Source organism: Paenibacillus konkukensis (assembly GCF_023523925.1).
Lineage (GTDB): Bacteria > Bacillota > Bacilli > Paenibacillales > NBRC-103111 > Paenibacillus_S > Paenibacillus_S doosanensis.
In genome coordinates, this window is the sequence record NZ_CP027059.1 from 4,064,730 (window position 1) to 4,180,072 (window position 115,343).

General features: G+C 50.4%; 100 protein-coding genes, 10 tRNA genes, 2 rRNA genes, 1 other RNA gene and 1 riboswitch (2 of these 114 cut by a window edge). Of the genes, 13 read left to right on the forward strand and 100 right to left on the reverse strand.

The features are described 5' to 3' along the window. Positions 1-237, reverse strand: partial view of an S-layer homology domain-containing protein gene (locus tag SK3146_RS17400; protein ID WP_249860035.1) — the 5' end (the start) only. Its footprint begins 2,247 nt before the window's first position; the window shows 237 of its 2,484 coding nt (coding positions 1-237); it begins with the start codon at positions 235-237; its stop codon lies beyond the left edge, outside the window. A 434-nt stretch (positions 238-671) separates the two neighbouring features. Here SK3146_RS17400 and SK3146_RS17405 point away from each other — a divergent pair, with 434 nt between their 5' ends. Next, positions 672-2,054: an MATE family efflux transporter gene (locus SK3146_RS17405; protein ID WP_249860036.1), complete on the forward strand. Its 1,383-nt coding sequence runs from the start codon at positions 672-674 to the stop codon at positions 2,052-2,054. 98 nt (positions 2,055-2,152) lie between these two features. Beyond that, on the forward strand, positions 2,153-3,079 hold the full coding sequence (locus SK3146_RS17410) for an alpha/beta hydrolase family protein (RefSeq protein WP_249860037.1): 927 nt from the start codon (positions 2,153-2,155) through the stop codon (positions 3,077-3,079). Between the two features lie 203 nt (positions 3,080-3,282). On the opposite strand, the gene SK3146_RS17415 is transcribed toward SK3146_RS17410, so the two are convergent. Both SK3146_RS17415 and SK3146_RS17420 read right to left on the reverse strand, forming a co-directional pair. Next, positions 3,283-3,534: an ATP-binding protein gene (locus tag SK3146_RS17415; protein ID WP_249860038.1), complete on the reverse strand. Its 252-nt coding sequence runs from the start codon at positions 3,532-3,534 to the stop codon at positions 3,283-3,285. Between the two features lie 424 nt (positions 3,535-3,958). Next, entirely contained in the window at positions 3,959-4,591 is a 633-nt protein-coding gene (locus SK3146_RS17420; protein WP_249860039.1) for a TetR/AcrR family transcriptional regulator, read from the reverse strand. An 802-nt stretch (positions 4,592-5,393) separates the two neighbouring features. Here SK3146_RS17420 and SK3146_RS17430 point away from each other — a divergent pair. Beyond that, a complete protein-coding gene (locus SK3146_RS17430) occupies positions 5,394-6,005 on the forward strand; it encodes a DUF1796 family putative cysteine peptidase (protein WP_249860040.1) in 612 nt (203 codons plus the stop codon). A gap of 488 nt (positions 6,006-6,493) precedes the next feature. On the opposite strand, the gene SK3146_RS17435 is transcribed toward SK3146_RS17430, so the two are convergent. The 17 genes from SK3146_RS17435 to SK3146_RS17515 all read right to left on the reverse strand — a co-directional run bounded on the left by SK3146_RS17435 (position 6,494) and on the right by SK3146_RS17515 (position 23,369). Further along, complete coding sequence (locus SK3146_RS17435) at positions 6,494-6,886, reverse strand: type II toxin-antitoxin system death-on-curing family toxin (RefSeq protein ID WP_249866341.1); 393 nt, start codon at positions 6,884-6,886, stop codon at positions 6,494-6,496. Between the two features lie 5 nt (positions 6,887-6,891). Next, on the reverse strand, positions 6,892-7,188 hold the full coding sequence (locus SK3146_RS17440; RefSeq protein WP_249860041.1) for an AbrB/MazE/SpoVT family DNA-binding domain-containing protein: 297 nt from the start codon (positions 7,186-7,188) through the stop codon (positions 6,892-6,894). A gap of 510 nt (positions 7,189-7,698) precedes the next feature. Then, entirely contained in the window at positions 7,699-7,992 is a 294-nt protein-coding gene (locus tag SK3146_RS17445) for a helix-turn-helix transcriptional regulator (RefSeq protein WP_249860042.1), read from the reverse strand. A gap of 8 nt (positions 7,993-8,000) precedes the next feature. Next, positions 8,001-8,366: a type II toxin-antitoxin system RelE/ParE family toxin gene (locus SK3146_RS17450; protein ID WP_249860043.1), complete on the reverse strand. Its 366-nt coding sequence runs from the start codon at positions 8,364-8,366 to the stop codon at positions 8,001-8,003. A 432-nt stretch (positions 8,367-8,798) separates the two neighbouring features. Then, positions 8,799-9,467 carry a hypothetical protein gene (locus SK3146_RS17455; protein ID WP_249860044.1) on the reverse strand — a complete coding sequence of 223 codons (669 nt, stop codon included), beginning with the start codon at positions 9,465-9,467 and terminating at the stop codon, positions 8,799-8,801. 2 nt (positions 9,468-9,469) lie between these two features. Then, the gene (locus SK3146_RS17460; RefSeq protein WP_249860045.1) at positions 9,470-10,534 is read right to left on the reverse strand and encodes a ParA family protein; all 1,065 of its coding nucleotides are present in this window, start codon (positions 10,532-10,534) and stop codon (positions 9,470-9,472) included. A gap of 146 nt (positions 10,535-10,680) precedes the next feature. Further along, positions 10,681-11,045: a transfer-messenger RNA gene (ssrA, locus tag SK3146_RS17465) on the reverse strand. A 146-nt stretch (positions 11,046-11,191) separates the two neighbouring features. Then, the gene (smpB, locus tag SK3146_RS17470) at positions 11,192-11,674 is read right to left on the reverse strand and encodes an SsrA-binding protein SmpB (RefSeq protein WP_249860046.1); all 483 of its coding nucleotides are present in this window, start codon (positions 11,672-11,674) and stop codon (positions 11,192-11,194) included. Positions 11,675-11,765: 91 nt separating this feature from the next. Then, positions 11,766-14,279, reverse strand: coding sequence for a ribonuclease R (gene rnr, locus SK3146_RS17475; RefSeq protein ID WP_249860047.1), 2,514 nt, complete (start codon positions 14,277-14,279; stop codon positions 11,766-11,768). A gap of 315 nt (positions 14,280-14,594) precedes the next feature. Then, positions 14,595-14,834, reverse strand: coding sequence for a preprotein translocase subunit SecG (gene secG, locus SK3146_RS17480; RefSeq protein ID WP_249860048.1), 240 nt, complete (start codon positions 14,832-14,834; stop codon positions 14,595-14,597). A gap of 209 nt (positions 14,835-15,043) precedes the next feature. Then, the gene (locus tag SK3146_RS17485) at positions 15,044-15,757 is read right to left on the reverse strand and encodes a M50 family metallopeptidase (protein ID WP_249860049.1); all 714 of its coding nucleotides are present in this window, start codon (positions 15,755-15,757) and stop codon (positions 15,044-15,046) included. Between the two features lie 298 nt (positions 15,758-16,055). Beyond that, entirely contained in the window at positions 16,056-17,348 is a 1,293-nt protein-coding gene (eno, locus tag SK3146_RS17490) for a phosphopyruvate hydratase (RefSeq protein ID WP_249860050.1), read from the reverse strand. Between the two features lie 35 nt (positions 17,349-17,383). Next, complete coding sequence (gene gpmI / locus SK3146_RS17495) at positions 17,384-18,919, reverse strand: 2,3-bisphosphoglycerate-independent phosphoglycerate mutase (RefSeq protein ID WP_249860051.1); 1,536 nt, start codon at positions 18,917-18,919, stop codon at positions 17,384-17,386. A 1-nt stretch (position 18,920) separates the two neighbouring features. Then, complete coding sequence (gene tpiA / locus SK3146_RS17500; RefSeq protein WP_249860052.1) at positions 18,921-19,673, reverse strand: triose-phosphate isomerase; 753 nt, start codon at positions 19,671-19,673, stop codon at positions 18,921-18,923. Positions 19,674-19,787: 114 nt separating this feature from the next. Further along, positions 19,788-20,969: a phosphoglycerate kinase gene (locus tag SK3146_RS17505; protein WP_249860053.1), complete on the reverse strand. Its 1,182-nt coding sequence runs from the start codon at positions 20,967-20,969 to the stop codon at positions 19,788-19,790. Between the two features lie 304 nt (positions 20,970-21,273). Beyond that, positions 21,274-22,281 (reverse strand): type I glyceraldehyde-3-phosphate dehydrogenase, encoded by a 1,008-nt coding sequence (gene gap, locus SK3146_RS17510; RefSeq protein WP_249860054.1) that lies wholly within the window; start codon positions 22,279-22,281, stop codon positions 21,274-21,276. 59 nt (positions 22,282-22,340) lie between these two features. Then, entirely contained in the window at positions 22,341-23,369 is a 1,029-nt protein-coding gene (locus tag SK3146_RS17515; protein WP_249860055.1) for a sugar-binding transcriptional regulator, read from the reverse strand. A 458-nt stretch (positions 23,370-23,827) separates the two neighbouring features. On the opposite strand from SK3146_RS17515, the gene SK3146_RS17520 reads away from it, so the two are divergent. The 3 genes from SK3146_RS17520 (at position 23,828) to clpP (ending at position 25,686) form a co-directional block, all read left to right on the forward strand. Further along, entirely contained in the window at positions 23,828-24,745 is a 918-nt protein-coding gene (locus tag SK3146_RS17520; RefSeq protein WP_249860056.1) for a LysR family transcriptional regulator, read from the forward strand. 122 nt (positions 24,746-24,867) lie between these two features. After that, positions 24,868-24,942, forward strand: a tRNA-Arg gene (locus tag SK3146_RS17525). Positions 24,943-25,104: 162 nt separating this feature from the next. Further along, positions 25,105-25,686 carry an ATP-dependent Clp endopeptidase proteolytic subunit ClpP gene (gene clpP, locus SK3146_RS17530; protein ID WP_249860057.1) on the forward strand — a complete coding sequence of 194 codons (582 nt, stop codon included), beginning with the start codon at positions 25,105-25,107 and terminating at the stop codon, positions 25,684-25,686. A 42-nt stretch (positions 25,687-25,728) separates the two neighbouring features. On the opposite strand, the gene SK3146_RS17535 is transcribed toward clpP, so the two are convergent. The 26 genes from SK3146_RS17535 to SK3146_RS17660 form a co-directional block, all read right to left on the reverse strand. Next, positions 25,729-25,872 carry a hypothetical protein gene (locus SK3146_RS17535; RefSeq protein ID WP_249860058.1) on the reverse strand — a complete coding sequence of 48 codons (144 nt, stop codon included), beginning with the start codon at positions 25,870-25,872 and terminating at the stop codon, positions 25,729-25,731. A gap of 16 nt (positions 25,873-25,888) precedes the next feature. Then, entirely contained in the window at positions 25,889-27,349 is a 1,461-nt protein-coding gene (locus SK3146_RS17540) for a tetratricopeptide repeat protein (RefSeq protein WP_249860059.1), read from the reverse strand. Then, complete coding sequence (locus SK3146_RS17545) at positions 27,346-27,711, reverse strand: hypothetical protein (protein ID WP_249860060.1); 366 nt, start codon at positions 27,709-27,711, stop codon at positions 27,346-27,348. Before SK3146_RS17545 ends, SK3146_RS17540 begins: the two co-directional genes overlap by 4 nt. Beyond that, positions 27,689-28,246, reverse strand: a complete 558-nt coding sequence (locus tag SK3146_RS17550; protein ID WP_249860061.1) for an RNA polymerase sigma factor — start codon at positions 28,244-28,246, stop codon at positions 27,689-27,691. The genes SK3146_RS17545 and SK3146_RS17550 overlap by 23 nt, the downstream gene beginning before the upstream one ends. Before the next feature lie 155 nt (positions 28,247-28,401). Further along, positions 28,402-30,174 carry a stalk domain-containing protein gene (locus SK3146_RS17555; RefSeq protein ID WP_249860062.1) on the reverse strand — a complete coding sequence of 591 codons (1,773 nt, stop codon included), beginning with the start codon at positions 30,172-30,174 and terminating at the stop codon, positions 28,402-28,404. A 232-nt stretch (positions 30,175-30,406) separates the two neighbouring features. Further along, positions 30,407-30,676 (reverse strand): HPr family phosphocarrier protein, encoded by a 270-nt coding sequence (locus SK3146_RS17560; protein WP_028548982.1) that lies wholly within the window; start codon positions 30,674-30,676, stop codon positions 30,407-30,409. A gap of 154 nt (positions 30,677-30,830) precedes the next feature. Further along, positions 30,831-31,763, reverse strand: a complete 933-nt coding sequence (whiA, locus tag SK3146_RS17565; protein WP_249860063.1) for a DNA-binding protein WhiA — start codon at positions 31,761-31,763, stop codon at positions 30,831-30,833. 6 nt (positions 31,764-31,769) lie between these two features. Beyond that, the gene (locus SK3146_RS17570) at positions 31,770-32,756 is read right to left on the reverse strand and encodes a gluconeogenesis factor YvcK family protein (RefSeq protein WP_249860064.1); all 987 of its coding nucleotides are present in this window, start codon (positions 32,754-32,756) and stop codon (positions 31,770-31,772) included. Beyond that, complete coding sequence (gene rapZ, locus SK3146_RS17575) at positions 32,753-33,652, reverse strand: RNase adapter RapZ (protein WP_249860065.1); 900 nt, start codon at positions 33,650-33,652, stop codon at positions 32,753-32,755. The genes SK3146_RS17570 and rapZ overlap by 4 nt, the downstream gene beginning before the upstream one ends. Before the next feature lie 40 nt (positions 33,653-33,692). Further along, entirely contained in the window at positions 33,693-34,643 is a 951-nt protein-coding gene (locus SK3146_RS17580; protein ID WP_249860066.1) for an ROK family glucokinase, read from the reverse strand. Positions 34,644-34,799: 156 nt separating this feature from the next. Beyond that, positions 34,800-35,747, reverse strand: a complete 948-nt coding sequence (trxB, locus tag SK3146_RS17585; RefSeq protein WP_249860067.1) for a thioredoxin-disulfide reductase — start codon at positions 35,745-35,747, stop codon at positions 34,800-34,802. A gap of 75 nt (positions 35,748-35,822) precedes the next feature. Then, complete coding sequence (locus SK3146_RS17590; RefSeq protein ID WP_249860068.1) at positions 35,823-37,574, reverse strand: tetratricopeptide repeat protein; 1,752 nt, start codon at positions 37,572-37,574, stop codon at positions 35,823-35,825. Positions 37,575-37,783: 209 nt separating this feature from the next. Beyond that, on the reverse strand, positions 37,784-38,734 hold the full coding sequence (locus SK3146_RS17595; protein ID WP_249860069.1) for a ribose-phosphate diphosphokinase: 951 nt from the start codon (positions 38,732-38,734) through the stop codon (positions 37,784-37,786). 410 nt (positions 38,735-39,144) lie between these two features. Continuing rightward, positions 39,145-39,852, reverse strand: a complete 708-nt coding sequence (gene hisIE, locus SK3146_RS17600) for a bifunctional phosphoribosyl-AMP cyclohydrolase/phosphoribosyl-ATP diphosphatase HisIE (protein ID WP_249860070.1) — start codon at positions 39,850-39,852, stop codon at positions 39,145-39,147. Beyond that, entirely contained in the window at positions 39,849-40,607 is a 759-nt protein-coding gene (gene hisF / locus SK3146_RS17605; RefSeq protein WP_249860071.1) for an imidazole glycerol phosphate synthase subunit HisF, read from the reverse strand. The genes hisIE and hisF overlap by 4 nt, the downstream gene beginning before the upstream one ends. Before the next feature lie 282 nt (positions 40,608-40,889). After that, complete coding sequence (gene hisH, locus SK3146_RS17610) at positions 40,890-41,492, reverse strand: imidazole glycerol phosphate synthase subunit HisH (protein ID WP_249860072.1); 603 nt, start codon at positions 41,490-41,492, stop codon at positions 40,890-40,892. 1 nt (position 41,493) lies between these two features. Next, complete coding sequence (hisB, locus tag SK3146_RS17615) at positions 41,494-42,099, reverse strand: imidazoleglycerol-phosphate dehydratase HisB (protein ID WP_249860073.1); 606 nt, start codon at positions 42,097-42,099, stop codon at positions 41,494-41,496. Next, positions 42,092-43,381: a histidinol dehydrogenase gene (gene hisD / locus SK3146_RS17620; RefSeq protein WP_249860074.1), complete on the reverse strand. Its 1,290-nt coding sequence runs from the start codon at positions 43,379-43,381 to the stop codon at positions 42,092-42,094. The genes hisB and hisD overlap by 8 nt, the downstream gene beginning before the upstream one ends. A gap of 37 nt (positions 43,382-43,418) precedes the next feature. Beyond that, positions 43,419-44,057, reverse strand: a complete 639-nt coding sequence (hisG, locus tag SK3146_RS17625; RefSeq protein ID WP_249860075.1) for an ATP phosphoribosyltransferase — start codon at positions 44,055-44,057, stop codon at positions 43,419-43,421. A gap of 12 nt (positions 44,058-44,069) precedes the next feature. Further along, positions 44,070-45,269: an ATP phosphoribosyltransferase regulatory subunit gene (locus tag SK3146_RS17630; RefSeq protein WP_249860076.1), complete on the reverse strand. Its 1,200-nt coding sequence runs from the start codon at positions 45,267-45,269 to the stop codon at positions 44,070-44,072. Between the two features lie 317 nt (positions 45,270-45,586). Further along, positions 45,587-46,351 (reverse strand): phosphoribosylformimino-5-aminoimidazole carboxamide ribotide isomerase, encoded by a 765-nt coding sequence (hisA, locus tag SK3146_RS17635; protein WP_249860077.1) that lies wholly within the window; start codon positions 46,349-46,351, stop codon positions 45,587-45,589. Positions 46,352-46,384: 33 nt separating this feature from the next. After that, positions 46,385-46,912, reverse strand: coding sequence for an acyltransferase (locus SK3146_RS17640; protein ID WP_249860078.1), 528 nt, complete (start codon positions 46,910-46,912; stop codon positions 46,385-46,387). Beyond that, on the reverse strand, positions 46,896-47,561 hold the full coding sequence (ppaX, locus tag SK3146_RS17645) for a pyrophosphatase PpaX (RefSeq protein WP_249860079.1): 666 nt from the start codon (positions 47,559-47,561) through the stop codon (positions 46,896-46,898). Before ppaX ends, SK3146_RS17640 begins: the two co-directional genes overlap by 17 nt. Before the next feature lie 30 nt (positions 47,562-47,591). Next, on the reverse strand, positions 47,592-48,665 hold the full coding sequence (gene lgt, locus SK3146_RS17650) for a prolipoprotein diacylglyceryl transferase (protein WP_249860080.1): 1,074 nt from the start codon (positions 48,663-48,665) through the stop codon (positions 47,592-47,594). A gap of 36 nt (positions 48,666-48,701) precedes the next feature. Beyond that, positions 48,702-49,643, reverse strand: coding sequence for an HPr(Ser) kinase/phosphatase (hprK, locus tag SK3146_RS17655; RefSeq protein ID WP_249860081.1), 942 nt, complete (start codon positions 49,641-49,643; stop codon positions 48,702-48,704). Positions 49,644-49,751: 108 nt separating this feature from the next. Next, positions 49,752-50,642 carry a LysR family transcriptional regulator gene (locus SK3146_RS17660; protein WP_249866342.1) on the reverse strand — a complete coding sequence of 297 codons (891 nt, stop codon included), beginning with the start codon at positions 50,640-50,642 and terminating at the stop codon, positions 49,752-49,754. Positions 50,643-50,870: 228 nt separating this feature from the next. Here SK3146_RS17660 and SK3146_RS17665 point away from each other — a divergent pair, with 228 nt between their 5' ends. After that, on the forward strand, positions 50,871-51,914 hold the full coding sequence (locus tag SK3146_RS17665) for a YeiH family protein (RefSeq protein ID WP_249860082.1): 1,044 nt from the start codon (positions 50,871-50,873) through the stop codon (positions 51,912-51,914). 158 nt (positions 51,915-52,072) lie between these two features. Here the strand turns inward: SK3146_RS17665 and SK3146_RS17670 are convergent, their stop codons facing one another. Continuing rightward, positions 52,073-53,197: an ABC transporter ATP-binding protein gene (locus SK3146_RS17670; protein WP_249860083.1), complete on the reverse strand. Its 1,125-nt coding sequence runs from the start codon at positions 53,195-53,197 to the stop codon at positions 52,073-52,075. Between the two features lie 92 nt (positions 53,198-53,289). Continuing rightward, positions 53,290-54,405 carry a PucR family transcriptional regulator gene (locus tag SK3146_RS17675; protein ID WP_249860084.1) on the reverse strand — a complete coding sequence of 372 codons (1,116 nt, stop codon included), beginning with the start codon at positions 54,403-54,405 and terminating at the stop codon, positions 53,290-53,292. A 247-nt stretch (positions 54,406-54,652) separates the two neighbouring features. On the opposite strand from SK3146_RS17675, the gene larA reads away from it, so the two are divergent. The 5 genes from larA to SK3146_RS17700 all read left to right on the forward strand — a co-directional run bounded on the left by larA (position 54,653) and on the right by SK3146_RS17700 (position 58,889). Then, positions 54,653-55,867, forward strand: coding sequence for a nickel-dependent lactate racemase family protein (gene larA / locus SK3146_RS17680; protein WP_249860085.1), 1,215 nt, complete (start codon positions 54,653-54,655; stop codon positions 55,865-55,867). Positions 55,868-55,898: 31 nt separating this feature from the next. Then, the gene (locus SK3146_RS17685) at positions 55,899-56,201 is read left to right on the forward strand and encodes a hypothetical protein (protein ID WP_349655150.1); all 303 of its coding nucleotides are present in this window, start codon (positions 55,899-55,901) and stop codon (positions 56,199-56,201) included. Between the two features lie 96 nt (positions 56,202-56,297). Then, complete coding sequence (locus tag SK3146_RS17690; RefSeq protein WP_249860086.1) at positions 56,298-56,897, forward strand: gluconate 2-dehydrogenase subunit 3 family protein; 600 nt, start codon at positions 56,298-56,300, stop codon at positions 56,895-56,897. Further along, complete coding sequence (locus SK3146_RS17695) at positions 56,887-58,458, forward strand: GMC family oxidoreductase (RefSeq protein ID WP_249860087.1); 1,572 nt, start codon at positions 56,887-56,889, stop codon at positions 58,456-58,458. The genes SK3146_RS17690 and SK3146_RS17695 overlap by 11 nt, the downstream gene beginning before the upstream one ends. A gap of 122 nt (positions 58,459-58,580) precedes the next feature. Continuing rightward, positions 58,581-58,889: an MTH1187 family thiamine-binding protein gene (locus SK3146_RS17700; protein ID WP_249860088.1), complete on the forward strand. Its 309-nt coding sequence runs from the start codon at positions 58,581-58,583 to the stop codon at positions 58,887-58,889. A gap of 107 nt (positions 58,890-58,996) precedes the next feature. On the opposite strand, the gene SK3146_RS17705 is transcribed toward SK3146_RS17700, so the two are convergent. The 52 genes from SK3146_RS17705 to SK3146_RS17960 all read right to left on the reverse strand — a co-directional run bounded on the left by SK3146_RS17705 (position 58,997) and on the right by SK3146_RS17960 (position 114,619). Further along, positions 58,997-59,069: transfer RNA gene (locus tag SK3146_RS17705), tRNA-Lys, on the reverse strand. Between the two features lie 8 nt (positions 59,070-59,077). Further along, positions 59,078-59,163: transfer RNA gene (locus SK3146_RS17710), tRNA-Tyr, on the reverse strand. 40 nt (positions 59,164-59,203) lie between these two features. After that, positions 59,204-59,279 (reverse strand) — tRNA-Phe (locus tag SK3146_RS17715). A gap of 83 nt (positions 59,280-59,362) precedes the next feature. Beyond that, positions 59,363-59,439: transfer RNA gene (locus SK3146_RS17720), tRNA-Asp, on the reverse strand. 14 nt (positions 59,440-59,453) lie between these two features. Next, positions 59,454-59,529: transfer RNA gene (locus SK3146_RS17725), tRNA-Thr, on the reverse strand. A gap of 15 nt (positions 59,530-59,544) precedes the next feature. Next, positions 59,545-59,620: transfer RNA gene (locus SK3146_RS17730), tRNA-Val, on the reverse strand. An 18-nt stretch (positions 59,621-59,638) separates the two neighbouring features. Continuing rightward, positions 59,639-59,715: transfer RNA gene (locus tag SK3146_RS17735), tRNA-Met, on the reverse strand. Between the two features lie 19 nt (positions 59,716-59,734). Then, positions 59,735-59,822, reverse strand: a tRNA-Ser gene (locus tag SK3146_RS17740). 146 nt (positions 59,823-59,968) lie between these two features. Further along, a 23S ribosomal RNA gene (locus tag SK3146_RS17745) occupies positions 59,969-62,893 on the reverse strand. Between the two features lie 76 nt (positions 62,894-62,969). Next, positions 62,970-63,045: transfer RNA gene (locus SK3146_RS17750), tRNA-Ala, on the reverse strand. 89 nt (positions 63,046-63,134) lie between these two features. After that, positions 63,135-64,678 (reverse strand): 16S ribosomal RNA (locus SK3146_RS17755). Together the 16S and 23S rRNA genes with 9 tRNA genes alongside form the textbook arrangement of a ribosomal RNA operon. Before the next feature lie 294 nt (positions 64,679-64,972). Continuing rightward, complete coding sequence (locus tag SK3146_RS17760; protein ID WP_249860089.1) at positions 64,973-65,980, reverse strand: DUF1835 domain-containing protein; 1,008 nt, start codon at positions 65,978-65,980, stop codon at positions 64,973-64,975. A 231-nt stretch (positions 65,981-66,211) separates the two neighbouring features. Then, a complete protein-coding gene (gene ligA, locus SK3146_RS17765) occupies positions 66,212-68,227 on the reverse strand; it encodes an NAD-dependent DNA ligase LigA (RefSeq protein ID WP_249860090.1) in 2,016 nt (671 codons plus the stop codon). Between the two features lie 56 nt (positions 68,228-68,283). Beyond that, on the reverse strand, positions 68,284-70,638 hold the full coding sequence (gene pcrA / locus SK3146_RS17770) for a DNA helicase PcrA (RefSeq protein WP_249866343.1): 2,355 nt from the start codon (positions 70,636-70,638) through the stop codon (positions 68,284-68,286). Positions 70,639-70,656: 18 nt separating this feature from the next. After that, complete coding sequence (locus SK3146_RS17775) at positions 70,657-71,370, reverse strand: heptaprenylglyceryl phosphate synthase (protein ID WP_249860091.1); 714 nt, start codon at positions 71,368-71,370, stop codon at positions 70,657-70,659. Positions 71,371-71,548: 178 nt separating this feature from the next. After that, positions 71,549-73,477 carry an FtsX-like permease family protein gene (locus SK3146_RS17780; protein ID WP_249860092.1) on the reverse strand — a complete coding sequence of 643 codons (1,929 nt, stop codon included), beginning with the start codon at positions 73,475-73,477 and terminating at the stop codon, positions 71,549-71,551. After that, positions 73,452-74,231 (reverse strand): ABC transporter ATP-binding protein, encoded by a 780-nt coding sequence (locus SK3146_RS17785; protein ID WP_249860093.1) that lies wholly within the window; start codon positions 74,229-74,231, stop codon positions 73,452-73,454. Before SK3146_RS17785 ends, SK3146_RS17780 begins: the two co-directional genes overlap by 26 nt. A 130-nt stretch (positions 74,232-74,361) precedes the next feature. After that, positions 74,362-75,459, reverse strand: coding sequence for a sensor histidine kinase (locus SK3146_RS17790; RefSeq protein ID WP_249860094.1), 1,098 nt, complete (start codon positions 75,457-75,459; stop codon positions 74,362-74,364). Beyond that, positions 75,456-76,163 carry a response regulator transcription factor gene (locus SK3146_RS17795; RefSeq protein WP_249866344.1) on the reverse strand — a complete coding sequence of 236 codons (708 nt, stop codon included), beginning with the start codon at positions 76,161-76,163 and terminating at the stop codon, positions 75,456-75,458. Before SK3146_RS17795 ends, SK3146_RS17790 begins: the two co-directional genes overlap by 4 nt. A gap of 194 nt (positions 76,164-76,357) precedes the next feature. Beyond that, complete coding sequence (locus SK3146_RS17800; protein WP_249860095.1) at positions 76,358-77,371, reverse strand: spore coat protein; 1,014 nt, start codon at positions 77,369-77,371, stop codon at positions 76,358-76,360. A 23-nt stretch (positions 77,372-77,394) separates the two neighbouring features. Continuing rightward, a complete protein-coding gene (locus SK3146_RS17805; protein WP_249860096.1) occupies positions 77,395-77,637 on the reverse strand; it encodes a hypothetical protein in 243 nt (80 codons plus the stop codon). A 160-nt stretch (positions 77,638-77,797) separates the two neighbouring features. Continuing rightward, complete coding sequence (locus SK3146_RS17810) at positions 77,798-78,781, reverse strand: DUF4340 domain-containing protein (protein WP_249860097.1); 984 nt, start codon at positions 78,779-78,781, stop codon at positions 77,798-77,800. Further along, positions 78,778-80,163 (reverse strand): GldG family protein, encoded by a 1,386-nt coding sequence (locus SK3146_RS17815; RefSeq protein WP_249860098.1) that lies wholly within the window; start codon positions 80,161-80,163, stop codon positions 78,778-78,780. Before SK3146_RS17815 ends, SK3146_RS17810 begins: the two co-directional genes overlap by 4 nt. A gap of 90 nt (positions 80,164-80,253) precedes the next feature. After that, positions 80,254-80,964: an ABC transporter permease subunit gene (locus tag SK3146_RS17820; RefSeq protein ID WP_249860099.1), complete on the reverse strand. Its 711-nt coding sequence runs from the start codon at positions 80,962-80,964 to the stop codon at positions 80,254-80,256. Beyond that, positions 80,957-82,093 carry an ABC transporter ATP-binding protein gene (locus SK3146_RS17825; RefSeq protein WP_249860100.1) on the reverse strand — a complete coding sequence of 379 codons (1,137 nt, stop codon included), beginning with the start codon at positions 82,091-82,093 and terminating at the stop codon, positions 80,957-80,959. The genes SK3146_RS17820 and SK3146_RS17825 overlap by 8 nt, the downstream gene beginning before the upstream one ends. 219 nt (positions 82,094-82,312) lie before the next feature. Further along, on the reverse strand, positions 82,313-83,317 hold the full coding sequence (locus tag SK3146_RS17830; RefSeq protein ID WP_249860101.1) for a copper amine oxidase N-terminal domain-containing protein: 1,005 nt from the start codon (positions 83,315-83,317) through the stop codon (positions 82,313-82,315). A 442-nt stretch (positions 83,318-83,759) separates the two neighbouring features. Further along, positions 83,760-83,847: riboswitch (cyclic di-GMP riboswitch) on the forward strand. 464 nt (positions 83,848-84,311) lie between these two features. Continuing rightward, on the reverse strand, positions 84,312-85,043 hold the full coding sequence (locus tag SK3146_RS17835; RefSeq protein WP_249860102.1) for a hypothetical protein: 732 nt from the start codon (positions 85,041-85,043) through the stop codon (positions 84,312-84,314). A gap of 15 nt (positions 85,044-85,058) precedes the next feature. Next, complete coding sequence (locus SK3146_RS17840) at positions 85,059-86,288, reverse strand: ABC transporter permease (RefSeq protein WP_249860103.1); 1,230 nt, start codon at positions 86,286-86,288, stop codon at positions 85,059-85,061. Then, positions 86,285-86,974 (reverse strand): ABC transporter ATP-binding protein, encoded by a 690-nt coding sequence (locus SK3146_RS17845; protein WP_249860104.1) that lies wholly within the window; start codon positions 86,972-86,974, stop codon positions 86,285-86,287. Before SK3146_RS17845 ends, SK3146_RS17840 begins: the two co-directional genes overlap by 4 nt. 55 nt (positions 86,975-87,029) lie before the next feature. Further along, a complete protein-coding gene (gene rfbB, locus SK3146_RS17850; RefSeq protein WP_249860105.1) occupies positions 87,030-88,049 on the reverse strand; it encodes a dTDP-glucose 4,6-dehydratase in 1,020 nt (339 codons plus the stop codon). Continuing rightward, on the reverse strand, positions 88,050-88,904 hold the full coding sequence (gene rfbD, locus SK3146_RS17855) for a dTDP-4-dehydrorhamnose reductase (RefSeq protein ID WP_249866345.1): 855 nt from the start codon (positions 88,902-88,904) through the stop codon (positions 88,050-88,052). Positions 88,905-88,908: 4 nt separating this feature from the next. Then, positions 88,909-89,469, reverse strand: a complete 561-nt coding sequence (gene rfbC / locus SK3146_RS17860; RefSeq protein WP_249860106.1) for a dTDP-4-dehydrorhamnose 3,5-epimerase — start codon at positions 89,467-89,469, stop codon at positions 88,909-88,911. 14 nt (positions 89,470-89,483) lie between these two features. Further along, positions 89,484-90,365: a glucose-1-phosphate thymidylyltransferase RfbA gene (gene rfbA, locus SK3146_RS17865; RefSeq protein ID WP_249860107.1), complete on the reverse strand. Its 882-nt coding sequence runs from the start codon at positions 90,363-90,365 to the stop codon at positions 89,484-89,486. A 243-nt stretch (positions 90,366-90,608) separates the two neighbouring features. Then, complete coding sequence (locus SK3146_RS17870; RefSeq protein WP_249860108.1) at positions 90,609-91,928, reverse strand: nucleotide sugar dehydrogenase; 1,320 nt, start codon at positions 91,926-91,928, stop codon at positions 90,609-90,611. A gap of 134 nt (positions 91,929-92,062) precedes the next feature. Further along, positions 92,063-93,580, reverse strand: a complete 1,518-nt coding sequence (locus SK3146_RS17875; protein WP_249860109.1) for a lipopolysaccharide biosynthesis protein — start codon at positions 93,578-93,580, stop codon at positions 92,063-92,065. Positions 93,581-93,645: 65 nt separating this feature from the next. Further along, the gene (locus SK3146_RS17880; RefSeq protein WP_249860110.1) at positions 93,646-94,515 is read right to left on the reverse strand and encodes a glycosyltransferase family 2 protein; all 870 of its coding nucleotides are present in this window, start codon (positions 94,513-94,515) and stop codon (positions 93,646-93,648) included. Between the two features lie 15 nt (positions 94,516-94,530). After that, positions 94,531-95,565 carry a glycosyltransferase gene (locus tag SK3146_RS17885; protein ID WP_249860111.1) on the reverse strand — a complete coding sequence of 345 codons (1,035 nt, stop codon included), beginning with the start codon at positions 95,563-95,565 and terminating at the stop codon, positions 94,531-94,533. Next, positions 95,566-96,828 (reverse strand): oligosaccharide repeat unit polymerase, encoded by a 1,263-nt coding sequence (locus SK3146_RS17890; protein ID WP_249860112.1) that lies wholly within the window; start codon positions 96,826-96,828, stop codon positions 95,566-95,568. Positions 96,829-96,895: 67 nt separating this feature from the next. Further along, on the reverse strand, positions 96,896-97,999 hold the full coding sequence (locus SK3146_RS17895) for a glycosyltransferase (protein WP_249860113.1): 1,104 nt from the start codon (positions 97,997-97,999) through the stop codon (positions 96,896-96,898). Between the two features lie 195 nt (positions 98,000-98,194). Continuing rightward, on the reverse strand, positions 98,195-99,223 hold the full coding sequence (locus SK3146_RS17900; protein WP_249860114.1) for a glycosyltransferase family 2 protein: 1,029 nt from the start codon (positions 99,221-99,223) through the stop codon (positions 98,195-98,197). 26 nt (positions 99,224-99,249) lie between these two features. Then, on the reverse strand, positions 99,250-99,987 hold the full coding sequence (locus tag SK3146_RS17905; RefSeq protein ID WP_249860115.1) for a sugar transferase: 738 nt from the start codon (positions 99,985-99,987) through the stop codon (positions 99,250-99,252). Next, positions 99,965-101,209, reverse strand: coding sequence for a DegT/DnrJ/EryC1/StrS family aminotransferase (locus SK3146_RS17910; RefSeq protein ID WP_249860116.1), 1,245 nt, complete (start codon positions 101,207-101,209; stop codon positions 99,965-99,967). Before SK3146_RS17910 ends, SK3146_RS17905 begins: the two co-directional genes overlap by 23 nt. Before the next feature lie 21 nt (positions 101,210-101,230). Then, positions 101,231-102,115 (reverse strand): UTP--glucose-1-phosphate uridylyltransferase GalU, encoded by an 885-nt coding sequence (gene galU / locus SK3146_RS17915; RefSeq protein ID WP_249860117.1) that lies wholly within the window; start codon positions 102,113-102,115, stop codon positions 101,231-101,233. 28 nt (positions 102,116-102,143) lie between these two features. Beyond that, positions 102,144-102,812: a hypothetical protein gene (locus tag SK3146_RS17920; protein WP_249860118.1), complete on the reverse strand. Its 669-nt coding sequence runs from the start codon at positions 102,810-102,812 to the stop codon at positions 102,144-102,146. Between the two features lie 35 nt (positions 102,813-102,847). After that, positions 102,848-104,668, reverse strand: a complete 1,821-nt coding sequence (locus tag SK3146_RS17925; RefSeq protein WP_249866346.1) for a polysaccharide biosynthesis protein — start codon at positions 104,666-104,668, stop codon at positions 102,848-102,850. A gap of 27 nt (positions 104,669-104,695) precedes the next feature. Continuing rightward, the gene (locus tag SK3146_RS17930) at positions 104,696-105,385 is read right to left on the reverse strand and encodes a CpsD/CapB family tyrosine-protein kinase (protein WP_249860119.1); all 690 of its coding nucleotides are present in this window, start codon (positions 105,383-105,385) and stop codon (positions 104,696-104,698) included. Beyond that, the gene (locus SK3146_RS17935) at positions 105,366-106,124 is read right to left on the reverse strand and encodes a YveK family protein (protein WP_249860120.1); all 759 of its coding nucleotides are present in this window, start codon (positions 106,122-106,124) and stop codon (positions 105,366-105,368) included. The genes SK3146_RS17930 and SK3146_RS17935 overlap by 20 nt, the downstream gene beginning before the upstream one ends. Before the next feature lie 131 nt (positions 106,125-106,255). Further along, positions 106,256-108,736, reverse strand: a complete 2,481-nt coding sequence (locus SK3146_RS17940) for an S-layer homology domain-containing protein (protein WP_249860121.1) — start codon at positions 108,734-108,736, stop codon at positions 106,256-106,258. Positions 108,737-108,947: 211 nt separating this feature from the next. Continuing rightward, positions 108,948-109,709 carry a tyrosine-protein phosphatase gene (locus SK3146_RS17945; protein WP_249860122.1) on the reverse strand — a complete coding sequence of 254 codons (762 nt, stop codon included), beginning with the start codon at positions 109,707-109,709 and terminating at the stop codon, positions 108,948-108,950. A 491-nt stretch (positions 109,710-110,200) separates the two neighbouring features. Beyond that, positions 110,201-111,517 carry an FtsW/RodA/SpoVE family cell cycle protein gene (locus tag SK3146_RS17950; protein WP_249860123.1) on the reverse strand — a complete coding sequence of 439 codons (1,317 nt, stop codon included), beginning with the start codon at positions 111,515-111,517 and terminating at the stop codon, positions 110,201-110,203. Continuing rightward, on the reverse strand, positions 111,514-111,846 hold the full coding sequence (locus SK3146_RS17955; protein ID WP_249860124.1) for a PadR family transcriptional regulator: 333 nt from the start codon (positions 111,844-111,846) through the stop codon (positions 111,514-111,516). The genes SK3146_RS17950 and SK3146_RS17955 overlap by 4 nt, the downstream gene beginning before the upstream one ends. A 268-nt stretch (positions 111,847-112,114) precedes the next feature. Next, positions 112,115-114,619 (reverse strand): U32 family peptidase, encoded by a 2,505-nt coding sequence (locus SK3146_RS17960; RefSeq protein WP_249860125.1) that lies wholly within the window; start codon positions 114,617-114,619, stop codon positions 112,115-112,117. A gap of 441 nt (positions 114,620-115,060) precedes the next feature. On the opposite strand from SK3146_RS17960, the gene SK3146_RS17965 reads away from it, so the two are divergent. Next, positions 115,061-115,343 carry the 5' portion of a type II toxin-antitoxin system RelE/ParE family toxin gene (locus SK3146_RS17965; RefSeq protein ID WP_249860126.1) on the forward strand. Its footprint extends 224 nt past the window's final position, so 283 of the gene's 507 nt are visible here — the first part of the coding sequence; the start codon lies at positions 115,061-115,063; its stop codon lies beyond the right edge, outside the window.

Here is a 115,343-nt window from a genome sequence, read left to right on the forward strand (position 1 = left end):
TTCCTCCGGAGCAAATTTGCCATCGCCGACACCCGACACAATCCCTTGCTTGGAAAAGTAATTAATGGCATCTTTCGCCCAAGCATAATCATCAGTTACATCCACAAATACAACGGTGTTGTTATCGCCAATTATTTGACTAATGTTATCAGCATAAGTTACGGGTGTGGCGCAAAACAAAAGCAGCACGCCCAGCAATAGACAGCTAATACTATTAAATTTACGTTTACTTCTCATCCCATCATCCCCATTTATTTCTATGATAAGTCTATTTGTCTTCCATTCTCATAACAGAGATTGCTTCTATTGAATCCTTGTCAATCCTCTCCCGCCCCCCAAAGTAACGATCTGGAATAATATGGATAACTAAAAACATGCAAGTTTTATCCGTATGATTTATAGTACTATAGCCTTATAGGATTGGCAATAATTACTACAACCTGTGTCAATTGGAATCTGCTTTTCACTAGCCTTTGGATAAAAGCGCTGTGGATGATTAGATTAACATTTCGGCGGCATACGATATCGCTCGTTTTTTAGCTAAATAGTTCATGTCTTAGGCAAAATATGCATTTCCACTACAATGGATGAATCTTTATAATGTAGGAATCGAATACAACTCTCAATGGAACGGAATATTTGCTACTCTAAGATGAAGACGGGTGCTGCTCATGAGTTTATTTGTGCGAGAGGCGTCATTTTACAAAAGATTTTTTACACTGACACTTATCATCGGGTTACAAAACATTATTACTTTCGGGGTCAACTTGTCCGACAATTTAATGATCGGAGGTTACAGCGAATCGGCATTATCCGGTATCGCGATAGCCAATCAAATTCAGTTTGTATTGCAAATGCTCGTCATGGGGGTAAGCGAAGGTCTGGTCATCATGGCGTCAAGATACTGGGGGGCCAATGACGTAGGATCGATTAAAAGGATTGCCAGCATAGGAATGCGCCTTTCGATTCTTGTTGGCTTGCTCATGTGGGTTATCGTCTTTTTCTTTCCTCAAAGCTTGCTATCGTTATTTGCAAATGATCAGAGTGTTATTGCCGAGGGAACCAAATTCGTGAAAATCATCTGCTTCTCATATCTATTTTTTTCCGTTACCAGTATACTGCTTGCGACATTGCGAAGTGTGGAGACGGTCAAGATCGGTTTTATTTTGTCCTCGACCACGCTCATCATCAATGTGTGCCTGAATTATGTTTTGATCTACGGACATTTTGGTTTTCCGAGCCTGGGTGTGCAGGGATCGGCCATAGCAACCTTGTCGGCCAGAATGATTGAACTGATTATTGTCTGCGTCTTCGTGAAACGTTATGACCGAAAAATCTATTTGAAACTGCGTGATTTTTTTACAATCGAGATGGGATTGTTTAAACAATACGTCAAACTGGGGTCGCCTATTCTCATGTCCAATTTTATCTGGGGGATTGCCATGGCAACACAAACATCCATATTGGGGCATATGGGTGCGGCAGCGATCGCGGCAAACAGCATTGCAACAACCATCTTCCAGATTGTATCCGTCGTTGTTTTTGCCTCAGCGAGCGCTACTACCATTGTCATCGGTAAAACGATTGGCGAAGGAAATATGGATAAAATCGTATCCTACGCCAAGACGCTGCAGATGTTATATCTCGTCATTGGATTATGTACCGGCGCCGCTTTGTTTGTTACCAAGGATTATGTCCTCGGCTTATATACCATTTCCGGGGAGGCCAAAGACCTTGCCTTGCAGTTCATGACCGTATTATCCGTCACCGTGTGCGGAACAGCCTATCAGATGCCGTCATTAACAGGGATCGTACGCAGCGGAGGGGATACCAAATTTGTTTTATACAATGATACCATCTTCATGTGGCTCATTGTTCTACCGGCTTCGGCACTTTGCAGTTTCGTATTTCATCTTTCACCAGTGGTTACCTTTATTTGCCTAAAATCGGACCAAATCCTGAAATGCTTCGTAGCTATTGTAAAAGTAAATCGATTCAAATGGGTCCGGACGTTCGATCCTTATTCGTCGGACTCGAAGGAAACGGCAGTTTAGTGGCAAGGAGTTCGAAGGCGCGGGTAATTCGCATTTCATCTGGAAATAATGAGATAATCCTTATACAAACATTTTTGTTCTTAAAGGGAGGTTAAAGTGTGATAGAACAAGTGACTGTTATAGCTAACGCATCCTATCCATTGGAAGGGATTTTGACGCTGCCGGATTCCCAGGCCATAAAAGTCCCAGCGGTTGTATTTGTACATGGCTCCGGCCCCTTGGATAAAGACGAAACCATTGGTGCAAATAAACCATTTCGAGACCTCGCAGAAGGCCTTGCCAAAAAAGGAATTGCATCACTTCGGTTCGATAAACGTACCTACACCTATGGCAAGCAGATGATACAAGAACTCGGCGGCAGTTTAACCGTCGAAGAAGAAACCATTCAAGATGCGATATTTGCTTCCCGCATGTTAAAGACTGACCCGCGTGTAGACGCTAATCGTGTATTTATGATTGGCCACAGCCTGGGTGGGATGCTCGCTCCCAGAATCGATGCCGAGGGCGGCGATTTTGCCGGACTTGTAATTCTTGCAGGCACGCTTCGGACGCTAGAAGAAGTTATCATTGAGCAAAACGAAGTTTCCTTGAAGCAGCTTGAAGAATCCCAACGCGAAATGGCGTCACAGCAGATCCAAGCCCTTAAAGACAAGTTTGATTCCATCGCCGGCATGTCTGAAGAGACCGCACAGCAGTCCCTATTGTTCGGCGCCGTCTATGCATGGTATCTTAAAGAAATGCACCAGCATCCAGTTAAAGAGTATCTGTCAAATATTAATAAGCCCGTGTTTGTTTTGCAGGGGGATAAAGATGTCCAGGTTTCAGTTGAAAGAGACTTCAACCAATACCAGGCGATATTAAAAGATCATCCCAATGCCTCATGCAAACTGTACCCCGGATTGAATCACCTGTTTATGAAAGCGATATATGGCACTTTAAAAGATATATGGGAAGAGTATAATGTTCCTCAAACGGTGGACGAAACTATTATAGAGGATATAGCAAAGTGGATTCAGTCGGTTTAGAATTCATAATGAACCCCTGTCCGAAGATACCGCCACTATTCGAATAAATGTTGTATGCCTAGAGAAAGCGTCATTTGCATGGTATACTGTTCGGTAGTAGTCGTCAGATTACGCATAAAAACCGTCCTTCTTTCAAATGATTGTGTGGTTAGCTTTCATTTTACAGGAAATGACGGTTTTTTTGTGCATCTTTACGAAAAGTCTCAAAGTTCGGTAACAGTTTGGGCATTACTATGACGGATGCCCTGAAGCAGCTTGGCCTTGATGTAGGGGATTCCGTCCCCTTTTACCGTCATATCGGCGAGCTTGACTTGTACAGCCCCATTCTCCGGTGCATATTTCACGCCATTATCGACAAGCAAAATAAGCATCTGCGTGAATTTCACTTCGTCCCACTCAACCATGAGGCCAGTTGGAGCGTCCAACTCGATCGCTAGGTGCTTATTGTCCCCCAACGGCCGGAGATGATCGACCACCTTCCCTACTGCCAATCCGGCATTAAATAACGATCGATTGAGTCCAGTCCGAAGATCCGCTCCTCAGGCTCCTACGGGTGTATGTCACCCGAGCAACTCCAAACTAACATTCCAAAGAGCAACCCAATTAATTCACCAATTGATCCAGACACCACGCCTAATAAAATTATGAACTAATAGAATTGGTATGAAATAAACTACCCAAAAAATGTAGGGTTTTTCCTACAGTACATTACCCTCCCCCTTACTTAGGTAAAAATTATACATATTATCCCATCCGCAATATTAAACAAAAACTATAGACTAAATACATCGAATGTACTTAACTCCTAAAATCTCCTGTATTTCCACAACCCTAATCTGTATTTCAAAGTTTATTGGAGGGGTTCGTGCAACATTCTTTTTAAAGGGTTTTTCGGGAATCGTCTGCACCATCCGTATCGCGTGCACACAAATCCTGGAGCTGGCGGATGACGATCTGCTCAACGGTCTCCGGTGTGTAAAGCTCCGGGCGAAGCATTGCAAGTATCGTCAAGCCTTCGATAAGCGCGGCCAATCTTAGTGTTTCGAGTTGAATGTCCACGGCAGAGGGAAGAAGCTGCGCCTGAGCTAGAATTTCAAGGGCGGCTTTGGTCAGGGAGTGGAATCCGTCCGTGAGTTCGTCTTTTTTAGCCTGCAGCGCCAAACTCGTGAGGGATCGGATGGCGAAGGTCCACCAGACGCTGACGGCAGTTCGTTTTTCCGCATCCATAGGGAGCAGCTGTAACAGAATTTCCCTCGCAGCCTTTATCGGAATATGGCTTATCACCAGCCCCTCTGCTGCTCTCGCAGCTCCTCTTGTCAAATAATAATCCACGATAAATAGCAACAGCTCGTCCTGCGTTGAAAAATAATGCCGCAAGGCGCCGGGCGACAATCCTGCCGCAGTGGCAACGGCGCGGATTGATGCATGCTCGATTCCTTTTTCCTCAATAATCTTCCATGCCGATTCGGCGATTAGTTTTCTTTTTTGTTCGTGGTCCACGATTTTCGGCAACGGTAAACGCTCCCTTGTCTTATTTAACACACTGTGCTATTATAAATAATACAGTGTGTTATTTAGATTTTATTCAGTTATAACGCATCGCAATGATCATGTCAATAGTAGTGAACTTTGGAAACGAATGACGGATTCACCATTGAATTAATGAGAAAGCCTCATTTAGATGTTCAAGAATGTACTAGAAAATTGGTTACAATCCTCGATATATCAACTAATAAGTGATGTGTCGCTTAAGGAGGGGTTAAAAATATTTGACTTTGAGGTACTCTGTTTTAGTTGTAAAAAAACATTCAGAGCATGCGAAGGTTCACTAAAATATAAACAAGCTAAGGAAAGAAAGGTTAAGTTTTTTTGTTGCGAAGAATGCGCTGATAAAATACGCATTGAAGCTATATTGAATTTTATGAGCAAGATAAATCGTATCTAGTTTTTGATTTTCTCAACGATTATCGTCATTATGCTCTAACATAGCCAAACAAAAAAAGCACAAACTCATCTTTTTTATGAGATTGTGCCTTTTTTCTGTCCGATTTCTCGGAAAGGGCACTGGAGACGAGGGGAGTATCCGATAACCCCACATAGGCTTCTACGGGTGTAGTACAGTTTTGAAGTCACTTTCTTTTTACTTATTACCTGTGCTTCATAACATACCTAGCCATGATGCATAAAATAGTTCCTTTGAGAGCGAAACCAAGAATACAATCAGGGCATCATTTAGATACTTCGGTTGCGTATCCCTTACACATAGTGATTCATATACTGTTTTGAGGAATGACTCATAACAGAGGTGATGCTATTGAAATGGGGCGAAGCCAAAGGGAAATATAAGGCCTTCATTAGTCTGGGGTCCACCTGCCAAACCGCTCATCAGCTACAAAGACTGGGGCTACGCCAATTCGCCGGCCCGCTCGACTGGTTTATCTCTCCGTCCGTTCCGGACTTGGCCAAACTTTTGCAATCCCGTTTCAAGTCCTTTATGGAATGGTCTAATCTCCAGCTTATCAGTGTTATCGATAATCATTATGTCGTTAAAGATACGGTTTATCAAACAGAATCGTATCATGATCTTCCGCTTACGGCACCGTGGGGAGCGCCTTATCCCCAGTTTAAGGAAAAGTTATCCCGCAGGGTGAACCGTTTTTTGAAGATAATCAACTACGGCCCCATTTGCTTTGTTCGTATTCAAACCTCAGAGGCCGAAGCGCGGCATCTAGAAGCTGCCTTACGCTCAGTGACAAACAAGCCGTTTAGATTATTGATCGTAAATCACCATAATCAGCCAACTAATGATGTGATCCATGAGGACTGGGGACTAAAGCATGTCTGCTCGGTCAAGGTGCCCGCAGGAATGGATTGGAGAGGCTCAGATCGAGCTTGGGATACTATTATGACTGGCTTTTCACTCTAAAATTAATAAGGGCATGTTTTAAGCCGCCGCCTAGGCGCTTCTTTATCGACCAATGGACTTGGTCGCCCAAAAAGCCCCCTTGTAGCTGTGTTTCAAACCTCCGCGTAAAATCTTTAAGTGAAAAGAGCACCTCAACAGGTGCTCTCTCACATACCATATGGAGGCGAGGGGAGTATCGAAATCCCTATTGAACTTGCTCAGATGTCTACTCGACGATAACAACCCTAGCGGTAGATTTCGATGCCGTGCTCCCTATGCTACGCTCCAGTCCGCGTGGACTGAACTCCTGTCCGAAGATAACGCCACATAGGCTTCTACGGGTGTAGTCACAGTTTTGATGTCACTCGAGCAACGCCCCGTATCCTGCTTTGCGTTCGGTCAGCCTGATTGTTTTCTTTCGTTCGACCCCAGGCGGAGACCGAAGCAGCGTTATCCCACTAAGGTTGAACCCCTATCCCAGCACTGGGAAATGCAATGTAGATCTTGAATCATCTTTCTTCAGAATGTTCATTCAGAATATAAGCGATAGTCTCCAACGAATGCAAACCTTTTGCAATATCTACTATAAACTCCACTGCATATTCCCGTTCCATTCGTAGATGATATCCGTTCAGTATCATGAAAGATTTCGTAACCAGATAGGCTGTCCGCTTATTACCATTATGAAAGCAATGATTTTTCACTAGAGATTCCAGCAAGGCTGCAGCCTTATCAAATAAAGTTGGATAAGCGTCTTCTCCAAAAACACTTTGCTGGGGCCTATGTACCGCAGATTCCAGCAGACCATGATCTTTCACGCCTGCTTGCTCTGCGTCATTCATTTTTTTCATCATAAAATAGTGTGCTGAAATAACCTCTTCTTTGGTAAGAAAGTTTATCATTTCTTTCATCTATCCCTTAAGTCCTCAAGAATACCTTTATCTTCTTCAAATACATCAAAGAAGGCTTCAAGGACTTCAGACCGAACATTATCAGGCAATTGGACTTGTCGGGCTTTTTTCATCACTACTTCACCACGATCATTTTCAATAAATTCAATTTCATCCCCTTGCGCAACATTCAACTTTGCAGCTAAGCTTTTAGGCAAGCTAACTCCCAAGCTATTGCCCATTCTTCCTATTTTGCGGGAATAACGAGTCACATTCTCTTTATCATTTATCACTTTTGACCACACACCATTCATGTTCATTCTCCCTTTCTATTGTATGACAGCACTCAATAAGTTATACCTTATAACAGTAATAACTTTTATAACATATGTACATTTTATCAAATTTCCCTGCAAATATAAAACAAAACATCGTCCTCATGCGAATAGTACTCATAATGGCGGAGGCCGAGAGAGAATCGGATCCCTGTCCGAAGGTAACGCCAATTAGAATTCTACGGGTGTAGTTACGGTTTTAGTTTTGATGCACACCTAGAAAAAGAAAAAGACACCGACATTAAGGGCAGTGCCTCTTTACATTTATGGAGATGAGGGGAGTATCGATATCCCTATTAAACTTACTTTGGCGCCCACTCGACGATGACAACCTTAGCGGTAGATTTCGATGCCGTGCTCCCTATGCTACGCTCCAGTCCGCGCGGGACTGAACCCCTTAGCGGGGATCTTCTCCCCTCAAGGTCTCCATAAAGTAAAAAGCACCGACCTCGGAAGGTCGATGATGTTACCCAAGCAACGGGCCATAATTCAGCCTACACTTGCCGCGGCAGCCTCTTCCATACCATGCAAACTTATCTTCATTCCAAGAGCAATTGCTAGTCGAAACACAGTATCCAAGCGAGGGATAGATCCACCATTCTCAATACGTGCAATAGACTCTTGATGAAGTCCTACTTTGTCCGCTAACTCCTTTTGGGTCCATCCTAGTTCAATACGCCTTTGATGAATGGCATTTACTAATTGAGCAACAGCTTCAAGCTCATTCATTCGCATTGGGTCTATGGATTTGAGCTCCTTCTTCTTTTCATCCCAGCTTTTCATATTCAACATCACTCCTTCCTCATTCTAGAGAGCCAGTTGCCCATGCGTCGTTCAGCAATTGCAATCTCCCGCGGCGGTGTTTTCTGCGTTGTTTTGGTAAAATGGTGCAATAAAATAAAGTGGTTACCGTTCCAACCAAAGAAAAGGATTCGATTATTGCCTGGCCGTAGTTCCCATATGTCACCAGAGATCCGTTTGGTGAATTTCTCGCCTGCCCTTGTTCCCTTATCTTCTAGCCGACTCAAGCAATAAATAATTTGCTCAAGTTGAACCCTAGCATTCTTATTGGTGTTGGCTGCAGCATCAAGATCATCAATGAACTTCTCGACTGGTTTATTTCCATCTTCGTCTTCATAGAAAAATATATTGTACAAGGCTGCCTCCAACTGTTACAAGTATACTCCGCCCTTACCCCAATTATAACATATAGATCATAAAGCGGCATAAATACTTTTCGGCAACGCAGAAAGAGCACCGTTTCCGGTGCTCTCACTGGAACTAATGATGGAGACGAGCCGTGGCTTGGTAAATCCACAATTCGTCGCCGCGTGATGCTGAGGATGTTTGGGGGAGTGGTGTAACTGGCCCAAATTGACTCCATCTTTTAGGAAACAAGTTTATCCAGCAGTCCTTTGAGCTTGGGGTTCCTCCCCGCTCCCTGTAAGTCGGAAAGCGGTGTAAAGAAAAAAACTATATCCCCCAAAATATCCCCTTTATTCCAACTTCATTATCAGTGCTTCGGATTATTCTCATAAAAGGTAAGGGTATATGTCCGGTTATCCTTCATTACCATCAATTGAGATAAGTTATTTAAATCTTGTTATACCAAAATCAATATCTGCACGTTTATGATTAATGTATTCCATTAACCATATATACTTTTCTCTAATTGATGTATTCATACTTTGCGCTTGTCGTAATATCAGATCTCTTTGTGAATTTAAAACTTCAATATTAATTTCAGATAAATAATCTAAAAATATTTGTCCATCATTCTCCTCAATTACAGGTAAAGTTTCAGGATGTATCTTCTCTGGATAAATTAGTTCCATTAAATCAGAAGAAACAACTATCCGAGGGAATCTAGCAACATTACTTTCAATTCGATATGCTTCAATTAACCCTAAACTAAACATAAAACCATCTTTATAGAAATGCTTACCATAAGCGATTCCGCCCCTCGAAAGTATACCTTTACAAAACAAGTCATGCTGATATCTAGATATGACCTTCAAAAAGTCCTCGAATTTTTCTTTAATAAATGGTGTTGCAAGAACTACCGAGTCTGAAAATTGAATAAGATTTAATTCCATATCAAGAGTACTTTTAGTGATAGCTAAAGTTTCTTGATGTATATCATAAAGCTTTTCTATATACCTTTCATTGCCATTAGGAGCTTCTAAATCTTGTTTAACCATGTTTGAAAAACCTAAAAGATCGATAAAAGCAACGAAACATAATTTTGGAGAATCCATTATCATAATAGCAAATCCAATCTATCCGCAATTGTTTTATACTTTGTTTTATATGTGTTCATTCTTCTTTGTGCATCCAACCAAGTACCTCCCCCCCAAGGTGTCCCAGTTTCTGTCACAATTGCTGTTTCGGGTTGAGTGATCTGAAAAACAGCCTTACCGTATTCTTGCATAAGGGGGGCAAGAGTTCCAAAATCCGGAATGTCAGTAGCAGTAATTGTATTTTCATCTAATCCACAGGTCAAATCTTTATCAGTTGAGTGCTTTCGTAAAACTGGAAATAACTTAATCAAAACATTGTTTGGAATTCTATCCATCCATAACCTGTATCCAGGTTTAGGTCTACCATTTAAAGTTTTAAATTGTTGAATAGTTGTTCCTAAAAATTTAGGCTTACCATGTTTAATAGGTAGACCTAATTCTAAAAATTGATTGTAGATTTGTTGATGCTCAGACATCCATCTATCAATGATAGAAGAAAGGGTTGCTATTGCTTGGACATTAAATCTATCGGGTGCTGTTGGGATAAAGAATCCATCACAAGCTAAAAAACAACTTCTAGTCAAGGCACCTGAACTTGGACCTACGTCGATTAGTATGAAATGGTAGCCCTGTTCTTCACCAAATCTCGTTAAAAAGTCTCCTAAAGCAACATAAGTTCTTTTATCATGGGTTTTCGTTGAAAATCTTTGAATATGTGCTTCTGCTAATGCATCTTCAATACTACTTAGCGAAACATCGCCCCTAATTAAATGAATATTATCATTTATACGATTAACCCTAATTTCTTGGGTATTTATTGCTGGTATCTCGCCCTCAATTCTTGGCTTAAGAATTTCCAACAAACTTTCTCCAGAAATCTCCTTATCAATACCTGTTTCATATTGCTCTTCGTCAAGCATTGCGATCTGCCTAGATAACAATATTTCCGTAGCATTACATTGTGGATCAGCATCTACTACAAGAACCTTTTTATTATTTTCAGATAAGTAGTGAGCCAAATTAAAAATTGTAGTAGTTTTTGAGACCCCACCCTTATGGTTATAAAATGTTATAATATTTGTCATATCTGTATCACTCCAAAACGTTTTTGTATAGATGTATTCTTACATATATTTTTTATTTATCTATATGGTTGCACCTTTCTTAACTTTTCAACAAAAAAGCTCTTACCAAAAAACATCTTGGTTAGAGCTCTTTTTGTGGATTTGGCATATGGAGACGAGGGGAGTCGAACCCCTGTCCGAAGATAACGCCACATAGGCTTCTACGGGTGTAGCCACGGTTTTGATGTCACCCGAGCAACGCCCCGTAACCGGCTTTGCGTTGGGTCAGCCTGATTGTCTTCTTCCGTCCGACCCCAGGCGGAGACCGAACGGCGTATCCCACTAAAGTTGAGCCCCTATCTTAGCACATGGGCGATGCTAAGCAGGAGCACGCTCACAGGTTATTAAGCTGCGAAAGCGTAGTTTTGTTGTTGTTTGCCATTTAATAGGCTTTAGCGTTGATGAAGTGGACGCGTCCCCACTACCCGCTACCCATGCTCGAACTATCCCCGTCGAATCCAAGAACGTCCCCGCATAGGTGGCTTTCTGCCAGGAAAGCCGCAATAGATAAAACATGCATCCACTTGTGATGCTTACTTAGTATAACATATTTTTGGACAAAATGAAGCATATCTTGCTGGAAGCCGATCCAGCCGGTTCCCGCCAGCGCGAGGATCGTTATCGCGCCACCTTCTGCTTCTCGCGCAGAGCGCGTTGAATGTCGCGCTGAGCGTCGCGTTTGGCCGCAGACTCGCGTTTGTCGTACTGCTTCTTGCCGCGGCCGAGGCCGATCAGCAGCTTCGCGTAGCCGTTGCGCACATAGATTTTGAGCGGCACCAGCGTGTAGCCCTCCTGCTTGGCTTGGCCCAGCAGCTTGCGAATCTCCGCTTTCTTCAGCAGCAGCTTGCGGGTCCGCGTCGGATCGGTCGGGTTATGGCGGTTGCCCTGCTCGAACGGACTGATGTGAACGTTATGGATGAAAGCCTCGCCGTTGCGGATCGTCGCGAAAGCATCCCCGATATTGGCTCGTCCAAGGCGCAGAGATTTGATCTCCGTGCCGGTCAGCACCATGCCGCATTCATACGTATCTTCTATAAAGTAATCATGGGAAGCTTTCTTGTTCTGCGCAAGAAGCTTGCCGTCAGCTTTCTTCGTAGCCATGGAACCTCACTTCTCCTTCCCCACAGCGCCTCAAAAAAAGGGATTGGAGTTCATTTTACCAAACTCCAATCCCCGGAAGCAAGCGAAAAAGCTACTTTTTCGCCAGCTTTTTCTTGCGCTTGCGCGGCCCGGGGCGCCCGCCTTCGCCGGCAGGCCCCTTGCCTGCGCCCTGCGACTCCAGCGCGCGCGCCTTGGCGGCCTCGACGCCGGTGCCGCGCGAGAGCGAGCCCGCCGCCGCAGCTCCGGCGCTGGCGCTGCCCTTGCGCGCGCGGGCGCTCTTGCTGCCGCCGGAGGCGCCGGACTTGCCGCGCTTGCCGCTGCGTGCGGCTTCCGCTGCGCCGCGCTCGCGATCGCCGCCGCGGCCCTTCGCTCCGCGGCCGGCTCCGACAGCTTCGCCGCGGCGTCCGCCGCGCTGCTTGTCGCGCCGCACGTTCTTCAGTGCGTCGACGAGGCTGACCTTCTGCTTGCGCGGCTTCATATCCACCATCTCGAAGTCGATGGTATGCTCATCCATATTGACGCGTGCGACGCGTACCTTCACTTCATCGCCGAGGCGATAAATCTTGGACGTGCGTTCGCCGATCAGCGCATGCTGCGCCTCATGGTAATGGTAATAGTCGTCATGCATGTCGCTGAGACGAATCAAGCCTTCGACCGTATTGTCCAGCTCGACGAAAATCCCGAAGCTCGTCACACTGCTGATCAGCCCTTCGAACTCTTCGCCGACTTTATCCAGCATGAATTCCGCTTTCTTCAGCGCCTCGGTCTCCCGCTCGGCATCGACCGCCACGCGCTCGCGCTCGGAGGATTGCTTCGCGATATCTTCCATGCGCCCGGCCAAATACTCATGCCGTTTGTCGGACAACGTTCCGCTCTCCAGCACCTCGCGAATGACACGGTGAATGATCAGGTCAGGATACCGCCGAATCGGCGAGGTGAAGTGCGAATAGAACTCGGCAGCCAACCCGAAGTGGCCCAGACTTTGCGCATCGTAACGCGCCTGCTTCATGGAGCGGAGCATGACGGTGCTGATAACCGTCTCCTCCTTCGTTCCCTTGATCTCCTCTAGCAGTGTCTGCAGTGCGCGAGGATGGACCGTATTGCCTTTGCCGCGGACGACATAACCGAAATTCGTGATGAATTCCATGAAATGCATCAGCTTCTCGGCATCCGGATCTTCGTGAATCCGATACAAGAACGGTACCTTCATCCAGTAGAAATGCTCCGCCACCGTCTCATTGGCCGCAAGCATAAATTCTTCGATGATCTGCTCGGCGATCGTCCGGTCCCTTTTCACAATATCCGTCGGTTTGCCGTTCTCGTCGACCAGTATCTTCGATTCCTGGAAGTCGAAGTCGATGGCTCCGCGATTCATCCGGCGCTGCCGCAGCTTCATGGCCAGCTCTTCCATCAGGCGGAAATCGTCCATCAGGTATGCATAACGCTCAACCAGCGCCTCATCGGCTTCCCCGGTCAGCAGCTTGCGGACATTGGTATAAGTCATACGTTCGCTTGTTTTAATCACGCTCGTAAAAATATCGTGACGAACGACGTTCAAGCTAGCGTCGAACTCCATCTCACAGGACATCGTCAGCCGATCCACCTGCGGATTAAGCGAGCAAATCCCGTTAGATAGCCGGTGCGGCAGCATCGGAATGACACGGTCTACCAAATACACGCTGCAGCCGCGGTTATATGCCTCTCTGTCGAGCGGAGAGCCTTCCCGGACATAGTAGCTTACGTCGGCGATATGAACGCCCAGAACGTAGTTTCCGTTCGGCAGACGCTCTACGTTAACGGCATCATCGAGGTCCTTGGCGTCTTCACCGTCGATCGTGACGATTCGCTTCTGCCTCAGATCGCGCCTTCCGGTCAAATCGCTCTCCGAAATCGTCTCGGGAACCGACTGCGCCTCCTCCATCACCTCATCGGGGAAAGCCTCCGGCAGCATATGCTTGCGGATGATGGAGATAATATCGACTCCGGGATCGTTTTTATGACCCAGAATCTCGATGACTTCCCCTTCGGCGGCCGCCCTTCCTTCCGGATAGGACACAATGCGTACGACCACCTTATGGCCGTCCATCGCTCCGTTAAAGGCATGCTTGGGGATGAAAATATCTCGAATAACCCGCTTATCATCCGGTACCACGAAGGCGTATCCCCCGTCGTTTGCCTGGAATAATCCTACCATTTGCGTGTTGGCGCGGGAAACGACACGTACAACTTCTCCCTCAAGCTTCCCTCCATGGGCGCTTTTGGACGTAATCCGCACTAAAATAATATCCCCGTTCATCGCACCCGCCATATCGTTGGCATGTATGTACACATCCGGGTGGTCACGGTCATCGGGAATGAGGAAGCCGAAGCCTTTGGCATGGGCCTGCAGCTTGCCTCTAAGCAAATTCATTCGTTCCGGCACGCCGTAGCGTTCGGTTCTGGTCCGTAGAATAAGCCCTTCGTTCTCCAATTCGGTAAGCAGCTTCAAAAACTCTTTGAAATCATGTGCGCTCTCGATTTGAAAATGCCTCTCAAGCTCCTGATATGTCATCGGTTTATAAGCCGTTTCTTTCATAAAATCCAATACTTGTTCTTTTGTGATCAATATGTCACCTTCCTTCTTCTTTCATTAGTCTTACCCATTTTACCGTTATGATAACATCGCAGCCCTTTCCAAACGATCTTTAACCCACAATTTCGATGATCTTGGTATGGAAAGAACCGATTTGACGCTTCTTCCTTAGCTTACGCAGCTTCTCCGCACAAGGCTTGGGCGTTTGGGAGTAAGCCTTTTAATATATATGAAAAGCTTAGCTTGCAGTTCACTGCAGCTGCCGGATCATCGAGTCGAGCGGCATATCGCTCGAATACAGAAAAAAAGCAGCGGGAGCATCTTCTCCCTGCTGCTTCGGTTTTATAGTTACCCTAATTTAACGAAGTAAGCAACGATGAGCGACATAGCGAAGAATACGACTGCCAACCCGATCGTCAAACGCGATAAAAACAGCTCCAAGCCGCGCGCCTTTTGCTTTCCAAAAAGATGCTCCGCACCTCCAGAGATGGCACCGGACAACCCTGAGCTCTTTCCTGGCTGAAGCAATACAACCGCGATCAGGCCAAGAGAGGCAATGACCAGTACGATTTTTAATGCAAGTTCCATATTTCCACCTCCTGCGAGCGTTCTTTCGTGGATAATTAAAGGCAACGGTACAGCCATCAATACGACCTAAAATAGACAGCATTTGTATTATATCACAAACTTGTCCTACTGGCAAATAACTTCCTCTCGTTTTGAAGCCGCCGGTTTCCGGGACAACTTCATAAACGAGGCTGCCACGCTTGCCTAGCGCAAGGCCTCCTCTAACAAAACTATGGATAGTACGGCCCCTCTTGCTGCTGCCGGTTCGGTCTTGGCCGCGGCTTTTTCCGTTCGAGAAAAGCGACGATGGCGTTTTTGGCGCACCACAGCGCGAACAGGCTGAACCACAATGCCCAGCCGATAGCCGGTATCGGCGTTACCCGGCTTAAGTTGGCCGCGTCGCCGGCCGAAGCCGGATTATCCAGCGCATAGACGATCAGCGAGATCGGCCCGAGCACCGACTCCTCCAGCGTCAGAAACGCCAGCAGCAGGTAATAGAAGTCATGCAGCCAGCGCGGCGCAAGGGCAAGCATAATAATATTGAGCGCGATAAAGCCGATCAGCCACATGACGCCGAACTCGTTGCGGACAAGCAGGATGAGGGCCAGAATGGCAATGACGGTCATGATCTGAAGACCAAGCCGCTGCTTGCCTCCGGCGCGCAGCTTGAACAGCAGCACGGCGAACAAGGACGCCGTCATATAGCCGGCCAGCGATACCGGGATGGAGCTCCAATTGTTCGTAATTTGCGAGTACGTCACACCGCTATGATTGGCGTACAGCTCGATGTACATGACCTTGCCCGAGAGAGCGAGCGTCACGACGGCATGCCCGAATTCGTGAATCATCGTATCCAGATTGCGGAAAAAAGAAGAAAAGGGGATCAACCGCGTGAGAAAGGCTGACCCTATCAAAAATAATACAGTCTTTAACCCGTTACCCATTCGGCTGAGATCCCCCCGGTGTTGTATGAATAACGAGGAAACCCATTGAAGACTGTGCTTTCGTCTGCGGATGCGCATCTGCCTATGGCGGCTGTTGAAACCAGGTTATCTGTTAACTTACCTTACGGTTACAACCCGCTTTCAAAGGCCGCACGTGAACTCTCCGGCAGATGCATCATCCTCCGCCTGCAATGTCTTATAGGGGAGTACGCTATTCATACAACATTTCTATAAAGTAAGCAAAAGGCGGATTTTACAACCCGCCTCCGCCTTTATGATGCATAAGATACTATTTATCTTATTTGAAGTTTTTCAAGTTGTAGAACGCTTTTTTACCGGCGTATTGAGCCGTGCCGCCCAATTGGTCTTCAATGCGAAGCAATTGGTTGTACTTCGCTACGCGGTCCGTACGGGAAGGAGCGCCCGTTTTGATTTGTCCTGCGTTCGTAGCTGCTGCGATGTCAGCGATCGTGCTGTCTTCGCTCTCGCCGGAACGGTGGGAGATAACCGCCGTGTAGCCTGCGCGTTTAGCCATTTCGATCGCGTCGAATGTTTCGGTCAGCGTACCGATTTGGTTAACTTTTACCAGGATGGAGTTAGCGATGTCTTGCTCGATGCCTTGGGACAGACGAGCTGTGTTCGTTACGAACAGGTCGTCGCCGACCAATTGCACTTTGCCGCCCAATTTTTGAGTCAGCAGCTTCCAGCCTTCCCAGTCGTCTTCGGAGCAGCCGTCTTCGATCGTGATGATCGGGTACTTCTCTACCCAGTTAGCGAGGAAGTCTACGAACTCGGCGGAAGTAAACGATTTGCCTTCGCCTTCCAGATGGTACTTGCCGTCTTTGTAGAACTCGGTGGAAGCGACGTCCATACCGAGGAATACGTCAACGCCCGGTTTGTAGCCTGCGCGCTCGATAGCGGTCAGGATGGAAGTGATAGCTTCTTCGTTCGATGCGAAGTTAGGAGCAAATCCGCCTTCGTCGCCGACAGCCGTGTTCAAGCCTTTTTCTTTCAATACGGATTTCAGGCTGTGGAAAATTTCCGCGCCAGTGCGAAGCGCTTCTTTGAATGTAGGCGCGCCTACAGGAAGCACCATGAATTCTTGCACGTCAACGTTGTTGTCGGCATGTGCGCCGCCGTTGATGATGTTCATCATAGGAACAGGAAGCTGTTTCGCGTTGAATCCGCCCAGGTATACGTACAGAGGGATGTCCAATGCTTCCGCAGCTGCGCGAGCTACCGCCATGGAAACTGCCAGGATCGCGTTAGCGCCCAGTTTCGCTTTGTTAGGCGTGCCGTCCAGCTCGATCATTTTGTTGTCGATAGCGACTTGGTCCAGAGCGTCCCAACCGATCAATTCAGGAGCGATAATATCGTTTACGTTCTCAACGGCTTTCAGAACGCCTTTGCCGAGGTAACGGGATTTGTCGCCGTCGCGAAGCTCAACCGCTTCATATGCGCCTGTGGATGCGCCGGATGGCACGATAGCGCGGCCTTTTGCGCCGGATTCCAGGTATACTTCTACTTCTACAGTCGGATTGCCGCGGGAATCCAATACTTCGCGAGCATAAACATTAGTGATCATTGTCATGACTTCGATACACTCCTTCATCTTAAGTAAAATTTTTATTGAATCAAAGCTTTGCCGGTCATTTCCTCAGGCTGCTGAACGTCTAACAGCTTCAGCATCGTCGGGGCGATATCCGCCAAAATGCCATCGTTTCTTAGTGTAACATGTTTGCTGGTCACAATAAAAGGGACCGGATTCGTCGTATGCGCCGTATTGCGGCTGCCGTCCGGATTCGTCACGACATCGGCATTCCCGTGATCGGCTGTGATCAAGGCAATGCCGCCTTGAGCCAGGATCGCTTCGACGACTTTGCCGAGGCATTCGTCGGTCGCTTCGATCGCCTTAATCGTCGGCTCGAGCAAGCCGGAATGGCCGACCATGTCCGGGTTCGCGAAGTTCAGGATGATCACATCCTGGCGTCCGGACTCGATCTCCTTCACCGTCGACTCCGCCAGCTCATAAGCGCTCATCTCCGGCTGCAGATCGTAGGTTGCCACCTTCGGCGAATTGACCAAAATGCGGGTTTCACCCGGCAGCTCTACATCGCGTCCGCCGCTGAAGAAGAACGTCACATGCGGGTACTTCTCCGTCTCCGCCGTACGAAGCTGCTTCAGGTTGTTCTGCGCCAGCACTTCGCCGAGCGTGTTATCGAGATTTTTCGGCTTGTACGCTACGTAGCCGTCCACGCTCTCGCTGAACAGTGTCAGGCAGACATAGTACAGGTTCGAAGGGCATTTCGGCCCGCGGTCGAAGCCGCGGAAATCGCTGTTGGTGAACACTTGCGACAGCTGAATCGCCCGGTCCGGACGGAAGTTGAAGAAGATCACGGAATCGCCGGACTCGACGAGTCCTACCGGCGTTTCGTCCGCATTCACGATAACCGTCGGCATAACGAATTCATCGAACACCGATTTCTCGTACGATTCGATGATCGCTTGCATCGGGTCGGTATATTTCGGACCTTCCCCGTATACCATGGCGCGGTACGATTTCTCCGTACGCTCCCAGCGCTTGTCGCGGTCCATTGCATAGTAGCGGCCTTGCACGGTTGCGATTTTGCCTACGCCGACTTCGCCGATTTTGTTCAGCAGACGCTCCATATACCCTTTCGCGCTGTCCGGAGCCACGTCGCGGCCGTCCAGGAACGCGTGAATGTATACTTCCGTGAATTGTTCCTTTTTGCATACTTCAAGCAAAGCGAACAAATGATCGATATGACTGTGAACGCCGCCATCCGACAGCAAGCCGTACAGATGCAGCTTTTTGCCGTTCTGCTTAGCGTTACGGATCGCGCCCAGAATCGTTTCGTTATCGAAAAACTCCCCGTCGCGAATCGACTTGGAAATGCGCGTCAAATCCTGATACACGATACGGCCTGCGCCGATGTTCAAATGGCCGACTTCGGAGTTGCCCATTTGCCCCTCTGGCAAGCCTACCGCTTCCCCGCAAGCCGTCAATGTCGTATGCGGGTATTCCGCCCAATAACGGTCATAGTTCGGCTTTTTCGCTTGAGCGACCGCGTTGCCCGTCACTTCGCCGCGAAGGCCGAAGCCGTCGAGAATGATCAGTGCTACCGGTTTTGGTCTGGACATGTTACTTGGCCCCCTGAACGAGCGCAATGTAGGAAGCCGGCTCCAAGCTTGCTCCGCCTACGAGAGCGCCGTCGATGTCGAACTCCTGCATATATTCGCCGATATTGTTAGGCTTCACGCTGCCGCCGTATTGAATACGCACCGCATCCGCCGTCGCTTGACCGTACAAGCCTGCAACCAGCTCGCGAATGTAGCCGATGACTTCGTTGGCGTCCGCCGCCGTGGAGGATTTGCCCGTTCCGATCGCCCAGATCGGCTCGTAAGCGATAACGACTTGCGCCGCTTGCTCTGCGCTAAGACCGGCGAAAGCCGCTTCCGTTTGCACTTTGCAAACGTCCTTCGTTTGTCCCGCTTCGCGCTCTTCCAGCTTCTCGCCCACGCAGACGATCGGCGTCAAGCCGTGCTTGAATGCGGCATGAACCTTTTTATTCACCGTCTCGTCCGTTTCCGCAAAATAAGCGCGGCGCTCGGAATGGCCGATGATGACATAATCAACGCCAAGATCCTTCAGCATCACGCCGCTGATTTCACCGGTGAATGCGCCGTTGTCTTCGAAGTGAAGATTTTGCGCTCCGACTTTCAGCGTCGTGCCTTTCACAGCCTCAACAAGCGCCGGAAGATTGGTAAAAGGCGCGCAGATGACGCTGTCCACGCCGTCTACTTCCGCTTGGCCTTTCACTTCGTTAACGAAAGCAACCGCTTCGCTAACGGTTTTGAACATTTTCCAGTTGCCCGCAATAATTGGTTTGCGCACCGCAAGTCACTCCTTTATTAATATGAATGTATATGCCGAAACAGCATCGTCTCTGCCGGCGTCCCGGGCAGCATGCGTCCCAGAGAACGCCAGAGAGATTAAAGTATGCCGATCTTATTTATCGTTAAGAGCCACAACGCCCGGCAAAGCTTTGCCTTCCATGAACTCCAGGGAAGCGCCGCCGCCTGTAGAGATGTGATCCATTTTGTCGCCGAGGTGGAATTTCTCTACCGCTGCAGCCGAGTCGCCGCCGCCGATTACGGTGTAGCCGGATGCGTTAGCGCAAGCTTCGGCAACGGCGCGGGTGCCGTGGGAGAACGGTTCGATTTCGAATACGCCCATCGGTCCGTTCCATACGATCAGTTTGGATTCGGCGATCGTTTTCGCGTATTTCTCGCGCGTTTTCGGTCCGATGTCGATGCCTTCCCAGTCGGCAGGAATTTCGTTAACCGCTACGATGCGGGTATTGGCCGTCGGGCTGAAATCGTCCGTTACGACGATATCTTCAGGAAGCAGGAAGTTGACGCCTTTTTCTTTCGCTTTGTTGATGAAGCTAAGAGCCAATTCCAATTTCTCGTTGTCAACGAGCGATTTGCCGATTTCCATGCCTTGCGCCTTCAGGAACGTGTAGGACAAGCCGCCGCCGATGATGATGTTGTCTGCGATGTTCAGCAGGTTGTTGATCACGTCGATTTTGTCTTTTACCTTCGCGCCGCCTACGATCGCCGTGAACGGACGCTCCGGATTGTTGAGCGCTTTGCCCAGCACGTCCAGCTCCTTCTCCATCAACAGGCCGGATACGGCCGGCAAATGATGCGCGATGCCTTCCGTCGAAGCGTGAGCGCGGTGAGCGGCGCCGAACGCATCGTTTACGTACAAATCAGCCAATTCGGCAAAAGCTTTGGCCAGCTCAGCGTCGTTCTTCTCTTCCCCCGCATAAAAACGCACGTTTTCCAGCAGCAGTACGTCGCCTTCGTTCAAAGCGTTCACTTGCGCTTTCACCGCTTCGCCGATCGCTTCGTCCGCTTTCGCTACCGGTTTGCCGAGCAGCTCGGACAAACGCGCAGCAGCCGGAGTCAAGCGCAGTTCTTCGACGACTTGTCCCTTAGGACGGCCCAGATGGCTCGCCAGAATGACTTTGGCGCCTCTTTCCGTTAAGTACTGAATCGTCGGAACCGTTTCGCGAATCCGCGTATCGTCCGTAATTTGCCCGTTTTCCAACGGAACGTTGAAATCTACCCGTACGAATACTCTTTTGCCTTTTACTTCTACGTCACGAACGCTTTTTTTATTCATGGTTCTCCCCGCGCCTCCTCTTTGGTTAAAAAGCCGTGCTATATAGTCTTGCTTGCCTCGTACACCCGCACATAAAAAATGTGGTGATGTCTGATCATCGTTTCGCAACAACTTCGCGGGTGAAAAGCAAGAAGGGATGTACCGTAGAGCGTCAGTGAGGTTCCTTTGAGATTGTATTCATACCGGTATGAAATCTAATTCCCAAGAAGACAGACTCAAGCAGAACCCGAAAGTACATCCCTTTTGCATCAAGCGAAAAGCCATTTATGAAACTTTGTCAGTGCATAACCACAATTGTTCTAACTTACAGACCTTTTTTCGCGATGAAGGCAACCAAGTCTACAACGCGGTTGGAGTAGCCCCACTCGTTGTCGTACCAGGAAACGACTTTCACCAGGTTGTCGCCAACGACCATCGTCGACAAAGCGTCGATTGTGGAGGAAGCAGGATCGCCGTTGTAGTCGCTCGATACAAGCGGCTCGTCGGAGTAGTTCAATACGCCTTTCAAAGCGCCGTTAGCCGCTTCTTTCAACGCTGCGTTTACTTCGTCAACCGTTACGTTCACTTTCAGTTCAGCAACCAGGTCGGTTACGGATACGTTCGGAGTAGGAACGCGGAACGACATGCCGTTCAATTTGCCTTTCAATTCAGGCAGTACCAAGGATACGGCTTTAGCTGCACCCGTAGTGGACGGAATGATGTTCTCGGCTGCTGCGCGAGCACGACGAAGGTCTTTGTGCGGCAGATCCAGCACGGATTGATCGTTCGTATAGGAGTGGATCGTTGTCATCATGCCTTTAACGATACCGAATTTTTCGTTCAATACTTTAGCGAATGGCGCCAAGCAGTTCGTTGTGCAAGAAGCGTTGGAGATGATCGTGTGATTAGCCGGATCGTATTTATCTTCGTTAACGCCAAGAACGATCGTGATATCTTCGTCCGTTGCAGGAGCGGAGATGATAACTTTCTTAGCGCCGCCTTTCAAGTGAAGGGAAGCTTTTTCTTTCGCTGTGAAAATACCTGTGGATTCAACAACGATTTCTACACCGTTAGCAGCCCAAGGCAGGTTTTCAGGATTGCGCTCAGCAAATACTTTTACCGTTTTGCCGTTAACGATCAAAGCGCCTTCCGTAGCTTCTACAGTGCCTTCGAATTTGCCGTGCGTAGTGTCGTATTTCAGCAAATGAGCCAGCGTTTTTACGTCTGTCAAATCGTTGATAGCTACAACTTCTACTTCAGGGTTGTTGAATGCTGCGCGGAATACGTTACGACCGATACGTCCAAAACCGTTAATACCTACTTTAGTTGCCATGTGGAATAGCCTCCTAGTAATGATTTTTTTTGGATTTATGTCAAGACAGGCAGAGCCTGTCAAGATGGCAATGTCTGTACAATCTCAAGCGCGGCCGCTTCATCGATGACGAGAATGTCTTCCCGCCCGAAGCGCAGCACCGCTGCAATCGCCTCGCCTTTGCTCTTGCCTCCGGCGACGCCGATTACGCAATCCATCTGTTGAATATCTTCGATGCGCAGCCCTACGGTCGGCATCTTGTGCAATATGGTGCCGTCGCGGTCAAAATAATACCCGAACGCCTCGGCAAGCGCTCCGTCATTCTGCAGGATCGCCGTCGTCGCTGCGTCTACTTTGCGCCTTCTGGCCATCACCATAGCTTCTCCTATGCCGTGGATGACGATGCGGGCTTTGCGGATAAACTGAATGATCTCCAGGATAGTGCCGTCCTGCATCAAAGTCTGGTAAGCTTCTTCGCTTAAGTGATCGGGCACATGAAGCAGCCGGTATTTGGCCCCCGTCTTCTTCGCCATCGTCGAGGCAATCGTATTCGCCTGCAGCTCCACGCTCTCGCCGAGTCCGCCCCGAGCCGGCACGAACCAGCTGCCTTTGAGCGAAGTGGAAGAGGACAAGTGGTAGGCGACCTCCGCCATCGTCGACCCGCCGGTTACCGCAATGACTTCGTCTTGGGACACGTATTTGCGCAATACCGCTGCGCCGGCACGGCCCAATTCTTTCTTCGTATGCGGCGACGCATCGGAATCTCCCGGCACGATAACGACCTGCTTCAAACCGAAATGCGAACGGATGCGGTCTTCCAGCTCCGCCAATCCGAACAAATCCTTGACCATCGGTTCGATCTTGTCGAGCAGTTGACGGCCCGCTTCACTGATCTTCATACCGGAGGCGTCGACCTCCAGCAGCCCTTGCGCTTTTAAAAAATCGACCTCGGCCCTTAAGATGCGCTCCGTCGTGTTCAGCGATCCGGCCAGTGTTCGGCGACCGACGATTCCTGACACCATAATATGGTGCAATATCGTATATCTCTTTTTCAGCGTGTCCAGTAGGTCCGGCAGAAGCTGCTTTTGAATATCGAGCATATCTCTCATAAAACACTCTCCCGCTGTGACATGGACACCTTTCGTCCCAGTACTACATTTTTAGTCCCACATCTTCCAAAAAAACAACTAAGCTTTCACTTAGCTGTCCTCATTATATAAAATTTGAAAACCATTTTCAACTAACAAATCACAAATCGGACAAAAATTCCGCGGCATACGGGCAAAAGGGCTTGCTGCGCCCGCATGGTTAGGCCGGCCCCCCGGTTTCGAACGCTGTGCCCGCCCCCGGCTCAGCATCGCCGACCTCCGCCTTGCACCGCCGCCCCCATGTTTAGGATATGCGTCTGAACGTCAGAAGTTCCTCCTGAGGCAAAGCTTGCGCCCGCTGGGACAAGGACCGTTTGAGCTCGCGGAATTCCGAGACGAATCTATTAATGATATTGATAATCATTATCATATATAGTATACTTCGCTCTAAGCACATTATCTTTGCGGAGGCCGGAGGAATGAAAACTTTCGAGAGACTGGAGACCTTTCTTACGCTCGCGGAGTGCGGCTCTTTCACCGAAACGGCCAAGCGGCTGTACTGTTCGCAGCCTACGATCAGCGGCCATATTCAGCAGTTGGAGGAACTGCTGGACGCCAAGCTGCTTGTCCGCTCCGGGAGAACGGTGAAGCTGACGCCTCAAGGAGAAATTTTTTACGACTACGCGCGCAGAATCACGCAAATGTTCAAGGAAGCCGCCGATAAGATTGCCCAGTCCCAGCAAACCGAACCTGTTCTGTCCATTTACGCCAGCAATTATATCGGGGTCTACGTGCTGCCGGATCTATTGGGGCAATTCCGCCATTCCAATCCGAAGCAGCGCTTCGAGCTTCATACATACGGCTATGACGATCTGCATCGCATGCTGGCGCAGCATCAAATTCACCTGGCCTTTATGCCGTTATACGATGACGATTCCTATATCCAGTCGGAACTGGATCATTATGTTCTGTTCGAAGACCAATTCTTGTTGGTGTTCCCTCCCGATCATCCCTGGTCCGAACGAAAAACGCTGTATGCCCGCGATCTCGAACATACGACCCTGCTGCTGCCGCAAAGCCGCCTGCTGCAAAGCAGCATTCTCGCTCCGCTGGAGAAGCTGAGGATTCGGCTGTCGACCGTGCCGATGAGCAGCTTTGAGGTGATCAAGGAATCCGTTAAGAACGGACTGGGCATTGCCTTTCTGCCGGTTTACGCGGTTCGCGATCAGCTCGACAAGGGAGCTCTGCTGACGAAACCGGTCTGCGGACTGCGGATCGAACGGAAGAACGGCCTCGTCTATCGCCGCGATATTCAGCTAACCGACGCCGAGCAAGCCTTCTACGACTGCGTGAAAAACGTCTATACTGAGGAGAAGCTCCCCGCTTCATTATCCTGAACATTCGTTAGACAACCCTGCCGAAGCTTTTTCTTGCCAAATTCCTTTTCTGCAGGGTTGCTTTTTCCCGAATAGTATCATATAATAACTCTTGCTTCTCATTTTTTGAGACAAACTAATACGCGCCCGTGGTCCAATGGATATGACGTAGGCCTCCGGAGCCTGAGATTAAGGTTCGATTCCTTACGGGCGCGCCATCTTTACTCACATTAACGATAACCAAAGCCTCTGTTTCTTGCATCCTCGCAGGAAGAGAGGTTTTTTTGTCACCTCTGTTTGACCTTCCTTGACCTTTGTTTGTTTTTACGCTATGATGGTTATAGTGTTACCATATATGAAATTTAAGGAGGCTGCAGCTTATGAGTTTCATTCCAATGGTCGTAGAACCGGATGCACGAGGAGAACGCGCTTACGATATTTACTCCCGTTTGCTTAAGGATCGCATTATTTTTCTGGGAACTCCGGTCAATGACGTTGTGGCCAACGCCATCATCGCCCAATTGCTGTTCCTGGCCGCTCAGGACCCGGATAAGGATATCAGCCTATACATTAACAGCCCCGGCGGTTCGATTACCGCAGGAATGGCTATCTACGATACGATGCAGTTCATTAAGCCGGACGTATCGACCATCTGCGTCGGTATGGCCGCATCGATGGGCGCGTTCCTGCTTGCAGCCGGCGCCAAGGGCAAACGCTTTGCGCTGCCGAACAGCGAAGTGATGATTCACCAGCCGCTGGGCGGAGCCGAAGGTCAAGCCAGCGATATCGAAATCCGCGCCAAGCGCATTCTGAAAATGCGCGATAAGCTGAATCATATTTTGGCCGAGCGCACAGGACAACCGTTCGAGAAAATCGAGAGAGACACCGACCGCGACAACTTCATGTACGCGGAGGAAGCCGCCGCTTACGGCCTGATCGATAAAGTCATTGAACGCGTCTAATTTTTGCATATGCTTCAAAATAAAAGCCTGCGAGGCCGCCCGTTATCGGGAGGTTTCGCAGGCTTTTTTGACGTCGGGGCGCAGCCGGCCCGCGTTAAAGCCAAAGCAGCCGGCCCGCCTATCGGCTTCCGTGCAGCGCGGCACGCCAAGATCCGCGGCTTCCAGGCCGCCATCCATGACTTTCAATTGCCTCCGCTCCCGATCAGTTCCTTTCGCTCGCAGACCTTATCAGCTCCAGGTCGAACGGCGCCGGATTCGGGAGCCGCCGCAAGTACGCAAGCGCCTTCGCTTTATCGCCCCGGTCCCCTGGTTCAATCCCGTCCAGCGCCATAATCGCCAGCGCCCTTAACGCATAAGGATTATCGCCCTCGCTTTCATATGCCCGGATCGCCCCCTTGTAATCGCCCTGCAGCACCAGCTTGTCGCCGGGCAGCTGCCCCTTGTCGGAGACGGAGAAGAACGGCTCCGACCCGTTCAGCGACGTATAATAGCCTCTGGAGCTGCTTATTCTCTCGCCCCGGTCGTTGAAGGCGTCGACGGACCAAACGAAATGGCCCCCGGGGTATACGATCCCCAGAATGCCGGAGGAGCCGATCCATACTTCATTTTGGGAAAAGGATTTGCTGAGCCCCCTCCGATACGTCCGCAGCGTTTCCAGATCGTACTCCGCCCTAGGCTCGGTCCACGCCTCATCCAGCGGAATGGAAGAGACGCCCTGCGGCTTGCCGTCCTCGCCGAACTCCAGCGCCGCGATCGACAGCTTGTAGCTCGCGGCGCCGGGATACGGCTCCCAGCTAAACTCGAACCGGCCGGATGCGATCACTTCCTTGTTCGTCGGCTGAACGACCTTCACCTGAGGAACGAACCGCAGATCATAGTCCGCCGTCGCTCCGGATCGAATCGTTACCGTCTCGCTTCCCAGATCGCTGAGATAATATCCGCTCAGCTCCGCCGGATCGGCGCCGACGCCCGCTTCGTACTCGCCTTCAGGCACGTCGTAGAAGCGGAAGGAACCCGCGTCGTCCGTCATCGCCATCGGATAGCGACCGTACGGCGGATACATCCAGCTGGAGTCCGCCTTGCGATGCAGGGCGACCACCAGTCCGGCCGCAGGCCGGTCGCCTATCACGACCTTCCCCTGCAAGGAAGGCGTTGTCGCAGCCCCTCGCTCCTCCGCCCCTCGGCGCGAAGCGAGCAGCTGCGCGTAGGCCGCCGCTTCCTTGCTGCGCCCATCCTGCTTGCCGTTATCCGCCATGCTGCGAAAGAGCGGCTCGGCCCGATCGTACTCCTTCGCGGCAAAATAGATCAAGGCCAGCTTCCATCGCGCTTGCTCGGCGAGAACATACCCCGGGTACTCCGCAATCAGTCTCTCCAGCTTCTCCCGGGCGTACGCCATTCCTTGAGAGGAGACGGTCCCGGCCAAGGAATAAGAGGACGAGTTGTGAAAAATGAACATCCGACCGTCCCCCGGGTTCGGAGCCTCCGATTCAGCCGCCCAATACAGCGCATCCGGGGCCTGGCTGCTCCGGGGAAAATACTTCAGAACGGCATCGTACCGTTTCCATTCCAGCAGCTTAGAGGGAAGCTCAACGTATACGGCGAGCAGGAAGACCAGCAGCAGCAACAGCCCTACTGCCAATGTCTTGTACTTGATCCGAATCACGGCCGCCACCCCCGATTCAGCTCTTCGCTGCGAAATACATTGCCGGCCAGCGATACATACGCCGGCTGTTCGGCCTGCCCTTCATAAGCCTGTTCCGGATGCCTCGCCGCATCCGTCAATCCGCTCTTCCCGGAGGGAGCCGACAACGGAAGCGCGAACAAGAGCCATATCGCCATCGCGCACAGCAGCCCCCATCCTGCGGCGGCCGGGAACGGGATAGCGAGTTCCCGCTCCCAGAACGGCGTCTTCGCCGGGTCCAGCCGCATCATCACCTGGCGCTGCATCTCCTCGCTGAACCGCACGCCGGCCAGCTCGGCCTTCAACTGTTCGCGCACCGGATTATTCCCATGCCTTGCTTTCATCCTTCCACCCTCCCGCCTCCAGCAGTTTCTTAAGCAGCCTCTTGGCGCGCGACAGCTTGCTCTTGACCGTTCCTTCCGATTCGCCGAGCAGCTCCGCCATCTCCCTTATATACATATCCCGATAATAATACAACACGATCACTTCCCTGTATTTATAAGGCAGCTGCCGAATGCAGCCCATTAAAGAATCGCTCTCTGCGTACCGTTCAAGCCCTCGGTCGGAGCTGACAAGTCCGGGATGCTCCAGTCCGAAGAACACCAGCCGCCTCCATGAAGCCCGGCGCATCCGGCTCCTGCACAAATTGATCGTAATTTGCAGCAGCCAGCCCCGCAGCGATCCTTCTCCTTGGAACTGCCCGATCTTTTGATAAACGATCAGAAACACCTCCTGACTGATATCTTCCGCGGAGTGCCGGTCTCTGATCAGCAGCGCGGCTGTACGGTACACCTCATGACCGTACCGGTCCATCAGCGGCGGCAATCCGGAGCCGTCCCCCCGGCGCAGCCGCTCAATCCATCCCTGCTCGGGGTTCATCGCTCCCCCTCCTCTTCACCCTTATAGATGCGGTTTCCCCGCTCAAAGGTTGCATAAGAGATCAATTTTCTCGCGCAAGCAAAATTATCTATAAAAGCAAAAAAATCGGCCCCCCTGCGCATCAGGAGAGCCGACGGTAATCACCGTTTCGACAATTAGTTCGTTTCTTTATCGTCCAAAGGATAGAAGATGAGATCAATCGGGAAAGCCGAGCCCGCCGGAGGCGTAAATTCGATATCCAGCGAATCCTCCTTGCCTGTCGTCTTCGTCAAAATCTGCATGCCGTCGAACGCCGTCAACACGCCGGATTGCGGTACGAGGTGCATCTCCCCGTTAATTTTGAACGGGCCTTTGAAGATGCCTCCGTAAGCCAGCACCATGACTGCCATTTTGCGCGGCTTATCCGCATGGATCTTGTAGACGACGCCGTAGTTGCCGTCGTTCGTCACATTTTGCTTGCGCATCGGATCGTAACCCGGCTGGAACGTATCGGTCGTGCCGTCCCCGATAATCAGCCTCGACGGCTTCGTGAACGAGCTGGCGTCCACATTCCAATTCACCTGAGATACCGGGAACGACCCGCGGACATGTCCGGTGAACGGCAGCAGCGGCAGGCGGTTCAGCGTGTTCTGCGACACCTGGTCGGTGGCGACGAAGGAGAACTGAATCTCGCCGTCCGTTTCCACATCGTAGAACAAATTCACGCCTTGACCGGGATAAAACTCCGGCATTTGCGAATAAATGAACGTTTGATTCGCCGGAACGACCATTTCTTCATTGTGCGGATCGTTCATCAGAAAATCGACGGACGCTTCGTTGCCGATCAGGTTCGCATACACAGAAGGCCATACTTCGCCTTTATTGGTCGTTTTGATCGTCACCGGCTTATTGGTCATGTTCTTGGCCAAGATCGCCATAGTAACCTTTTCCTGCGTTCCATTGATGTGATCTGCGTACAATCTGCCTTTTCCGTTGACCGTATCCTGATACAGAATGCCTTTTTCCGTAAATTCCTCCGGACTGTCGCTGACCAGAAGCTTTCTCGTATTATCGGTCGTTACCTGCTTCGGCAGCTGCGGCAAATTCCAGAAGTTGCCCCATAGCGTGCTCCAATCCGTCTTGATAAAGCTTCCTTCAGGCTTCATATAGATCGGATATTCTATCGCGTTCAAGTACGTCTCGCTGCTTACGATAATATTGCGTGTGTACGGCTCGCTCTTGTTGCCGTGGCCGTCCCATACCGTCAGCGTCACCTGATGGGAGCCGGGTGTGAAGAACGCTTCGTCGTTGCCTGTCCAGTCGTACTGAACGATGCCCTCGGCATCCGGATCATAGCTCAGGTCGACGTATTTCACCGGTTCGCCGATCTTGTAAGTATTTTTGTTTGTCGAAAATTTGGCCACCGGGTTGGAATTGTTCGAATTCGGAATATAAATGCCGTTCGGTGTCTTCGTATACAAAATGTCTACCCGTCTCAGTTCATCGTTGTACGTATAACGGGCCCCCATGTAATCCGCCAGCCAAGTCAGCTTAATGAGCAGCTTGCCTTCCGGACTGATGGCCGCCGCGGAATCGAAAGGCTCGAGAATCCCGTTAATCCATACCGATTTCCGGTCGCTGTCCAGCACGATATCGTACCCTGGCGTCTCCATCGTGATCTGGCGCGTCTTCTCGTTCCACTCCACCTTCATGCCCAGAGCGTCTCCCAGAAACTTGGCGGGTACAAACATCTTGTCTTTGATGATCGTAGCCGGGGAGTCTAGCGTCACTTGTTTGCCGTTCAAGAAAGCCTCGCTTTTGTCGACATAGAGCAGTATGTAAGTCGAAGCCGACGATACGCCCTGCGCTGATGCCAACGGTGCGAAGAGAACGGCGCATAACAAGGTCATGATCATGATCAAAGACATTTCTCTTTTCATCTGTTTCATCTCTCTACTCCTTTAAAATGGTAAAAAAAGATAAGCAAAAAAACCTTTCCTAAAGAAGACACGTCATTATAGACGCTCCGCTCAAGAAAAGGTTGCGCTTTTCCTTGCACCCAAATCCAGCCATCATCTTCCACTTCATACAATAGACATAAATGCCGAAATATGACGCATTTACACACCTGCTATTTCCACAAATGGAAAAAAGCTTCCTTTCGGAAGCCTGTGGCGGTTGTTATTGGTTCTCCAGTTCCTCTTTGCTGACCAAAGCGACTAAAGCGTTTACAGCCTGCTCGGCGTCCGAACCTTCTGCACTAATGTATACTTCCGTACCTGTGCTGATGGCCAAGCTCATAATTCCCATAATACTCTTGGCATTAACTTTCTTCTCGTCTTTCTCCACGAAAATTTCGGAAGAGAACTTGTTAGCTTCCTGCACAAAAAGTGCCGCTGGTCTGGCATGAAGGCCTGTTTTCAACTTCACGACTACTGGGCGTTTCGACATTCCAACCCATACCCCCTACTATCTTAATATTACGAATGACCATTTTGCATAAATGACCATGAAAAAGCGATTTTTCATCCATTATACCATTTTTCCGCCGGATGCACTAGAAGCGGGCGGCAATTTACACAAAAAATCTATATTTTCGTCCGAATTATGAATTGCGGATCTTTTCCGCCAGCTCGTCGATCTTTCGAAGCCGGTGATTGACGCCGGATTTGCTGACGCTGCCCTTAAGCAGGTCTCCGACCTCTTTCAAATTCATGTCCGGATGCATCAGCCTGATTTCAGCAACCTCGCGCAGCTTTTCGGGCAAGTTTTCCAAGCCGAGCTCCTTTTGCAGCAATCGAATATTATCGATTTGCCGGACGGCTGCGCCGATCGTTTTGTTCAAGTTCGCCGTTTCACAATTAACAAGACGGTTGACCGAGTTGCGCATATCTTTCATGATCCGCACGTCCTCGAAACGCAGCAGCGCCTGATGGGCGCCGATCAGGTTCAAGAACTCGATAATTTTCTCGCCTTCCTTGATGTAGAAAACGAACCCCTTCTTTCGCTCGATACAGCGCGCGTTCAGGTCGAACCGGTTGGCCAGCTCGCACAGAGCTTGGCAATGCTCCTCGTACATCGAAGAAATTTCGAGATGATAGGAAGAGCCCTCGGGATTGTTCACCGATCCGCCCGCCAAGAACGCCCCGCGCAAATAGGCGCGTTTACAGCAATCTTCTCGAATAATCTCGTCTTCGATGCCCGGAGTGAACATAAAGCCCTCGGAGACGATATGCAGCCGGGACAAAATTTCCTGCACTTGGTTCGGTACCCGTACAATGTAGACGTTATTTTTCTTCAGTCGCATTTTCTTGCGGACGAGCAGCTCGGTATGAACGAGAAACTGCTTTTTCAATAATGAATACATCCGGCGGGCAATCGCCGCGTTCTCGGTCGACACATCCAGTACGATCCGCTGGCTAGTCAGCTGCACGGAACCGTTCATGCGAATGAGCGCCGACAGCTCCGCCGTTTCGCAGCATGCTGCCTCGGATTGGATCATCGTTAATTCTTTTTTCGTTTGTGCGGCGAAGGACATGGGCAATCACCTCTTCTTAATCATCCAGCTCTCCACCTGCTGATAGATGTGATGACTTAACTTTTCCGCGTCATGACGCAAATAAGTGCGGAATAAAACCAGTTGGTCGCCTATTACCTTGTAGCCTCGCTTGGTCACCTCGTCCAGATCAAGCGGGACGACCTTGGCGCCCTTCTCTGCATACCTGCTCTGCACCTGAGGAGGAATTTCTCCATTATTGACAATCACGTAATCGAACAAATGATGCCCGACATGATGGTATACGGCTTGCAAATGATCGCTGACCGTATAATTATCCGTTTCCCCCGGCTGCGTCATCACGTTGCAAATAAACATTTTGAGCGCTTTCGATTCAAGAATCGTCCGCGCGATTTCCGGTACAAGCAAGTTCGGCATAATGCTTGTGTACAGGCTTCCCGGGCCAACCAATATAGCATCGGCCTGCTTCAGCGCATCGACGGCCTCCTCCAAGGGAGCCACATCGGCGGGTTCGATGAACACGCGCTTGATCACTTTGCCTGCCTTCGGAATCTTCGATTCCCCTTCGACGATCGTGCCGTCCGACATTTCCGCCTTCAATACGATCGCATGGTTCGCTGCCGGCAGCACTCTGCCCCGAACGGCAAATACGCGGCTCAGCTCGCGAACCCCGGTCACAAAATCGCCGGTAATATCGCTCATCGCTGCCAAAATTAGATTGCCCAAACTGTGACCGGCTAATCCCTGGCCTTTCTCGAACCGGTACTCCAGCATTTTGCCGAGCAGCGGCTCTACATCGGCCAACGCGGTGAGGACGTTGCGAATGTCCCCCGGCGGGGGCATCTCCAGCTCGGAACGCAAAATGCCCGAACTGCCGCCGTCGTCCGCCACCGTTACTATGGCGGTAATATCCATCGGTTTTTCTTTTAATCCGCGGAGCATGACCGATAATCCGGTGCCTCCGCCGATCACGACAATACGAGGGCGGGCGCTCTCTTTGCGGTTTTTGGTCATTTCTTCACCTCAACCCGGTCGCGTTCCGAGTCGCGGTGGCTTACACGAACCGTCTCCGTCTCACTATTGCCCATCACTTTACCCAAATATTCAGCTATTGCTACGGAACGATGCTTGCCGCCGGTACATCCAATGCCTACGACAACTTGACTCTTGCCTTCCTTCTTGTACTGAGGAACCAGAAAATTCAGCAAATCGAGCAGCTTGGCGAGAAATTCCTGCGTTTCGCTCCACTTCATCACATAATCGTACACTTCCGGATCTTGCCCCGTATTCGGACGCAGCGTCTCCACATAATGCGGGTTCGGCAGGAACCGCACGTCGAAGATAAGATCCGCATCGATCGGCACTCCGTACTTGAAACCGAACGAGATCACATTGATAGAGATGCCGTCCGATTCCAGATTCGTAAATCTGGACACGATGCGCTCTTTGAGCGCGGTCGGCTTCAGGCTGCTCGTATCGATCACCTGCGTAGCCATCCCCTTGAGCTCCTCCAGCAGCTTGCGCTCCTGAATGATTCCTTCCAGAGGCGCTCCCGTAGGAGCCAGCGGATGCTTGCGGCGGCTTTCCTTATAGCGTTGAACCAGCACCGCATCGGTCGCGTCCAGAAATAAAATTTCATAGGTCAGCGTATGATTCTCTTGAATGTATCGAAGAGATTCGGATAACGATGTAAAAAATTCCCTTCCGCGCAAGTCGATCACCAAAGCCACTTTGCCGATGCGGCCTTTGGACTGCTCAATCAGCTCCGCGAATTTCGGGATGAGTACGGGAGGAAGGTTATCCACGCAGAAAAATCCCAAGTCCTCCAAGCTTTGCACGGCAATCGTCTTGCCTGCGCCCGACATGCCTGTGATAATAACCAGCTTGCCTAAGGTATGCATATCTTCCATGGGAATCCACCTCCGGGTCGCTCTCGGATTCATCAGCCAATTAAGAACGCAGATTGAGGCCTGCGGCGCCTACGATGCCGGCGTCGTTGCCGAGGCTTGCAGGCACGATATCTACGCCTTCTTTAGCCGCATCCTGAGCAAAATCATTGTAATATTTGCGCAACGCATCGAACAGAATATCTCCGGCCTTCGATACGCCGCCGCCTATAATAAAACGTTGAGGGTTCAGCACGACCGATACGGATGCCATCGACTTGCCCAAATAAAACGCGGCGCGGTTGATGATGCGAATGGCCACCTCGTCCCCCGACTTGGCCGCATCGAATACGTCCTTGGCCATAATGTTCTCTACCAAAGCTAGCGATGTCGATTCTCCGCGTTCGACCGCTTCCTTGGCCATGCGAATAATGCCGGTAGCCGAGGACACCGTCTCCAGACATCCTTTCATTCCGCAGCCGCAGTTGATAGCTTCCAAATCCGGCACGACCGCCATATGACCGAGCTCTCCAGCCATTCCTTTAAAACCTTGGAATATTTTACCATTAATAATAATGCCGCCGCCTACTCCCGTTCCGAGCGTATAGCATACTAGATTCGGAATACCCGCGCCCGCACCGCTCCATGCTTCTCCAAGCGCAGCCACATTGGCGTCATTGTCGATTTTAACCGTCTTGCCGAGCTTCTCTTCGAGAATTTTTTTGATAGGTACGTTGCGCCAACCCAGATTAGGCGACAGCTTGATAAAGCCCTCGGGAATGTCCATAAATCCGGCGATGCCGGCACCAATACCGTCCACCTGCTCCCACTCATAAGGGGACTCCGCCACCAGCTTGCGAACATACTGAGCGATATTCTCCAACACTACATCGGCGCCGTGCTCCGTTCCCGTCGGTCCTTCGAAGGTTTGCAGCAGCTTGCCATTCTCATCGCACAGCCCTACCTTAATTGCCGTGCCTCCCAGATCGACTCCAACGTACACTTTCTCTCCCATTTCTCAGGTCACCTCATAAACTATAATCACGTAAAGCTCATGTTCCAACTATAAGCCAACCCTAACCTGAGGTCAAGATAACGTCCAATATATTCATGCAGGCCCGCTAAGACCGAAAAAACGTGGAACCTTGCGTCCCACGTTCTCGCTTATCTTCTACAGTGTCTGGCTCCATTCGTGAACCGCATGTCCTTCAAGAAACTTCTCGCATTCGAGCGCAGCCATACATCCGCTGCCCGCCGCCGTAATGGCTTGACGATATTTGCTGTCCTGCACGTCTCCACAGGCGAATACGCCTTCGACGTTCGTCTGTGTCGTACCCGGCTTCACTACGATATATCCGTGCTCGTCGGTCGTAATTTGACCGCCCAGGAAACCCGTGTTCGGCGTATGGCCGATGGCGACGAAGATGCCGTCCGTCTCCAGAATTTCTTCGGCTCCCGTCTCGTTGTTTTTCACTTTAAGCCCGGTTACGCCTTTATCCCCGCTCACTACGCCAAGAGGCGTCTTGTTCAGGCTCCAGGCGATTTTGGAGTTTTCGCGGGCGCGGTCCTGCATAATTTTGGAGGCGCGCAATTCGCTGCGGCGATGCACCAGACGCACTTCCGTAGCAAAGCGGGTAAGGAAGTTCGCTTCCTCCATGGCGGAGTCGCCGCCGCCCACTACGATGATTTTTTTGCCGCGGAAGAAGAAGCCGTCGCAAGTCGCGCATGTGCTCACGCCGCGTCCCATGCTTTCCTTCTCGTTCTCGATGCCGAGCAGCTTGGCGGATGCGCCTGTGGAGATAATTAAGCTTTCCGCTTGGATGTCTTCCATCCCCTCAACCGACAGCGTGAACGGACGTTTGGACAGATCCACCTTATTGACCCAGCCGGTTTTGAATTCGGCGCCGAAACGCTCCGCTTGCTTGCGCATATTGTCCATCAGCTCAGGCCCCATAATACCTTGAGGAAAGCCAGGGAAGTTCTCCACTTCCGTCGTCGTCGTCAATTGACCGCCCGGCTCCGGTCCTTCGATAACGAGCGGGTTCAAGTTGGCGCGTGCCAAATAAATAGCTGCAGTCAGCCCCGAAGGACCGGTACCGATTACTACTGCTTTGTACATAGTTCCATTCCTCCTAAAAAGTTTTCGTGAAGAAAACGTTCATCGCAAAGTCTGTTTCCCCAAGAAAACCGCGGCCTACTTTATTTTATGATCAAAGCTTGAGAATGTCGGGAAGATGGCCTCCATCTTCTCTCTGATGCCGCAAGCTTCATCGATAAGTTTCACGTTTTTGCTGATTGTCGCTACCGACACATTGTAACGATGCGCCAGCTCATGCAGCGAGATCGCGCGGCGGTGCATTTTGGCGGTCAAATATTCCAGCGCGGCGGCCCAGCCCTCAGCCTTGGCAATTTTGGGCACATTCGGATACGCCCTCGATAAATATTCTACCCATAGCGTCTGCAGATCGTACTGCTGCACCATATCGTACCTGCGCTTCATCTCGTGCATCGCCATATCCATAATATCCTGCCATTTGCGTTCCCAGACCGGCAAGTTCGGCGAAAACGGCGATGCCGGAATCATCTGCTCCAGGCCGTCCAGCACCGCGGATACCGGTTCGTGCATTCCGATATGACGCAGCACGAAGATCGCGACCTTTTTCAAATAATCGTCCTCGCCCGGTTCCTTTATAAATTCGAGCAGCGCTTCCTTCACTTCGCTGTCGGCGATCAAGCCGAACGCCTGTATGACCTGCAGCTTGGTTTCGGTATCTCCGTGGCGCAGAGCCCAGAAGAAGGAAGAGCGGACCAGCGGGTCTCTCTTCAAATGGTCGGGCAGCCCTTCCGTTGACTTCTCCAAGCCGCGGAACTGCTCCTCGAACGGAAGATGATAATGATAGCTGACTTGCGGCTTCACCTGCTCGCTGCGGGATTGATGCAGCTGATTCAAATAAAACTTCGGAATTTCCGAGCCGGGGTCGAACTTCTCCGCTTGGCGCCACTGCCGCTCGGCTTCGTCATACCGCTTCGTATTGTAAGCCGCGACAGCCGTATAATGAAACAGGCACGGATCGAGTCCGGCCTCGCCCGTCTTGAGCAGCCGTTTGAACAAACGGTACGCCGTCTCATGTTCACTTAAGATGCCCATTGTGGTAGCCAGCTTAAACACATGATCCTGATGGAAAGGATAGGTTTTCCGCAAGATGCCCAGCAGTTCGGCCAAATTATCCTTATCCCCGAAATGCTGATAGAAAATCGCCAGATTGCACAAAGCATGCAAATTGCCGTGGTCCAGCTCCAATACTTCGCGAATCATCTCGACGGATTTATCGAAATATCCCATATAGTAATACGCCAGCGCCAAATTGTTGCGCGCAGCCATAAAATCCGGATGCTTCTTGATAATCTTCTCCAAGATACGCACCGCTTCGGCGAATTTGCCTTCCTCCAGCATGCTGCGCGCCCGGTCGTGCTCGAAGATCCCTTCCTGGCTCTTGATCGACGTCAGCTTGGTCGGGCGGTCCAGCTCGTAGCTGAGCAGCTCGATCATCTCCTCGGACTCCTCCAGGAACTGTCCGGTCGGGTCGTTCTCCAAGTAATGAATGATCGCCTTCTCCGCCGACTCGTAATTTTCCATATTGGCAAAATTATTCGCCATATAGAAGTAGCATTCGGTCATGTTAGGGTCGATTCGATCCAGCACATGCTGCAGAATGCGGTTGGATTCCTCGTAATTCCCCATCTCCGAGAGCAGTCCCGCTAAATTACAATGGTTCACCGGATTCTCCGGCTCGTAATCGGCAGCGCGACGAAAATACTTTAATGCCTTATCGTAATGATATCGGTCCAAAGATTGAACGGCTCGTTCGAAAAAGAACGTGGCATCCATTTTCATCGGGATCACTTTATTATGTTTTGTTGGGTTAGCACGCTTTTTCTTCTCCATTATAATAAGGCACCTCCGGTTCCGTCTGGAATTCACAATAGGAAACCAGCGTTATTCTTACGAAAAGTATAGCATAATCTGCTAAAAATACATAAGTATGTCGGAAAAACCTTTTGCGCTGCCGTCTTTCGAACAAGCGCTCAAGGCTTATAAGCATGGAAGAAGCGGCGCATCAGCGCCGCGGTGTAGTGCGGGTCCAATCTATCGGATTAAACGCCGCCGTATTTGAACAAGGAGCTGATAGAACCGCCGTCTTTAATAATGCGGATCGCATTCGACAAGAGGCCGGCTACCGACAGTACCTGGAAGCGCGAGGAATGATCGTCCGGAATCGCGATGGAGTCCGTAATGACGACTTCCTTAATGTTCGGATGATCCAACCGCTGCAATGCAGGTCCCGAGAACACGGGATGCGTAGCACAGATAAAGACATCGTTCGCTCCGCGTTCTTTCAGCCCTTCCACAACGTTGACAATCGTCGTTCCCGTATCGATCAAATCTTCGAAAATAACCGGCGTTTTGCCTTTGACATCGCCGATGACGTGAGTGACGACCGCTTCGTTATGCGCATAGCGCTTTTTGAACATCATCGCGATCGGAGCTTCCAGCACGTTGGCCAGGTTCTCCGCTCTGGTCACGCCGCCTGCGTCCGGGGAGACGACGATCAAATCGTCGATGGCTTTCTTCTTAATATGCGCGCTGAGCAGGTCAAGCGCCGTCAGATGGTCGACCGGGATGTTGAAGAAGCCTTGAATCGCCGGCGCGTGCAGATCGATCGTAATCACACGATCAGCTCCGGCCGCATTCAGCAAATCAGCGACCAATTTGGCCGAGATCGGCTCGCGGGGAGCAGCTTTACGTTCTTGACGGGAATATCCATAGTAAGGCACGACAAGGTTGATTGTTCTGGCCGATGCGCGTTTGGCCGCATCCATCATGACCAAGAGTTCCATGAAGTTCTCGTTGATCGGATGGGAGAACGTTTGCACCAAAAACACATCACAGTTCCGAATGGTCTCTTCGTAGCAGCAGTAAATCTCTCCGCATTTGAATCTGGAAAGCTTGACTTGGCCAAGGCTGACACCCAACTCCTCACAGATTCGTTCGGCAAGCTTGGGGTTGGATGATCCGGAAAAAATCTTCAGTTTGTCGCTAAACATGGTTAAAGGTTACCTCCGCTATGGATTGTTTACGTAAGTTTCAGTGGGCTGTAGCTTCCGATGCATCTATATAACATCAAGAGTCATTATACAATAAAAAATGTCCACAACCCCATTATACATGAAAATAAAGATTTAAGAAAAAGGCATTTCCGTGAAAGATGGGCAGAAGCTGCATAATAGCGCCCTTTTTGCCAGCATTAGGTGCAATATCCGCGGACCCAGCGTTTCTGCAATCGGCAATTCATAAAGACACAGAGCAAGGGCATAAGCGTTGAACCATCCTCTTAAGAAGAATCTGCTTCGCGCCGTATGCCCTTTGCTCGATGTTGCTCCCGCTGCGACGTCAGCGGGCGTTCCGGTTTTTTGCCCGAAGACTTATACGCGGCCGACCATGCAATCGTTTCAAGTTATTTTTTGGAATTGTGGCGGCGGTCCAGCTCGCGCATCACGTCATCCAGCGGCAGCTTCGCTTCGCGCAGCAGCACCATCAGATGGAAGATCAAATCGCTGGATTCGTAGCGCAGCTCGTCGTTGTCGCGGTTTTTCGCCGCAATAATGACTTCGGCCGTCTCTTCGCCGACTTTCTTCAGAATCTTGTCGATCCCTTTCTCGAACAAATACGTCGTATACGCTCCTTCCGGACGCTCGGCGTCGCGCTGGGCGATGACGGACTCCAGACGCGACAGCATCGCGAAGCGGTCGTTCGGAGAAGCGTCCGCAGCAGCTGCGGCGGATTGCCCTTGCAGAGGCACGTTGTTGTAGAAGCAGCTGTACTGGCCCGTATGACATGCGGGTCCGGTTTGATCTACCTGGATCAGCAGCGTGTCTCCGTCGCAATCGTATTTCAGCGAGCGGACCTTCTGCTTGTGGCCGGACGTAGCGCCCTTATGCCATAATTCGCTGCGGGAGCGGCTCCAGAACCACGTTTCGCCGGATTCCAGCGTTAGCTTGAGCGACTCCTCGTTCACGTAAGCGAGCATAAGCACGTCTTTGCTCGCCGCATCCTGCACGATCGCAGGCACTAAGCCCTGCGCATCCCATTTGATAGCTGCGGTCAGCTCTTCCCAAGACAGCGCAGCGGTTTGTTCGGTTTGTTCGGTTTGTTCGTTGCTCATCGGACTTCGACCCCTTTTTGTCGGAGATTGGTTTTGACCTCGTCAATCGTAAGCTCTTTGTAGTGAAAAATCGTTGCGGCTAGTCCCGCATCCGCTTTGCCTTCGGTGAAAACATCGTAAAAATGGTCTTTCGTTCCGGCCCCGCCGGAAGCGATGACCGGTATGCTTACAAGCTCCGATACCGCTTTGGTCAGCGGCAGATCGAAGCCGTCCTTCGTGCCGTCGGCGTCCATGCTGGTGAGCAGCAGCTCTCCCGCCCCCAGCTCCTCGGTCCGCTTGGCCCACTCCAGCGCCTTGATGCCGGTGCCGTTGCGTCCGCCGTGAGTGAACACTTCCCATTCTCCCCACTCGGCGTTGAAGCGCGCGTCGATGGCGACGACGATGCACTGCGAGCCGAACCGGCGCGCCCCGTCGGAAATCAGCTGCGGATTTTTGACCGCGGCCGTATTAATGCCGATTTTGTCCGCTCCTGCGCGGAGCAGCCGCTTCATATCGTCCACGCTGGAGATGCCCCCGCCTACCGTAAAGGGGATCGTAATTTCGCCGGCCGTCTGCTTGACGACCTCCACCATCGTAGCGCGCCCTTCGACCGAGGCCGAAATATCGAGAAAAACGAGTTCGTCGGCGCCCTCACGGTCGTAGATGGCGGCCAGCTCCACCGGGTCGCCCGCATCGCGCAAATTGACGAAATTGACGCCTTTGACAACCCGTCCGTCCTTGACGTCGAGGCAAGGAATAATCCGTTTGGCAAGCATGCGCTCACTCCCCGTTCCCATAAAAATGAATGATGCCCTGATCGTGATTCCGCCGCTTTCGAATGAAGCTAATACATGTGGTGAAAAAGTCCGCTGCGGTGCCCATTTGATCTTCCAAGCGCTGTTGAAATCGGATTCTTTGAATTATTTTTTCCTTATTGCTATGGAGAGACTCCGTTTTTCTTAGGCGACCGCTTACGCTGTTCCAGCTTTTTATCGACTCATCGGCCGCTTGTTCACCACGCTTTTAGGAGTCTGGTGCTTCTATAGGCCCTGCTGCTTTCATTTGCATAGAGCCGTAAAATTGCTTAGCAGCTTCATGCCGATGCTGCCGCTCTTCTCGGGATGAAACTGCATCCCATAGATGTTGTCCCGGCCTACGATGGCCGTCACCTGCTGATAGTAATCCGTCGTAGCGAGCAGATCCGACGGCTGCTCCGGCTTCACATGGTACGAATGCACGAAGTACACATGTCCTTCTTCCACGCCGTCAAGCAGCGGGCTCGGCTGGCGGAACTGCAGCCGGTTCCAGCCCATATGCGGCACCTTATAGCCGCCGCTGAAGCGTACGACCTCTCCGGGCAGCAGGTTCAGCCCCTCGTGGGAGCCGTGCTCCTCGCTGCGGGTGAAGAGCAGCTGCATCCCGAGGCAGATGCCGAGCAGCGGCTTGCCGGTCTCGGCATACCTCACGACCGCTCCGTCCAGCTTCGATTCGCGCAGGTGCTCCATCGCATCGCCGAAGGCGCCGACGCCCGGGAGAATCGCTCCGGATGCGGCCATGATCCGCTCCTCGTCGGAGGTAACGACCGCCTCGACGCCGAGCCGCTCGACCGCCTTGCTGACGCTGTGCAGATTGCCCATGCCGTAGTCGATGATCGCGATCATGCTACAGCACTCCCTTCGTCGACGGCACGCCTTTCACGCGCGGATCGATGGTCGTCGCTTCGTCCAGCGCGCGGCCGAGCGCTTTGAAGATCGCCTCGATCATATGATGCGTGTTTTGCCCGTAGTGGACGATGACGTGGAGCGTAATGCGGGCTTCAAGCGCAAACTTCCACAAGAACTCTTGCACCATCTCCGTCGAGAAGCTGCCCACCTGCGTGGAAGGGTATTGGGCCCGATATTCGAAGTGCGGGCGGTTGCTGACATCGATCACGACTTGAGCGAGCGCCTCGTCCATCGGGATGAAGACGTTCGCGTAACGCTTGATCCCTTTCTTGTCTCCGAGCGCTTCGCGCAAGGTCGCCCCAAGGCAAATTCCGATATCCTCCACTGTATGATGATCGTCGATATCGATATCTCCGACCGCCTTCACCTTCAGGTCGAATTGGCCGTGCTTGGTGAACAGGTCCAGCATATGATTCAGGAACGGCACGTCCGTTTCGAGTTCCGATATGCCGGTGCCGTCGACCTGGAAGGCGAGCTCGATATCGGTTTCGTTCGTTTTGCGTGCGATGCTCGCCTGGCGAGCGGCTTGTTGTTGATCAGCCACGGGTATTCCCTTCTTTCTCCAATCGTATTTGAATGGCCCTTGCGTGAGCTTCAAGCCCCTCATGCCGAGCCAGCGCAATAATTTTATCTCCGTTAGCGAGCAGCGCTTCCTTACTGTAATAAATGACGCTTGACTTCTTCATGAAGTCGTCCACATTCAGCGGCGACGAGAAGCGCGCCGTCCCGTTGGTCGGCAGCACGTGGTTCGGGCCGGCGAAATAGTCGCCCACCGGCTCCGAGCTGTACGGCCCGAGGAAAATCGCCCCGGCGTTCTCAATGGCGCTCAAGTATTGGAACGGCTCGCTCACGAGAATTTCCAGATGCTCCGGCGCCAGCCGGTTGACCGCATTAATGCCTTCCGCGAGGCTCGCCACGGTGAGAATCGCTCCGTAGTCGCGGATCGATTGCTCCGCGATCGCTTTCTTCGGCAGCGTGGCGAGCTGGCGGCTCACTTCCGCCTGCACCGCTTCGGCGAGCGATGGCGACGGCGTGATGAGAATCGCCGACGCCATCTCGTCATGCTCCGCCTGCGACAGCAGGTCGGCCGCGATGTAAGAGGCGTCCGCCGTCTCGTCGGCGAGCACGACGATTTCGCTCGGGCCGGCGATGCTGTCGATGTCCACGGCGCCGAACACATAGCGCTTCGCCAAGGCGACATAGATGTTGCCCGGCCCTACGATCTTGTCCGCGGCGGGAATCGATTCCGTGCCGTAAGCGAGCGCGGCTACGGCCTGAGCACCGCCGACGCGGTAAATCTCGCTCACGCCCGCTTCCGCGGCGGCTACGAGAATATGCGGGTCGATGCCCTCTACTCCGGCGGTAGCCGGCGGCGTAACCATCACGATCTCCGGCACTCCGGCCACTTGAGCCGGAATCGCGTTCATCAGCACGGACGACGGGTACGCCGCCTTCCCGCCCGGAACGTACAATCCGACCCGCTGGAGCGGCCGGATCACTTGGCCGAGGATGCTGCCGTCGGGCTGCAGATCCATCCACGACGAACGCTTCTGCTTCTCGTGGAAGCGGCGAACGTTGTCCGCAGCCTCCCGGATCGCTACGAGGAAGCTCTCGTCCACCTTCGCGTAGGCGGCCTCGATCTCCGCCGCGCTCACTCGCAGCTCCTCGATGCTCACGCCGTCGAACTGCTGAGCATAGCGCTTCAGCGCCGCATCGCCTTCGCGGCGCACGCTCTCAATAATGCTTTTGACCCGCTCGTTCTGCTCCTCCGAGCCGTATTCGACCTCCCGCTTCAGCGCAAATTCGCTGGCCGGCATAATCTTCATCACGTTTCCCCCCTCTTTCCGTTACACTGCCTGCTTCCTAAGCTTTACCCGCCGACGCCATCTTCTGCTGCAGCTTGTCGCACAGCGACTGGATCGATTCGTTCTTCATCCGGTAGCTGACGCGGTTGGCGATAAGACGGCTCGTAATGGAAAAAATTTGCTCCTGCTCCACCAGCCCGTTTTCACGCAGAGTCTGCCCCGTCTCCACCATGTCGACGATCCGGTCGGCCAGCCCGATCAGCGGCGCCAGCTCGATTGAGCCGTTCAGCTTGATGACCTCGACCTGCTGCCCCTGTTCGCGGAAGTACTGCGACGCGACATTCGGGTATTTGGTCGCCACCCGCGGATTTAAGACCGGCTGCCAATCCGGCAGGCCGATGACCGACATCCGGCAGCGGGCGATACCGAGATCGAGCAGTTCATAGACGTCGCGGTTCTCCTCCATCAGCACGTCCTTGCCGACGACGCCGATGTCCGCTACGCCGTACTCCACATAAGTCGCCACATCGACCGGCTTCGCCATAATGAACTCCAGCCCGGCCTCCGGGACCGGGATAATCAGCTTGCGCGAGTCGTCCATATCCTCCGGAATCGGAAACCCCGCTTCGCGGAACAGCTTAGAGGCTTGCTTATATATACGCCCTTTGGGCATCGCTACTTTCAATACATCCTGCATGTCCCTGCTCCTTTACACAAACTCGATTACGTCGTTGTACGCCGCGCCGTTTACGGTAAACGCGCCCTGCGCCGTGCGAGCCGCTTCAACCCGCTGCGCTTCGCCGGCCAGAAGCCGCGTCTCCACCATGAAGTCTCCTTGCAGCCGCAGCGCCTGCGCCTTCTTGAACGCCTCGCCTCTGCGTGCGGCGGTATAAACGATCAGAACGGCGCCTGGCCGCTCGACCCGCTGATGGCTGACCGCCTCCAAAATCCGATTCGTCTTCAATGCGAATCCCGTTGCCGGAGCCGGACGCCCGAATTGAGTCAGCAGGTTGTCGTACCGTCCTCCGCTGCATACCGGAAAGCCGAGATCGGCCGCGTAGCCTTCGAAGGTCATCCCTGTATAATAAGAGAAATCGCCGATCATCGTCAGATCGATCAGCACATGCTCGCTGACGCCGTAAGCTTCCAGCACATCCCATACTTCGCACAGATGCGCAATCGACTGCTGCGCCAGCGGATCGCGGGCCACCTCCCGCGCCTGGGCGCAAATTTCTTGTCCGCCGCGCAGCCGCAAGATGCCGCTCAGCTCCCGCTCGACCTCTTCGGAGAGACCGAGCGATTTGATCGTATCCCGGTAACCTACATGATCGCGGTTCAGCAAGCATTCTTTTAGCGCCTGCTGCGCTTCGGCGCGCTCCTGCAGCGTTTCATTGAACAGTCCGGTCAGGAAGCCGACGTGGCCCAGAGCGATCTTGAACTTTTCCACCCCCGCCGCCTGCAAGCTGGCGATGGCCAGCGCGATAACCTCCGCATCCGATTCGGACGATGCGTCTCCGACAAGCTCCAGACCGGTCTGGAAAAACTCCGCATCCCGCCCCGCTTCCGCTTCAAAAGCGCGGAAAACGTTAGCGCGATAGGAGAGCCGAATAGGGAATGGCTGTTCCTTAAGCAGCGAAGATACAACCCTGGCGATCGGTGCCGTAACGTCCGACCGCATGACCAGCGTCGTGCCGTTGCGATCCAGCAGCTTGAACAGCTTGCGGTCCTCCGTAGAACTCGCCACCCCTACCGTATCGTAAAATTCCAGGGTCGGGGTTATAATTTCACGGTAACCCCAGCCTTCCATGCACTGCAGCACCTTCGTCTCGATCGCCCGCAGCTTGGCCGCCGCTTCAGGCAAATAATCCTTGACTCCGGTCGGCTTTTCAAATACTTTCGGTTTCGACACCGATCCTCACCCGCCTATATAAACAATAATAATTTCATCGTATTCGCTTTAGTTCGCTAATATGCTACCATACTACCAAAATAAAGAGTGTAATCGTAAGTTTACCATCTAACCTCGTCTTTCGTCAATGAGAAAACCATCGGACAACGTCCTTTCATGGAGGTTTGCCTGCGCTCAGCAGCAGCTTTTACCGCCCCCGAACAAGGCGGCAGCTTATGCCTGGCTGACGCCGGCAGCGCCGGCGACCGTATAAGAACGCTTTTTATACGGCCCCCGATCAAGCCCAAACCGTTAAGCGGGTTCGGCAGCTCGATCGCTTACTCTTGAAGCCCGCCGCAATAAGCCACAACATCGCGGTACGGCAGCTTGCCGCCGAAAATATCGAGGGCGCTTCCGATCGTAATATCCAGCCTGCCGCCGCACAAGTCGCGGAACAACGCCAGATCGTCCATCGAGCGGGCCCCTCCCGCATAAGTCGTAGGAATGGAAACATGCTGAGACAGATGGCGCACCAGACTTTCCTGGATGCCCGACTGCTTCCCTTCCACATCGACCGCATGGACCAGAAACTCATCGCAAAACCGTTCCAGATAACGGATATTGTCCGGGCTGACTTCAAAACTGCTGAACGTTTTCCATTGATTCGTCACGACGAACCATTTGCCGTCTTTTTCCTTGCAGCTCAGATCGATAACCAGACGTTCTTTGCCGACTTTGTCAACCATCCGGTTTAAATTGTCGATATTCAGCTCGCCGTCCCGGAATATATACGAAGTGACTATCACGTGGGATGCTCCCTGCTCCAAATAGAAATCCGCGTTATCCGCCGTAATGCCGCCGCCGATCTGAAGTCCTCCCTCATACGCGCTTAACGCGCGGACGGCCGCTTCTTCATTGCCCCCGCCCAGCATAATGACATGGCCGCCGCGCAGCCCGTCCCGCCGAAACATCGCTGCATAATGGGATGAATCATGCTCCGACACGAAATTTTCAACGACGCCCAGGTTTCCCGTATTCAGCGTCTCCCCTACGATCTGCTTGACCTTCCCTTGATGAAGATCGATACAAGGCCTAAATTGCACCGCCGTTTCCCCGCTTTCTTCGTTCTCTCCTAATTACCCGCGTTCCAGTGCTTCCTCGGCCTCGTCAACCGGAATCCTTACGTCCGCGCGGATGACCCGCAGCGGATTGCCCGCCACGAAGCTGTAGGGCGCGACATCCTTATGGACGACCGAGCCCGCTCCGATAACGGCATGATCCCCTATCGTCACGCCCGGCAATACGGTCGTATTGGCGCCTATCATCACGTTCGAGCCGATGCGCACCGCTCCGATCCGGTATTCCTTAATCAAATATTCATGCGTCAATATCGTCGAATTGTATCCGATGATGCAGTTGTCGCCGACTTCGATTTTTTCCGGGAAAAAGACATCGACCATAACCATTAACGCAAAGGAGGCATGCTCCCCTACCTTCATCCCGAGCACATGACGGTAAATCCAGCGCTTAAAAGACAAAAAGGGTGCATACCGCGTCAGTTGAATAAATGCAAAATTGCGAACCGCCTTCCAGAAGCTGACCGTGCGGTACATTTGCCACAATGAATTCGGTCCTTCGACCGGAAATCTATCGGTTCGTCTCAATCGAATTCCCCTCGGCTCCTGCGATAGGGAGCAGCTCCCTGATATCGTCGATAATATATGTCGGACGATAGTTGCGTAAGTATTCGACGCCTTTCATCGACCAAGCTACGCCCGCCGACGGAATCCCCGCGTTATGGGCCGCCTCGATATCGTAATGGCTGTCTCCTACCATCAGCGCGCCCGCAGGATCGGAACCGAGCGCCCTGAGCGCTTTACGGATGCCTTCCGGATCGGGCTTGGGACGTTCCACATCGTCCACCGTCACAATCGCGCTGAAATAATCGTACATTCCGGTAAGCTTAAGGCCCATTTCCGTCGTCACCCCGACTTTGCTGGTGACAACTCCCAGCTTGATGCCCGCTTTGTGAAGCACGCCCAACGTTTCCTTGACATGCGGAAACTCCTTAACGAGCCGGTCGTGGTTCTCGATATTGTATTTGCGGTATTTTTGCACCAGATCGTCGACCGCGTCTCTGCCGGAGAAAAAGCGCATTTGTTCTACCAGCGGTCTGCCCATGTTCGGGATAATATGATCGCGGGTTACCGGCTCCTTCGTCACCCCTTCGAACGTATGGAGAAACGACTGGATAATCAGCTCGTTCGTATCGACAATCGTTCCATCCAAATCAAACAAAATCGTATGAATCATCGCTCTAGCTCCTTTTTCTCATGCTGAAAGTTATTGCAGACTGCCCGGCTCGCCGATTTTGCCCGACTTATCCTTGTCTCCCTCCTGCTCCTGCTCCGAAGGCGGCGATCCTTCCGCCGTTTTCTCCGCAGCCGGTGCAGCCGGCTCCGCTTGGACCGCCTCTTCGCGTCCGGAACGGCTCTCGCCCGCACTGCCGCCTACAGGCTCGATTGCATCGGCATACTTGACGGAGGCGGCGCCCGTTTTTCTCCGGACCGCCATCAGAATAAAGGCGGCGATGACGATGAGAACCGCCAGCAGCTGCGATATTCTTACATTGCCTCCGTAGGTCATAAAGCCCGATTCGAAGCCCATCCATCTCATAGGGGACCACAGCCCGTTCATCAAGGAGGCCAGCCACTGCGGACCGGTAAAGTCCAAGCTGTCGGTTCTTAGCCCCTCGACAAAGAAGCGGCCGATCGAATACCAGATGAAATAGCTCATGAACAGTTCGCCCGCTCTCAAGAACGGTCTGCGGCGCAGCCAGAACAGCAATAAGAGACCTACTACGTTCCACAAAGATTCATATAAGAACGTCGGATGGTAGTACTGTCCGTCGATATACATCTGGTTTACGATAAAGTCCGGCAAATGCAGCGAGCTGCGCAGAAACGATTCGCTAACCGGTCCGCCGTGCGCTTCCTGGTTCATGAAATTGCCCCAGCGCCCGATCGCTTGTCCGACGATGAGTCCCGGCGCGCATATATCCGCGATTCTCCAGAACGAATAGCCTTTGCGCCGAACATAGATCAAAGCTGCGATAATCGCGCCGATCAACGCTCCGTAAATGGCGATGCCGCCATGCCATACTTTAATAATTTCGGACAAATTGTCTTTATAATCTTCCCATTTGAACGCAACATAATAGATTCGCGCTCCGACAATGGCCGAAGGAACCCCAAGCAAAACCAAATCCATGAAAAAATCGGGGTTCATGCCGAATCGTTTTCCTTCCCGGATCGCCAGCATCAAACCTACCAACGCCGCCGTTCCGAGGATAATGCCGTACCAATGCACCTGCAGGGGCCCAATGGCAAATGCGATTGGGTTAATAGCCAGAAACATGTTGCTCCTCCTTTGAATGGAGTGCCGGGCACTCTATTATTCCATATCGTCCATTTCTTCGGACAACGATTCGGTCAGCTTGTTCGTAAACTGCAGCGCGGCATTGTAGCCCATCCGCTTCAGCCTGAAATTCATCGCCGCCACCTCGATAATAACCGCAAGGTTTCGTCCGGGACGGACGGGAATCGTGACCAGCGGCACCGCGGTATCGATAATTTGCGTCGTTTCCTCATCGAGCCCCAGCCGGTCGTACTGCTTGTCCTGCTGCCAGGTTTCCAGGCGGATGACTACCGATATTTTCTTCACATTGCGCACGGCTCCCGCACCGAACAAGGTCATCACGTTGATGATGCCGACGCCGCGGATTTCCAGCAGGTGACGGATCAATTCCGGCGCGTTCCCGTTCAATATATGGTCGGCCGTCTGACGAATCTCGACCGCGTCGTCGGCGATCAGGCGATGGCCCCGCTTGACGAGCTCCAGCGCCGTTTCGCTCTTCCCGATGCCGCTGCTGCCGGTAATCAGCATCCCGATGCCGTAGACGTCGACCAGAACGCCGTGAATCGTAGTAGACGGAGCCAGCTTGTTTTCCAGAAAACCTGTGATGCGGCTAGCCAGGATGGTCGTTGACGTTTTAGTACGCAGCACCGGTATGTTGTAATCGTTGGCCGCGGCCAGCAGCTCGATCGGAACATCCAATCCCCGGCTGATCAAGATGCAAGGCGTATCTTCAGGCGCGCACAATCGTTTCATCCGGTCCATCCGCTCTTCCGACGAGAGACCGTCGAAGAAGGTCAGCTCGGTTTTCCCGAGAATCTGCACCCGCTCCGTAGGATGGAATTCGTAATAGCCTGCCATTGCGAGTCCGGGGCGGTATAAATCCGCTACCGTAATAGGCCGCTTGAGACCGGCGTCGCCGCAAATCACTTCCAGGTGGAACTCTTGAACCAAGTCAGATACTTTCACTTTTCTAGCCATCTCTGCTCCGTCTCCTTCGTTTTCCCAATAAACCCATCGTATAAAAAATAACCGGATAAATCAACCAACCATTAGGATTTGTCCCGGGGATTTGCCTAATTTGTGCAGCTACAGACGAAATTGCCTCACCTTTTGAATAAACATTTTGACCGCCATCGTCTCCGAGGCCGTTTTCCGGTCCTGAAGCATAATAAAGCTCCGCTTGTTTTTGGTCCCCTTGACCTGAATCCCGCACAACTCTCCCGCTTCAAGCTCTTTGCGCACAACCAGCTTCGACAGCATGGCAACACCGAGACCTGCGGCGGCGGCCTCTTTCACTCCTTGATTGCTGTTAAACACATAGGAGCGTTTGACTGTTACGCCGATTTCCGCAATAAAATGGTCGCTGAAGGCTCTGGTGCCCGATCCGCTTTCGCGGAATACCCAGACCAGATCCTGCAGAACCTCCGGCTCCACCGTCTTGCGTGAGCACAGCGAATGCCCCGGATGGGCTACCAGCACCATTTCATCCTCCATAAAAGGGGGCGGCACCTGGATTTCCGCATAATCCACTTTTCCCTCCACCAAACCGATATCGAGCTCGTTGGCCCTTACGGCCTGAACGATCTCTTCCGTATTGGCTATAGTGACTTCTATATCGATCTGCGGATATTGGGAGGCGAATTCTGACAGCAGATGAGGCAGAATATATTCGCCGATCGTAAAGCTTGCGCCGACTTTGATCGCGCCGGTCACTTCGTCCCGCAGTAAATGGATTTCCTCCCTGGCCGTATCGTAGAGCGCCAGCATTTGTTTTGCATGTTTATATAAAATAGCGCCCGCTTCCGTCATCTTCACATGCTTGGGCGAGCGGTGAATGAGTTTAACGCCGAATTCATTTTCCAAGTTGCGAATGTGCAAACTGACCCCTGGCTGAGACAGATTAAGCAGCTCGGCCGCTCGGGAAAAGTTGCTTTGCTCCACTACCGTTACAAAAATTTTCATCGTATCGACCATCATTTTGGACATCCTCCATACTTCCATCCCTTGTAACCCATTGTATCCGTTTACCCGCGGTTGAACAATCCCGCCGGGCGGCGGCTCCAATCATAACAAATCCCAATAGTACGAATAGCATATCGGTATTTCCCTTTTTTTATGGAGCATCTTATAGTAAGAGGCGTAAAGAGCATGCATGTTTCTTTGATTCGATATATCCAAACTGCACGACAAGGAGCGGATGCAAGCATGAGTCAATCACAAGCTATATCTCTGCCCAATAAAAGCAAGCAAAACTTAGGCTTCGCGCTCGGAATCGGTCTCACCCTGCTCATTTCTTTAGCGGCCAAATTTTTATCCGGCTTCCCGTTTCTCAGCATTATGGGACAGCTCGTCATCGCTATATTGATCGGAATCGTATGGCGCGCCGCCCTAGGCGTGCCTAGCCAGGTGATCGCGGGAACCAATTTCTCCAGCAAAAAGCTGCTTCGCCTGGGCATTATTTTGCTCGGCATGCGGCTGAATCTGATGGACATCGTCCATGCGGGCCCCAAAGTGTTCCTCATAGCGGCGCTCGTTATCGCCTTTACGCTGTCCGTCGTCTACGGCCTGGCGCGGCTGTTCAAAGTCGAAAAAAGGCTGAGCATCCTGACCGCCTGTGGCACGGCGATTTGCGGGGCTGCCGCCGTTGTGGCCATAGCGCCGCAGATTAAGGCCAAGGACGACGAGACCGCTATCGGCGCCGCCATGGTAGCTATATTAGGAACCTTATTTACGCTGCTGTATACGTTCCTGTACCCTGTCATGGGCTTATCCGCTTTGGGCTACGGCATTTTCTCGGGGGCGACCCTCCATGAAATCGCTCATGTGATTGCGGCGGCCGCTCCCGGCGGCAACGACGCCGTAGACATGGCCGTAATCGTCAAGCTGACCAGAGTCGCGCTGCTGGTTCCTGTCGCCATCCTGATCGGGATTTGGGCGAACCGTTCGGAACGGAAGGAACAAGGAGGAGGCAAAGCTTCCTGGAAATCGATACCGATTCCCTGGTTTATCTTCGGCTTCCTTATCGTTAGCGGAATCAATTCGTTCGGCATCATCCCCGCGGCGGCAGCAAGCAATATCGTCATTATCGCCTATCTGCTTATTGCTATGGCTATGGCCGGTCTCGGTTTGAATGTCGATTTGGTTACGTTCCGCAAGCTCGGCATGAAGTCGTTCGCCGCGGGACTCATCGGATCGGTTTTATTGTCCGGACTCGGCCTTATGCTCATTCACTTGCTTCATCTTACCTAGTCAGGAATACAAAATAGCCCCACTAAGTGGGGCCTTGATTTTGAATATACTTCAGTACTTTGCGGGGAGCCCCCGGATATCCACAGGAAATTGCTGCGCATCATTTCCTAAACAACCAAAAAAGGCCAGTCGAGACGACTGGCCTTCATTATTTGCAATTAGCTGTTAATAAGAATCGACAATGTCGTTTGTTGATCGAAGAAGTGAACTTTATTCATGTCGATCGCCAATTTTACGTTCGTACCTTCTTTGAAGCCTGCGCGTCCGTCTACGCGAGCGACTATGCTGTTTTTGCCGATGCCGTTCAGGTACAAGAACATTTCGTGACCCAAGTTCTCGGCAACCTCAACGTGAGAATTCACGATGGAGTTAGGCGATGCTTCCAAGAATACAGGCTCTTCGTGGAAATCCTCAGGACGAACGCCCATAACGATTTCTTTGCCTACATAGCCTTTTTCGCGAAGAATTTTAGCTTTGCCTTCAGGCACTTCCACGTTCACTCCGCTTGTTTTGAAGTACAAGCCGCCGCCTTGCTCAGCCAAGGAGCCGGTAACGAAGTTCATGGACGGGGAGCCGATGAAGCCCGCAACGAACATGTTCGTAGGGAAGTTGTAGATCTCTTCCGGCGTAGCCGCTTGTTGAATAATCCCTTTATCCATAACGACGATACGGTCGCCCATCGTCATCGCTTCTGTTTGGTCATGCGTTACGTAGATGATTGTCGTTTCAAGACGTTTGTGCAGTTTGCTGATTTCGGCGCGCATTTGTACGCGCAATTTGGCGTCCAAGTTGGACAAAGGTTCGTCCATCAAGAATACTTGAGGTTCGCGGACGATCGCGCGGCCCAAGGCAACGCGCTGACGCTGACCACCGGAAAGTGCTTTTGGCTTACGATCCAGCAAATGCTCGATGTCGAGAATTTTCGCAGCTTCGCGTACGCGAGCGTCGATGTCGGCTTTTTTGAACTTACGAAGCTTCAAACCGAAAGCCATGTTTTGATACACGTTCATGTGCGGATACAAAGCGTAAGATTGGAAAACCATCGCGATGTCGCGGTCTTTAGGTGCAACGTCGTTTACCAAACGGTCGCCAATGTAAAGTTCGCCTTCAGTGATTTCTTCCAAACCTGCAATCATACGAAGAGTTGTGGACTTACCGCAACCGGATGCGCCGACAAGAACCAAAAACTCTTTATCTTTGATTTCAAGATGAAAATCTTTCACCGTCGCTTCTTCAGCACCTGCGTATCTTTTAACGATGTGGTTTAAACGTACACCTGCCATGGTTTTATTCCCCCTACGGATTTAGTATCAAGTTATACTGTTATCTTACCGTAGGAACGGTTTTGTGACTATGCACAATCTTCACAAAAAAATCACTTTCTTTTCGTTACTTTGTACAATAGTAATGCAATCTTCACAAGCACCGCGTCATTGAAGGTCCGAACATCCAATCCCGTCTCCTGCTTGAACTTGTCAAGCCGGTACAACAGCGTATTGCGGTGGATGTACAGTTTCTTGGCCGTTTCGCTGACGTTGCAGTCCAATTGGAAAAACTGCTCCAGCGTCGTCATCGTCTCCGCATCCAGCGCCGAATCCAGCCTCTTCAGCACGCGTTCGAGAAAACCCGCTTTCTCCGCTTCGGGAATCAGATGAATCAGCTTCTCCAGCTGCAGCATCCACGGAAGATGCATATTACTTCCCATATGATAGGTTCTTCCCAGCATCATCGTTTCCCTCAGCTGAAGCACGGTCGCATATAACGATTTGGCGGGAGTCATCGGATAATGGATCGCCAGATGGCATTCCCCGACCCACTCGTTCTCCAGCATTTCGTGAAGTCCGTAGCCGACGGCGGCCAGCGTATCCTCCAGCGTGTCCTCCTCGCCGTACTCGCGTTCATCCGTCGTATCCATGGACAGCATTTTCTCGGAACCCAGGATGAGCCACTCCTTGTCCATTAACGGAATTAAGATCATCTCCGCGTCAAAGAACGATTCCAGCAGCTTCTTTAATTCCTGGTAGCTGACTCTCCTGGATTGCGAATAATCCCCGTACAGCAAAATCGGGATTTTCGTCGAATAGAGCGACAGCTGCGCTACCAGCGCATCCGGCATTTCCGCATTGGTTAGCCCGAGATCCTGCTGCTGCTTGAACCAATCCCTTACCATACCGGCCTTTCGTTCTTCCTCGCTGGCGGCCGGCACCGCTTTCTTATCCTGGGCGCGTCTAGTATCCAGCATCATCTCTACGAGCTTGCGCTCCGCCTGATTCAATCTGGCGGCATCGATAGACAGAACAAGCGCATCCTGCTGCTCCTTGTGAACGAGAAACACGATCTGCCCCTCGTACTGCAAGCTTTTGGGCGGCGCGCCCTTGCCCTTGGCCTCCGTATCGGCTTCACGCAGCCACTGCTCAAAGGTCCACCTCGATAGTCTTACGGGTCCTTCAAAAATCTGTTCCAGCTGTTGTCTGAGCGGTTCCCAGTCCATACCCGAACTCCCAACGTAAGTGTATTTATCTATCTTATTTTATCATAGCAAAAAAAACCACCGCATAAAACCAAGAAAATCCCTCTGCCCTGCTCCTGCGGAAGCTTCATGCGGTTTCCCCTTGCAAAGTCGTCTAACGAGGATATTTTCAAGGCTAATGGAAATAATTGAACTGTTCGCATCCTAATGCGAAGGAGGCCAAAGCATTTATTCCCTGCCTTATGGTAAAACTAAGATTCCCTTTACTTTGCCGGACGTTCAAAGAGCGGACCGGGTTATGTACCGGGCGGACGAAGAATCGGCGGACGATTCGCTTTCCCGGCAGCGCGTGCTTAATGCCCTGCGCAGCCCGATAGACACCCCTGCATTGTCCGTGCTGGCCCAAGGCAAGCGAAGCGCGGCCGTTATGATCAGCGACGGAACCAGGCTGTGTCCGAGCCATTTGCTGCTGCCCCTGCTGCTGGACGAGCTGAATCGCGGCGGCATTCCCGATACGTCCATCGACATCGTCATCGCCTTGGGGATGCATCGCAAGCACACCCGCGAGGAGATGAAGCGGCTTGTCGGCGACGACGTATTCTCGCGCATCCGCGTCCATAATCATTCCGCCGATGCGGAGGATTGCATTCACCTGGGAACGACAACGGCCGGCACTCCCGTCGAAATTAACCGTACGGTAGCCAAGGCCGATTTACGTGTGGTAACCGGCAATATCGAGCCTCATGCGCTCGTTGGCGTTGCCGGGGGCGTCAAAGCGCTCATTCCGGGCGTAGCGTCCCAGCGGTGCATCGAGCATAATCACAGCCTGTCGCTGCGCCACCAAGCCGTTCCCGGTCAGCCGGACAATCCGATTCATCGCGATTTGGAAGAAGCGCTTCAGTTCATTTCCGCAGACTTCCTGCTCAATGTCGTCGTCGATCATAACCGTCAGGTTTTGGAGGCGGTCGCCGGCCATGCCGTTGCCGCTCACCGCACAGGAGTGGGCCTTGCTTCAGCGCGCTTTCTCGTTCCGGTATCCCAAACGTATGACGTCACCATCGTTTCTCCCGGAGGATACCCTAAGGATACGCAGCTGTATCAATCCATTAAAGCGCTGCGCAACGCCTCCTCTATGACCAAAGCCGGAGGCACCATCATCATGGCCGCTGAGTGTCCGGAAATATTCGGCAACGGCATGTTCCAATACTGGACCGAAACAATGGACCGGGAACGAGCCGTAGCCAAGCTGAAGCAGTCGTTTCAACTGGGAGCGCATAAACTGCTGCATCTGGACGATATTTTATCCAAGCACCGCGTCTATTTGCATTCCTCCATCCCGTCGGCTGTAATTGAACTCCTCGGCATCCTACCGGCGGAACAGCTGCAGAAGTGTGTAAACGAGGTCGTGCATAGCCGTGCTCAACATGTCGCCATCATGCCCTTCGGTTCCATGACCTTTCCGCAGCTGCCGTCTGTGCAGTAATTCCGTCCTATAAACGAATGGAGGATATCCTATGCATTGGGTGAACTGGTCCCTCGACCGTGTGCTCATCTTATTCGTCGCCGTTGCGTTTGTCGCCATCGGAGCTCAGGTGAGTCTCTCACATTACAGGCAAAATTTCCATCATAAATCCATGTGGGCACCCGTCATCGCATCTCCCTTATTCAGCTTGACCGGAATTGTTCTTGTCTTCGTCAGGCCCGAATGGCTGATGCTGTTGTTCGCCGCCTTAATGTGGCTCGGAGTGGTCATAGGCTCCGCCGGATTTTATTATCATTTTCACGGTGTCGGCGTAAGAGTCGGGGATGGACCATGAGAAACTTCCTTACGGGACCTCCGGTCGTTCTTCCCGTGCTGTTTATCGCTATTTGTGCGTTAGGCTTACTAGCTGTGTATTGGAGGTAGCCGTCAGATGAACAAAGAAAGCCACTACCCGACCTACGATGTTATGGCCGCACAACATGAATGGGACCCGAATACCCGCAAACTCGTCAACGACCGCCTTCATACCGGCGGGGATTATCGCTTTCTGAAAGTAACCGAAGCGGAGATGCTGCGTGCCTGGTGCTCCCTGCTGATGGATGACGATCGGGGAGAGATCATCCAATATGTCATCGAGCATATCGACCAAAGCTTGTCCCAAGGCACGGAGAGCGAACGAAAACCTGGTATTCCTCCTTCCCCAGCACTCATTCGGATCGGTCTGGACGCGCTGGACGAATCGTGCCAGCTTCTGTACACCGATCGCTTTTTCCATCTTGCTTACGACAGGCAGCGGCAAATCATGGAGTCGATCAGCACCGGGGACGGCACGCCGCACGAACTATGGAAGCAAGTTCCGCAAGAAGCTTTTTTCCTTCGATTGCTTATGTTGGCCGCCGAAGCGTATTACTCTCATCCCCGTGTATGGTCGGAAATCGGCTATGGCGGACCGGCCTATCCGAGAGGCTATGTGCGCATGCATCCCGGACAGCTTGACCCATGGGAGGCGAAGCCGAAATATGAAGCGTAAATACGAAGGGGAAGTCGTAGACGTCGTCATCGTAGGGGCAGGGGCTGCAGGCGGCGTGCTGGCCAAGGAGCTGAGCGAAGCCGGTATGAGCGTCGTCATGCTCGATGCGGGCCCGTTCCTCAATCCGCAAAAAGATTTTGCGAGCGACGAGCTGTCGATGCAAAAGCTGGGCTGGCAGGATACCCGGATCGTAACCGGCGAAGATCCTCTGCAGATGGGGCATAATAACTCGGGAAAAAACGTGGGCGGAGGCACCGTTCATTTTACCGGCGTCTTTCTGCGCTTTCACGACAGCGATTTTCTCGCCAAAACCCGTGACGGCGTAGCCGACGATTGGCCGATAGGTTATGAAGATCTGGCTCCTTATTACGATAAAATCGAGAAAGAAATCGCTGTGGCCGGACCTAGGCATTTTCCGTGGGGCAATTTTCATGGTCCGTATCCTTATCCTGAGAGAGATCGGCTTAGTCCGAACGCTTTCGTGTTTCAAAAAGGCTGCGAGCAGCTCGGCATCCGCACGGCCGTCACTCCTTTGGCTATCTTATCGGCTCCGTTCGAGGATCGGCCTCCTTGCATCAATCGCGGGTTTTGTAATCAAGGCTGCATGCCCAACGCCAAATTCAGCACGTTAATCGTACATATCCCTAAGGCGATGCAGGCGGGGGCGGAAGTTCTGGCCGACTGTATGGTCACACAAATCATCATGAACCGCGACGGAAGAGCCGAGGGCGTTATGTTCACTCATGAAGGAAAGTCATATGAGCAGCGCGCACGCCTGGTTATCCTGTCCGCCTTTGTCGTCGAAACTCCGCGGCTTCTGCTTCATTCGGCCAACGCTCAGTTTCCGGACGGGCTGGCCAACAGCAGCGGCTGGGTAGGCAAAGGGATTATGACCCACAGCAGCCATGACGTCTATGCCAAATTTAACGAAGAAATTCGCCTTTATAAAGGCACGCCTGTGCTCGCCAGCACCCAGGACTTCTATGAAACCTCCGCCGAACGGGATTTTGTCCGGGGTTACACGCTGCATGCCCATGGCGCCCGTCCTGTCGGCTTCGCCAAAGGAGTGGCCCGTTCTTCCCCCGTTCCTGTATGGGGAGCTCGATTGCGCGAAACGATGTGGGACTATAATTATTACGGACGCATCACAATGGTCGGTGAAGTTCTGCCGAATCCGGATAACCGGGTTACTTTAAGCGATGAAAAAGACAAACACGGCATACCCCGAGCTACGGTCGCCTTCAGCTACGGAGATAACGACCGCCGGTTGATCGACCATGCCGTAGGCACCATGAACTCCATTCTGGAGGCGGCCGGCGGCAAACCGGAGATTATCGTACCCGACACGGCGCATCTGATGGGCGGCTGTCGAATGGGCGATGACCCTACCGCATCCGTCGTTAACTCTTACGGTCAAACCCATGATATTCCCAACTTATTCATTTGCGATGCCAGCATCTTCGTCACCTCCGGCGGCGGTAACCCGACGAATACCGTCATGGCGCTTGCCGCACGTACCGCAGACTATATTATAGCCAAGGGCGCACGCCTCGAGCTGTAGTTTATCGCCTCTCCCCCGCAACCGCGGCAAGAGGCTTCTTTTCATTGATGAAACAGGGCATAAACCGTACAATAGAACAATAGAAGGGCAAGAATTGATGATAACAAGGAGGATTTGCGGCAATGGCTATCGTAGAATTCACTATTATTCCTATCGGGACGGCGACAACAAGTCTTAGCCAATACGTCGCCGATATCCAGAAGGTACTGGAGCAGGCGGAAGAGCCCGTCCATTATGAAATGACCGCCATGAGCACGATGATCGAAGGCGAACTGGACGATCTGATGACCATCATTCGCCGTCTTCATGAGGTGCCTTTCCAGCATGGGGCTCAGCGTGTATCCACATCCATCAAAATCGATGACCGCCGAGATCAGCAGGCATCCATCCAGCAAAAGCTTCGATCCGTTCAAGACAAAATGAATCTATGAGCCTAAGCTTGGAGCTAAATGGCAGGGCAGATCTTCAGGATCTGCTCATTTTTTCGTCAAGCAACAAAAAAAGAGACCCGGGAAGGTCCCTCTACAGTCGTTAAAAGTGAGTCATGTAGGATTCGAACCTACGACACCCTGATTAAAAGTCAGGTGCTCTACCAACTGAGCTAATGACTCAAGATACATGGTGGAGGCTGATGGATTCGAACCACCGAACTCGTCAGAGAACAGATTTACAGTCTGCTGCGTTTGGCCACTTCGCTAAGCCTCCATATTTGCGGCTATTCGCTTCTATTGAAGCAATAAGCCAATGGTGGCTCGGGACGGAATCGAACCGCCGACACGAGGATTTTCAGTCCTCTGCTCTACCGACTGAGCTACCGAGCCGTATGTAATTAGATTGTCCAAATGAACTGCAGTTTATGACAGACAATTCGCTGCCTCGCATATGCATTTTTGGGCAAAAAAAATGGCGGAGCCGACGGGATTCGAACCCGCGGTCTCCTGCGTGACAGGCAGGCATGTTAGGCCTCTACACCACGGCTCCGCGATAGACAAACATGGTGCCGTCGAGAGGACTTGAACCCCCAACCTACTGATTACAAGTCAGTTGCTCTACCAATTGAGCTACAACGGCATATTGAATTGTATATGGTGGAGGCTGAGGGGATCGAACCCCCGACCCTCTGCTTGTAAGGCAGATGCTCTCCCAGCTGAGCTAAGCCTCCATATTATTATAGAAGGAATGGTAGCGGCAGAGGGGATCGAACCCCCGACCTTACGGGTATGAACCGTACGCTCTAGCCAGCTGAGCTACGCCGCCACATTAATGAAAGGTACTACGGAGAGAGAGGGATTCGAACCCTCGCACCACTTACGCAGTCTAACCCCTTAGCAGAGGGTCCCCTTGAGCCACTTGGGTATCTCTCCAAGCTATAATGGTTGTTCCTTGAAAACTAGATACGAAACTCGTGCGCGTTGTTGAGCAATGATTATTTGTTCTTCCCGGTTTGTTTCCGGGCCCCGAGAAAGTATTTGGAATCAGCTTCGAAGCTTCTCTTCACTTTCTTGGGAATTTGGTTAAGCCCTCGACCGATTAGTATTCGTCAGCTCCACACGTTGCCGCGCTTCCACCCCGAACCTATCTACCTCGTCGTCTTCAAGGGGTCTTACTTACTGGGAAATCTCATCTTGAGGGGGGCTTCACGCTTAGATGCTTTCAGCGCTTATCCCGTCCGTACGTAGCTATCCAGCCATGCTCCTGGCGGAACAACTGGTACACCAGCGGTACGTCCATCCCGGTCCTCTCGTACTAAGGACAGCTCCTCTCAAATTTCCTACGCCCACGACAGATAGGGACCGAACTGTCTCACGACGTTCTGAACCCAGCTCGCGTACCGCTTTAATGGGCGAACAGCCCAACCCTTGGGACCTACTTCAGCCCCAGGATGCGATGAGCCGACATCGAGGTGCCAAACCTCCCCGTCGATGTGGACTCTTGGGGGAGATAAGCCTGTTATCCCCAGGGTAGCTTTTATCCGTTGAGCGATGGCCCTTCCATTCGGTACCACCGGATCACTAAGCCCGACTTTCGTCCCTGCTCGACCTGTTTGTCTCGCAGTCAAGCTCCCTTCTGCCTTTGCACTCTTCGAATGATTTCCAACCATTCTGAGGGAACCTTGGGGCGCCTCCGTTACACTTTAGGAGGCGACCGCCCCAGTCAAACTGCCCACCTGACACTGTCCCCATACCGGATCTACGGTACCAGGTTAGAACTCCGATACGATCAGGGTGGTATCCCAACGTCGCCTCCACACAAGCTGGCGCTCATGCTTCTCAGGCTCCCACCTATCCTGTACAGATCGTACCAAAGTCCAATATCAAGCTGCAGTAAAGCTCCATGGGGTCTTTCCGTCTTGTCGCGGGTAACCTGCATCTTCACAGGTATTAAAATTTCACCGGATCTCTCGTTGAGACAGCGCCCAAGTCGTTACGCCATTCGTGCGGGTCAGAATTTACCTGACAAGGAATTTCGCTACCTTAGGACCGTTATAGTTACGGCCGCCGTTTACTGGGGCTTCGGTTCATAGCTTCGGGATTGCTCCCTAACCACTCCCCTTAACCTTCCAGCACCGGGCAGGCGTCAGCCCGTATACTTCGCCTTGCGGCTTCGCACAGACCTGTGTTTTTGCTAAACAGTCGCTTGGGCCTTTTCACTGCGGCCCCCTCGGGCTATTCACCCTACCGAGGCACCCCTTCTCCCGAAGTTACGGGGTCATTTTGCCGAGTTCCTTAACGAGAGTTCTTCCGCGCGCCTTAGCATGCTCTGCTCGCCTACCTGTGTCGGTTTGCGGTACGGGCACCTTCTCCCTGGCTAGAGGCTTTTCTTGGCAGCCTGAACTCATGACCTTCGCTACTGTTATTTTCGCTCCCCATCACAGACCAGCCTGTGCGATGTGCGGATTTGCCTACACATCAGCCTCTCTGCTTGGACGGGCATCCATCAGCCCGCGTCACTATCCTTCTGCGTCACCCCATTGCTCATAACGGTTCACGGTGGTACAGGAATTTCAACCTGTTGTCCTTCGACTACGCCTTTCGGCCTCGCCTTAGGTCCCGACTTACCCTGAGCGGACGAGCCTTCCTCAGGAACCCTTAGGCTTTCGGCGGATCAGATTCTCACTGATCTTTTCGTTACTCATACCGGCATTCTCACTTGTATGCTGTCCAGCGCTCCTTACGGTACACCTTCTACCTACATACAACGCTCCCCTACCAGAGTAGATAAAATCTACAATCCATAGCTTCGGTGGTGTGTTTAGCCCCGTTACATTTTCGGCGCAGAGTCACTCGACCAGTGAGCTATTACGCACTCTTTCAATGGTGGCTGCTTCTAAGCCAACATCCTGGTTGTCTGCGCAACTCCACATCCTTTCCCACTTAACACACACTGGGGGACCTTAGCTGATGGTCTGGGCTGTTTCCCTCTTGACAATGGATCTTAGCACTCACTGTCTGACTCCCGGGATAAAGTATGTGGCATTCAGAGTTTGACTGGACTTGGTAACCCTTGGCGGGCCCCGCACCCAATCAGTGCTTTACCTCCACTACTCATCTCCCGAGGCTAGCCCTAAAGCTATTTCGGGGAGAACCAGCTATCTCCGAGTTCGATTGGAATTTCTCCGCTACCCCCACCTCATCCCCGAATTTTTCAACATTCGTGGGTTCGGGCCTCCAGTGCGTGTTACCGCACCTTCACCCTGGACAGGGGTAGATCACACGGTTTCGGGTCTACGCCCACGTACTTCGTCGCCCTATTCAGACTCGCTTTCGCTGCGGCTTCGGCTCTTCACCTTAACCTTGCACGGGAACGTAACTCGCCGGTTCATTCTACAAAAGGCACGCCATCACCCATTAACGGGCTCTGACTTCTTGTAAGCACACGGTTTCAGGTTCTATTTCACTCCGCTCCCGCGGTTCTTTTCACCTTTCCCTCACGGTACTGCTTCACTATCGGTCGCTAGGGAGTATTTAGCCTTGGCAGATGGTCCTGCCTGCTTCCCACGAGGTTTCACGTGTCTCGCGGTACTCGGGATCCGTCTAAGGTGTTCGCAGAATTTCAATTACAGGGCTTTTACCTTCTATGGCCGGCCTTTCCAGACCGCTTCGTCTACCCTGCTGCACCTATGTTGACGTCCCACAACCCCAGAGAGCAAGCCCTCTGGTTTGGGCTGTTCCGCTTTCGCTCGCCGCTACTGACGGAATCACTTTTGTTTTCTTCTCCTGAGGGTACTTAGATGTTTCAGTTCCCCTCGTATGCCTCTGCACACCCTATGTATTCAGATGTGAGTAACTGAGAATTACCTCAGCTGGGTTCCCCCATTCGGATATCCCCGGATCAAAGCCTGCTTACGGCTCCCCGAGGCGATTTCGTCGTTCGCCACGTCCTTCTTCGGCTCCTAGCGCCTAGGCATCCTCCGTGTGCTCTTATTAGCTTAACCATGCTAATACACGTTGTATTGCTCTACGCATTTCGTTTCGTTATCTAGTTTTCAAGGAACAATCGTATTGCATTATTGGTGGAGCCAAGCGGGATCGAACCGCTGACCTCCTGCTTGCAAGGCAGGCGCTCTCCCAGCTGAGCTATGGCCCCATATTGATGGAAAACTCCATCAAAACTGAACAAATGAATGTTGAACGCTTAATATGTCCGATGACCTACAGTCATCATGGACTCCATAGAAAGGAGGTGATCCAGCCGCACCTTCCGATACGGCTACCTTGTTACGACTTCACCCCAATCATCTACCCCACCTTCGGCGGCTGGCCCCCTTGCGGGTTACCCCACCGACTTCGGGTGTTGTAAACTCTCGTGGTGTGACGGGCGGTGTGTACAAGACCCGGGAACGTATTCACCGCGGCATGCTGATCCGCGATTACTAGCAATTCCGACTTCATGCAGGCGAGTTGCAGCCTGCAATCCGAACTGAGACCGGCTTCTAAAGATTCGCTCCAGATCGCTCCTTCGCTTCCCGTTGTACCGGCCATTGTAGTACGTGTGTAGCCCAGGTCATAAGGGGCATGATGATTTGACGTCATCCCCGCCTTCCTCCGGTTTGTCACCGGCAGTCACTCTAGAGTGCCCATCCGAAATGCTGGCAACTAAAGTCAAGGGTTGCGCTCGTTGCGGGACTTAACCCAACATCTCACGACACGAGCTGACGACAACCATGCACCACCTGTCTCCAATGCTCCGAAGAGGGCACCTATCTCTAGGTGTTTCATCGGGATGTCAAGACCTGGTAAGGTTCTTCGCGTTGCTTCGAATTAAACCACATACTCCACTGCTTGTGCGGGTCCCCGTCAATTCCTTTGAGTTTCACTCTTGCGAGCGTACTCCCCAGGCGGAGTGCTTACTGTGTTGACTTCGGCACCAAGGGTATCGAAACCCCTAACACCTAGCACTCATCGTTTACGGCGTGGACTACCAGGGTATCTAATCCTGTTTGCTCCCCACGCTTTCGCGCCTCAGCGTCAGTTACGGTCCAGAAAGTCGCCTTCGCCACTGGTGTTCCTCCACATCTCTACGCATTTCACCGCTACACGTGGAATTCCACTTTCCTCTCCCGCACTCAAGTCACCCAGTTTTCAGTGCGATCCGGGGTTGAGCCCCGGGCTTAAACACCAAACTTAAATGACCGCCTGCGCGCGCTTTACGCCCAATAATTCCGGACAACGCTTGCCCCCTACGTATTACCGCGGCTGCTGGCACGTAGTTAGCCGGGGCTTTCTTCTCAGGTACCGTCACCCTTAGAGCAGTTACTCTCTAAGGCGTTCTTCCCTGGCAACAGAGCTTTACGATCCGAAAACCTTCATCACTCACGCGGCGTTGCTCCGTCAGACTTGCGTCCATTGCGGAAGATTCCCTACTGCTGCCTCCCGTAGGAGTCTGGGCCGTGTCTCAGTCCCAGTGTGGCCGATCACCCTCTCAGGTCGGCTACGCATCGTCGCCTTGGTAGGCCGTTACCCTACCAACTAGCTAATGCGCCGCAGGCCCATCCGTAAGCCACAGGTTACCCCGTGTTTCATGATCCCCTCATGCGAGAAGACCAGCTATCCGGTCTTAGCTATCGTTTCCGATAGTTATCCCGATCTTACAGGCAGGTTGCCTACGTGTTACTCACCCGTCCGCCGCTAACTGTTCCCGAAGGAACAGTCCGCTCGACTTGCATGTATTAGGCACGCCGCCAGCGTTCGTCCTGAGCCAGGATCAAACTCTCCATTAAAGTACGACCGATGCCGAAGCACCTTTCGTTATAACAGAGCTTGTCTTAAGCTCAAAATTGCAATTGTATTGCTGCTAGCGTTCAACATCATTTGTTCAGTTTTCAAAGAGCTTTCGTTGCATTAATTTGTCATTTGTTTCACCGTGACAAGATCTTATCTTATCACATCGGACAACCTTTTGCAACTTCTTTTTTATTTTCTTTTTGTTGCTGTCGTCTCTTGTCGATCTTGCGACCGTCAGCGGCGACAAAAAGTAATGTACCACAAACCGGGCAGTGAATGCAACTATTATTTTAAACTTTTTTTCGGATCAGAGACTGACTCTCCGTGTCCCAGCGCCACACCCGATGTTTCCCCTGCAGATGCACCCCGCCGAGCCACCGGTCGATACCATTGCTAAGCACTGCATCCTTCTCGGATGCCATCACTTCGACCCCAAAATCCGTCATCGTCAGACACCATGCCTCAAACTTTATAGGGCCATTCTGATCATAACGGGGAAGCGCCGGTCCATCGATCCGTATCATTGGAGATGGTCCTTGGTTAAGCGAGCGTAAATACCCCCAGTACTGCAAGTCGCCCATCCCATAATCAAGCGTCTGTTCCGAGATTTGGCGAAAAAGCGAATCAATACGCGTCGCACCTCCATGCACAGCCTCCAGCGTGAGCTGCTCGACCCTATTTAGGCCGTTCGATACAGATGGAAACCGCTCAAGATGATGCTCCATTGCTCTGGATACGAACGGCAGGGCGGATGTATCCTCATGCAGCAGCTCTACAACCGCGCGGGGATCATCAGACGCATAAGCAAGCCATGCCCGCGAGCCAAGCTCAAGCTGTTCGTCCGTAATAGGTTGCCATGTGCCGGCCAAGCTGCGTGCCTGGTCCGAAGACAGCTGTCCAAGCCCTTTAAAAGGATGCACTCCCGGAAACGAATCTATGCACAATAAAAAAAGACGCGTCTTTCCTGCCCACATCTCGCGATATTGCCGCAGTCGCATCAGCAAATAAATCAGCATCGACTGATCGAACAGATCGTATTCAAACCATAGTATTACTTTGTCGTGCTGGGCGATTAGCCTTAGCGCCTCTTCCTGGGAATCGGTATAGGACCGGAACAGCGCTTCCGGCACTCCCCGTTCCGCAAAATAACGAAGACGCGCTTCCAATGCGGCCTCATTCGTCAAGTCTGCCGATATCGGTCCTTCATACAACGACTCCCGCCAAACAAGAATCTCACCTTCCATGCCGCTCGCCTGCAAGATCGAACCGAATCCGTCCCCATTAACAATATGAAGCATCCGATTTACGCCTCCTCGTTCTTTTATAAAAGCCGAATATTCGCCAAATAATGTTTATGCCACATGCAAAGCAGGCGTTAGCATAACTAAGACCTTTCATCGACTAAGCAATATTAACCAGTGACATCGCCTAGAGCGCCATTTCGAAGATACGTGTTAAACAACCGTCGCTTTAAACTGCGCCTTTCAGAGCAAAGAAGGCAAGCAGCAGCTTGCCTTCTTCCCTTATCTTTATCCGTTCAGCAGCTGAAGCAGCTCCTGTTCGTCGTCAATGATGCGAATGCCTAGCTGCTGCGCCTTGGTCAGCTTGCTGCCGGCGCTTTCTCCCGCAACGACAATATCCGTCTTTTTGGAGACGCTGCCGGTGATTTTGGCGCCCAATGCTTCCAGCTTTTTAGCGGCTTCATCGCGGCTCATGGAAGAGAGCGTTCCGGTCAGTACGATTGTTTTGCCAAAAAATGGATTTTCTGCATTCATAATGACCGGCGCTTCTTCGCTGACCGGATTCACTCCGGCTTGAAGCAGCCGTTCGATGCTGCGCTGCATGACCGGATCGCGGAAAAAGCTCACGATGCTGTCGGCCACGATGTCGCCGATATCCTGTAATAGGACCAGCTCTTCGGCCGTCGCCTCCATCAGCTTATCCAGACTGCGGTAATGATCGGCCAGCACCTTGGTCGTCGTTTTGCCCGTATTCGGAATGCCGAGCGCGAACAGGAAGGACGCGAGGTCGCACTGCTTGCTTTTTTCGAAGGCGGCCAGCAGGTTGTTCGCTTTCTTCTCGCCGAAGCGCTCCAGCTTGATCAGATCGTCGAAGGTCAAACCGTACAGATCGGCCGGATCGCGCACGCCCAGCTCCTGATACAGCTGCTCCGCAGTCATGATGCTGAACGTCTCGATATCCATCGCGTCCCTCGAGGCGAAATGAGTAATACGGCCGATCAGCTGCGGACGGCATTCCAGCCGGTTCAGACAGAACAGGTGAGCGCCCTTCAGCTCAAGCGGCGAGCCGCAGGAAGGGCACTGCTCGGGAAAGACGATCTCTTCGCCATCCTGTTCCTCCGTCACTTTTCCCAATATTTCGGGGATGACGTCGTTGGAGCGGCGAATGTACACTTGGCTGCCGAGCGCATGCTTTAAGTTTTTCCGCTCGATGTCGCCGATATTGTTCAGCGTACAGTTCTGCACCGTCACACCGGCGATATCGACCGGTTCGACCTTGGCGACAGGAGTGATCTTGCCGGTGCGGCCGACCTCCCATGAAACCGACTGCAGCGTTGTGATCGCTTCCTCCGCTTCGAACTTGAATGCGACGGCCCAGCGCGGAAATTTATCCGTATACCCGAGCGCCTCGCGGGTGCGCATATCGCTGACTTTGACTACCAGCCCATCGATCAGAAAATCGAATGTGTTGCGCATGGATACGACGGCGTCCAGTTCCTGAGCAACTTCCTCGATAGAATCGAAGTAGCGCACGAACGGGCTGATACGGAACCGGTTCTCGCGCAAAAACTCGACCATCTCCCGATGATCGGCAAACGTTAAACCGTCGGTATAGCCTATGTTATAGAAATATGCGTTTAATTTCCGTTCTGCGGTCACTTTCGGGTTCAGGTTGCGCAGAGCGCCCGCCGCGGCATTCCGGGCGTTCTTAAGCGGCTCCGCGGCCGTCTGATTGTAAGCCTCCAGCACGGACAGGTTCATGATCCCTTCGCCCTGAACCTCAATCACTCCGTCCGTATACGGGATCGTCAGGGGAACCGACTTGATCGTCTTGACCTGAGCGAGGATACCTTCGCCGACAACGCCGTTGCCACGGGTAGCAGCCTGAACGAGCCGCCCGTGCTCATAGGTCAAATTCAAAGTCAGCCCGTCGAATTTCAACTCCACGACAAAAGACAGCGGAGGGAGCGGATTCTCCGGGTTGCGGGTGTTATAATCGTTCACCAGCTTGGCGGCGCGCGTGTGCCAGGCCGTTAAGTCCTCATGGTTTTGCGCTTTATCAAGGCTCCACAGCCTTGCTCTGTGCTTATGCTCGTCAAAGCCCTTGAGCAGTTGGTCGCCGACCCGGCCTGTAGGGGAATCGGGCAGCACGATGCCGGTCTCCCGCTCCATAGCTACGAGCTTGTCGTACAGCTTGTCGTAATCCGCATCGGCGATGCCGGGCTGATCGAGCGTATAGTACAAGTAGTTGTGATGATTGATTTCTTCGATGAGGGCTTTCATGGCCTGCAGAGCATCCGTCATATAAAGAAAACCGTCCTCTCCAAAAATAGAAATCGTAAGTCGGCAGGCTAATCGGTTTAGCCTTCCTTGGTAATCGGAGCGAATTTGGCCAGCAATCGCTTGACGCCGACCGGCGCCGGGAAGGCGATCTGCAGCTCCGTATCGTCGCCGGAGCCTTTGATCGCTACGACGACGCCGGTGCCCCACTTGCCGTGGGCGACTTTATCGCCCATCTTGTAATCGCCCACCGGCTTCGCCGCTCCGGCGGCGGCAGAGGCCGCCGGAGCAGGACGCGCGGCTCCGGCAGCGGCGGCTCCCGCTCCGCCCGCCGTCGGGCGGAATCCCGCGGCGCGGCCGGCTTGCGACGAGCTCATGAAGCCGCCGCTCGAGGAGCCGAAGCTGCCGCTTGAGCCATAGCGCCCTTCGCGGCTGCCCCAGGAGCCGCCGGAGCGGCCGCCGATCGTGCCGCCAGGGGAGGCCACCTCGAGCAGCTCCTCCGGAATCTCCGTCAAGAACCGCGACGGAGCGTTCATATTCGTGCGCCCGAACAGCGTGCGCATTCTGGCGCATGTGAGGAACAGCTCCTGTTCCGCGCGCGTAATGCCGACATAGGCGAGGCGGCGCTCCTCTTCGAGCTCCTCGTTGTCGTTGGAAGCGCGGCTGTGCGGGAATACGCCCTCTTCCATACCGATGATGAAGACGACGGGAAACTCCAGCCCTTTGGCGCTGTGCATCGTCATCAGCACGACGGAATCGTTCGCATCCGCGGCCGCTTCGGCAGCGTCATTCATCGAATCGATGTCGGCGATCAGCGCCAGATCGGTCAGGAACGAAACGAGCGATTTGTCCTCGTTGCGCTTCTCGAAGTCCATCGTCACGGACAGGAATTCGTCGATGTTTTCCAGCCGCGCCGTCGATTCGATCGTTTTCTCGCGCTGCAGCTCAAGGCGGTAGCCGGTCAGCTCAAGCAATTTTTCCGTCAGCTCGGTCACCGACAAATATTCGACCATCCGGTTCAGGTTATCGATCATCTCTCGGAAATCGGACAAGGCATGCTTCGCCTTGGTACCGATCTCCAAACCGTCCACTCCCTCCAGCATAGCGAACAGCGATATGCCTCTTCTGCCGGCGGCATCCCCCAGCCGGTCCACCGTCGTGTCGCCGATGCCCCGCTTGGGTACATTGACGACGCGCGCAAAGCTGATATCGTCGTCCGGATTGGAAATCAGCCGCAAATAAGCGAGAATGTCCTTGATCTCTTTGCGGTCGTAGAACTTGATGCCGCCGACAATCTGGTAAGGAATGTCCGATTTGATCAAAATTTCCTCTATAACCCGGGACTGGGCGTTGGTGCGATACAAGATCGCGTGATCGCTGAAACGTTTGCCGCCTTTTACATTTTTATTAATTTCATTAGTAATAAAATACCCTTCTTCGTGTTCCGAATCCGCCTGATACAGACGAATTTTGCTGCCCTCGTCTTTGCTGGTCCACAAATTTTTCGCTTTGCGTCCCATATTGTTGGCAATGACCTTGTTGGCCGCGTTCAAAATATTCGAGGTCGAACGGTAATTTTGCTCCAGCAAAATCGTCGTCGCGTTAGGATAATCCTTCTCGAAATTGAGGATGTTGGTAATGTCGGCGCCGCGCCAGCGGTAAATCGACTGGTCGCTGTCCCCTACGACGCAAATGCGCTTGTGCTTGTCCGCCAGCATCAGGCAGAGCATGTACTGCGCACGGTTCGTATCCTGGTATTCGTCGACATGGATATATTGGAATTTATTTTGGTAGAAATCGAGCACTTCCGGCACTTCTTTAAACAGTTGAATCGTCGTCATAATCAAATCGTCGAAGTCGAGCGAGTTGTTCATCTTCAGCTTCTTCTGGTACAGCTTGAAGACGCGGGCGACAATACCGTCGAAATAATCGCCGATCAGGTTCTCCAGCATCTCCGGCGTCTTGAGCTCGTTCTTGGCCGTGCTGATGGCGGCTTGAACCGCTTTGGGCTCGAATTTCTTGGAGTCGATGTTCAGCTCCTTCATGCAGTTCTTGACCACGGACAACTGATCGCCCGAATCGAGAATCGTGAAGTTGGAGGAGAAACCGATACGGGAGATGTCTCTGCGCAAGATGCGCACGCACATCGAGTGGAACGTGGATACCCAGATGTCCTGACCGCCCGGGCCGACCAGCTTGCCGACGCGCTCCTGCATTTCGCGGGCCGCTTTGTTGGTGAAGGTGATGGCCAGAATGCTCCACGGCGCCGCCTTGCGCGTAGCGATCAAATAAGCGATCCGGTGCGTCAGCACGCGGGTCTTGCCGCTGCCCGCTCCGGCCATAATGAGCAAAGGCCCGTCGACGGTTTCGACGGCTTTCTTTTGCTGAGGGTTCAGCGTATCTATCGATGCAAATATATCGATGGTTTCATTCATTGTGTTCATCGTTCCTTTCTACTCGCGATTGCCGGCTTCTCTGGCTTCCCTTACCGCCTGCACGGTGGCAAGAGCAAGCTCCGGCTGTTCGTATATCGCATTGCCAACAATGACGGTATGCGCCGCTTGCGCCGCCCGGTACGCCTTGTCCGGGTTGTCGATGCCGCCGCCGTAAAACAGCCGCGCATCCTTCAATACCTCGCGGATTCGCGCAACCAGAGCCATATCGCCGAACGTGCCGCTGTATTCCATATAGAAAATGCCGCAGCGAAGCAGCCGGTCCGCCAGACGGGCGTAAGCTTCCGTATCTTTCGCATCCAGCCCGGTGTCTGCTTCGGTAATGCGCGCCGCCGTAGACTGTTCGTTCAACATGACGTACCCTTCCGTGACGACCTGATTCCAGTCCATAACGGCTCCGTATTCGCGCAGCGCCCGGTGATGCTGGCCTATAATCCATTCCGGATTGCGGGAGTTGAGCACCATCGGAATGAAAAAGAAATCAAATCCCGGCACAATCGCTTCCCGATCCGATACTTCCAGCGCGCAGGGTACCTCGTAACGGCGAATGCGGGACAGCAAATCGACCGTGTTATCGAACGTGACGCCTGAGGAGCCTCCTACAATAATCGCGTCCGTGCCCGAAAGACATACCTTGTCGAGAAGCTCGTCCGAGATATCCTTGTCCGGGTCCAGCTTGAAAATATGGTTCCATTGCCTAAAATCCCAATGCAACGTATTGCCTCCGTTCTCTGTTTGGCGGCTTCCAAACGTACTCTGTCTAACCCTCTCTACAGCTAGTCTATGCTACAGGGCAAAACGTGTCAAATCCGTTTCCGGACCATTTTACCCGCGTTTTGCCGCCGAAAAAAAGAAAAAGACACAGGAACTCATGTTCCCGTGTCTTTTGAAATTATAAACGCTTCATCTGCTTCATGTACGCGCGGCGCGTCAGCAAGAAGTAAAACAGCTGCATGACGGCGTAAATCAAGACGATCAGGAGGCCGTACTTCCATACGGAGAAGGCCATCGTATTGCTTAGCGCCTTATAGGCGAACGCGGCGTGCACCCCGCCGACAAGAACGGGGATAAAGAAGATGATCCCGATCTGCGCGCTCGTAATGGAACGAATTTCCTGCATCGACACTCCGATTCGCGTCAGCGATCTGTACTGCGCTTGATCGTCCTGAAGTTCGGTGAACAGCTTAAAGTAGAGCATGCTGCCGGACGCCATAAAAAATAAGAAGCTGATGAACACGCCGATGAACAGCGTCAACGAGCTGAACTGCTTCATCTCCAAATACGAGCTGACGCGATCGCTGAACCGGTCGGCCTGCGCTTTCGTCAGCCGGCTTTTCAACTCGTTCACCGCCGCTCCCGACTGCTCCCACGGCGCGATTTCATATCCCGCGTAGGCTAGCTTCTTCTCCTCCGGCATTGCGGTGAGGAGGGCTTGGAAATCGCCGTCATTCATCAGCACGACGCGGTTCGTTTCATACGGCAGGTTGAGAAAAGCGCCGCTGATCTGCCCGTCCATCTGCAAGCCTGCGCCCGGTTCCCCTTCCGCCGTCGTCAGTATGTCTCCTTTTTTAAAATAAACGAATTCCGTCCCCCGATACGGGTTGACGAACAGTCCGTGGCCCGGCTCGATAGCGATCCGGCCTGCGCCTTTGGCCGGCTCCACCGCTTCGTTATACACATCCGCAGGCAGCAGAAGCACCTTGGACATCCGGGGGCCGGGCGTGTTCAGCTCGGCGGAGGCGACAATCCCGACCGTTTCAATGGAACCCGTTACCTGCACTCCGCTCTCCGCAAGCGACCGCTGCACCTGCTCCGGCCGCATGGAAGGCGTCACTGCGGAGCCTGGCTCGGCGTAGCCGATGCTTTGCGGAAACGTGTCCAACAGCTGTTCTCGGGCCCCTTGATAGAACATATAGACGGAGCCGGAAGCCGTCAAAATCACTGCGCTAAGCACCGATACGACGAATAGAATGCGGGCGTTGTCTTTCATTTTAAACACCAGCTGGGCAATCGTAATAAGGCGCGTACTCCGGTAGTAGAAGCCGGGCATCCGCTGCAGCCGCTTCAATATCGCGACGCTGGCTTGAGTAAACAGAAAATAAGTGCCTACAACGACCAGGCCCGTGACCGGCAGCATTACGAGGACAATCATGTTGGCCGACGTCGTGTAGGCGATGCCGTAGCCGGTTCCCAGACAAACGACGGCAAGGGCCGCCAGCCATCCGGAGGAGGCGGGCATCGTCTTGGGCTGCTTGGAAGCCTTGAGCAGCTCGATCACCTGGTTGCGGCCCATGCCGATGAGCGTAATCAGCGTAATCGCCAGAAACAGCAAAAAAAATCCCGCCGCGGTGTAAAGCAGCGCTTGCGGCACGATCAGAAACCGGATCGGATTATCGACCTGAAGCAGCTCGGCGAGCGCCATAAAGAACAGCTTTGAGAACAACGTGCCCAAGGCGCAGCCCGCCGCAATGGAGAGCAGAGCGATAGCCGCATTTTCATAAAGCACGAGCTTGTTGATCTGCGAGCGGGTCATGCCGAGCAGCGTGAGCAGTCCGATTTCTTTCTTGCGCGTCTTCAGAAATGCGAAGCTGGCGTACAGCACAAAGAAGAACGAGAACATGACGATCAGAAACTCGCAGGCGATCATCCCGTGCCTAACCTTGTCGGCGGCCTGAATCGCTCCGTTCACTACGTCGGGATGGAAGATAAAGGAGGCATAGATGTAAAAAATCATCACCGAAAAGGTGCTGCTTAGAAAAAAAGCGATATATCGGTGCCAATTGCCCTGGATGTTCTTAAGAGCGAGCTGTCGAAAGGTCATCGAAATCCCCTCCCAAATAGCTTAACGCATCGAGAATTTGCTGGAAAAACGACTGCCTGCTCGCTCCCCTGCGGATTTCGTTGAATAGACGGCCGTCTTTAATAAAAATGATTCGCTTGCAGTAGCTCGCGGCGAACGGGTCGTGCGTCACCATCAGAATCGTGGCTCCCCGCTCCTCGTTCATTTCCTTCAGCGACTCCATCACGTCCTTGGCCGCCTTGGAATCCAGATTGCCAGTCAGCTCGTCGGCCAGCAGCAGCGCCGGGTTATGGATCATTGCGCGGGCAATGGCGGCCCGCTGCTGCTGGCCTCCGGACACTTCATAGGTTCGTTTGTCCAGCAAATGGGCGATGTTCAGCGTGCGGGCAATATCCTGCACCCGCTGTTCGATCTCGGCCGGTTTCTTATTCTCCAGCACAAGCGGCAATATGATGTTCTCCTTCAGGCTAAGCGTCTCCAGCAGGTTAAAGTCCTGGAAGATGAAGCCCAGCTGCCTGCGGCGGAACAGCGCCAGCTCCTTATTATTCAATCCGTTAGGGTTCGTTCCGTTAATCTGGATGTGGCCCGAGGTGGGCTTGTCGATCGTAGCGAGCAAGTTAAGCAGCGTCGTCTTCCCGCTGCCGGACGGGCCCATAATGCCGACGAATTCCCCTTCCTGCACTTCGAGATACACCTGCTCCAGCGCTTTATAGACGGCGTTGCCGTTTTTGCTGCCGTAGGTTTTGCATAAATTGTCGGTTTTCAAAACTGCCATGTTAGCCTTGCCTCCCTCAAGCGGATTCATCGAGAAATCCGTCTGAAATCACTGACCTTAGTATAAAAAAGCCGGACGGACGCTGCTATCGATTTACCTTACAATCGGGAAGGCTTATCTTACAATGTTGTCACATCGGACGCTTCAGCACATCGTGGAGTACGAATGCGGGAGGGAAGCGCAGCGTGACGGTCGTGCCCCGTCCGACCTTGGAAGCGATCTGAACCCGGTGGCCGAGCCGGTCGCACAGCTCCTTGACCAGATAAAGTCCCATGCCGGTAGACTCCCCGACCTTTCTGCCGTTCTCTCCGGTGAAAAAGGGATCGAATACCCGCGGCAAATCCTGCTCCGCAATTCCGATACCGTTATCGCTAAACCGGACGCAGACGTCGCCGTCTTCGCGCGCGACCGTAATATCGAGCCGCTTGCCCGCCGGCCCATCCCCCGCCCGGTCTCCGGCTGCGCCCGAATACTTCAGCGCATTGGAGACGATCTGCCTGACCGCCACCGAGAGCCACTTATCGTCCGATTCCACATACCGTGCTTCCTCTTCCACAACCAGCTTGGGAAATACGCCGTGGCGGATGCAAGCTCGCTTATGCTCGTTGATCACTTCGCGAACGACTCTCTCCAAGTCTACCCGATGGATATGGACGTCCACGGCGAACTTCTCGAGGCGGGCCGTCTGCAGCATCATATCCAGCCCGTGAGCAAGCCGGTCGTTCTCCTCCTGTATGCTGCGCAGCACCGGCTCGGCCGTGCCGCTCTCCCCCGTGCCGCTTTGCTGGGTCAGCAGATCGATGACCGAGACCGGCGTTTTCATCTGGTGAACCCACTGCCTTACGAACACATTGTGATGCTCCTGCTGCCTGCGGTAATGGGCGATCTTCTCTTCACAGCCGACGTACAGCTGTCTTAACAGCTCCATCGTCATCGTCTGCTCCCGCGTCACTCCGTCAGGCAGGCCGGCCAGCCGGTCGAGCGGCTCGGACTGGCCGCGAATCGCCTTCAAGGTGCTGAAGTAAGCTCTCTGGCGCGCATAATCGATAAGAAGAAAAATCATAACTCCTGCCAGCGCCAGCACGGCGATATACAGCATATTGCCCTTCCGAAGAGACATCCCTTGCGGAAGCAGCGCCAGTTCCATTACGACCATGACCAGCACTATGTTGACGATATACACTGTGACGTACGCCATCCGGTCGAGCAGAAAGCTTCTCCAGCTCATAATCGGTCCCCCCAGGCGGTGTCCAGCTTGTAGCCCTGCCCGCGGATCGTCTCGATCGCCTTCACGATCCCGAGCTCCTCTAGTTTCTTGCGCACCCGCGCGACATTGACGGTCAGCGTGTTGTCGTCGACGAAATCGATGTCGTCCCACAGCGCTTCCAGCAGCGTCTCGCGCGTAACGATCCGGTCCGCATGCCTAGCGAGGCAGTCCATCAGCACGAATTCGTTGCGGGACAATTCGACCTTGCCGCCCCCCCACTCCATTGTATTCCTCGTCGCATCGAGAATGAGGCCTGCGAGCTCCAGCCGCTCCGGCGCAGCAGCCCCGGGGACCGCATATTCTCCGTACGCGCGGCGAAGCACGCCCTTCACCTTGGCAATGACGACATCCAGATGAAACGGCTTCGTAATGTAATCGTCGCCTCCGTTTTCAATCGCCATCACTTGATCCATCTCGCCCACTCTGGCAGACAGGAAGACGATCGGCGCGTTCGATACCGTCCGAATTTGCCGGCACCAGTAAAACCCGTCGTACTGCGGGAGGTTAATATCGAGCAGGACGAGCTGCGGATGATGTTTAAGGAACGCCTGCTTGATGTCGCCGAACTCGGTCGTTCTTATCGCTTCGTAACCGTACTTTTGCAAATAGCCTTGCAAAATCCCGGCGATCTTGTCATCGTCTTCGACGATCAGAATCCGATACAATCGTAACACCCCGTTTTTTTGAAAAAATGGCCTGTCGCTCTCATTATACCCTTATCGCTTTCCCCTTTGCGACGCCCGCATAACGCAAAAACCCCTGCAGCTTCAATACTGAACCTCTGCAGGGGTTGGGCAGGCAATCCGAACCGACGCGCCGGACGAGCAGCTCATCTTGCTGCCGCCGGCGAGTTGCCCGTTTATCTCGTGCTGTTCAAACCGGACGACGCGCCATTATTGTCGTCCGCCGTCCAATTGTAGCTGTTGCCGCCGCGATTGGCGGCTCCGAGCGCTGACGCAGAGGCTGAGCCGCCGTCGTTATCGTCGGTCCAATCGAAGCTATTGCCGCCGCGGGACGATGTCGCTTGCGCTCCCGAATAAGAGGCAAAGCCGCCTAGGCCGCCCGCCGACTTGCCGGAGGAGAAGCTATCTTGCCCCGCCCGGTTCGACGCGCTGTAATCCTGAGCGTTCGACGCCGAGCGGATCGACCCGGTCAGCTCGTTCGCGATGCTCTGCGAGGTCGAGCTCTGATTCATATTGAACCCATCGGACGCACCGCCCGCCGAAGCAAACGAATAATGCTGCGACTGGCCTGGATGGGAAGCCGAGCTGTACGAGGCGCCTTGGCTTTGACCTTGACCGCTTTGCGAACCGTAGTAGCCTTGCGCGTTATAGCCCGCGCCGTAGCTCTGGCCGTAAGCGGAAGTTTGCTGCTGCGACTGCGAAGCCGTAGATCCGGTCAGGGAGCCTCCGGTTTGCGAGCCGGAGAATCCGCTTGGCTGCTCGTAAGAAGCATATACCGGCTGCTGCTGGTATTGCGGATATGCCTGGTAAGAAGTCTGCGCCGCCTGCTGGTATACGCCCGCTCCGGCGTTAGCCTGCTGGATCGACCGCTGTACGAGCGACTGCAGCTGCTCCACTTTCTGGATTTGCTGCTGCAAATCCTGCTGAATTTCTTGCTGCTGGGCCATTTTGACCGAGCCGTAGCCGTGCATTTGGGACAGCACCGTAAACAGCTCCGCCTGATCCTGCATCGTTCTTTGCGCTAAGCTTTGGAACGTTTGGCGAATGGCCGGATGCGTCGCTTCCAGCGCCGCCGTCGTATACTCGCGCGCGGCGCGCTTCAGCTCGGCGAGCACCAGATTGCCCCAATCCTGCTCCTGCAGAGGCGTATGCTGATGGAGCGGCTGTGAACTATAATTTTGCTGATACATGGGTAAGTGCACCTCCTATATAATTAGTGAGACATATACGTATGCTGCTGCAGCGTTCTTAAGAGCTGATCGGAATTCGCCAGGCGATCCTGGGCGATTTGCGTCAATTGCTGCTTCAGCTGCGGAGACTGGCAATCCGCCAAGCCATGAGCGGACAGCTTGGCCAGCAGCTCCTCGTTTTTCAAGCAATCCGTTATGTACGACAATTCTTTGGAGCTGACCGTGTTCATTCCTTGCTGCTGTTGTTGTCCCTGCTGATTAAACATCGATTTGTCCTCCTTTCGTCTTTGACACTTTTAGATTGCCCAGGATGTGGAAAACTATGTAGCCCTTTCCGCCGCATTTTCAAAAAAAAAGCCTCTATACACAAAAAGCCCATGAACCCGGGCAACCCGAGCTCATGAGCTATTTTTCAAACAACGATCGTTATTGCTGCGGCTGAGCCGCAGGCGAAGGCGATGGAGACGTTGCCGGGGAGGGTTCCGGCTGCTGAGGCGGCTCCTTGAACTTGTCAGCCAGCTCCTGCACGGTCGCTACCGGCAGAGAGTACGCCCATTGTCCGTCCTGCTGGGCGATCCAGACGTTGTCCTGCTGCACTTTGCCGAGGTACACCGTCGTCGTCTCTTTGCCCGACGTATCTGCCGATTTCACCTCAATGCGCAGCTCCGGCGCGTCCATCTTCACCTCGCCCGCAGGCTTAGCCGGCTGATCGGTGGACAGGAACTGAATTTTATCCAAGTACGGGCTCGCATCGGCGCCCTTCACTTCCTTGTCGCCCAGCTTCCAGTTCGCTTCGTACGACTTTTTGTCCGTGTCCGTCTTGGTTAATGTGTACTTTGCGCCTTGCCATTCCACATTCACGCCGCGAACCTGCTCGTATTCGAGCTTGATCGGACTTTTTTCCATAAAATCCATCTGTGCCAAGGCAAGCGACTTCACTTGGGAATCGCTCAGCTTGAACACTTCCGGCGAGCCGCTGAACATCGCGTAATCGAAGCCCTGTACGAGCATCGCATTGCCGACGCTCAGCGTCTGCTCGGTGCCATTATTCAGCTTGACAGTAAACTGCTGCTGCGGTTTATCCAGCCCGAATTGGGCCAGATCCTTGCCTTCGGCATCAATGGTCGAATCTTTGGAGAGCAAATTGAACGAATCGATCCATCCGTTCGCCGTATAATCGTTCAGCGGAATCGCGGACGGCTTGGTCATCGTCCATTTGCCGTCCTTCTGCTGCAGCTCGATCTCGGTGCCGCCGGATTTGATCGTATAGCTCGCTACATCCGTCTTGGTCACTTTAGCCAGCGGCGGAGGCGTATCCTTCTTCTCCTTAAAGAAGTCCTGACTGGATGCGTACCAGAAGCCTCCCACACAAATAATAACCAATATTAATGTCGGTATGAGCCGTCTCATCCTTTTCTCCTCCTCCACCAAATCGTACCGCCGACGATCAGGAAGAGTAACGGGAATAACATAACCGTACCGTAGAAAATAGCTTGCGCCTGGCCGCCGGTAATCATGGCTGTCGGCATTTTCGGATTTTCACGCGGGCGAATCGTCACTTGATCCTTCTGCTCCTGAAGCCAGCCCACGCTGTTCAAGGCGAAGTCGCGGTTGCCCTGCTGTCCGATTATATCGTCTCTTAAGAACGTCGAGCCGCCGAGAACTACGGCCTTCGGTTTATTATCCTTCGTCTCCACGGCGTATCCGAGATTGATCGGACCTTTGACGTCCTTGTCGTCTTTGGCGTACTTGCCTTGGGCCAGAGCAGCGATATCCGTCTCGCCGTATGCCTGATCCGTCGTTTTAAGGATTGCCGTCGCAGGGAAGTCGGCCACAGGCTCGGAGTTCAAAGCGACCGCCAGATTCATAACCGTCAGCAGGTTATAATCCTGCAGCTTCTTCGTAATGTCGTGATACCCGTACTCCGGAATGATCGTAAGCGGGTTATACAGCTTGCTCTGCTTCGGCTCGAGCGCAACCGCATGCTGGTCTTTAATGCCGTATTGCGCCATCAGATCGTCGATATTTTTCCAACCTGTCGCCATGTTGTTGTTGAAGCCGAGCGCCATATACAGCTTGCCCGTTCCTTTCAAGTATTCCTTGATCAGACCGGCCTCCTGGTCGCTGATGTCGTTCTGCGGTCCGATGATGAACAGCGCCTGCGCATCGTCGGGAATTTTGCCGTCGCGCAGCAGGTTCAAGTCCTGAACATCATAGTTTTCGCCTTGAAGACCGCTTTGCCACAAGGTCATTTGGTTCAAAGGAATTTCATTATGCCCGGAGAGAAAGTAGACTTTGGACTTGTCCTTCACGTTCAGATTGACGAGTGCCTGAGTCAGCTTCTCCTCGCCGGCAAACTGGTATTCCCCTTGGTCCTGGCCTTGCAGGAACATGTCATAGTAATAGATCGTTTTCTTCTGGCTGCCGCTCTCCACCACTAGGCTCCCTGACGGGTCTACGTCGTATTGCTGGGCAACCTGCGGCTGGTTCTCGATGTTATATTGGTCGAAGACGATCTTGCCGTTGCGCTTCTTGTACTCCTGTACCAGCTCCGTCACTTCGCGGTTCATGAGGGTATCCGTCTGGGAGCTGGTGAAAGCCATAATATGCACGTCTTTATCGAGCGTTTTTAACGTTTGGACCGTTTGGTCGGATAACGTAAACTGTTTATTTTGCGTCAGGTCGATCTGCATCGTTTTCGTCGAGTTCAGGAAGATCGTCAGGACGATAAAAATGCCGATCACCGCAAGCGATAATACAACCGCGTTCGTACCGCGAATCCACTTGTTCAATTGCCTTTCCCCCTTCTCGCTTTGCGCCTTTGGAACCTGGTTCGATGCGAGGGCTGCGCGCCCTGCACGCCGGATTCCGGGCCAAGCCGATTATCTCCAGCGTTTTCTTTCGAGCACCTGAATGCTTAATACGATAAACACGATAGCCAGCGTGACATAGAAGAGCACGTCGGCGAAATTCAGAACACCCTTCTGCAGGTTGTTAGCCCTGCTGACGATGGAGAAGACGCCGAGATAGTCTTTGATGCGGCCGCCTACCGTGTCGCCCAGCCAATCGATCGTCCAGAACACCAGCAGAATCGCAATGCCCAGAATCCCGGACACCATCTGATGCGCGGACAAGGAAGAAGCGAACAGGCCGATGGCCATCATCGCCGCTCCGACCAGGAACATGCTCAGGAACGACAGCCACATGACCGGCTGATCCAGCTTGCCGTAAGAGCTCATGATCAGCGGATACAAGAGGCATCCTCCAACCAGAAGCAGCTGTACGACCAGAGAGGACAAATATTTGCCGATCACGATTTCGGTTATGCTGACCGGCGATGTGAACAGCAGCTCGTCGGTGCCTTGGCGCAATTCGTCGGAGACCAGACGCATCGTTAAAAGAGGGATGACCAGCAAGTATAGGAACGTCACCGGACTCGATACCATGCGAACGTCGATCATCGAGGAATATAAAAAGTTGGAGCTGAACATGTAGCCTACGATCAGGAAAAAGAAAGCGAATGCCGCATAAGAGGTCGGCGAGTAAAAATACATCTGCAGCTCTTTCTTGCATATGGCCCAGGTTCTACGCATTCGGAGTCACCTCCTCCTCGGTTGTTTCCGAATCCGCATCCGCCTCGGATGCTCCGGTTTCTTCGTTCGTCGTCAGTTTGAGGAAAATATCCTCAAGACTGAGGCTTTCCTTCTTCATGCCGAGGATCGGATACTTCAACTCCGCCATGCGGTAGAAGATCGCTTCGCGAATGTCCGCGTTGTCCTTGGCGGACACGAGCACCTTCACCGTCGGCCCGTTATCTTGGGACGCTGCAGGCTGCGCCGCCGGCTCAGCCTGCGAAGCTTCCGCGCCTGCGCCTTGCTCGGGCGCGAGTTCTTCCGGCTGCGGCTCCAGCGCAGCCGGGATGTCCGCTGCCGGCCCGATGGCAGCGTTTTCGTCGGCCAGCGGCTTCACGCCGGCGATGTTCGGCAGACTGCGCAGCTCGGACAGAACGGCATGGCGCGGCCCCTTAATCTCGAGCGATACTTCGAAGCGCTCGCCCATCGATTGACCGAGCTGATCCGGATGCCCGTCCATAACGATGCGCCCTTGGTTAATAATCAAGACGCGGTTGCACAGCGTGTTGATCTCGGGCAGGATGTGCGTGCTCAGCAGCACCGTATGATTCTCGCCCAGCTCGCGAATCAGCTGGCGGATCTCGATAATCTGCTTCGGATCGAGGCCCGATGTAGGCTCGTCCAGCACGAGCAGATCGGGATTGTGGATGATGGCCTGGGCCAGTCCCATCCGCTGCTTGTACCCTTTGGACAGCCCGCGAATAATTTGCTTCTCCCGGCCCTGCAGACCGAGCCGCTCGACCACCTCGCCGATCCGGCGCTTGCGCTCCTTGACCGGAATGCCGCGCAAATCGGCGATAAACTCCAGGTACGCCTGCACCGACATCTCGGGATAGAGCGGCGGCGTCTCCGGCAAGTAGCCAATCTTCTGTCTGGCTTTCTTAGGATGATTGGCCATCGACAGCCCGTCGATCGTAATCGATCCCATCGTCGGATTCAGATAACCGGTTATCATCCGCATCGTGGTTGTCTTCCCCGCGCCGTTCGGGCCCAGAAAACCTACGATTTCGCCGCGGCTCATGGAGAAGTCGATGTTCTGGACCCCTCTTTGGTTCTCGTACAGTTTACTTACCTGCTTTACCTCAAGCACGCATGAATACCCCCATTCGAAACGAATTGTGCCTACTTAAGCCATTTCCATATTTAAAGACGATTAACCACCAACAATATACAAAGCAAACAATAATATCAGATTAAACAAATCTGAAAATTAGCTTAAAAATTTGTGTCCAAATTGTGTCCGTCAATTTTCCTTCTTTTTAAATTCAAAAAAAGGCCCTCCGAAGAGGACCTATCCAACTCTTTACGCTTATTTATGAGACTTCTGGATTAATGCATTTTTAGCATCTTCCTGAGTTTGTTCGAAGCGCGCTCTGTATTTCTCAATTTGATCGGCGCTAATCCCTGCGCTCTTGGCTTCGTTCATAATACCTTCGAATTGCGTCGTGCATTGCGCAACCTTAATAAGCCCTTGGAGCTTCAGCTGGTCTCTCGTATCGTCATCCGTAGACGGATCGAAATACTGGTCGGCCAACGGTTCCAACGCTTTGCGGCAGCTGCTCTCCAGCGCAGTCAGCTTGCTCTCGATTTTCGCCTGCGCCGCGGCCGTCGAGCCGGACGACGAACCGCCGGAGCTGCTTCCGCCGCCTCCGCCCGATCCTCCGCCTACCGCAGGCGTCGTCGTGGCAGGTGTTTCCGCGTTCGACTGCGTTTGTTCCTGCGCCGCCGGCTCCTGAGGCTTAGCAGGCTGCTCCACCTTGCTTGCCGCTATCGTGTACGTATCCGGATTCCATTCGATCTTCTTACCTACTGCTTCAGAGAAGAAACGCAGCGGTACGTACAACGAATCCTGAATAATAAAGCCCGGCAAATCTTCGCCGATTTCCTTGCTCTTCCCGTCGAAGATATAATTTACTTTTTCCTTATACGCGCTTAATTCCGTCGGCTGCAGCCCGGAAGCGTCTACCTTTTCGCTGGCCGTATCGGTTCTAAGCTTTGTGTTTATGTTATATTCGTTAATTTCAGTCAAATCCGCCGCCTTCGGCTCCTCCACCGTTACCGTGTAAGTGTCGGCGTCCCAGCGAACGGCTTTGTTCAAGGAATACGAGATAAACCGCAGCGGCACATACGTGCTGCCTTCATAAATAAACCCTTGCTGTTCGGCCGGCGGTGCGAATTGCTCGCTATCGAACACATATTTGATCGGCGCATAATAGACTTCAATATTCGTAGGCGTTTGCTCCGCATAAGCCGGGCTTACCAACCCCACCAACAGGGCGGATGAAAGAGACAATAATTTCCATTTTTTTGACATTTTCTAAATTCTCCTTTATATACGAAAAATGACCGCAAATCGTGTTATTTTCGTGTTATATTGTTTAATAGTACTTATTTCCCATAAAAATCTTAAGGAGGAGGATCATAGCCCTATGCCGTTGATCAATGTCAAGCGAATTTGGACCCCGTTGGAACTGTTCGGAATTCAATTACTGCACTCCTTGGAAGAAAAACGCTGGTACATCAAAAGATCGCGCAAACCGCTCAAGCGAATTTTATGACATTCTTATCTAAACCATGAGCATATGAGGACTCTTCCGCTTCCATATGTTACTTATGTTTTACTTTATATACCATGTTTGCAGGATGAATAGTTCTATCCGACTATGGGAGGCCGGTAAACCAGGTCTATTCGGCTAGGCTGTCTATCTTGTAGAAATCAATACAATTTTGCTATACTTGATGTATTCACATAGTTCGTACGATAATGGCAAACTCATTGAAAAGTGAGGACGCAAAGCTACAGGGGCTTCATCGCCAAAGGCGATATGCCAGCCAGCTACCGAATAACGGCCTTCGTCCGAATTTCTTATGTGCACACTTAAGAAAAGGGGAAAACGTGAATATGATCCGTATACTTGGCGGCGCTCGGCTGCAATCGCTTCCTTACCCGTTTCGCGGACCCAAGGAGCGATCGACATGCTGATGGACAGCTTCCTGATTTCGTCGATCATGGTCCTGCTCATGGGTCTAAGCTATTGGAAAGACAAGCAGTACGAGAAACGCGGCTTGCGTTAACGCGAGATACCCTAGGGTATCTCTTTTTTTCGTGTGCTCTAGTTAAAAGTTGGTGAAAACCGCTGACTGCGCATGCGAAAGCATCTTCCGATCGCTGCTGTTCCCGAATAAAGTGAGCCCGTAGAATGGTGGAAATCCGGGAACAAAGGCGAACGCTACGCTTCTCCAGATTGCTCTCGCTGCTTCGTCTGCTTTTTCACCGGACTTTTAGACTCGCTTCAATTTCTGGTTCATCACTTTCCTTCACTGCCCTTCAGTTTATCCGCGAGCTGCTTCTCCGCCTTGCTCACCTCGGCATAATAGGCCGAGCGCAGTTCACTTACACCTTCCGTGGACAGTTGAAGCGTTGTAAGCTCGTCTTTGAGCTGCTGCAGCACCTGGTTGACCTGCGCCTGCGCTTCCTCTTCCATGGCGGCCGCTTGCTGAGCGAATCGATTATACACCTCCGTTCGGGATAGACCGGTCTGGCTCGCCGCCATCACCTGATCGTACAAGCCGTTCAGCTTGTCCAGATCAGCAGCCTTTAGCTTCTCCAGCTGAGCTTCATATCTCTGGATAATTTCCTTCTGCTGCGCGGCGGCTGAAGCTTGATCAGCCACGGCTTCATCTCCGGGATCGACCGGCTGCGGCTGCGCCGAGCCTGGAGAACCGCCGTTTGCCGGAGGCTGCGCCGTTTCGGCTTTCGCCGCCTGATCCGAGTCGTCGGCCGACTTAGGCTTCTCCTGCTCTCCTGTAGAAGAAGCAGGAGGCGATGGCGGCTGCGATTCCCCTTCTTGCCGGCCTTGAGCAGGTTCCTTGACCGTCTTCTCCTTGTCCTCCGCACTCGGCTGTCCGGTCGCTTGCGGTACGATTGTCTCCGGCGAAGCCTTCGGCGGCTCTTGCGTCACGGCAGACGGAGATGACTCGCATCCGGCCAGCAACAGAATGGCCATGAGCGCTGCGGCTGCGATCCCTTCCTTCTTCATCGGCAATCTCCTCCATTATTCATAGCGCAGGGCGTCAATAGGCTTAATGCGCAGCGCCTTGGCGGCAGGCAAGATGCCGAACAGCAGGCCCAGAACGGCCGCAAATGCCAGACATCCAAGCACAATCTCGGCCGGAAACTGCGATGACAAGACCGGAAACATCCGATGCAGCAGCAGAAGCAGCCCGTAAGCTCCGGCGAGCCCGATCGCGCAGCCCAGCACACAGATATACATCGCTTCCACCAGAAACTGCAGCAAAATATCCCACCACTTCGCGCCGACCGCCTTGCGGATGCCGATCTCCCGGGTTCGCTCCTTCACCGTCAGCAGCATAACATTCATAATCCCGAGCCCCCCGACGAGAAACGAAATGCCCGTAATCCCTACGGCAATAGCCGTCACCAGATCGGTGATCGTATCGATGACGTGAAGCGCGCCTTCCGGCGCCATCAGGCCGAAATCCTGTACGCCGCCGTGATTTTTGGCGATCACTTTCGCAATCTTTTGCCGTACTGCCTCCAAGCCTTCGGGAGACTGCGCTTTGAAGAACAGCATCGAAGCATTTTGCAAATTGGCGGTGTCCGCTACCATCTGGTAGCCGGTGTACGCCCGTTCGTCAAAGTTAAAGCCGATCAGCTGCTTTTCCTTAAATACGCCGATCACCGTAAACGCGATGCCCTTGATCGTCACGGTCTGGCCCAGCGGACTCTCGTCTGCGAAGAGAAGCTGCTTCACGGACTGCCCGAGCACAATAACCGGCGTCCCGTCCTTCGCCTCCTGCTCCGTAAAGAACCGCCCCTCCTCCAGCTCCATCGAGAACATGTCCGCATAATCCGGCGTCGTCCCGGTGTACATCGTCTCGGCGTTCTTATTTGCCGTCCTCACCGACGTAATCGTCTCGATCTGCGGCGCCGCGCCGACTACCTCCGGAATCTGCTGCCTTACATCCTCCGAATCTTTATACGTCAGGGTACTAGCTACCGACGTATACGACATCAGACTGGACAGACTGGTCTGAGCGATGTTCTTTCCGCTGTTCAGCAGCTTCCCCGGCACCACCGCAATCTGCTGCATACCAACGCTCTGCACTTGCCCGACCAGGCTCGCCTTGAAGTTAAACAGGACGGAGAGCAGGAAGACGACCAGCAGCGTGCTAATGGCGATCCCGAGCACCGCCAGCCACGTTCGCACCGGGTAGCTCCACAGACCTCGAAGCGATACGACAAATACCCTTAGCAGCCTCATTGTCCCGCTCCCACCTCCACTCGCTCCGCCGCCCATTCGCCGTTCCTTAAGACCAGCACCCGCCCGGCCCTCTGCGCCACATCCGGATCATGCGTAACGAGGACGATCGTCTTCCCGCTATCATGGAGCGATTGGAAGATTTGCAAAATGTCTTCCTTCGAATGCACGTCCAAATTCCCGCTCGGCTCATCCGCCAGCAGCAGATCCGGGTCGTTAATGATGGCGCGGGCTATAGCGACCTTCTGCTTCTGCCCGCCGGACAGATTCATCGTGCGCTCCTTCGCCTTATGGCTCATCCCTACCTGCTCCAGCGCTCTACGGATTCGCTCTTCTCTCTCCTTGCGGCTCTTGGTCGTATACAGCAAGGGCAGCTCCACATTGTCCCGCACACTGAGCCGCGGAATCAGCATATACGACTGAAACACGAACCCGAGCCTCCGGTTCCGAAAGTCCGCCAGCTTCCCGCCGCGAAGCCTCCCGACGTTCACGCCCTCGAACAAGTACTCCCCGGAGGTCGGCGTATCCAGCGAACCCAGTATGTTCATCAATGTCGATTTCCCGGAGCCCGAAGGCCCCATGATCGATATGTATTCGCCTTTTTCGACTGTGAGGTTGATGGTTTGCAGGATAGGGACCTTCACGCCTGCTTCGGTTAGTTGTTTTGTGATGTTGTTAAGTTGGATCATAGGATCAGGACCTTTTTGGGGGTTTAGGGTAAACACTCTAAAGCTAATATATATTTTATGCACCGTATTGCTGTTCAAAATAAGTCTTGTACTCACCGCTATTAATTCGTTGCCACCATTCTTCGTTGTCTAAATACCACTGAATCGTCTGGGCTATTCCAGTTTCAAATTTGAAATTAGGCTTCCATCCCAACGCTTCTAACTTCGTAGGGTCAATTGCATAACGTTTATCATGACCCAAACGATCTTTGACGAACTCTATTAAATCTTCCGATTTCCCCAGTGTCGCTATAATAGTCTTCACGACTTCCAGATTAGTTCGCTCATTGTGTCCGCCAATATTATATACTTCGCCATTCAGACCTTCGTGCAGCACGAGATCAATGGCAGCACAATGATCAATAACATGCAACCAATCTCGAATGTTCCTTCCATCCCCGTATACAGGAACTTTTTGATTGTTTAAAACACGAGATATAGTTAATGGAATTAATTTTTCAGGAAAATGGTACGGTCCATAATTATTGGAGCAACGGGTAATATTAATAGGTAATCCAAATGTTTCATGATAAGCTCGAACTAATAAATCAGACGACGCTTTACTCGCACTATAGGGACTATTCGGTTTTATAGGGGTTTCTTCCGTAAAGAATGTCGTTGGGTCAAAATTTAATTCCCCATATACTTCATCTGTTGATACATGAACAAACTTAGAAACACCTATTTGTTTTGCCGCATCTAATAAAACTTGTGTTCCTAGTACATTCGTACGAACGAATGTACTGGGATCTAATATAGAACGGTCAACATGGCTTTCTGCTGCAAAGTGGACAACATAGTCAAATTTTTCTTTCTCGAAGAGAGACACTATGGCTTCACGATCAGCAATATCCGCTTTTACAAAATAGTAGTTATCTCTGCTCTCAATTTCCTTATGTTTAGTTAGGTCCCCGGCGTAAGTTAACAGATCTAAATTATAAATATCATATTGGAGATATTTATTGACCATATACTGCACGAAGTTGCCGCCAATAAAACCTGCGCCACCAGTAACAAGTACTTTCTGCCTTGTCAATTATTTCACCACACTTTTCAATTCGGTTAAAAACCTTTCAACAGCATCCTGCCACGTTGGCAACGAAACAAAACCGTTTTCAACTATTTTCTGTTTCGACATACGTGAATTTTTAGGACGCACTGCCCGAGTAGGATATTCGGAAGTGGTTATTGAATTTACCTGAACATGTTTATTAGCTATTTTGAAAATTTCCTTGGCAAACTCAGCCCAACTACAAACCCCCTCATTAGCCGCGTGATAAATCCCATACTTATTGCTCCTAATCATATCAACCAACAGCCCGGCTAAATCAGCAGTATATGTCGGTGAGCCAATTTGATCACCTACAACATTTAATTCATCTTGCGTCTCCGCTAGCCTAAGCATTGTCTTAACAAAATTATTTCCGTTAATGCCAAAAACCCAGGAAATACGAACAATGAACCAACTATCCACTAATTGTTGAACTACTTCTTCACCAGCACGCTTTGTATGGCCATAATACCCAAGTGGGTTTGTCTTGTCCGTTTCACTAAAAGGTGTTTCACCTTGGCCATCAAACACATAATCAGTGCTAATATACATAAATTTTGCACTAGCTGTTTGGGCTGCCTCGGCTAAATTTCGAGTTCCTTCGACATTCACTTTCCAGCAGTTCTCCCTGTCATCCTCAGCTTTGTCTACCGCTGTATAAGCCGCACAATGAATGATTGCATCTGGATTTAAACTAGCAATATATTGAGAAACTGCATCTTCATTCGTTATGTCTAAGTCACTAGAACCAATACCGATCATATTTAGTCCAGCATTCAAGCCATGCTTAACAACATCGTATCCGAGTTGACCTGTATACCCTGTAACGAGAATTTTCATTAAACTACTCTCCATAAATAAAGTTATTTTCCGCATCCTTGAGTAAAGGCGCTTTTTCATCCTTTTCGGAAAGTATCGGTACTATGCCCGTAGGCCACTGAATTCCAATGTCAGGGTCATTCCATATTATACCTCGATCACAAGCTGGATCGTATAACTCGTCTACTTTATATTGAACTTCTACATCATCACTTAAAGTCACAAATCCATGTGCAAACCCTTTGGGAATTAACAACTGTTTTTTATTTTCAGCTGACAGCTCAATGCCGAACCACTTTCCAAAATGAGGGCTGCCTTTCCGAATATCTACCGCCACATCATATATAGCACCTCTTGTACAACGCACTAACTTAGATTGAGCTTTAGGGTTTAACTGATAGTGTAATCCCCTCAATGTCCCCTTTGTTGCTGAAAATGAGTGATTATCCTGAACAAATCTTAAACTAATCCCTGCTTCTGAGCTTTTCGATTCACTGTAAGTTTCCATAAACCAACCGCGATGATCTCCAAGTACAGTAGGTTCTAGAACTATGACGCCTTCCAGTTGACTTTTAATAACGTTCATACTTCACCCCAGCACTAATATTTAATCTCCCCGCTCGCAACTTTCAACAAATATTGCCCATAACCGGTTTTTGAAAATAATTCACCAGATTGGATCAGTTGCTCTTTTCCAATCCAACCATTTATATAAGAGATTTCCTCTAATGCTGCAATTTTAATGCCCTGGTGCTCTTCTACCGTTCTAACAAAATTGGTCGCTTCCACTAAACTTTGATGTGTTCCTGTATCTAACCAAGTAAAACCTCGACCTAAAAGCTCTACATCCAATTCTCCTAAATTGAGATAGGCTTCATTAATTGAGGTGATCTCCAGTTCTCCACGTGCAGAGGGTCTAACATTTTTGGCTATATCTACAACGCGGTTATCGTAGAAGTAAAGTCCGGTAATAGCATAGTTTGATTTCGGGACCTTTGGCTTTTCCTCGACGCTGATCACCTTACCGTTCTGGTCAAATTCCACAACACCAAACCTTTGTGGGTCTTGTACATGGTAACCAAACACCGTTGCTCCCTTTTCTTTTTTAGTCGCACGTTGCAGAATTGCCCTCATACCGCTACCATAGTAGATATTATCACCCAATATCATTGCAACAGAATCGGCCCCTATAAACTCCTCACCGATCAAAAATGCTTGTGCTAGTCCATCCGGGCTGGGTTGAATCTTGTATTCGAGGCTAATTCCAAACTGTGAGCCATCCCCTAATAAAGACCTAAAGCGAGGAGTATCCTCTGGAGTGGAAATGATTAAAATATCCCGGACCCCTGCAAGCATTAAAGTTGACAGTGGGTAGTAAATCATCGGCTTATCATAAATTGGTAGCAATTGCTTGCTTGTAACCATGGTTAATGGGTATAGGCGAGTGCCGCTACCGCCAGCTAGGATGATGCCTTTTACCATTTTTTAGTCCCCCCTCTATTACCCACGTCTTTATGGTCTATTTAATTCTTATTTTGTTTCCAACATTATTTTTAAGCAGATAACAAAGAGATCTTATCGAAAATTTCTGCATACAAATAAAATACCTTTTGGTTATCTATTGTTGAATTCATAGGGAGAGCTTTCAACAGCAATCTTATTTATATACTCCTCTTGACTCTTATAGATAAATGTACTGACAGAGTATATAGGCCTTGGATATATTTACAATCTCCAATAACTAATTGATTTTTCCTCAATAGCACTTTTATTTAATATACTTTTCACATCAATAATGACCTTTTCTTCATTAGGGCAATCTCTGAAGAATCCATCTATCTGCTCCATTGTAATTTGCTTAAACTCATCATGAGCGACAGCAAAGACAAGGCAATCAGCATCATTTATTGCATTAAGAGGAACTAGATCAATGCCATACTCGTGTTTTACATCCATTTTATCGGCCAAGGGGTCAACTACAATTGGATCAATACAAAACTCTTTAAGCCTATTTATAATATCTTCTACTTTAGAATTACGTATATCAGAACAGTTCTCTTTAAATGTAAGACCTAATATAACCACTTTGGCTTGCGTTACAATTTTATTAGCTAGTATCAATTTTTTTATAATTGCATCTGCAACAAAAGCCCCTAACCCGTCATTTATCTTTCTTCCGGATAGTATAATCTGTGAATGGTAACCTAATTTCTCAGCCTCGTACAAAAAATAATATGGATCAACTCCAATACAATGACCACCCACGAGACCTGGATAGAATCTAAGGGCGTTCCATTTGGTATTCATTGCTTCTATAACCTCATACGTATCAATGCCCATTCGATCAAATACCATAGCAAGTTCATTCATAAAAGCAATATTTATATCACGTTGGCTGTTTTCGACCACTTTGGCCGCCTCTGCAACTTTTATAGAACCGGCTCTATGAACCCCTACTTCAATTACTAGTTCATATACTTTAGCTATCACATCCAAAGATTCCTCATCTATACCAGATACTATCTTCTTTATATTCTCTAATCTATGAACCTTATCGCCAGGATTGATACGTTCAGGTGAATAACCAACCTTAAAATCTAAACCACATTTTAAGCCACTTTCTTTTTCGAGAATAGGAATGCACACATCCTCTGTTACCCCCGGGTAAACAGTAGATTCAAATACTACAATAGAACCTTTAGAAAGATTGCGTCCTATAATTGAACTTGCATTTACTACCGGATTTAAATCTGGAGTCTTATCGGCGTTTATAGGTGTTGGTACCGCTACAATGTGAAACTTCGCTTCTCGTAACTTGTTTACATCTGAGGTAAACTCGACTTTAGTATTTTGTATAGCATAATGTCCTACCTCATTTGTAGGGTCAATCCCTTTTTTATACTGCTCAATTTTTTGTTTGTTTAGATCAAACCCAATGACATCAACCTTTTTAGCAAAAGCAACTGCTAAGGGCATTCCGACATATCCTAATCCAATCAAAGATATTTTTTCTCTCTTGTTTAAAATTTCCTCATAAAGATTCATATATTTTCCTCCACAAATAAATTAAGTTGGGCGATGATCACAATTCAATTGTAGTCCGAGTTCACACGGAAATTGCATGAATTTCTCGTCCGGCTTTATTATTCATCTCTTTCATTCAAGATTTCTCTAGCACTTTATCTTACTGCTCTTTTTAATATCCTTTTAACGAGCCCCCTAAATCCTTTATCTGTAGCCCAATAATAAATTACGAAAGAACAGAAAGAAAAACCACTAACCCCAAATGTTTGTAGTACAAAACTCTTTAAGTCGTTTTCATAAAAAAAGTGAAAGACCAGCAATTGTAGTTGATAAGATAATATAACCACTATTGATAGAATTAATAAATTTCCAAACCACTCGATCCATCTACTTTTTTCATTGGGGAATACCCCCTTATAAACTAACTGATAGTTCATAGGAATACCAACAAACCATCTAGCAACAACCGCCCCTAACAACGCACCGGTTATTCCCATAAAAGGTACTAAGACCAACGTAATAATCAAATTTAGTAAAGCTTGCACCACGGTAAAATTTCGGCTTTCACGAAACAACCCTTTAGCATTTCGTGCAACATATATTGAAGGCAATATAATATTTGCATATAGAACTAGCCCAAATAGACAAACATCCAAATTACTTAGTTCATACTTTGTCCCGATCCATAGTCCAATAAATGGGTTAACCATTACTATAAATACCGAAGTAATAGTGCCTCCAATGAAAAAGCTACCGGCCAAAATTTCTCTATAAACAAAATATGAAGAGGTTTCGTTTCGGGAAATCTTCAAGCCTATTGTCACACTTGTACCATCAATTATTCTCTGTATAAGCGAGACAACTTGTGATGTAACTGTGTTATAAGCACTATAGACGAACACTTGACTAAGCGTACCAGCCATTGATAACACAATATTATTTGTGCTATTAAAAACTAAAGCAGAAACATTATGTGCTAATAAGTCTTTGGACATCTTATTCGGTTCATAGTTAGGTGAAACATTAAAGTCTATTTGGTTCGCATATAATTGTTTCATCAACTTTTTAAACAAAATACTTATTAGTAAATTCATTAGCACGCCTATAATTAACAGAATTTGTATCTTCGGTTGCCAAATAAGTACAAGGAATATTTCTATTAAAAAAACTAGGGTGCTGCCCATACCGCTTATCAATTCAGCTTTATACTTTTGCTCTTTTAAAATAATCATATATTTAGGAACAATGTTAAACCAATAAGGCATAATAATACGCAAACTTAATAGGATGAAAACTGAAAACATAGTGCCGTACTCAAGACTTTTGTCTTTAATAAGAAATGGGTATAAAGCCGAGATAACCACTGCAGCTACTAACATTTTACCAACAATTCGCTTCATAGTTTTTAAAAAACCTACATACAGTGAGGATACTTTACTATAATCTTGTAATCCCATTGGCTTGTACAAACTATATAAATACGCGGCGCAGAGGCCACTCTCAATTAATGAAAGGTATCCTAATACCTGATTTCCTGTTTGTAATAATCCATTAAGTTGTTCTCCATAAGTTTTTAAGTATAATCTAACTTCTATCATACCTAATACCAAATTAACAATAGTGGTAAAAAAAACCACCGACGCATTTAAAAACACTAGTTTGCTACGATCCATTAATAACCCCCTTCCCCTTGTATTAATTCTACTATCATAGTTTACTTTCACAACGTTTGTATTATTTATAATATACTTCTTAAACTTATTTTTGTTAGTTTTCTAACTCTGAATTCAATCATTTTCAAAACATCCTTCATCGTACAACCACCTAATTTCCATAGTTTCGCATAGTAATCAACTTCGTAATTTTTTGCTTTAATTGCGTAATATCCCAATTTCCTATACATAGAGTATGACGCTTCTTTGTTATTATTAAATTGATTCTTATATTTTTCTAATATAATTTCCATCGCAATAAGGGCATTCAAGTGATTTTCCGATATTCCATTTTTTTGTACATATACATTAAGCAATGGCTCGTTTATGAAATGAACGCAATATTTTTGTGACAATCTTAGCATAACCTCCCAATCCTGAAACCGCGGCAACCGCGGATCAAACTTTTCAGTTATGAAACATTCCTTTTTTCCGAGAATTGTTGGTGTGCCAATGAAATTACCAAACAGTAATCTATCAAATATTTCGTTGTCCTTAATATCTATACCATATTCGGGAACCCTCTTAGTTCCTTCATATTCATGTCTAATATAAGCGCAAGTTACAATATCTGCATTATGTTTATTCAGTTCATTAAACTGAATTTTCAATTTATTATTTAGCCACTCATCATCACTGTCCTGAAAGGCAATATAACTACCTCTAGAAATATTTATTCCTGTATTTCTTGCTTCGTTTGCACCCAAATTTTTCTTGTGCTTAACATATATTATCCTATCATCTGGAATACCCTTGACTATTTCTTCTGTGTCATCATTTGAATTATCGTCAACTATAATTAATTCAAAATCCTTAAAAGTTTGACTCAGTACACTCTTAATAGCCCTACTGATAGTTTGTCCCCGGTTATATGTAGGTATAATAATGGATATCATGATCTCCTCCTAAGTTTAAGGAAACAAACTCTTTAAGTTCCTATTATTCATGATTTTTTCAAACAATTCTTTATCAACGTTATGATGTTTTTTTGAAAGTTTATTCAGAATCGACACATATTGTATCGTTTCTCCTATTTTCATTTCTTTTTTTAGTGACATCAAAAGCAAAATATACATGTTCGATATGAATTTCCATGTTCTCCAAAATAAAGGGCGGTAGTAGTCTTTCATATCTACATATCTATTTAAATGATGAACTAAAGATTTATTTATATCGTTCTTTCCAATATTCTTTTCCTTTATTGTAGCCCCCACTTTGTGGCATATCTTCACATCCAACAACGCACACATTTTCACGTTATTACTCTTCAAACGCATACAAAACTCATAATCCTCTTCCCCAAAAAAAAACTTATCCGACAAAATCCCATATTTTATAAAAACTTCTCTTCTAACCATCATAAAACAACCAGTAACAAAATTAACGATAATCTTATTATTTCCGGAACTTAAATTATTATTTACCTCTTTATTGGTGTAGTATTTTCGGGTTCCTAGAAATAGTCTTCCACCCGCATTCCAAACTCGATCAGGATTAGCATGATATACAATATTCGAAGTAACTACTCCATAATCGGGGAAATCATTCATAAAGTTGGATAGCGGTTCAATACTAGGCATTATGAACTCTGTATCATTATTTAATAACGTAATAAACTTATAGTTCGATAAAACAGCCTGTTTTATAATTAAATTATTCCCACCAGCAAATCCATAATTCTCCGATGATTTAACTAGTATTATTTCATAATTCTTCAGAGGTAATTCTTCTAACTCTTTCAAATCAATAATTTTAGTATTCAATAGTTCATCTTTAGAGTTATTTAGGTACCTTTCCAGCTCTAACACTGATTCATTCTCCGAACCATTATCCAATATAACAACGGTTATTTTCGACATATTCTCATATTTCCGAACCGACTCTATGCATTCTATTGTATCTCGAAAACCATTGTAATTTAAAATACATACTACAAGTTCTTTCATTTAACTTCCCCTTTCTAACATAATTTCTAATTTTTGCTTGCTCTTGAATATTGGAAAAATGATTGTCGCCCATATTAAAGATTCCCATGTTGCAGATAGCGAGAAATAATTTGCAAAAAAGGACAGCATGCTGTAAGTAAGAAATACCGCCGCAAACAATTTGTATTTTTCATTTTTTTGATTTACTGCTCTTTCGTATACAAATTGACATATTACTCCCCACAAAAAGACGGCTAAAATGAAAAAAGCAAAACTGTCGGTTGCATAGATTTCACCTAAGAAGTTAATTACGTTTGTTTCTAGAATTCTTCCCGTACTTGTCCCATATCCAATGATTTGATATCCAATGCCAATGTCATCAAAGGGTATAGGACCATGAATGGAGTATATTAGCATATTTGGTAAAGGTCTGAATGTTTTTGTTAACCAATCAAGAACATCATAGTTACTTGCAACGCTATTCGGTATTGCATTTAAAGTTATGCTTCCTCCGGCAATGTATGTCCATAGTCTGTAAATATAAAAATCATTGCTCATTTCCAAACTTCTCATTATAAAGGAAATAAAATAATTCAAAAAAAAGATCGAAATCACGCTAATAATCATGATACGCGCACCTTTTATAAAGTACTTCTTGTTTTTGATGGCACAATATATAAAAATAATTAGAAATAAGCTAATAACATGATATTTAATAAAACTAGCAAAACTTAGAATCGAAGCTAATATAACTAACACAAGATAACTTTTCTTCTTTTGCCTTAACCACTGGTAAAAAAGTATAGCTAACAATGGGTATATTGATAGCATTAAATGTGCTGGAACTCCTGACAATTGCATTGCTTCAAAGTCATTTTCTATCATTTTAGAGTAACCACCCAGTAAAAATCCACTCACTAAATCAAGAAATCTAACACTTAAAACAATAGTTATGTATACTTGAATGTGCCTCATGTTTATCGAAAAGTGATCTTCATGATCTACATTCGTACAACTTTTTATTCTGCTCTTATACTTAATGAGAAAACTACAGTAAGATGAACCAAAATAAAAAATGATAATAGCATAAATAATAATAATCAAAGAATCTTTTGAAACCTCATTATATCCAAATTTAGTAGCGATCCAATTGTTTAAAATAGCAACCGCTACATAAGGTCCCATTATTAGTGTATGAATGTTTAATATCGTTTTTCTCTTCATATATTCAATAATTACTATACTAAAAAATATAAATATCAAAAACATTTCAATTAGAATCATCGCTCGCACTCCTTGCTCTACTTACCCCCTTGTTTATTTCCAGAAAAAAAATCTTCATATTTGTAGTTTATACCAAGCTAATAGAACTCTTACAATGCCGTTTATACAACTCTTCCATTAAGTCAACATTACTTTTCCAATCATAAAGGGATAAAACCCTCTTTCTTCCATTCCCCCCAAATGTTCTTCGAAGATTATCATCTATCATTAATTCGTACATTTTTTCAGCTATAATTTTTTCGTCTTTTCGAGGAATCAAAAATCCAGTCTCGCCATCAACCACCACTTCTTTAAAACCACTTACATCAGTTGCAATTACAGGCACTTCACAAGCCATAGCTTCTACTGCCGCCACACCAAAACTCTCACTATCATTTACACTTCCCAAACAAAATACGTCCATCTTATTTATTGCGAGGTGAATTTCCTTATTTGGAATATAACCCCTAAAAAAAACTTTATCTGATATCATTAAATCGTCACATAAATGCTTTAATTCCTTCTCCATGCTCCCTTTACCATATATCTCAAGTATTGGACTATAAGGTAGCTTTTCATCTTGAATTCGGTTAAGTAAGATTTTGAAACCCTTTATAATATAAGAAATTCCATATTTAGGAAGTAGTGTTTTAACCACCCCAAAAGTGAAATTTTCCTTTATGCGTTTCATTGGCTTGAATATATTAGTGTCTACACCAAACGGTGTTATTGTAACATTTATTTTAGCATCCATTAATCTCTCCACCTGTTTGGCCATAGAATAACTGGTAGATGCTATTATGTGAGCATGTCTAATATTTTTCCGTAGCACACTCATTTTGATTTTACTTTCGTAAGGGAAATCATAAACATCACTTCCCCAGACAGATAAAATAATTGGATTTAAATTGGCCACTCTTGCCAATGTACCATAACCACTAGCATAATGGACATTTATGATTTCGGGCCTGATATTTTTACATAATTGAGATAACTCCCGTGCGTTGAGGTAATAGGCAAGAACACCTTTTCTCTTTAATTTGTGTTGGATTACTTGGTCATTCACTTTATCCGATAAAGGGACATGATCATTATTGTAGATTAAATGAACCTCGTGACCTCTTTCCGAAAGGGCATTTACCCAACGAACTGTATGAACACTATTGCCTGCAGATAGAAATAAGATTCTCATGACTCGTGTATTTCCTCTTTCTTTTTTTTTAACACTACTTCGTTCAAAATGTTGACCTTATCACCAAATACCCCCATTAACAACAGTAGTGTATGATAAGTATTAACTAGTTGCCCTTAATCATATAACCCATCATGAATAATTATAGTGATATCTTTTCAATTAAAATACCAACCTACAAAAACTCCTTATTATTCACCGATTAACATAAATTCCATTTCGTTTTAATACCCCTAAAAATGAACCAAAGCCATACGATATGTGAAACAAAGGAAATAATATTAATAACATTGGAGTGTATTTAACTTCCGTTGTATCCTTAATTGCGAAAAACATGGCCAATAAAAAATATAATATAATCTCAGATGTAAACAACCATCCGAACGGTTGGAATAAAAGTGTAAGTATGGGCATTATTATTAAAGATATTAGAAAAAAAAAGGGAACAAAATGTCTTACTCCCATAGAGCCCGGACAAAGCTTTGATGTTATGACATTCCACTTGCCGTTTTTTATTGCCATATCTACGATACCAGAGATTCTGTCGCGGCAATAATATGCAAACTGTATATCTTCCGCCATGTATATTTTTCCACCATTTCTTCTAATACGATAGTTCATTTCATTATCTTGATTGCGGGTTAATCTTTCATCGTAGAGCCCATACTTTATAAATGTTTCTCTTCGAAAGGCACCAAAGGGTACAGTATCAACATATCCACTCCTACCATTTGTCCTAAACTGTGAATTCCCTACTCCAAATTTTGAAGATAACATAAGGGCAATTGCGTTTCCAGTAAAGCCCCTGCTTTTTGTTTTAGCTATCCCTCCTACATTATCTGCGTCCGTAACTTCAAGATAATACACGCATTTTGATATGTAATCAAATGCATATTCCGAATGAGCATCCAATCGAATTATATATTTGCCAGTAGCAGCTTTAATTCCTATGTTCATGGCATAAGGTACAGTCTTATTTGGATTGTCATGTATCTTAATTAAATCGGGAAACCTTTGTTTAAAGCTATCAAGAATTAGTTTAGTTCTGTCCTTCGAACAGCCATCTACAAAAATCCACTCCATTGAGAGTCGAGAATAATCCTGTTTTAATAATGAGTGAATGCAGGCTTCTATATATTGTTCTTCATTATATACTGGCATTACTATTGATACCAGAACTGGTTTGTCCATTTTTTCTTGAGCATGATCTTCTTGAATCGGCATTTTAATATACCTCGACTTCCTCTTAACTATATACCTTTCAGTCGGTTGTTATAGTTATTGTTATCTGATGACTTACCTCTATTAAAGACAGCAAAAGCAGTCTGAACTAATAATGTGAATTCATTAAGTAGACTAAATTCCTCAATCCCTTTTAAGTTCAACTCCATCTTTTTTGGTAAAATAAGCTCTATATATGTATTATCGGCACTTTCTACATTCTCGAGTATTTTTTCTTCGTCCTTGTATTTAATACTTGCTTCTGAAGTCAACCCCGCAGGCAAGAATAGAGTTGCCATCATCAGATCAGTATATCTTTCGACATATCTAGGAACCTCTGGCCTTGTACCCACAAAACTCATATCGCCTATTATTATATTAAATACTTGTGGAATCTCATCCAATCGAAACTTTCGTAGAATTTTCCCTATTTTCGTAACTCTGTAATCATTATGAATTGTTACCTGAGTTCCTATCTTCTCAGCATCATTAACCATGGTACGGAACTTATATATACGGAAATGTTTCCCATACTGTGTAACTCTAGTTTGGCGAAAAAACACTGGACCAGCAGAATCAATTTTTATAGCCACACTAATTACCGAAATGAGGGGCAAAAAAATAATAGCAATAAATAGAGCAGATACGATATCGAAAATACGTTTAACAAATAATTTATACCTTACTTTGTATAAAGCGTCATAATACTTTCGAACATTTTCTACTTTCATACTTTCAGGAAGATCATTCCACTCTTTCAAGAACATTAATGTCCCTACCCTTCCAAGTACTTTCTTGGAGTATACTATTCAATGCTTTTACTACATATTTGACTTCTTCATTGGTTAGTTGCGTATGCAACGGCAAAGTTACTTCATTTTGATACATACTAAACGCATTAGGGTAATCGCAGATATCAAAACCAAGATTTTTATAAGCAGTATGCATCGGTAACGGCTTATAATGAACATTTGTAGAAATGTTCTTCCATGCCATTTGTTTTATTACTTTATTTCGATATTCTTCATCTTTTCCTAGCAGCCTAACTAGATAAAGATGTCCACTCGATGAAAAATTCTGACCATAATGCCTTAGAACTTCTACATCGCCAATATGAGACAGTTCCTTGTCATAAAACTGAATTAACTGCCTTCTTTTTTCTAAAAGCTGTGGATACCTTTGGAATTGTCCTAATCCGATAGACGCCATAATATCCGTCATATTACATTTATATCCTGGGTACACAATATCGTATTCCCAGGAGCCTAGCTTTGTTTTAGACAACGCATCCTTAGACTGACCATGAAGGGACAGTAACATAAATTGCTTGTATATTTCCTCATTGTCAACTCCAGGAATATCGCGCCATGTAACGGCTCCACCTTCACCCGTTGTGAAATTCTTAACTGCATGGAAAGAAAAAGAGGTAAAATCAGCGATAGATCCGCTACGCTTCCCCTTTAATACCGCTCCGAAGGAATGGGCAGCGTCAGCTAAGACAACAATTCGGCCAATTTCCTTCTGTAGATCAGTAGAAGGCCGAAATAACGATTGCTTTCGATGGACTATATCAAAAATAGTTTCGTAATCACACATAACCCCAGCGATATCAACTGGAATAATTGCTTTAGTATTAGGTGTGATGGCCTTCTCTAGCTGTTCATAGTCCATTTGATAACTATTTACACCCGTATCGACAAGGACTATTCTAGCACCAACATGTTGAATGACACTTGCTGATGCCGTATATGTATACGCCGATGTTATAACCTCGTCACCCTCGCCAATACCTAACAACCTTAATGTTAGTTCCATTGCTGCGGTAGCAGAGTTTAGACATACTGCCTTAGATGTTCCTACATATTCAGCAATGTTTTTTTCTAATAATTTCGTCTTGGGACCGGTTGTTATCCACCCTGACTTTAAGGTATCAATTACCTCATTAATTTCAATATCTGATATATCTGGAGGCGAAAATGGTATATGCATACTGTTCTTCCCTTCAACCTACTATTTCAAAATTGGGTTTGACTCACTTATTACCTTCGTAAGATACTCCAACAACTCCTGCTTCAATTCCCCGCGCTGCAAAGCAAACTCAATCGTCGTCTTAATAAATCCCAGCTTCTCCCCGACATCATACCGAATGCCTTCGAAGTTATAGGCGAAGACGGCTTCCATATGATTGAGTTCAGCAATAGCATCCGTAAGCTGGATTTCTCCGCCCGCCCCCGGCGTCTGGTTCTCCAGGATATCGAAGATTCGAGGGTTTAATATGTACCGGCCCATAATAGCCAGGTTCGAAGGGGCATCCTCTTGCTTGGGCTTCTCAACTAGACTATTCACTCGGTAGACACGCTCTTCCAACGAGAAACCGTCTACAATGCCATACCGGGAAACTTCCGTTGCCTCGACCGGCTGGATGCCAATAATCGACGAATTGTACTTGTTGTACTGCTCGATCATTTGTCTCAAGCACGGCTTCTCCGCCTTGACGATATCGTCGCCGAGAAGTACGGCGAACGGCTCATTGCCGATAAACTTCCGCGCACACCATACGGCATGTCCTAATCCTCTGGCTTCCTTCTGCCGTATATAATGAATATCGACCATTTTGGACGATTTCTGAACTTCATTCAGCAGCTCCAGCTTCCCCTTCTCCAGCAAGTTCTGTTCCAGCTCGAAGGAGTTATCGAAGTGGTCTTCGATCGCGCGTTTGCCCTTGCCCGTCACGATAATAATATCTTCAATTCCCGATTCGACCGCTTCTTCTACAATATATTGAATCGTCGGTTTGTCGACGATCGGCAGCATTTCCTTGGGCATCGCTTTAGTCGCAGGCAGAAACCGTGTCCCTAATCCCGCCGCTGGAATAATCGCTTTTCTTACTTTCATCTCTCTATATCCCCCTTGTTGATTCCGTTCACTCTTTCTTCGACTCCTTATAGCTCTTCCCTTGACTTAACCCGTACTTGGCCGCGATAGAGATCAGCTGGTCGTACTCTTCTTCCGTTAGTTTCTGTAAAATAATCTTCTTGGCTTCCTTCTTCTCTTCGACGGAAATGCCGTTGCTGGCCATCTTCACGAACAACTGGAGCTCATCAGTGCTCAATTTTCTGATTAATACGGATAAAATCTGGGCCTTCTCCTTGGCCGTTATGGATTGTTCAACCGCCTTTGCCTTATCCGAGGAAACCTCAGGCTTGTATTTCATCCCTTCGGTCGTATCCATTTCCTGTCCGCTCTTTTCCGAAATGTCGCTTTTGGTCCCCTGCTTATTCTGCGATGCTCCTCCGCCCCCGCTGGCGTTTGGTTCCTCTTCAAGCTGAACGGGCCCGTCCCCGGGGTCTGTTGGAACAGATTTGGAGGATGAGCCTGCAGTCGAAGTATTATTTTGTCGGGCTTGTTCGGTGGCCGGAGCCTTGGATTCCTGTTCAGGCACAGAGCTGCCTGCCGCAGCTTCCAGCATGTTTGCCGTTTCGGAAGAAACCATGCTTTGCAGAAAATAGCTAATGATATAATTTGAAGCCGCATATCCGCCGATACCGAGAGTGACAACAAGAAAAAGTATGATATAGATCGCTTTTTTCATGAGGCTCACCCACCTTGTCCATTGGTCTCGGAAGTTTAAGATACATTAAGGAATGTAGGGACAATATGCTTCAGTTCATCTTCGATCTGGCTGCGATCCTCCAGCAGGACACGCTCCAGCGCTTTGATCTCCATCTCCAGCTCGGACTTATTGATGATGGTCGGCTTGCCGACGAAGATCCGGTCGTGCTTGGTCGAGGTGAGGCCCTCCTCGCTTGTAAGCAGCTCTTCGTAGAGCTTCTCGCCCGGGCGAATCCCTGTGAACTCGATGTTAATCTCTTCATACGGGATAAATCCGGACAAGCGGATCAGATCCTCCGCCAGTTGGACGATCCGGACGGGCTGCCCCATATCCAGGATGAAGATTTCTCCGCCTTGAGCGAAGGCTCCGGCTTGAATAACGAGCTGCACGGCCTCTGGAATCGTCATAAAGTAACGGATCATATCCTTGTGCGTTACCGTCACCGGGCCGCCTCTTGCGATCTGCTCCTTGAAGTACGGGATGACGCTGCCGCGACTTCCGAGCACATTGCCGAACCGGACCGCTACGAACTTCGTCTTGCTCGTCTTATCCAGCGACTGAATGACCATCTCGGCGATTCGCTTGGTCGTCCCCATAATGCTCGTCGGGTTCACCGCTTTATCCGATGAAATAAGAACGAATCGCTCACAGCTGTAGCGATCCGCCGCTTCAGCTACGTTCTTCGTGCCGAATACATTATTTTTTACCGCTTCCGCAGGATTGCGTTCCATGAGCGGCACGTGTTTATGGGCTGCCGCATGGAATACGACTTCAGGCCGATACTTGGCGAACACTTCGTTGATCCGCTCCCGGTCCTGAATATCTGCGATAATCGTCTCTATATGAAGATCGGGAAAACTCCGTCTCATTTCCATCTCGATTAAGTAAATACTGTTCTCTCCGTGACCTAGCAGCAGCAGCTGCTTAGGATGGAACGGCGCAATCTGCCGGCACAGCTCGGACCCGATGGAACCGCCCGCCCCTGTGACCAGGATCGTCTTGCGCTCTACATAATTGGCGATTCCGTCCAGATCGACGCTGATCGGATCGCGGCCCAGCAAATCCTCTACCTCGACATCGCGAATCTCCTTAACGGTGACCGATCCGTCGATAAGGGAATTGATCTTGGGAATGATCTTCATTTTGGCCTTGGTTTGCTTGCATATGTCGATAATCTTGGACGTTTCCTGACGATTCAACGAAGGAATCGCAATGATGATTTCGTCGATGTTCATTTGCTCGGCGACTTCCGCTATGTTCTCCCTCGTGCCTACTACCGGGAGATTATAAATACGCTGGTTTTGCTTGTTCGCATCATCGTCGATGAATGCGACCGGATACAGCACGGCATCCGAGGTATTGATCATCTCTTTGGCAATCAGCACACCGCAATCGCCGGCGCCGATGATGAGCGCCTTCTTATGATGGTTGACCGGCTTCGTAATCCGGTCTCTGACGACGCGCCATGTAAAGCGCGAGCCTCCCACGAACAAGAGCATCGTTTCGTAATTGCGTAGTAAAATCGAGTAAGGAACTCTATGCATGGTGAATATGTAAACAACTGCATAGGATAAGATCGTGCCGACGGTTACCGCCTTGAATATGGTCACCATCTCGCCAACGCTGGCATACTGCCACACTCGGTTGTACAGCCTGAAAAACCGCATGGACAGAATACAGATAACGGTCGAAACGGACAAATACAAAAAGGCTTGATGCCAAGAGGCGGGGGGAATCTGCCCGTCAAAACGAATATAGTATGAAGTGAGAATACTCATCCATATGATAAGTATGTCTATGATAATCATCAGCGATATTCGCTTGTCCTGGCCCATGTTCATCCCCCGTTATCCGTTCTTTGTTTACTCTTTGTTTCCGTAATAATAGTAGTAATACGATTCCGAGCTTTTGCGATTCATATTGTTCAGCACGACGCCCAAGATTCTCGCCTTGACATAATCCAGGTTCGCCTTGGCCTTCATCGCAATCTCCCGCTTCACTTTACCGGAGTCGATGACAAGGATAACCCCGTCGCTCTTGGACGCTACAATCTGGGCATCGGTTACCGCCAGAGCCGGCGGCGTATCGATCAGGATCATATCGTATTGTTCCTTTAATTCTTCAAGTAAAACTCCCATCCGCTTCGATGCGAGCATCTCCGAAGGGTTCGGCGGAATTGGTCCGGATGTGATAACCGACAAATTCGGAATCTTCGTCTCCCGTATTACGTCGGATACCATGCCCCGGGAAGACAGAGCGTTCGTCAACCCGATCCGGTTACTGAGATTAAACGTATGATGCATCGTCGGCTTGCGAAGATCCGCATCGATGAGGACAACATGCATATCCGATTGAGCGTAAGCTACGGCAAGATTCGTGATCGTCGTCGATTTCCCTTCGCCCGGCCCGGCCGAGGTGACCATAATCGTCCGGATTTCCTCATCGATCGCCGAGAATTGAATGTTCGTTCTCAGTGACCGGTAAGCTTCCGAGATCGGCGATTTCGGATTATCGTGCGTAATGATAGGTCTGCTATTGGTTGACGGTAACACGAGTCGTCTCACCTGCCTGTCGCTGCTGGGATGTTGAAGATTTATGGTTGATCAGATCGTCGGCTTCGATACGGGCGATCATCGCCAGCGTCGGCAGCTCGAGGAATTCCTTGACATCTTCTTCCGTCTTGATGGAATCATCCAAATAGTCGAGCAGGAAGGCGAGCCCTACCGCCGCCATCAAGGATACGACAAAGCTGATCGCAATGTTGAGCTTGGGATTCGGCTTCACCGGCACCGGCTTCTCGCTCACTTGCGCTTCATTCAAGAGGGATACGTTGTCCACCTTCATGATGGACGGAATCTCCCTCTGGAACACCTTCGACACCGCGTTGACGATGTTGGCCGCTTTCTCGTAGGAATGATCCTGGACGACTACCGTCATCACCTGCGTGTTGTTAACCGAGCTTACCTTGATCTTCTTGATCAGCTCTTCCGCCGTCAACTGAAACTCAGGGTAATCTTGTACTACTTTATCCATAATGCGAGGCGTCTTGATAACTTCCTTGTAAGTATCAATCAGCCGGATATTCAAGTTGATCGAGTTAATGTCGACCTGATCCAGACCGAGCCGTTCGTTCGACTTGTTCACGATCAGCTTGGTCGACGCCTCATAGACAGGCTGTATGAAAAAATAACTGGCCGCACCGGTCACTACGGTGCAAACCAATACGATTGCAATGATTATCCAGATCCTCTTCTTGATGATCTTAATATAATCCTTCAGATCCAGTTCCATTATTGACCTCCATTCGTCGGAAAACAGCGTGCAGCTATCTTGTCTTGTCAAATCGGCTTACGGGCACCAAGTAGGAAAAAGAAACTGTAAACCTCCCCGCAAAGAAGAGGAGGTTTACATCGGTTCCCTGCTTATTTATTCAACAGACGATAAATGACCACAGCTGCTTGCGCGCGAGTAGAGTCAGCGTTCGGATTGAATTTATTGTTGTCTTCACCGACAATAATTCCTTCTCCTACGGACAGAGCTACACCGGCTTTCAAAGATTCGTGAATCGAATCGGCGTCAGTGAAGGCTTTCAGCGCAGCGTCCACATCGGAAGCCGCTTTCGCTCCATTCACGGATTGCAAGGCTCTTGCCGCGATCGTCGCCATTTCGGCACGGGTAATTTGACCGTTCGGATCGAACTTGCCTTCTTCTCTTCCGTTCACCAGACCGCTCTTCACGGCTGCCGCAACATACGGTTTGAACCAATCGTTGTCGTTCACATCGCTAAAGTTTTCAGTTGCGGACGCATCCTCAAGACCGAAAGTTTTGACGATCATTTTCGCAAATTCGGCGCGAGTTACCGTACCGTTAGGCACAAACTCGTTATCGCCGCGTCCTTCCAGAATGCCTTTAGCGGCAGCGACTTCAATTTGGCGTCCGGCCCAAGCTTTTACCGAAGCCGTGTCATTGAAGACGACGTTGTTTTCAACTACCGTATAGGTCGAGAAGGATTTTCTTTTGCCGTTGAATTGTCTGTCCTTAGCGTTATATTTACCGCCGTAGAACTCCAATTTGCCGTCGACGATCTTAGCGAGCACCAGCTTCTCCGTATCGAACTTGGAAGGGTCTGCAACCGCCAGACGAACCTCGACAGGACTGGAGAAATTCGTCACTGCAGCGCCGTTCGAACTAAATTCGAATTCGAACACTCCAGATGCTACCGGAAGCTGGGTTACACTGGTCGCTGCGTCGGCATCTTTCTTGCCGATGGTCAGCGTCGTATCCGCGCTGAACGTTCTAGGATCAAGCGCAAGCGTAACGCCTTTAATGCTTACGGCGATTTTATCGATGCCATTATCTTTAGCTGCGGCAAGCAGTTCTTTGGCCAAAGGAATCTCAAGCGTCTTCACGGTAATATCGCCCAGATTCAAGGTAAGCTCCAGCTTGGAAGGCGCAGCATCAGGATCGATCTCTTTCAAGGCATCGAACAGCTTCTGGCTCTCGGCAGCGATTTCTTGAATTTGTTGAACCAGAGCGGCTGTGTCCAGCTTCGCCACGCCTTTATCGCCGTTTGCGGCAATCGACGAGGACAAATCGATTTGCGTGATTTGAGCAATCGTCTCGGCAACGGCCGCTCTTGCTTGCTCTATGAGTTGCTGGCGCTTCTCTTCAGATGCGTTCTTCAGCTGATCCTTGATACTGCTTAAAGTGCTTTGCGCGTTATTGGAGGCTTGATTCACAGGGCTGGTTACGATACCGCCGCCGCCTCCACCGCCGCCGCCTTTATTGTTATTGTTCTTAACCGGATTGTAGGCGGAAGTAACCGTTTGTCTTACCAATACTTTATTGTCCAGCAGCGTTCCCGGAGCCACGATTTTGCCTTCCAGCGTCGTTGTTACCGATCCCGTTCCAGTCTGCGTCGTCTTGATTTTGCCGCTGTCTTCTACATACGCAACCGCGATGTTTGCGTTAGAAGAGGTCCAGACCAAAATGTTCGGCAACGTTTTGCCCAAAATCGTGAATTGGTAATTTTGCGTTTGCGAGTTTTCGATATAATCGCTTGTTCTCGCGAACGTCGTATTCGCTTCGGAACGCAGCAGCGCCAGCGCAATGGTCGTAGCCGCTTCGCGTTTCGGATCGACTGCAGCGACGATTTTATTCGTAACGGCCGCCACATCGTCCACCGTAATACCTATATTACTGAGCACAGTGCTGAATTTAAGCGCTTTGTTGTTCATAACACTGTCTACGGCTGCTTTGATAATATCTTTCATCGCTTGTACGTCGGTAGCCAGCTTCGCCAAATTGTCGAAATCCTTATCGGCCAATTGAGCCTTCAGAGCCGCTTCGACAGCAATCGCGAAGTCAGCCGCATCTTGAACGGACAGGTCTTCCTTGCTGCTGCCGCCCAGCTTGGCCAGCTGCTTGATCACCGGACGGAGCTCTTTGCTGACCAACGCGTCGGCAAGACTGGTTCCCTCTTCCGTATTTTCTTCGATCGCTTCAACGGTAAAGAACACGTTAAGAGCGCTGAACAGCTTCAGAATGTTCGCATCCGACAACTGGTCGAATTCGCTCGGATCTTCTACCGCGCTCAGCTTGCTGTTAATTCTCGTCGTCACTTCGCTCACAAGAGCCGTATCTTCCGCGTTGTTGCCCAAATTGTTCAATTGGGCGCGCGCCTGGCTGATCGAAGCCTTCTCATCGTCGGTCCACACATAGCTGTGCACCTTGTTCAATTCGTTAACAATCGTATTCAGCCCTGGAGTAGCCGCTTGCGCAACTTCCGCTCCAACGCCGAGCTTCTCCAGCAATCCTTTCGTGCTGACCGGCAGCCCTGCCAGAGAACTGAATACCAAACTTGCTGCTACTGTAGAAACTACCAGTTTTTTCTTCATCGTCATTCTATCATCACCTCAAGGTTTATAATCAAATATTAATAAAATTTTAGGAATATAGTCCTATCCGCCCCATGACCAATAAGCCTATACCACTCCTATAGGCCCACATTGACTGAGAACTTCAAACACAAATAGTAAAATAACCCAACTTATAGTACCACGGTCGTATTCGTGCTGTCAACGAAATTCTAGCAAATTGTGACATCCTACCAAACTACCAAAACCTCCACCAAGCCTTGTCCCGCCAGCCCGGCTCGGGCGCTTCCACCGCTTCGCCCCGAATCAGCTTCTCGGCATTTTCCATATAGCCCTGTACAAGACGATCCCCCAATTGCCTTGACAGCAGCGCATAAGCTTCGCGCAGTCCGAACGCCCTGTATTTCATATTGTGGGCATCCGATGCGATGAAATGCGCCAGATGATGCTTGCACATCTCCAGCGAGAGCTTCTGTATCTTCTTGCCGAACAATCCGTTAATAGAATGGCTCGTAATCTGAGAGAGTGCGCCTTGGCGAATCAGCCGCTCCAGCTTGGAAGGATTCTCGGCCAGCTCTATGTTTCTCTCCGGATGGGCAATGATCGGAACCAAACCCATGACACGCAGCTCGTGAAACAACGATTCCGTTTCCTTAGGTATTTCCCGAGTCGGAAATTCGATTAATATGTATGGTGTTGAGTGAAGAGTGCCCGCTATGTCGTTGTGAAGATCTTCCAATAAACGGCTATAAACGCGAATTTCCTGTCCGGACAACACCGTAAGCGGAATACCCTGTTCCTTGAGCGCCTCATTCACATCATGAACGGCTTGTACGACCCGCTTCCAAGGGTTATCATATTTGCCGTTGGCGTGATGCGGAGTAGCAATCAGCGTATGTATCCCCTCCTCAACAGCAGCCCTCGCCATTGCGATAGACTCCTCCATATCCTTCGCCCCGTCATCTATGCCTGGAATCAAGTGTGAGTGAATGTCGATCATGAGCTCCTAACTTCCCTCCGGTCAAGTCATTTACGTATCGTTTTGCTTTGTGCACTGTTGCAAGAAAAGAATAAAATGTATACAAAAACGGTTCTCCAGCGTGAACGGATGGTTGATCTAGCTGCCGAACCCAAGATGTTTAACCGCTTCATCGCCCGAGAGGCGGGCTGCTTGTTATTTTATTCCTCTTCATTTATTATCGGCTGGCACAAGAAGAAATTGTATATGCAAATCTTAACATTTTCCAAACATTTTGCTTAAAACGCCCTCAAAATACCGGGATCTTTCGAATGCCGGTTCAGCCAAAAAAATAGCACAACCCTTAAATTCACTCAGGTTGTGCCTTTTCACTCTACTTGCGACGTCATCATCCGGACGGCAAATGCGGCTCTTTCTCCGACGTCTCCGGCGGCATAGCAGACTGTGTGAGTTTTCTGACAGAAAACCCGCCGCTTTGCAAGCAACCCGCAGGTCGCTGCTTTGCCTCATAGCTACTGAGGGATTCGAATCATATCCTTGCGCCGGTAAACGCTGAGCAGAATTCCCATCGCCGCCAGCTCTACAATCAGATGAGTCCCCCCGTAGCTGACAAACGGCAGAGTCACTCCTCCCAGAATCGGAAGCAGGCCGACGGACATGCCGATGCTCCATATATACTGAACGATAAACAAACCGGACACCCCGCTGATCAGCAGCTTCCCGTACCCGTCCCTCACCACGGCCAACATACGCAGGAGATGAATGGCGAACCAGACGGCGCATGTAACGACAACGCCTCCCCCCAGCCATCCCATGCTGTAGATCAAATAGGTAAACAGCGTATCCGAATAAATATAAGGAAGCTTCGTATTGACGGCGGCGAAGCCGTGACCCCACCACCCGGCGGAACGGACCGCCGAATCGATTTGAATGTACATGTATCCCTCCACAGGATCTTCATATCGGTCGAAAAAGGCGCCCAGACTTATTCTGCTGTGTAACGAAGACAAGGTATACAGCCCCCCCATCGCTGCAAGCACGATCGCTTGCGAAGCTATAGCCAGCCGGCTTTGGCGCGCCGTGTACAGAAGCAGCAAATAAGCCGCGGCGTAAATCAATAAGGACGACACGGAGGGGGCCATTACGTACACTACTGCAGGAATAAACACGAACAGCAAATGCTGCAGCGCCAGCGACCTCAAGTCCGTTCCCCAATGACGGAGCAATCCCGCGGCGGCCACGATAAACAGAAACGGGCTCACGCTCATCCAATCGACGGTCATAGGGCCGATGACAATCCAGCTCTTCGTTCCGTTGACTTGAAGCCCCCATGCCATCGTCGCAAGCGCAACCAGCAGCGTCCCCGCATACATCGCCCAGGAATAATGCTGCAGCTTCCGGTAATCAAAGAACAGGAACGCCGTCATAGCCAGCAAACCGGCCGCAATAAACATAGCTTTTTTTACCAAAAAATGCCCTGAAGGAGCAGTATTGCCCTCGTTGCCCGTATATGCCAGCTCCACCGCATACATAGCCACCAGCGAAATGATGAGCAGGACGGCTACCCAGCCGACGAGTCCCCAAGGAATACGCGGCTTATGTACTTTATTAAGCTCGCGGCCGACCGCCTCGGGATCGCCCATCTGCCGAATCGCCCATTGCGCCGCCGCCTTCTCATCCAAGCCCTCTTCCTGCTTGGCGCTCATCAGTTCTTCCAAGTGGCCCGCCATCTCCTGCCGGATTTCCTTATGCAGCTCTCTAGCTTTGACACGGCCGCACACGGCGGATAAATACTCGTTGATAAGAGGATGTTTATCGAATCGGTTCATCCTTGTCCCTCCCCCAGCACCCGGTCTACCGCGTTGCGGAACAAGCGCCATTCCTGCTTCTTCTCCTGAAGCTGCCGCTTCCCGCTATCCGTCAGACGGTAATATTTGCGTTTGCGGCCGTCGGCCTGCCGCCAGTACGACTCGACCCACCGTTCCGCCTCCATCCCGTGGAGTATCGGATACAGCGTACCTTCCTTGAGTACGAACGTTCCGTCGGAGCTTCGCTCCAGCTCTTTGATCAATTCGTAGCCGTAACGGTCCGTTTGTTCCAGCAGCGTCAAAATTAACGTGCCCGTGCTGCCTTTCAGCAGCTCTTTGTTGACACTCATGCCAGAGATGACACCTCCATATTCAATCTCAAAATCATTTACCTCGTTGTTCTATGCATCGTATATCTATGTATATAGTAGCAGAAGATCGCGCCAATTTCAAAAGAATGTTCGCCTCCCTGAAACGGCACTTCCGGAAGGCTGGGTCGCAGGAAATAGCCGATCATGGCCAAACAACGAAAAAAAGCAGCCGGCTTCGCATCAAACCGATGCGGCGGCTGCTTGACAGACTGGATGATTATTCGGCGTGAGCCGACGAAACAATCGGTTATTTAACTAACTGCCCGCGGGTAACGCCCAGTTGGTTGGTCGCTTTGAGCTTTTTCCAAACCTGCGTTCCGCTAATAGTGCCCTGCAGAGCGCGTTGATACAAATCGATAACTTCCAGCACTTTATCCGGCGTTTCCTCCAGAAACTCCACCCGGAAGGAGGCTACCCCGAGGTCGAGGAAGTTGCGCACATATTCGGCGCCGGATTGCTCGATGGCATTGTACACCGTATTGCGGCAGCCCTCGTCGACCCGCACCGGATGAGACATGCCGACGCGGTCCTGCAGCGACAAGCGATGCTCTTCGCACGGGCGTCCGCAGTTCGTATAGTCGGTCCCCTCGCTCATAAACGTGCAGTACACGCAGTGCTCCGTATGGAACATCGGCATATGCTGATGAATGACGACCTCCAGCTTGGAAGTATCGGCCACCTCCAACAGATCGACCATCTGCTGAATGTTCAGATCGTACGAAGGCGTCACTTTGCTTAAGCCTGCATCGAGGAACAGAGCGGCTGTCTTATGATTCGCTATATTTAAGGAAAAATCTCCGATCAGTTCCGGATGACGTTCCTCAGGATGCTCCATACGGTATTTCATGTAATAATAGACAGCCCCCGTATTGCGAACGAGCACCGCGTCGGGCTGCAGCTTCATAATATTGCGAAAGTAGCCGGTTTCCCCCGGCATATGAATGCGCGGCGTCGCCAGAGCGATCCGCTTGCCGGCCTCCCGGGCCGCCTCTACCGCCGCGGGGAACTGCTTGATAAATTCGAAGTCGGCATAGATCATGTCGACGTCCGTCCGCGCGGCCGCGCGCACCTGCTCCAGGTTGCGGCACAGCGCCGTAAGCCGCGGAGCCTGCGGCTTGCCGTTCTTCGGCGCCGCATCGTCCATGGCGGTTATGCGGCGTTTAATATACGAGCGCGGAGCTTGGCGCGCCTCCTCCAATTGCGCCGCAGCATTGCGGCGCATGCCGTTCAGTTCGCGCATCGGCACGATCAGGGCCCCGTCCAGCTGCACGTCAAGCTCTCCAAGCTCCAGCGTCGTCCCGCCCAGACGGCCGAACTGATCCTCGAACAGCGCGGCGTCCATCGGCCGCTTCTCCGCCTGCACGAGCGGCAGCTCGGACTCCACATAGACCGTATGGCCGGTTAGCCCGTCGGTCCACCAGCTCTTAAGCGGCTCGCCCAGCTTGCCTGTGACGCGGATCGATACCGGGAATGTGCGATAAGGCTTCTCCGTCTCGAACGTCTGGCGCAGCCGCTTGTCCAGATGCGGGTCGTTCGTCTTCCAGATCCGGTCGCCGACATGAACTCTGCCCAGGTTCACGTCATTGCGCCCGGGCACGATCTCGATCAAGCCGCCGTACGCCTCGCCTTCCAGCTTCTCGCCTTTGCGGCGAATATCGTATACGCGGCCGCCTTCCTCCTTCTTCGTCGGGTCCCCGGCGTCGAAGCAGATGCCGTCCCCGCGCTTCAGCGGCGCTTCGAGCTCGCAGAGCACGCCGTCGCGCAAAATTTGCTTCACGCGCCCTACATAGACGCCGCGGCTTTTCGGGTAAGTTCCCTCGACCAACTGCTTATTGTTCGTTCCTTTGAGAAAGCCGTAGGTGAAACCGCGAGAAAAGCTCTGCTCCAGCTCGCGCAGCTCCTCCTTCGTCGGCTTGGCCTGCCCGGTTTCGAAGTAGCGGTCAATCGCCTTGCGGTACTTGCTTACGACATTCGCTACATACTCCGGACTCTTAAGCCGGCCTTCGATCTTGAACGAAGTCACTCCCGCTTCGATCAGCTCGGGAACGAGCTCCAGCGCGGCCAAATCCTTCGGCGACAGCAGGTAGGCGATATCGCCCATCGGCTTCTGCACGCCGTCCACCATCAGGTCGTAAGGCAAACGACAGGCTTGAGCGCATTCTCCGCGGTTGGCCGAACGGCCTCCCCACATCTCCGAGGTCAGACATTGACCCGAATACGAGACGCACAGCGCGCCGTGCACGAACACTTCCATCGGCAGCTTCGCCTGGCCGCCGATCTGTTTGATTTGCTTCAGATTATTTTCCCGTCCGAGCACCACTCGTTCGATATCGAACGGCTTCGTGAACTCGACCGCTTCCGGAGAAGTGATCGTCATCTGGGTCGAGCCGTGGATCGGGAAATCCGGGGAAATGTCGCGAATCATCTTGACCAAGCCCAGGTCCTGCACGATGACCGCGTCCACCCCCGCGTCAATACAGGCTTCGATCAGCTTGCGTGCTTCGTCAAGCTCATCCTCGAACACCAATATATTGAAAGTAAGAAATCCTTTCACCCCGTACAGATGAAGAAAAGACATAATATCAGGCAGCTCGTCCGTATGAAAATTGTTCGCCCGGGCCCGCGCATTAAACTTCTCCACGCCGAAAAAGACGGCATTCGCCCCGTTGGCTACAGCCGCTCTGAGACAGTCCCAATCGCCGGCCGGGGCGAGCAGCTCTATATCCTCTTTGCTTAACTTCATAAAGTTCATTCCTCCGAATGCAATTCCGATTCTCTTAACATATCGCTTCAACTAATATAGTGTACCAGAAACAGCCCCGGTAAGGCCAATAAAACCAGCAAATGGCAGAGGGCCTGCGAAACGTCCGTTAAGCCCAGCTTATCCCGCAGCCGCGCCGGTTAAACATGGGCTTTCAAAGGAAATTCGAAGCTTGACGGAGCCAAGAGCGGCGTCCGCGAGAGATGCGGCGATCGGCGGTCCCGCCCGCATTCTGTGCTCAACTCAAACCCCAATTCTGGTACGATGGTTCCATTTTCCCAACCGAAGTTCCAAATATCAACGAGGGCAATTCCGAAAAGCGAACTACACGCTGCTGTTAAAAACTTAATTGCCGAATCCGGAGAGGCTGCTCGCAATTTCAATGGCGTGGACGAAACGGAAGCATTTTTGGGCGATGTAACGGGGGATTAGATGCTTCCCATTACCTATCTTGGCCCCGCAGAACGCTATTTTAAAAAACTCGTTGAGAAACCGCTAAAGCGCGCCTATTTCGATGCGATCCTGGCCATTCGAAATGATCCCTCGATTGGGGAACAAAAGACAGGCGATCTCACTGGCATATTCAGCTATGATGTATCAGAAGAAAATGATGATGGTGAGCTTGTGGTCGTCATCATGGCTGGATCTAGGGAAAACTTCGCCTGCCCGGAGACAATGACGTACACGACCTCGATGGCAGCCCAGCCTTGGCCCA

What these genes read in the sequence shown, in the direction of transcription:
- SK3146_RS17405 (WP_249860036.1), top strand. Translation starts at nt 672, where the DNA reads ATGAGTTTATTTGTGCGAGAGGCGTCATTTTACAAAAGATTTTTTACA.
- SK3146_RS17435 (WP_249866341.1), bottom strand. Translation starts at nt 6,886, where the DNA reads ATGATAAACTTTCTTACCAAAGAAGAGGTTATTTCAGCACACTATTTT.
- SK3146_RS17440 (WP_249860041.1), bottom strand. Translation starts at nt 7,188, where the DNA reads ATGAATGGTGTGTGGTCAAAAGTGATAAATGATAAAGAGAATGTGACT.
- SK3146_RS17445 (WP_249860042.1), bottom strand. Translation starts at nt 7,992, where the DNA reads ATGAAAAGCTGGGATGAAAAGAAGAAGGAGCTCAAATCCATAGACCCA.
- SK3146_RS17455 (WP_249860044.1), bottom strand. Translation starts at nt 9,467, where the DNA reads ATGGATTCTCCAAAATTATGTTTCGTTGCTTTTATCGATCTTTTAGGT.
- SK3146_RS17460 (WP_249860045.1), bottom strand. Translation starts at nt 10,534, where the DNA reads ATGACAAATATTATAACATTTTATAACCATAAGGGTGGGGTCTCAAAA.
- smpB (WP_249860046.1), bottom strand. Translation starts at nt 11,674, where the DNA reads ATGGCTACGAAGAAAGCTGACGGCAAGCTTCTTGCGCAGAACAAGAAA.
- secG (WP_249860048.1), bottom strand. Translation starts at nt 14,834, where the DNA reads ATGGAACTTGCATTAAAAATCGTACTGGTCATTGCCTCTCTTGGCCTG.
- SK3146_RS17485 (WP_249860049.1), bottom strand. Translation starts at nt 15,757, where the DNA reads ATGGGTAACGGGTTAAAGACTGTATTATTTTTGATAGGGTCAGCCTTT.
- eno (WP_249860050.1), bottom strand. Translation starts at nt 17,348, where the DNA reads ATGACAATGATCACTAATGTTTATGCTCGCGAAGTATTGGATTCCCGC.
- gpmI (WP_249860051.1), bottom strand. Translation starts at nt 18,919, where the DNA reads ATGTCCAGACCAAAACCGGTAGCACTGATCATTCTCGACGGCTTCGGC.
- SK3146_RS17505 (WP_249860053.1), bottom strand. Translation starts at nt 20,969, where the DNA reads ATGAATAAAAAAAGCGTTCGTGACGTAGAAGTAAAAGGCAAAAGAGTA.
- gap (WP_249860054.1), bottom strand. Translation starts at nt 22,281, where the DNA reads ATGGCAACTAAAGTAGGTATTAACGGTTTTGGACGTATCGGTCGTAAC.
- SK3146_RS17515 (WP_249860055.1), bottom strand. Translation starts at nt 23,369, where the DNA reads ATGAGAGATATGCTCGATATTCAAAAGCAGCTTCTGCCGGACCTACTG.
- SK3146_RS17520 (WP_249860056.1), top strand. Translation starts at nt 23,828, where the DNA reads ATGAAAACTTTCGAGAGACTGGAGACCTTTCTTACGCTCGCGGAGTGC.
- clpP (WP_249860057.1), top strand. Translation starts at nt 25,105, where the DNA reads ATGAGTTTCATTCCAATGGTCGTAGAACCGGATGCACGAGGAGAACGC.
- SK3146_RS17545 (WP_249860060.1), bottom strand. Translation starts at nt 27,711, where the DNA reads ATGAAAGCAAGGCATGGGAATAATCCGGTGCGCGAACAGTTGAAGGCC.
- SK3146_RS17550 (WP_249860061.1), bottom strand. Translation starts at nt 28,246, where the DNA reads ATGAACCCCGAGCAGGGATGGATTGAGCGGCTGCGCCGGGGGGACGGC.
- SK3146_RS17555 (WP_249860062.1), bottom strand. Translation starts at nt 30,174, where the DNA reads ATGAAACAGATGAAAAGAGAAATGTCTTTGATCATGATCATGACCTTG.
- SK3146_RS17560 (WP_028548982.1), bottom strand. Translation starts at nt 30,676, where the DNA reads ATGTCGAAACGCCCAGTAGTCGTGAAGTTGAAAACAGGCCTTCATGCC.
- whiA (WP_249860063.1), bottom strand. Translation starts at nt 31,763, where the DNA reads ATGTCCTTCGCCGCACAAACGAAAAAAGAATTAACGATGATCCAATCC.
- SK3146_RS17570 (WP_249860064.1), bottom strand. Translation starts at nt 32,756, where the DNA reads ATGACCAAAAACCGCAAAGAGAGCGCCCGCCCTCGTATTGTCGTGATC.
- rapZ (WP_249860065.1), bottom strand. Translation starts at nt 33,652, where the DNA reads ATGGAAGATATGCATACCTTAGGCAAGCTGGTTATTATCACAGGCATG.
- SK3146_RS17580 (WP_249860066.1), bottom strand. Translation starts at nt 34,643, where the DNA reads ATGGGAGAGAAAGTGTACGTTGGAGTCGATCTGGGAGGCACGGCAATT.
- trxB (WP_249860067.1), bottom strand. Translation starts at nt 35,747, where the DNA reads ATGTACAAAGCAGTAGTAATCGGTACCGGTCCTTCGGGGCTGACTGCA.
- SK3146_RS17590 (WP_249860068.1), bottom strand. Translation starts at nt 37,574, where the DNA reads ATGGAGAAGAAAAAGCGTGCTAACCCAACAAAACATAATAAAGTGATC.
- SK3146_RS17595 (WP_249860069.1), bottom strand. Translation starts at nt 38,734, where the DNA reads ATGTTTAGCGACAAACTGAAGATTTTTTCCGGATCATCCAACCCCAAG.
- hisIE (WP_249860070.1), bottom strand. Translation starts at nt 39,852, where the DNA reads ATGAGCAACGAACAAACCGAACAAACCGAACAAACCGCTGCGCTGTCT.
- hisF (WP_249860071.1), bottom strand. Translation starts at nt 40,607, where the DNA reads ATGCTTGCCAAACGGATTATTCCTTGCCTCGACGTCAAGGACGGACGG.
- hisH (WP_249860072.1), bottom strand. Translation starts at nt 41,492, where the DNA reads ATGATCGCGATCATCGACTACGGCATGGGCAATCTGCACAGCGTCAGC.
- hisD (WP_249860074.1), bottom strand. Translation starts at nt 43,381, where the DNA reads ATGAAGATTATGCCGGCCAGCGAATTTGCGCTGAAGCGGGAGGTCGAA.
- hisG (WP_249860075.1), bottom strand. Translation starts at nt 44,057, where the DNA reads ATGCAGGATGTATTGAAAGTAGCGATGCCCAAAGGGCGTATATATAAG.
- ppaX (WP_249860079.1), bottom strand. Translation starts at nt 47,561, where the DNA reads ATGATTCATACGATTTTGTTTGATTTGGATGGAACGATTGTCGATACG.
- lgt (WP_249860080.1), bottom strand. Translation starts at nt 48,665, where the DNA reads ATGTTTCTGGCTATTAACCCAATCGCATTTGCCATTGGGCCCCTGCAG.
- hprK (WP_249860081.1), bottom strand. Translation starts at nt 49,643, where the DNA reads ATGGCTAGAAAAGTGAAAGTATCTGACTTGGTTCAAGAGTTCCACCTG.
- SK3146_RS17660 (WP_249866342.1), bottom strand. Translation starts at nt 50,642, where the DNA reads ATGATGGTCGATACGATGAAAATTTTTGTAACGGTAGTGGAGCAAAGC.
- SK3146_RS17665 (WP_249860082.1), top strand. Translation starts at nt 50,871, where the DNA reads ATGAGTCAATCACAAGCTATATCTCTGCCCAATAAAAGCAAGCAAAAC.
- SK3146_RS17670 (WP_249860083.1), bottom strand. Translation starts at nt 53,197, where the DNA reads ATGGCAGGTGTACGTTTAAACCACATCGTTAAAAGATACGCAGGTGCT.
- SK3146_RS17675 (WP_249860084.1), bottom strand. Translation starts at nt 54,405, where the DNA reads ATGGACTGGGAACCGCTCAGACAACAGCTGGAACAGATTTTTGAAGGA.
- SK3146_RS17685 (WP_349655150.1), top strand. Translation starts at nt 55,899, where the DNA reads ATGCATTGGGTGAACTGGTCCCTCGACCGTGTGCTCATCTTATTCGTC.
- SK3146_RS17690 (WP_249860086.1), top strand. Translation starts at nt 56,298, where the DNA reads ATGAACAAAGAAAGCCACTACCCGACCTACGATGTTATGGCCGCACAA.
- SK3146_RS17695 (WP_249860087.1), top strand. Translation starts at nt 56,887, where the DNA reads ATGAAGCGTAAATACGAAGGGGAAGTCGTAGACGTCGTCATCGTAGGG.
- SK3146_RS17700 (WP_249860088.1), top strand. Translation starts at nt 58,581, where the DNA reads ATGGCTATCGTAGAATTCACTATTATTCCTATCGGGACGGCGACAACA.
- SK3146_RS17760 (WP_249860089.1), bottom strand. Translation starts at nt 65,980, where the DNA reads ATGCTTCATATTGTTAATGGGGACGGATTCGGTTCGATCTTGCAGGCG.
- ligA (WP_249860090.1), bottom strand. Translation starts at nt 68,227, where the DNA reads ATGACGGATGCTCTGCAGGCCATGAAAGCCCTCATCGAAGAAATCAAT.
- pcrA (WP_249866343.1), bottom strand. Translation starts at nt 70,638, where the DNA reads ATGAATGAAACCATCGATATATTTGCATCGATAGATACGCTGAACCCT.
- SK3146_RS17780 (WP_249860092.1), bottom strand. Translation starts at nt 73,477, where the DNA reads ATGACCTTTCGACAGCTCGCTCTTAAGAACATCCAGGGCAATTGGCAC.
- SK3146_RS17785 (WP_249860093.1), bottom strand. Translation starts at nt 74,231, where the DNA reads ATGGCAGTTTTGAAAACCGACAATTTATGCAAAACCTACGGCAGCAAA.
- SK3146_RS17790 (WP_249860094.1), bottom strand. Translation starts at nt 75,459, where the DNA reads ATGAGCTGGAGAAGCTTTCTGCTCGACCGGATGGCGTACGTCACAGTG.
- SK3146_RS17800 (WP_249860095.1), bottom strand. Translation starts at nt 77,371, where the DNA reads ATGTATCAGCAAAATTATAGTTCACAGCCGCTCCATCAGCATACGCCT.
- SK3146_RS17805 (WP_249860096.1), bottom strand. Translation starts at nt 77,637, where the DNA reads ATGTTTAATCAGCAGGGACAACAACAGCAGCAAGGAATGAACACGGTC.
- SK3146_RS17810 (WP_249860097.1), bottom strand. Translation starts at nt 78,781, where the DNA reads ATGAGACGGCTCATACCGACATTAATATTGGTTATTATTTGTGTGGGA.
- SK3146_RS17820 (WP_249860099.1), bottom strand. Translation starts at nt 80,964, where the DNA reads ATGCGTAGAACCTGGGCCATATGCAAGAAAGAGCTGCAGATGTATTTT.
- SK3146_RS17830 (WP_249860101.1), bottom strand. Translation starts at nt 83,317, where the DNA reads ATGTCAAAAAAATGGAAATTATTGTCTCTTTCATCCGCCCTGTTGGTG.
- SK3146_RS17835 (WP_249860102.1), bottom strand. Translation starts at nt 85,043, where the DNA reads ATGAAGAAGGAAGGGATCGCAGCCGCAGCGCTCATGGCCATTCTGTTG.
- SK3146_RS17840 (WP_249860103.1), bottom strand. Translation starts at nt 86,288, where the DNA reads ATGAGGCTGCTAAGGGTATTTGTCGTATCGCTTCGAGGTCTGTGGAGC.
- SK3146_RS17845 (WP_249860104.1), bottom strand. Translation starts at nt 86,974, where the DNA reads ATGATCCAACTTAACAACATCACAAAACAACTAACCGAAGCAGGCGTG.
- rfbD (WP_249866345.1), bottom strand. Translation starts at nt 88,904, where the DNA reads ATGAAAATTCTCGTTACAGGGTATACAGGTCAACTCGGATACGATGTT.
- rfbC (WP_249860106.1), bottom strand. Translation starts at nt 89,469, where the DNA reads ATGAACGTTATTAAAAGTCAACTGGAAGGCGTCATAGTTCTAGAACCT.
- rfbA (WP_249860107.1), bottom strand. Translation starts at nt 90,365, where the DNA reads ATGGTAAAAGGCATCATCCTAGCTGGCGGTAGCGGCACTCGCCTATAC.
- SK3146_RS17870 (WP_249860108.1), bottom strand. Translation starts at nt 91,928, where the DNA reads ATGAATCTTTATGAGGAAATTTTAAACAAGAGAGAAAAAATATCTTTG.
- SK3146_RS17875 (WP_249860109.1), bottom strand. Translation starts at nt 93,580, where the DNA reads ATGGATCGTAGCAAACTAGTGTTTTTAAATGCGTCGGTGGTTTTTTTT.
- SK3146_RS17880 (WP_249860110.1), bottom strand. Translation starts at nt 94,515, where the DNA reads ATGATATCCATTATTATACCTACATATAACCGGGGACAAACTATCAGT.
- SK3146_RS17885 (WP_249860111.1), bottom strand. Translation starts at nt 95,565, where the DNA reads ATGAAAGAACTTGTAGTATGTATTTTAAATTACAATGGTTTTCGAGAT.
- SK3146_RS17890 (WP_249860112.1), bottom strand. Translation starts at nt 96,828, where the DNA reads ATGATTCTAATTGAAATGTTTTTGATATTTATATTTTTTAGTATAGTA.
- SK3146_RS17895 (WP_249860113.1), bottom strand. Translation starts at nt 97,999, where the DNA reads ATGAGAATCTTATTTCTATCTGCAGGCAATAGTGTTCATACAGTTCGT.
- SK3146_RS17900 (WP_249860114.1), bottom strand. Translation starts at nt 99,223, where the DNA reads ATGCCGATTCAAGAAGATCATGCTCAAGAAAAAATGGACAAACCAGTT.
- SK3146_RS17905 (WP_249860115.1), bottom strand. Translation starts at nt 99,987, where the DNA reads ATGTTCTTGAAAGAGTGGAATGATCTTCCTGAAAGTATGAAAGTAGAA.
- SK3146_RS17910 (WP_249860116.1), bottom strand. Translation starts at nt 101,209, where the DNA reads ATGCATATACCATTTTCGCCTCCAGATATATCAGATATTGAAATTAAT.
- galU (WP_249860117.1), bottom strand. Translation starts at nt 102,115, where the DNA reads ATGAAAGTAAGAAAAGCGATTATTCCAGCGGCGGGATTAGGGACACGG.
- SK3146_RS17920 (WP_249860118.1), bottom strand. Translation starts at nt 102,812, where the DNA reads ATGAAAAAAGCGATCTATATCATACTTTTTCTTGTTGTCACTCTCGGT.
- SK3146_RS17925 (WP_249866346.1), bottom strand. Translation starts at nt 104,668, where the DNA reads ATGGGCCAGGACAAGCGAATATCGCTGATGATTATCATAGACATACTT.
- SK3146_RS17935 (WP_249860120.1), bottom strand. Translation starts at nt 106,124, where the DNA reads ATGGAACTGGATCTGAAGGATTATATTAAGATCATCAAGAAGAGGATC.
- SK3146_RS17940 (WP_249860121.1), bottom strand. Translation starts at nt 108,736, where the DNA reads ATGACGATGAAGAAAAAACTGGTAGTTTCTACAGTAGCAGCAAGTTTG.
- SK3146_RS17945 (WP_249860122.1), bottom strand. Translation starts at nt 109,709, where the DNA reads ATGATCGACATTCACTCACACTTGATTCCAGGCATAGATGACGGGGCG.
- SK3146_RS17950 (WP_249860123.1), bottom strand. Translation starts at nt 111,517, where the DNA reads ATGAACCGATTCGATAAACATCCTCTTATCAACGAGTATTTATCCGCC.
- SK3146_RS17955 (WP_249860124.1), bottom strand. Translation starts at nt 111,846, where the DNA reads ATGAGTGTCAACAAAGAGCTGCTGAAAGGCAGCACGGGCACGTTAATT.
- SK3146_RS17960 (WP_249860125.1), bottom strand. Translation starts at nt 114,619, where the DNA reads ATGAACTTTATGAAGTTAAGCAAAGAGGATATAGAGCTGCTCGCCCCG.